The 115343-nt window shown below is 62.2% G+C and carries 100 protein-coding genes (2 of these 100 only partly in view); 48 read left to right on the top strand and 52 right to left on the bottom strand.

Features of this window, described 5'->3' with window-relative positions; translation table 11 throughout:
* Position 1: a 1-nt sliver of a dihydroxyacetone kinase subunit DhaL gene (dhaL, locus tag EJ075_RS20515; protein WP_126107395.1), read on the top strand. It extends 677 nt beyond the left edge of the window; only 1 of the gene's 678 nt is visible here; the start codon falls outside the window, past its left edge; the stop codon is cut by the window's left edge — 1 of its three bases falls inside, at position 1.
* 48 nt (positions 2–49) lie between these two features.
* Here dhaL and EJ075_RS20510 read toward each other — a convergent pair whose 3' ends face one another.
* Positions 50–982 carry a GntR family transcriptional regulator gene (locus tag EJ075_RS20510; protein WP_164547152.1) on the bottom strand — a complete coding sequence of 311 codons (933 nt, stop codon included), beginning with the start codon at positions 980–982 and terminating at the stop codon, positions 50–52.
* Between the two features lie 136 nt (positions 983–1118).
* On the opposite strand from EJ075_RS20510, the gene EJ075_RS20505 reads away from it, so the two are divergent.
* From EJ075_RS20505 to EJ075_RS20485, 5 genes are read left to right on the top strand one after another with little or no spacing between them, the layout of a single operon-like run.
* Positions 1119–2318, top strand: a complete 1200-nt coding sequence (locus EJ075_RS20505) for a C45 family peptidase (RefSeq protein WP_126105518.1) — start codon at positions 1119–1121, stop codon at positions 2316–2318.
* Positions 2300–3241, top strand: coding sequence for an ABC transporter permease (locus tag EJ075_RS20500; protein ID WP_126105517.1), 942 nt, complete (start codon positions 2300–2302; stop codon positions 3239–3241). The genes EJ075_RS20505 and EJ075_RS20500 overlap by 19 nt, the downstream gene beginning before the upstream one ends.
* Positions 3238–4065 carry an ABC transporter permease gene (locus tag EJ075_RS20495; protein WP_126105516.1) on the top strand — a complete coding sequence of 276 codons (828 nt, stop codon included), beginning with the start codon at positions 3238–3240 and terminating at the stop codon, positions 4063–4065. The genes EJ075_RS20500 and EJ075_RS20495 overlap by 4 nt, the downstream gene beginning before the upstream one ends.
* Before the next feature lie 11 nt (positions 4066–4076).
* Positions 4077–5738, top strand: a complete 1662-nt coding sequence (locus tag EJ075_RS20490) for a dipeptide ABC transporter ATP-binding protein (RefSeq protein WP_126105515.1) — start codon at positions 4077–4079, stop codon at positions 5736–5738.
* Between the two features lie 25 nt (positions 5739–5763).
* Positions 5764–6501 (top strand): MOSC domain-containing protein, encoded by a 738-nt coding sequence (locus tag EJ075_RS20485; protein ID WP_164547151.1) that lies wholly within the window; start codon positions 5764–5766, stop codon positions 6499–6501.
* 1066 nt (positions 6502–7567) lie between these two features.
* Here the strand turns inward: EJ075_RS20485 and EJ075_RS33380 are convergent.
* The 3 genes from EJ075_RS33380 to EJ075_RS20460 all read right to left on the bottom strand — a co-directional run bounded on the left by EJ075_RS33380 (position 7568) and on the right by EJ075_RS20460 (position 12506).
* Positions 7568–9712 carry a hypothetical protein gene (locus tag EJ075_RS33380; protein WP_206437500.1) on the bottom strand — a complete coding sequence of 715 codons (2145 nt, stop codon included), beginning with the start codon at positions 9710–9712 and terminating at the stop codon, positions 7568–7570.
* 324 nt (positions 9713–10036) lie between these two features.
* Positions 10037–11623 carry an ABC transporter substrate-binding protein gene (locus tag EJ075_RS20465; protein WP_126105512.1) on the bottom strand — a complete coding sequence of 529 codons (1587 nt, stop codon included), beginning with the start codon at positions 11621–11623 and terminating at the stop codon, positions 10037–10039.
* A gap of 31 nt (positions 11624–11654) precedes the next feature.
* Positions 11655–12506 (bottom strand): hydrolase, encoded by an 852-nt coding sequence (locus EJ075_RS20460; RefSeq protein ID WP_095489111.1) that lies wholly within the window; start codon positions 12504–12506, stop codon positions 11655–11657.
* A gap of 347 nt (positions 12507–12853) precedes the next feature.
* Between EJ075_RS20460 and EJ075_RS20455 the strand changes: the two genes are divergently transcribed.
* Positions 12854–13552 carry a GntR family transcriptional regulator gene (locus tag EJ075_RS20455; protein ID WP_095489110.1) on the top strand — a complete coding sequence of 233 codons (699 nt, stop codon included), beginning with the start codon at positions 12854–12856 and terminating at the stop codon, positions 13550–13552.
* A gap of 12 nt (positions 13553–13564) precedes the next feature.
* On the opposite strand, the gene EJ075_RS20450 is transcribed toward EJ075_RS20455, so the two are convergent.
* Entirely contained in the window at positions 13565–14713 is a 1149-nt protein-coding gene (locus EJ075_RS20450) for a serine hydrolase (protein WP_126105511.1), read from the bottom strand.
* 350 nt (positions 14714–15063) lie between these two features.
* On the opposite strand from EJ075_RS20450, the gene EJ075_RS20445 reads away from it, so the two are divergent.
* From EJ075_RS20445 to EJ075_RS20430, 4 genes are all read left to right on the top strand, one after another.
* The gene (locus EJ075_RS20445) at positions 15064–16419 is read left to right on the top strand and encodes a glutamine synthetase family protein (RefSeq protein ID WP_126105510.1); all 1356 of its coding nucleotides are present in this window, start codon (positions 15064–15066) and stop codon (positions 16417–16419) included.
* Positions 16420–16749: 330 nt separating this feature from the next.
* Positions 16750–17115 (top strand): hypothetical protein, encoded by a 366-nt coding sequence (locus EJ075_RS20440; RefSeq protein ID WP_245457968.1) that lies wholly within the window; start codon positions 16750–16752, stop codon positions 17113–17115.
* 258 nt (positions 17116–17373) lie between these two features.
* On the top strand, positions 17374–18189 hold the full coding sequence (locus EJ075_RS20435; protein WP_348627379.1) for an aldo/keto reductase: 816 nt from the start codon (positions 17374–17376) through the stop codon (positions 18187–18189).
* Positions 18190–18289: 100 nt separating this feature from the next.
* Positions 18290–18955 carry a DUF6064 family protein gene (locus tag EJ075_RS20430; protein ID WP_126105507.1) on the top strand — a complete coding sequence of 222 codons (666 nt, stop codon included), beginning with the start codon at positions 18290–18292 and terminating at the stop codon, positions 18953–18955.
* Between the two features lie 28 nt (positions 18956–18983).
* On the opposite strand, the gene EJ075_RS20425 is transcribed toward EJ075_RS20430, so the two are convergent.
* The 8 genes from EJ075_RS20425 to EJ075_RS20390 all read right to left on the bottom strand — a co-directional run bounded on the left by EJ075_RS20425 (position 18984) and on the right by EJ075_RS20390 (position 27116).
* The gene (locus tag EJ075_RS20425) at positions 18984–19625 is read right to left on the bottom strand and encodes a ThuA domain-containing protein (RefSeq protein WP_126105506.1); all 642 of its coding nucleotides are present in this window, start codon (positions 19623–19625) and stop codon (positions 18984–18986) included.
* 155 nt (positions 19626–19780) lie between these two features.
* Complete coding sequence (locus tag EJ075_RS20420; protein WP_126105505.1) at positions 19781–20695, bottom strand: TIM barrel protein; 915 nt, start codon at positions 20693–20695, stop codon at positions 19781–19783.
* A gap of 60 nt (positions 20696–20755) precedes the next feature.
* The gene (locus EJ075_RS20415; protein WP_126107394.1) at positions 20756–21526 is read right to left on the bottom strand and encodes a glycerophosphodiester phosphodiesterase family protein; all 771 of its coding nucleotides are present in this window, start codon (positions 21524–21526) and stop codon (positions 20756–20758) included.
* 45 nt (positions 21527–21571) lie between these two features.
* Entirely contained in the window at positions 21572–22453 is an 882-nt protein-coding gene (locus EJ075_RS20410) for an ABC transporter permease (RefSeq protein ID WP_126105504.1), read from the bottom strand.
* Positions 22454–22464: 11 nt separating this feature from the next.
* Positions 22465–23391, bottom strand: coding sequence for an ABC transporter permease (locus EJ075_RS20405; protein WP_126105503.1), 927 nt, complete (start codon positions 23389–23391; stop codon positions 22465–22467).
* 10 nt (positions 23392–23401) lie between these two features.
* Positions 23402–24382 carry an ABC transporter ATP-binding protein gene (locus EJ075_RS20400; protein ID WP_126105502.1) on the bottom strand — a complete coding sequence of 327 codons (981 nt, stop codon included), beginning with the start codon at positions 24380–24382 and terminating at the stop codon, positions 23402–23404.
* A complete protein-coding gene (locus EJ075_RS20395; protein WP_126105501.1) occupies positions 24379–25392 on the bottom strand; it encodes an ABC transporter ATP-binding protein in 1014 nt (337 codons plus the stop codon). Before EJ075_RS20395 ends, EJ075_RS20400 begins: the two co-directional genes overlap by 4 nt.
* 95 nt (positions 25393–25487) lie before the next feature.
* On the bottom strand, positions 25488–27116 hold the full coding sequence (locus EJ075_RS20390) for an ABC transporter substrate-binding protein (protein WP_126105500.1): 1629 nt from the start codon (positions 27114–27116) through the stop codon (positions 25488–25490).
* A 368-nt stretch (positions 27117–27484) separates the two neighbouring features.
* Here EJ075_RS20390 and EJ075_RS20385 point away from each other — a divergent pair, with 368 nt between their 5' ends.
* On the top strand, positions 27485–28423 hold the full coding sequence (locus EJ075_RS20385; RefSeq protein WP_126105499.1) for a sugar-binding transcriptional regulator: 939 nt from the start codon (positions 27485–27487) through the stop codon (positions 28421–28423).
* A 33-nt stretch (positions 28424–28456) separates the two neighbouring features.
* Here EJ075_RS20385 and EJ075_RS20380 read toward each other — a convergent pair whose 3' ends face one another.
* The 3 genes from EJ075_RS20380 to EJ075_RS20370 all read right to left on the bottom strand — a co-directional run bounded on the left by EJ075_RS20380 (position 28457) and on the right by EJ075_RS20370 (position 32464).
* Positions 28457–28792 carry a hypothetical protein gene (locus tag EJ075_RS20380; protein WP_095489098.1) on the bottom strand — a complete coding sequence of 112 codons (336 nt, stop codon included), beginning with the start codon at positions 28790–28792 and terminating at the stop codon, positions 28457–28459.
* A gap of 85 nt (positions 28793–28877) precedes the next feature.
* The gene (locus tag EJ075_RS20375; protein WP_164547150.1) at positions 28878–30053 is read right to left on the bottom strand and encodes an acetate/propionate family kinase; all 1176 of its coding nucleotides are present in this window, start codon (positions 30051–30053) and stop codon (positions 28878–28880) included.
* On the bottom strand, positions 30053–32464 hold the full coding sequence (locus tag EJ075_RS20370) for a phosphoketolase family protein (protein WP_126105497.1): 2412 nt from the start codon (positions 32462–32464) through the stop codon (positions 30053–30055). Before EJ075_RS20370 ends, EJ075_RS20375 begins: the two co-directional genes overlap by 1 nt.
* A gap of 284 nt (positions 32465–32748) precedes the next feature.
* On the opposite strand from EJ075_RS20370, the gene EJ075_RS20365 reads away from it, so the two are divergent.
* Both EJ075_RS20365 and EJ075_RS20360 read left to right on the top strand, forming a co-directional pair.
* On the top strand, positions 32749–34740 hold the full coding sequence (locus EJ075_RS20365) for a protein-L-isoaspartate(D-aspartate) O-methyltransferase (RefSeq protein WP_095489096.1): 1992 nt from the start codon (positions 32749–32751) through the stop codon (positions 34738–34740).
* 94 nt (positions 34741–34834) lie between these two features.
* The gene (locus EJ075_RS20360; protein ID WP_126105496.1) at positions 34835–35041 is read left to right on the top strand and encodes a hypothetical protein; all 207 of its coding nucleotides are present in this window, start codon (positions 34835–34837) and stop codon (positions 35039–35041) included.
* A gap of 21 nt (positions 35042–35062) precedes the next feature.
* On the opposite strand, the gene EJ075_RS20355 is transcribed toward EJ075_RS20360, so the two are convergent.
* From EJ075_RS20355 to EJ075_RS20340, 4 genes are all read right to left on the bottom strand, one after another.
* Positions 35063–35560, bottom strand: a complete 498-nt coding sequence (locus EJ075_RS20355) for a DUF1772 domain-containing protein (protein ID WP_126105495.1) — start codon at positions 35558–35560, stop codon at positions 35063–35065.
* A gap of 644 nt (positions 35561–36204) precedes the next feature.
* Complete coding sequence (locus EJ075_RS20350) at positions 36205–37791, bottom strand: SpoVR family protein (RefSeq protein ID WP_126105494.1); 1587 nt, start codon at positions 37789–37791, stop codon at positions 36205–36207.
* Between the two features lie 10 nt (positions 37792–37801).
* Positions 37802–39109 (bottom strand): YeaH/YhbH family protein, encoded by a 1308-nt coding sequence (locus EJ075_RS20345; RefSeq protein ID WP_126105493.1) that lies wholly within the window; start codon positions 39107–39109, stop codon positions 37802–37804.
* Positions 39110–39128: 19 nt separating this feature from the next.
* The gene (locus EJ075_RS20340; RefSeq protein ID WP_126105492.1) at positions 39129–41078 is read right to left on the bottom strand and encodes a PrkA family serine protein kinase; all 1950 of its coding nucleotides are present in this window, start codon (positions 41076–41078) and stop codon (positions 39129–39131) included.
* A gap of 255 nt (positions 41079–41333) precedes the next feature.
* Here EJ075_RS20340 and EJ075_RS20335 point away from each other — a divergent pair, with 255 nt between their 5' ends.
* Both EJ075_RS20335 and EJ075_RS33205 read left to right on the top strand, forming a co-directional pair.
* Positions 41334–41804 (top strand): YbhB/YbcL family Raf kinase inhibitor-like protein, encoded by a 471-nt coding sequence (locus EJ075_RS20335; RefSeq protein ID WP_126105491.1) that lies wholly within the window; start codon positions 41334–41336, stop codon positions 41802–41804.
* Positions 41805–41915: 111 nt separating this feature from the next.
* Positions 41916–42077 (top strand): hypothetical protein, encoded by a 162-nt coding sequence (locus tag EJ075_RS33205; protein WP_095489090.1) that lies wholly within the window; start codon positions 41916–41918, stop codon positions 42075–42077.
* Between the two features lie 61 nt (positions 42078–42138).
* Here EJ075_RS33205 and EJ075_RS20330 read toward each other — a convergent pair whose 3' ends face one another.
* The gene (locus EJ075_RS20330; RefSeq protein ID WP_095489250.1) at positions 42139–42576 is read right to left on the bottom strand and encodes a DUF2267 domain-containing protein; all 438 of its coding nucleotides are present in this window, start codon (positions 42574–42576) and stop codon (positions 42139–42141) included.
* Between the two features lie 185 nt (positions 42577–42761).
* Between EJ075_RS20330 and coxB the strand changes: the two genes are divergently transcribed.
* The 6 genes from coxB (at position 42762) to EJ075_RS20300 (ending at position 49769) form a co-directional block, all read left to right on the top strand.
* Entirely contained in the window at positions 42762–43739 is a 978-nt protein-coding gene (gene coxB / locus EJ075_RS20325; RefSeq protein WP_126105490.1) for a cytochrome c oxidase subunit II, read from the top strand.
* The gene (gene ctaD / locus EJ075_RS20320) at positions 43736–46252 is read left to right on the top strand and encodes a cytochrome c oxidase subunit I (protein WP_126105489.1); all 2517 of its coding nucleotides are present in this window, start codon (positions 43736–43738) and stop codon (positions 46250–46252) included. Before coxB ends, ctaD begins: the two co-directional genes overlap by 4 nt.
* A 7-nt stretch (positions 46253–46259) precedes the next feature.
* Positions 46260–46640 (top strand): hypothetical protein, encoded by a 381-nt coding sequence (locus tag EJ075_RS20315; protein WP_095489087.1) that lies wholly within the window; start codon positions 46260–46262, stop codon positions 46638–46640.
* On the top strand, positions 46637–47260 hold the full coding sequence (locus EJ075_RS20310; RefSeq protein WP_164547149.1) for a cytochrome c oxidase assembly protein: 624 nt from the start codon (positions 46637–46639) through the stop codon (positions 47258–47260). The genes EJ075_RS20315 and EJ075_RS20310 overlap by 4 nt, the downstream gene beginning before the upstream one ends.
* Positions 47260–48345 carry a c-type cytochrome gene (locus EJ075_RS20305; protein ID WP_164547148.1) on the top strand — a complete coding sequence of 362 codons (1086 nt, stop codon included), beginning with the start codon at positions 47260–47262 and terminating at the stop codon, positions 48343–48345. Before EJ075_RS20310 ends, EJ075_RS20305 begins: the two co-directional genes overlap by 1 nt.
* A 107-nt stretch (positions 48346–48452) precedes the next feature.
* Positions 48453–49769: a sorbosone dehydrogenase family protein gene (locus tag EJ075_RS20300; protein WP_245458214.1), complete on the top strand. Its 1317-nt coding sequence runs from the start codon at positions 48453–48455 to the stop codon at positions 49767–49769.
* A 50-nt stretch (positions 49770–49819) separates the two neighbouring features.
* Here the strand turns inward: EJ075_RS20300 and EJ075_RS20295 are convergent, their stop codons facing one another.
* The 3 genes from EJ075_RS20295 to EJ075_RS20285 all read right to left on the bottom strand — a co-directional run bounded on the left by EJ075_RS20295 (position 49820) and on the right by EJ075_RS20285 (position 53609).
* Positions 49820–50950 carry a GNAT family N-acetyltransferase gene (locus tag EJ075_RS20295; RefSeq protein ID WP_126105486.1) on the bottom strand — a complete coding sequence of 377 codons (1131 nt, stop codon included), beginning with the start codon at positions 50948–50950 and terminating at the stop codon, positions 49820–49822.
* Positions 50947–51942, bottom strand: coding sequence for a sterol desaturase family protein (locus EJ075_RS20290; protein ID WP_126107392.1), 996 nt, complete (start codon positions 51940–51942; stop codon positions 50947–50949). The genes EJ075_RS20295 and EJ075_RS20290 overlap by 4 nt, the downstream gene beginning before the upstream one ends.
* 239 nt (positions 51943–52181) lie before the next feature.
* The gene (locus tag EJ075_RS20285) at positions 52182–53609 is read right to left on the bottom strand and encodes a heparinase II/III-family protein (protein WP_245457967.1); all 1428 of its coding nucleotides are present in this window, start codon (positions 53607–53609) and stop codon (positions 52182–52184) included.
* Between EJ075_RS20285 and EJ075_RS33775 the strand changes: the two genes are divergently transcribed.
* The 3 genes from EJ075_RS33775 to asnB all read left to right on the top strand — a co-directional run bounded on the left by EJ075_RS33775 (position 53577) and on the right by asnB (position 57595).
* The gene (locus EJ075_RS33775) at positions 53577–54176 is read left to right on the top strand and encodes a hypothetical protein (protein WP_245457966.1); all 600 of its coding nucleotides are present in this window, start codon (positions 53577–53579) and stop codon (positions 54174–54176) included. The two genes, EJ075_RS20285 and EJ075_RS33775, sit on opposite strands and share 33 nt — an antisense overlap.
* A gap of 29 nt (positions 54177–54205) precedes the next feature.
* Positions 54206–55447: a cellulase family glycosylhydrolase gene (locus EJ075_RS20280; protein ID WP_126105484.1), complete on the top strand. Its 1242-nt coding sequence runs from the start codon at positions 54206–54208 to the stop codon at positions 55445–55447.
* Positions 55448–55567: 120 nt separating this feature from the next.
* Positions 55568–57595, top strand: coding sequence for an asparagine synthase (glutamine-hydrolyzing) (gene asnB / locus EJ075_RS20275; RefSeq protein ID WP_245457965.1), 2028 nt, complete (start codon positions 55568–55570; stop codon positions 57593–57595).
* 101 nt (positions 57596–57696) lie between these two features.
* On the opposite strand, the gene EJ075_RS20270 is transcribed toward asnB, so the two are convergent.
* A complete protein-coding gene (locus EJ075_RS20270) occupies positions 57697–58815 on the bottom strand; it encodes a glycosyltransferase family 4 protein (protein WP_126105483.1) in 1119 nt (372 codons plus the stop codon).
* Between the two features lie 152 nt (positions 58816–58967).
* On the opposite strand from EJ075_RS20270, the gene EJ075_RS20265 reads away from it, so the two are divergent.
* On the top strand, positions 58968–60407 hold the full coding sequence (locus tag EJ075_RS20265) for a polysaccharide biosynthesis C-terminal domain-containing protein (protein WP_126105482.1): 1440 nt from the start codon (positions 58968–58970) through the stop codon (positions 60405–60407).
* A gap of 105 nt (positions 60408–60512) precedes the next feature.
* Here the strand turns inward: EJ075_RS20265 and EJ075_RS20260 are convergent, their stop codons facing one another.
* The 3 genes from EJ075_RS20260 to wecB all read right to left on the bottom strand — a co-directional run bounded on the left by EJ075_RS20260 (position 60513) and on the right by wecB (position 63797).
* On the bottom strand, positions 60513–61226 hold the full coding sequence (locus EJ075_RS20260) for a WecB/TagA/CpsF family glycosyltransferase (protein ID WP_245457964.1): 714 nt from the start codon (positions 61224–61226) through the stop codon (positions 60513–60515).
* Positions 61227–61312: 86 nt separating this feature from the next.
* Positions 61313–62650: a UDP-N-acetyl-D-mannosamine dehydrogenase gene (gene wecC, locus EJ075_RS20255; protein ID WP_126105480.1), complete on the bottom strand. Its 1338-nt coding sequence runs from the start codon at positions 62648–62650 to the stop codon at positions 61313–61315.
* Positions 62643–63797, bottom strand: a complete 1155-nt coding sequence (gene wecB, locus EJ075_RS20250; protein ID WP_126105479.1) for a UDP-N-acetylglucosamine 2-epimerase (non-hydrolyzing) — start codon at positions 63795–63797, stop codon at positions 62643–62645. The genes wecC and wecB overlap by 8 nt, the downstream gene beginning before the upstream one ends.
* 263 nt (positions 63798–64060) lie before the next feature.
* Here wecB and EJ075_RS20245 point away from each other — a divergent pair, with 263 nt between their 5' ends.
* Entirely contained in the window at positions 64061–65434 is a 1374-nt protein-coding gene (locus EJ075_RS20245) for a hypothetical protein (RefSeq protein WP_126105478.1), read from the top strand.
* Positions 65435–65451: 17 nt separating this feature from the next.
* On the opposite strand, the gene EJ075_RS20240 is transcribed toward EJ075_RS20245, so the two are convergent.
* Positions 65452–66732 (bottom strand): VpsF family polysaccharide biosynthesis protein, encoded by a 1281-nt coding sequence (locus tag EJ075_RS20240; RefSeq protein ID WP_245330090.1) that lies wholly within the window; start codon positions 66730–66732, stop codon positions 65452–65454.
* Between the two features lie 204 nt (positions 66733–66936).
* Between EJ075_RS20240 and EJ075_RS20235 the strand changes: the two genes are divergently transcribed.
* The 14 genes from EJ075_RS20235 to EJ075_RS20170 all read left to right on the top strand — a co-directional run bounded on the left by EJ075_RS20235 (position 66937) and on the right by EJ075_RS20170 (position 84105).
* Positions 66937–68502 carry a GumC family protein gene (locus tag EJ075_RS20235; RefSeq protein WP_126105477.1) on the top strand — a complete coding sequence of 522 codons (1566 nt, stop codon included), beginning with the start codon at positions 66937–66939 and terminating at the stop codon, positions 68500–68502.
* Between the two features lie 8 nt (positions 68503–68510).
* Positions 68511–69617: a glycosyltransferase gene (locus EJ075_RS20230; protein WP_126105476.1), complete on the top strand. Its 1107-nt coding sequence runs from the start codon at positions 68511–68513 to the stop codon at positions 69615–69617.
* 228 nt (positions 69618–69845) lie between these two features.
* A complete protein-coding gene (uxuA, locus tag EJ075_RS20225) occupies positions 69846–71090 on the top strand; it encodes a mannonate dehydratase (protein WP_126105475.1) in 1245 nt (414 codons plus the stop codon).
* A 220-nt stretch (positions 71091–71310) separates the two neighbouring features.
* Positions 71311–72942: an ABC transporter ATP-binding protein gene (locus EJ075_RS20220; protein ID WP_126105474.1), complete on the top strand. Its 1632-nt coding sequence runs from the start codon at positions 71311–71313 to the stop codon at positions 72940–72942.
* 260 nt (positions 72943–73202) lie between these two features.
* Complete coding sequence (locus EJ075_RS20215) at positions 73203–73691, top strand: MarR family winged helix-turn-helix transcriptional regulator (RefSeq protein WP_128241370.1); 489 nt, start codon at positions 73203–73205, stop codon at positions 73689–73691.
* Between the two features lie 23 nt (positions 73692–73714).
* Positions 73715–74416, top strand: coding sequence for an SDR family NAD(P)-dependent oxidoreductase (locus EJ075_RS20210; protein WP_245457963.1), 702 nt, complete (start codon positions 73715–73717; stop codon positions 74414–74416).
* Positions 74417–74418: 2 nt separating this feature from the next.
* Positions 74419–75750 carry an FAD-binding oxidoreductase gene (locus EJ075_RS20205; RefSeq protein WP_126105471.1) on the top strand — a complete coding sequence of 444 codons (1332 nt, stop codon included), beginning with the start codon at positions 74419–74421 and terminating at the stop codon, positions 75748–75750.
* A 59-nt stretch (positions 75751–75809) separates the two neighbouring features.
* The gene (locus tag EJ075_RS20200) at positions 75810–77480 is read left to right on the top strand and encodes a peptide ABC transporter substrate-binding protein (protein ID WP_126105470.1); all 1671 of its coding nucleotides are present in this window, start codon (positions 75810–75812) and stop codon (positions 77478–77480) included.
* Positions 77481–77638: 158 nt separating this feature from the next.
* Entirely contained in the window at positions 77639–78589 is a 951-nt protein-coding gene (locus EJ075_RS20195; RefSeq protein WP_126105469.1) for an ABC transporter permease, read from the top strand.
* A gap of 11 nt (positions 78590–78600) precedes the next feature.
* Positions 78601–79488, top strand: a complete 888-nt coding sequence (locus tag EJ075_RS20190) for an ABC transporter permease (protein WP_126105468.1) — start codon at positions 78601–78603, stop codon at positions 79486–79488.
* Positions 79489–79499: 11 nt separating this feature from the next.
* Complete coding sequence (locus EJ075_RS20185; RefSeq protein WP_126105467.1) at positions 79500–80822, top strand: FAD-binding oxidoreductase; 1323 nt, start codon at positions 79500–79502, stop codon at positions 80820–80822.
* A 233-nt stretch (positions 80823–81055) separates the two neighbouring features.
* Positions 81056–82033 carry a tripartite tricarboxylate transporter substrate-binding protein gene (locus EJ075_RS20180; protein ID WP_126105466.1) on the top strand — a complete coding sequence of 326 codons (978 nt, stop codon included), beginning with the start codon at positions 81056–81058 and terminating at the stop codon, positions 82031–82033.
* Positions 82034–82112: 79 nt separating this feature from the next.
* Positions 82113–82586: a tripartite tricarboxylate transporter TctB family protein gene (locus tag EJ075_RS20175; protein ID WP_126105465.1), complete on the top strand. Its 474-nt coding sequence runs from the start codon at positions 82113–82115 to the stop codon at positions 82584–82586.
* A gap of 10 nt (positions 82587–82596) precedes the next feature.
* Positions 82597–84105 carry a tripartite tricarboxylate transporter permease gene (locus EJ075_RS20170; RefSeq protein WP_126105464.1) on the top strand — a complete coding sequence of 503 codons (1509 nt, stop codon included), beginning with the start codon at positions 82597–82599 and terminating at the stop codon, positions 84103–84105.
* 6 nt (positions 84106–84111) lie between these two features.
* Here the strand turns inward: EJ075_RS20170 and EJ075_RS20165 are convergent, their stop codons facing one another.
* From EJ075_RS20165 to EJ075_RS20140, 6 genes are all read right to left on the bottom strand, one after another.
* Entirely contained in the window at positions 84112–85188 is a 1077-nt protein-coding gene (locus EJ075_RS20165) for an ABC transporter ATP-binding protein (RefSeq protein ID WP_126105463.1), read from the bottom strand.
* 5 nt (positions 85189–85193) lie between these two features.
* The gene (locus tag EJ075_RS20160) at positions 85194–86240 is read right to left on the bottom strand and encodes a carbohydrate ABC transporter permease (protein WP_126105462.1); all 1047 of its coding nucleotides are present in this window, start codon (positions 86238–86240) and stop codon (positions 85194–85196) included.
* Positions 86237–87355 (bottom strand): sugar ABC transporter permease, encoded by a 1119-nt coding sequence (locus tag EJ075_RS20155; RefSeq protein WP_164547147.1) that lies wholly within the window; start codon positions 87353–87355, stop codon positions 86237–86239. The genes EJ075_RS20160 and EJ075_RS20155 overlap by 4 nt, the downstream gene beginning before the upstream one ends.
* Positions 87356–87447: 92 nt before the next feature.
* Positions 87448–88920 carry an extracellular solute-binding protein gene (locus EJ075_RS20150; RefSeq protein WP_126105461.1) on the bottom strand — a complete coding sequence of 491 codons (1473 nt, stop codon included), beginning with the start codon at positions 88918–88920 and terminating at the stop codon, positions 87448–87450.
* Between the two features lie 229 nt (positions 88921–89149).
* Positions 89150–89698, bottom strand: coding sequence for an SIS domain-containing protein (locus EJ075_RS20145; RefSeq protein ID WP_126105460.1), 549 nt, complete (start codon positions 89696–89698; stop codon positions 89150–89152).
* On the bottom strand, positions 89641–90300 hold the full coding sequence (locus EJ075_RS20140) for an orotidine 5'-phosphate decarboxylase / HUMPS family protein (RefSeq protein ID WP_095489064.1): 660 nt from the start codon (positions 90298–90300) through the stop codon (positions 89641–89643). The genes EJ075_RS20145 and EJ075_RS20140 overlap by 58 nt, the downstream gene beginning before the upstream one ends.
* 219 nt (positions 90301–90519) lie before the next feature.
* On the opposite strand from EJ075_RS20140, the gene EJ075_RS20135 reads away from it, so the two are divergent.
* The 3 genes from EJ075_RS20135 (at position 90520) to EJ075_RS20125 (ending at position 93770) form a co-directional block, all read left to right on the top strand.
* Complete coding sequence (locus EJ075_RS20135; protein ID WP_126105459.1) at positions 90520–91161, top strand: glucose-6-phosphate isomerase; 642 nt, start codon at positions 90520–90522, stop codon at positions 91159–91161.
* Between the two features lie 58 nt (positions 91162–91219).
* Positions 91220–92167 (top strand): shikimate dehydrogenase, encoded by a 948-nt coding sequence (locus tag EJ075_RS20130; protein ID WP_126105458.1) that lies wholly within the window; start codon positions 91220–91222, stop codon positions 92165–92167.
* An 88-nt stretch (positions 92168–92255) separates the two neighbouring features.
* On the top strand, positions 92256–93770 hold the full coding sequence (locus tag EJ075_RS20125) for an FGGY family carbohydrate kinase (RefSeq protein WP_126105457.1): 1515 nt from the start codon (positions 92256–92258) through the stop codon (positions 93768–93770).
* A gap of 6 nt (positions 93771–93776) precedes the next feature.
* Here EJ075_RS20125 and speB read toward each other — a convergent pair whose 3' ends face one another.
* The 7 genes from speB to EJ075_RS20090 form a co-directional block, all read right to left on the bottom strand.
* Positions 93777–94745 carry an agmatinase gene (gene speB, locus EJ075_RS20120; protein ID WP_126105456.1) on the bottom strand — a complete coding sequence of 323 codons (969 nt, stop codon included), beginning with the start codon at positions 94743–94745 and terminating at the stop codon, positions 93777–93779.
* A gap of 12 nt (positions 94746–94757) precedes the next feature.
* Complete coding sequence (locus tag EJ075_RS20115) at positions 94758–95528, bottom strand: creatininase (protein WP_126105455.1); 771 nt, start codon at positions 95526–95528, stop codon at positions 94758–94760.
* 12 nt (positions 95529–95540) lie between these two features.
* The gene (locus tag EJ075_RS20110; RefSeq protein ID WP_126105454.1) at positions 95541–96248 is read right to left on the bottom strand and encodes an SDR family oxidoreductase; all 708 of its coding nucleotides are present in this window, start codon (positions 96246–96248) and stop codon (positions 95541–95543) included.
* Entirely contained in the window at positions 96242–96997 is a 756-nt protein-coding gene (locus EJ075_RS20105) for an SDR family oxidoreductase (protein WP_126105453.1), read from the bottom strand. Before EJ075_RS20105 ends, EJ075_RS20110 begins: the two co-directional genes overlap by 7 nt.
* Positions 96994–97767, bottom strand: coding sequence for an ABC transporter ATP-binding protein (locus EJ075_RS20100; protein ID WP_126105452.1), 774 nt, complete (start codon positions 97765–97767; stop codon positions 96994–96996). Before EJ075_RS20100 ends, EJ075_RS20105 begins: the two co-directional genes overlap by 4 nt.
* A gap of 10 nt (positions 97768–97777) precedes the next feature.
* Entirely contained in the window at positions 97778–98518 is a 741-nt protein-coding gene (locus EJ075_RS20095; RefSeq protein WP_245457962.1) for an ABC transporter permease, read from the bottom strand.
* Between the two features lie 122 nt (positions 98519–98640).
* Positions 98641–99633, bottom strand: a complete 993-nt coding sequence (locus EJ075_RS20090; protein WP_126105451.1) for an ABC transporter substrate-binding protein — start codon at positions 99631–99633, stop codon at positions 98641–98643.
* A 116-nt stretch (positions 99634–99749) separates the two neighbouring features.
* Between EJ075_RS20090 and EJ075_RS20085 the strand changes: the two genes are divergently transcribed.
* A complete protein-coding gene (locus EJ075_RS20085; protein WP_126105450.1) occupies positions 99750–100676 on the top strand; it encodes a LysR family transcriptional regulator in 927 nt (308 codons plus the stop codon).
* Positions 100677–100968: 292 nt separating this feature from the next.
* On the opposite strand, the gene EJ075_RS20080 is transcribed toward EJ075_RS20085, so the two are convergent.
* Both EJ075_RS20080 and EJ075_RS20075 read right to left on the bottom strand, forming a co-directional pair.
* On the bottom strand, positions 100969–101562 hold the full coding sequence (locus EJ075_RS20080; protein WP_065009308.1) for a DJ-1/PfpI family protein: 594 nt from the start codon (positions 101560–101562) through the stop codon (positions 100969–100971).
* 180 nt (positions 101563–101742) lie between these two features.
* A complete protein-coding gene (locus EJ075_RS20075) occupies positions 101743–102444 on the bottom strand; it encodes a GntR family transcriptional regulator (RefSeq protein ID WP_126105449.1) in 702 nt (233 codons plus the stop codon).
* Positions 102445–102589: 145 nt separating this feature from the next.
* Between EJ075_RS20075 and EJ075_RS20070 the strand changes: the two genes are divergently transcribed.
* Genes EJ075_RS20070 through EJ075_RS20060 form a run of 3 tightly spaced genes read left to right on the top strand, consistent with a single transcriptional unit; the run spans position 102590 to position 106158 of the window.
* Positions 102590–103816, top strand: a complete 1227-nt coding sequence (locus tag EJ075_RS20070) for an iron-containing alcohol dehydrogenase (RefSeq protein ID WP_126105448.1) — start codon at positions 102590–102592, stop codon at positions 103814–103816.
* Positions 103817–103834: 18 nt separating this feature from the next.
* The gene (locus EJ075_RS20065) at positions 103835–105322 is read left to right on the top strand and encodes an NAD-dependent succinate-semialdehyde dehydrogenase (protein ID WP_126105447.1); all 1488 of its coding nucleotides are present in this window, start codon (positions 103835–103837) and stop codon (positions 105320–105322) included.
* A gap of 11 nt (positions 105323–105333) precedes the next feature.
* Positions 105334–106158: an alpha/beta hydrolase gene (locus tag EJ075_RS20060; RefSeq protein ID WP_126105446.1), complete on the top strand. Its 825-nt coding sequence runs from the start codon at positions 105334–105336 to the stop codon at positions 106156–106158.
* Positions 106159–106261: 103 nt separating this feature from the next.
* Here the strand turns inward: EJ075_RS20060 and EJ075_RS20055 are convergent, their stop codons facing one another.
* From EJ075_RS20055 to EJ075_RS20020, 8 genes are all read right to left on the bottom strand, one after another.
* Positions 106262–107203, bottom strand: a complete 942-nt coding sequence (locus EJ075_RS20055; RefSeq protein ID WP_164547146.1) for a choline/ethanolamine kinase family protein — start codon at positions 107201–107203, stop codon at positions 106262–106264.
* A 21-nt stretch (positions 107204–107224) separates the two neighbouring features.
* On the bottom strand, positions 107225–108190 hold the full coding sequence (locus EJ075_RS20050) for an aminoglycoside phosphotransferase family protein (protein WP_126105445.1): 966 nt from the start codon (positions 108188–108190) through the stop codon (positions 107225–107227).
* An 11-nt stretch (positions 108191–108201) separates the two neighbouring features.
* Positions 108202–109482, bottom strand: coding sequence for a Zn-dependent hydrolase (locus tag EJ075_RS20045; protein ID WP_126105444.1), 1281 nt, complete (start codon positions 109480–109482; stop codon positions 108202–108204).
* Entirely contained in the window at positions 109475–110236 is a 762-nt protein-coding gene (locus tag EJ075_RS20040) for a DeoR/GlpR family DNA-binding transcription regulator (protein ID WP_126105443.1), read from the bottom strand. Before EJ075_RS20040 ends, EJ075_RS20045 begins: the two co-directional genes overlap by 8 nt.
* 48 nt (positions 110237–110284) lie before the next feature.
* Positions 110285–112108, bottom strand: coding sequence for an ABC transporter ATP-binding protein (locus tag EJ075_RS20035; protein WP_245457961.1), 1824 nt, complete (start codon positions 112106–112108; stop codon positions 110285–110287).
* Positions 112105–113031 carry an ABC transporter permease gene (locus EJ075_RS20030; RefSeq protein ID WP_126105441.1) on the bottom strand — a complete coding sequence of 309 codons (927 nt, stop codon included), beginning with the start codon at positions 113029–113031 and terminating at the stop codon, positions 112105–112107. Before EJ075_RS20030 ends, EJ075_RS20035 begins: the two co-directional genes overlap by 4 nt.
* Positions 113031–114011, bottom strand: coding sequence for an ABC transporter permease (locus EJ075_RS20025; protein ID WP_126105440.1), 981 nt, complete (start codon positions 114009–114011; stop codon positions 113031–113033). Before EJ075_RS20025 ends, EJ075_RS20030 begins: the two co-directional genes overlap by 1 nt.
* A gap of 261 nt (positions 114012–114272) precedes the next feature.
* Positions 114273–115343 carry the 3' portion of an ABC transporter substrate-binding protein gene (locus tag EJ075_RS20020; RefSeq protein WP_126105439.1) on the bottom strand. Its footprint extends 513 nt past the window's final position, so only the last 1071 of its 1584 coding nucleotides appear in the window; the start codon falls outside the window, past its right edge; it ends in the stop codon at positions 114273–114275.

The raw sequence follows: 115343 nt of genomic DNA, 5'->3' as shown, positions 1-115343 counted from the left end.
ATCAGGCTCGAACCTGACCAGCCCAAATAGCGGCCGGAATCGCTGCCCGTCAGATAGAGCGCTGCGGCGCACCGAACTCGGAGGCCTGCCGTAGATGCTGGCGCAGCAGCGCCTCGGCCCATTCGATCTCGCCCGCCTCGACGGCATCGAGAATGGCGAGGTGTTCCCGGCAGGACTGCTCGATGCGTTCCGCCGGCAGTTCCTCGAAACCCGCCGATTCCTGCAACCGGCGCAGATTGTTCTGCTGACGCACCGCATCGGCCAGGAACCGGTTGCCGGAACAGGCCGCAAGTCCTTCATGAAATGACGCGTTGATCCGGAACCATTCATCGCCGCCGATCAGCGTCTTGCCTGTCGACACGATCGCCAGGATGCGCTCGTGTGCGCGGCGGACCGGCGCCAGTTGCTGGGGGTCTGCATTGAACATGGGCGACCGCAGCGCCGCGCATTCAACAGCCATCCGGAATTCATAGCTTTCCCGGTAGGCATCCTCGCCGACAAGCGTGTCGGCGAAACGCCAGCCGTGCCCCGGCAGGCGCTGCACCAGGCCTTCGGCGGCAAAGCGAAGCAAAAGCTTGCGCACGATGCCGCGTGATGCCTGATAGCGCGGCATCAGTTCCGCCTCGGACACCTCCTGGGGCAGTTGGTCGAGCGCGCGTTCCCGCATCATCCTGCGGTAAAGCTCCTCGAGCGGAGAACTGGGCAGTATATCCTCCGGGTCGAGATCGGCGACATCGCGCGCCAATTGCAGCCCCCTCGTCTCGAAGGGACTTAAGATGCCCTGGGCGACCAGCAGTTCCAGCGCTGCGCTGACGGGAGAACGCGAAACGCCGAACGTGCGGGCAAGGTCCGGCACCGAGACGCGGGTTCCAACCGTCCAGCCCGAATCCCTGATCCGCTCCAGGATCCGCCGCGCCAGATCTATCTGCAGCGGGCTGGCCGCCTCACTGCGTGGCTGCCGGTCGATGATCGTTTCGTTCATATGCACTTCCTCAGGCATTCGCATTATAGATATGCGCCACGCAGTTCGAACTGGCAATCTATCGAATTTTTCTGCTTTTCATTCAATCAAAATGCATTACTATCCGGACTCATACGAGTTTGAGGCTTTCCTTTTGATGACAACAGTCACACCATTTCCGCTTGTCGAAATCGCAGGAGCGCCGAAAGCGCGCGGCACGGCCTACGGCGAACAGGCGCGCGGGCGCATCGGCGCTTCGGTGGCGCTCTACGCTGCGCAGCTCGACCGTTTCGGCTTCAGGCGGGACGATGTCGGGCGGTTCTCCGGCATCTTCCTGCCTCGCCTTCGGCAATGGGCGCCCGACCTCGTCGAGGAAATGGAAGGGATCGCGTCAGGCGCCAATGTCGATCTGTCCTCGATCGTCCTGGTCAATGCGCGCACCGAAATCCTGCAGCTTGCCCGGCGCGAGAAAGGCATTTCCGACGACGAGCCCGACGGTTGCACGGGCGCGGCGATCCTGCCGGAAGCAACCCGGAACGGCAGGCTCATCCATGGCCAGAACTGGGACTGGAGGGCCGAATGCGCCGAGACATCGGTGGTGTTGCGCATCCGGCGAACGGACGGGCCGGACCTCCTCACCTTCACCGAAGCCGGCGGACTGGCGCGCAGCGGCTTCAACGCGGCCGGCATCGGCATCACCGCGAACTATCTCGAATCCGACCGTGACTATCGCGAGATCGGCATTCCGCTTCCCTTCATCCGCCGCCGGGCCCTCGAGGCGCAGCATTTCTCCCACGCCATCAAGGTGGTGGCGACGACGCCGAAATCCGGCTCCAACAACATGATCCTGAGCACCGCCGAGGGGTTCACGGTCGATCTCGAATGCGCGCCGGACGAGGTGTTTGCGATCTATCCGGACAAGGACATGATCGTCCATGCCAATCACTGGCAAAGCCCGGTCGCGCTGTCCAAGCTGCGTGAGACCGGACTTCGCGATGTGCCGGACAGTCTCTATCGTGACCATCGCGTGCGCCGGCATTTGTCGGCGCGGCATGGCGACATCACGATCGACGATGTGAAGGAAGCCCTGTTCGACGATTTCGCTTCGCCGTTCAGCGTCTGTCGTCCAGTGGTTAGGAAAGAAGGTGGCAATCTTTCTGCGACAGTCGCGATGATCGTCTTCGAACCAGCCACCGGCGTCATGGAGATCGCTACGATGCCGGCTGAAAACCGCGAGTTCACCCGTTACGAACTCACCATGGACGATGCGGTCCTCGCAAGGGCGGAGAAGGCAGTGCCGGCACGGGAGACATCTTCGGTATCAGCACAGGAGAAACGATGGTCCGCTTTGTCCTGACACGCATCGCCAGCGCCATACCGACACTTATCCTGGTGTCGGCTGCGGTCTTCGTGATGATGCGCTTCATCCCGGGCGATCCTGCGACGCTGATGCTGGGCGACCTCGCACAGCCCGGACAGGTCGAGGCTATGCGGCATCAGATGGGGCTCGACCAGCCCGTGGTGGTGCAATACCTGATCTGGATCGGCAATGTGCTTTCAGGCGATTTCGGGCGCTCGATCGGCAGCGGACAAGAGGTGCTGCCGCTGATCCTCGATCGTTTCGCCGTCTCCTCGATCATCGTTTTTCTTGCTGTGCTTGTCGCGTCGGCGATCGCCGTGCCTGCCGGCATGCTGGCCGCCTGGAAGCAGGACAGTCTGCGCGATATCGCCGTCGTCGCCACCTCGACCATCCTGCTCTCGATCCCCAGTTTCTGGCTGGGGCTGATGCTCATGCTGATCTTCGGCCTCTATCTCGGCTGGTTGCCGATCGTCGGCTATGTGCCGTTCAGCCGCAACTTCGCGCAAGCCGCTCTGTATGTGATCCTGCCGGTGGTCACCTTGGTGCTCGTGGAGTCCGGACCGATTGCGCGCATGGCCAGGGCCAGCACGATCGAGGTAGCGCGCCTGGAATACATCACCCATGCGCGGGCAAAAGGGCTTTCGGAAAGCGCGGTGATGTGGCGCCACGCTTTCAGGAACGCCTTCGCGCCGACCTTGACCCTGATCGGGCTTGTGCTCGGCAGCCTGCTTTCCAGCATCGTCGTCATCGAGACCGTCTTCACCATTCCCGGCCTCGGCCGGCTGCTGGTCGACGCCATCTACGCCCGCGACTATCCCGTTGTTCAGGGAACGATGCTGTTCGTCGCCTTCATCTATGTCGCGGTCAATCTTCTCGTCGACCTCGTCTATCCGCTGCTCGATCCGAGGGTCACCGCATGATCGCCCGTGCGCTCGGCCGGCCCGGTCTGAAATTCAACGCGATCTTCGGGATCGCCGTCACCGGAGCATTGATCCTTCTGGCCGTGTTCGGTCCGTGGATCGCTCCCTACGATCCGCTCAAGCTCGATCTGCCGTCGCGCCTCAGCGGGCCCTCGTCTCTGCATCTGCTCGGCGCCGACGAATTCGGACGCGACGTGCTCAGCCGCCTCGCCAGCGGCGCGCGGACCAGCGCCTGGATCGCCTTTGCGACGGTCGTCTTCGCATTGATCACCGGCACTATATTCGGCGTTCTCGCAGGTTTCCTGCGGGGCTGGGTCGATCGCGTCATCATGATGGTCAACGACGCCTTCCTCGCATTTCCGGGCCTGCTCCTGGCGCTTGGCCTGATGGCGGTGATCGGCGCCAGCCGCGAAGGCATCATCCTTGCGCTAGGCCTTGCCTATATGCCGATCGTGGTGCGCGTGGTGCGGGCCTCCGTGATGTCCATTCGCGAGCGGGAATATGTCGAGGCCTCGCGCGTGATGGGCAACAGCGAGATCATCACCATGGCGCGGCACGTGCTGCCCAACTGCGTCGCCCCGATCATCGTGCTCGCCACCACCATGTTCGGCTGGATCATCCTGTCGGAGAGCGCGCTGAGCTTTCTGGGACTGGGCGTCCCGCCTCCGGCGCCGAGCTGGGGCAACATGCTGTCGACGGCACGGCCCTATATCGGCCAGGCGCCGCATTTGATCATCCTGCCAGGTCTCTGCATCTCGATCACGCTGCTCGGCATCAACATGCTGGGCGACGCGGTGCGCGACTGGCTCGACCCGAAAATGTAGGTGCTAGACACATGCTCGTGCCGACCGCGGACAAGAACACGATGCTTTCAGTGCGGAACCTGTCGATCTCGGTCGGGCCATCGGGAAAGCGGATCGTCGACGAGCTGAATTTCGATCTCGCCCCCAGTGACATGCTGGCGCTGGTCGGTGAATCCGGTTCGGGCAAGACGATGGCGGCCCGCTCGATCTTGAACCTGCTCCCTGCCCCGCTGGTCACGACCCTGGACAGCAGCATCCGCTTCGACGGGCAGGAACTCACCAGCCTTGCCCCAAAGGCGCTGCGCCAGATCCGCGGTGCGCAGATCGGCATGGTTTTTCAGGAGCCGATGGTCTCGCTCAATCCCGCTGTCACCATCGGCGAGCAGATGGCGGAGGGTCTGCGCCTGCATCGCGACATGTCGCGCGCCGAGATAAAGGACCGCTCGCTGGCGATGCTGGAGAGGATCCAGATCAAGGATCCCGGCAAATGCCTTGCGGCCTATCCGCACGAATTCTCGGGCGGCATGCGCCAGCGCATCATGCTCGCATCGGTCATGCTGCTCAAACCGCGTCTGCTGATCGCCGACGAGCCGACCACGGCGCTCGACACGCTGGTGCAGCGCGACGTGCTCGACCTCATGGTGGAGCTGACGCGGGAGAATGGAACCGCCGTGCTGCTGATCAGCCACGACCTCGGCATGGTGTCGCACTATGTGAACAACGTGACCGTGATGTGCGAAGGCAAGGCGGTCGAACAGGGAAGCAGCACCCAGGTTCTTCACGCGCCGCAGCACGACTATACAAGGCGGTTGGTCGACGCCCTTCCCAAGCGCAGCGCCGGCGGATCGAGAAGAGCCGTCAACGGCCCTCCCTTGGTCGAGATCAGCAATGTCGTCATCGACTATCCGGGCCGTCCGAGGCTGTTTGCGCGCGCGGAGCCGAAGCGCGCCGTCGACGGCGTCGACCTGACCATCCGACGTGGCGAAACCCTGGCGCTGGTCGGCGCGTCGGGCTCCGGCAAGACGACGCTCGGGCGTGCCATTGTCGGCCTCGTCAGGCCGGCCAGTGGAACGATTTCGTTTCTTGGCAAGGCGATTGCAAGTGATCGATCGGCTGACGCGGGTGAGCAGCGTCGCGACATGCAGATCGTCTTCCAGGATCCCTATTCCTCGCTCGACCCTCGCCAGTCCATTGCTAAGATCGTCACCGAGCCGTTGAAGCTCGACCCCGAATTGGACCGCAAGCGGCGGACCGCGCGCATGGATGAGGTCATCGAGGAAGTGGGGCTGACGCGCGACCTTCTCGAGCGTTTCCCGCATCAACTGTCTGGCGGCCAGCGCCAGCGCGTCGCGATCGCGCGGGCGATCGTCAGGCGACCGGCCTTCGTCGTCGCCGACGAGCCGGTTTCGGCACTGGACATGACGGTGCAGAAACAGATCCTGCTTCTGATCCGGTCGTTGCAGGAACGCTACGGTTTCGCCTGCCTGTTCGTCTCGCATGATCTGGGTGCGGTCGAGCAGGTTGCCGACCGGGTCGCCGTCATGCAGGACGGAAGGATCGTTGAGATCGGCGACCGCGACGACGTCTTCGACCGGCCGCGCCACGCCTATACGCGCGCCCTCCTCGATGCGGCGATGCTGATCGACCGCCGTTTCGCCGATGGCGCGGGCGCCCGCAAGGCCGTGGCGCAATGACGGCGACACGGCTCGTCTCCGCACCATGACACCGTTCGGCCATATCAAGGAAATCTGGCGATATCCCGTCAGTTCGATGGGCGGCGAACGGCTGGACGGAACGGAGCTTGCGGAAGGCGGTATTCCGGGCGACCGGATCTGGGGCATCGTCGACCGGCGCGACGGAATTGTTGCCGCGCCGGAGAAGCGAAAGCATTGGCGGCCGCTGCCCAACCTTCTTGCAAGGCTGAAGGGCGACCGGCCGGAAATCGGATTGGACGATGGCTCCTGGATCGATGCCGGCTCCAGCCGCGCAGGCGAGCTGGTTTCGGCCTTCCTCGATTTCCCGGCGGCGCTGCACCCGCACGTCCCCTTCGGCTCGGAGGCCCAGGATCATATCGCGCCACGCTATCAGCGCGCCGACATCCACATCGTCACGTCAGCCTCGATGGACAGGCTCGCCGGCCTGCTTGCGGATCCCTCGCAAGTGGATTCCAGGCGGTTCCGGCCCAACATCGTGATCGAGACCAACGCTTCGCAGGACGGTTTTGTCGAGCAGCAGATCATGGGAAAAGTGCTTTCGATCGGCGAGGCGCGGATCATGATTTCGGAATCCTGCGCGCGCTGCACCTTCACGGCGCTGGCGCAAGGCGATCTCGCTTTCGAGCCGGCAGTGCTGCAAACCATAGCGCGCCACGGCGAAGGCGGCTTCGGCGCGCTCTGCCAGGTCATGCAGCCGGGCAAAGTCAGGCTGGGCGACCGGGTCACCTTGAACGAAGCCTGATCTTCTTCCAGCTTTCGGTGTTGGACGGCGGCACGTTGCGGCGGCTGATGGGTGAGATGGGCCGTAAGTTTGATGGCGGCTATGCGGAGTATGCGTTGTTTGCCGAACTCGCTGCTGATGCCGGCCACTACGCACCGCGTCCTTGATACACCGGATTCATCCCCTAGTTTAGCTCCGTGGGCGCCTTAGTCGCGAGTTTGCCTGAGGGCGGCGGCGGTCGCTCCGTCCTGACTGCATGCCGCGGAAAGACGGTTCGACCGACGCACTTTATGGAGGTGGTCGTGCGTCAATCCCCTGAATCCAGCTGGGCATATCTCGCATTCGTTTGCTCGATCGCGGTAGCTTGCGTAGGAGCTGCTGCCGGCGGCGAGCGCGGCGGAGGCAATAGCGCTGGCAACCATGGTGGCGGAGGCAATAGCGCTGGCAGCCATCACGGTGAAGGCCGCAAAGGCGGCGCGCACAAAGGACCTGGCGGCGTTCCCAGCGGCTCCAGCAGTAGTTCACCGGTGGACGACGATGGGACCAGCACAACTGCAACGGCGGCAATGACGGCAACTCCGGCCGCCACTGCAGTCAGTGTCGCCCGGTCCGCAGGGGCCGGACGGTCGCTGGACCTCCCGGCCAACCTCCAGCCCATCAGCGCCAGCAACAGTCCATCGACGGTCAGTCCAATCAAAGCGCTGCCGGGCGTCCCGGATGAGGTCGTTCGCGCCTGCCATGATGCAATCGAGTCGGCCGCCGCCCCGTTTGGCGCGACTAGCGTGCGCGTCAGCAGCGCAGGTTCCCTACGTCGGTTGAGCCCGGATACGATCTCGGCTCCCGTTGAGGTAAGCATCGACTATGGACGGCAAGGCAACGTGGAGACGCGGCAGGCGCCGATCAAATGCGAATTGAACGCGACAGGCAGGGTGATCGGGCTGACATAGCGTATCGCGCAGAACTCCCCGCCGACGAGAGCAGGATGAATTCGAAGGGTGATCCATCCGCGGCGTCGTGAGAGGGTGCGAGGCAACGCCTCCCAAAGGCCTTGGGCCTTCGATAGGAGAACGCACATTCGTTTTGGAAATCACTCCAAGGTTACGTGTCTTGGCCTGAGGGAATAGGGAAGTGTGAGAGAACGCACCCGGGCAATCCGCGACGGGTTGCGAACCTTGCTGCGTGCAGTCTTCTGGCTGACAGCCTTCAACCCGCCGGCAGCGGCTGCTGCGCGGCCAGCGCGCGGCTTCAGCGGCCGCTCAATCTGCGCGCTGCGACGCTCAGCCCTGAGCCTGTCATTGTCCGCGCGCGCCGCGGCCAGGTCGCGGGCAAGAGAAACAGTGGCTTCACGTTGCTTGTCCAGAGCCTCCTTCAGCCTGGCGACCTGTATCAAAAGTGCTCGGGCGGCGGCGCGTTCGAGGCGAACCTTATCGAGATCCTCATGGGTCGAGGCTGCCGCAGCGCGCTCTCGCGCCAGCGCTTGCGCCGTCTCGGTTGCAGTCTGCTCGGCACGCTCTCTCGCTGAGACTGCTCTGGCTCGTTCCTGTTCGGCCGCGACGCCCTCGAGGCGAGCTTTTTCCAGCTCGTCACGCGTCGACGCTGCTGCAGCACGTTCTCGTGCCAGAGCCTGTGCCGTCTCGGTTGCAGTCTGCTCGGCACGCTCTCTCGCTGACACCGCTCTGGCTCGTTCCAGTTCAGACGCGTCGCGCTCAAGGCGAACTTTTTTTAGCTCCTCACGAATCGACGCTGCTGCAGCGCGTGCTCGAGCCAGCGCGCCCTCCGTCTCGGCCGCGGTCTGCTCCACTCGTTCTCTCGCTGTGACTGCACCGGTCCGTTCCTGCTCAGCCGCGTCCGCGCGCTCCTTGAGCCCGGCATTGGACAGTTTCACTTCGGCGAGATCGCCACCAAGGTTCTCTGACTTCCGGCGTTCGTCGTCGAGCATTCCGCTCGCTTGCGCCAGCGAAGCCTTGGCCTTGGCGCGATTCTCGGCGGCCTCGGCCTCAAGCTGTTCAATTTTCGCCCGCGCTCGCGACAGATCGCGCGCCCGCCATTCTGTTCGCTGACGCTCCAGATGAGCAGCGGGCATCTCCGTAAAGACATAGTTGGTGGCCTCGCGCAGCATTGTGCGGGCATCTCCCGCTATGCGCCGCAATGCGTCAAGTGTGCGGGCTGCCGCGAGCTCGTTGCGCAATCGCTCCTCGTGTGCGTTGTCGGAGGCTGCGATGCTTGTCCTCAGCGCATCGATCTGCTTGCGCGACTCGAGGAGTGCTTCCTGCAGAGCAGCGCTCCTGGCGCGTTCGCTTTCCGCCACCCGGTGCTCCTGGCCGCCCAATTCCCCTGCAGCGGCAGCCTGACCACCGGCTGCCCCGACTTGCGCCCGGGCAGCCGTGAAATCCGGGCTGAGCAAGTCGACACTCGTGCCTTGGGCCCGCGAAATGGCGGGGGCGCTTTCGACCCAGTTTTGTCTCATCGCATAGCTAAGCGGCATGGCCAGGCAGATTGCGGCGACGCCCAAGCGGGGCACAAGACCGATCGGCTTGCGAACGCGTGGAGGTGAGGCCCTCGCGATGGTCGGGTCGGGATCCAGGCTGATCGTTCCCCTTCGAGCTGTGACGTTCAAACCGCGATGCGACGGTTTGGCCAACTGAGCAACTTTGCGCGGCAAAACCTTATGACCCAATTGGTCCCATGCTGACCCGCAAATTGGCTCCCCACGTTCCGCGAGGGCGAGTTGTGTCGGCATACGGCTCAGGGCCCTCAATACTGGACTACTTACGGCGGCAAGATTAGCCGCCACCTGCCTACGAACATAGCCAGCGATTTCTCTGACCGATGTCGCAAGGCGGCCGGATTGCGGCATGTTCGTCGCGGAAGCGAAAGCGTTGGTCTGGGCCACAGACGAGCTCTCGTAAGCTTCGGAGATCACGTCGAAATACTCGATTCGCACCCCGAACCGAAGGTAAGTGGCATCCTGATGCCGATCATCCAGGTCTGCCGTGTCTGAGGGCACGGCAACCTGAGAAGAAGAAGCAGGCTCGGTTGCAAGGTCGACCGGGCTTTCCCAATCCCAAGATGCCTCCTCGGGGGGATCAGATTCGCCTTCGCTCTCATCTGATGTGAGGCGACGGATACGCCGGAGCATAAGATAGAGGCCCACCGAGGCAAGTGTTGCTATCCCGCCCAGGATAACGAGATCTGCGTTGTTTGCGTAAATTTCGGCAAGATGATTTGGCATTGCCGTGCCTGTGGGCGGTCCGCTTGAGCTTTAAGTTAGGTCACAAAGCTAGGTCACAGACCTACACGGTCAACCGTCACCTCGTACTAAAGGTCAGAGACACTTCGGCCACGCAGAACGGCCATTGCTGCTCGGATCGCTGTCGAACGATCGCTCCTGGCGCAAACGCGCCATGGGAGAGCTGGTGAGTTTAGGTCTCCTTCCCGCCCTGAGCGGGTTTACGGCCCCGGTACCAAGCGTCAGGTTTTCACCACCAGGTAGCTCAAACAAAAGATCGGAGGCCACACGCCTCCGACCTTTCGAGCGACAGACAACCGCCAGCTCCTATTCGCTTTTCCAGACACCCCATGCGCGGGGGTTTGCCGCGGGCCATACTGAATAGCCTTTCACCTTCGGCGACACGGCGTCGACGGATGGCTCGTAATAGAGGCCAAGGATCGGCACATCCTTTGCCATGAGGGCATGGAGCTGCTTGAACAACGCCTTGCGTTGCGCGGGGTCGGTCGTGGCCATCGACTTCGTGTAGAGGTCGAGGGCCTCCTTGCTGTCCCACTGCGCTGTCGGATCGGTCGCCTTGTCGCCGAGGATGACGCCATACATCAGTGACGGATCGAGACGCGCCGAATAGCCGAAGGACTGGATCTGGAACTTGCCGGCAAGGTAATTGTCGAGCTGTGCCGCCCAATCCAGCACTTCGAGCTGCGCATTGAAGCCCGCGGCCGTCAGCATCGCCTGCAGCAGCACGGCGTTTTCATACATGCCCTGGTAGCGGGTGTTGGTCTGGATCTTGATCGGCTCGCCCTTGTAGCCGGCCTCGTCTAGCAGCGCCTTGGCCTTGACCGGGTCGTATTCCGGCCATTTGAGAAAATCCCCGTCGAAGAATGAGCTCGCCTGGGCGACGGCAGAGGGGTCACCGGCGGCGACACCGTTGGTGCGAGCGGCGGCGATCTGGTTGATGTCGGCGGCATGCGCCAGCGCCTCGCGTATCTTGACGTTCGACAGCAGCGGATCCTTGGTCTGCAGCAGGATCGCCGTCCACGACAGGCCTTGCGTCGACAGCACCGTCATGCCCCGCGACTTGGCTTCCTCGACACGCGATGATTCAAGATCGGGCAGAACGTCGAGCTCGCCGGCGAACAGCGCGGTTTCCGATGCCGCCGTGTCGGGAATGACCATGAAGCGCACCTCGTCGACATAGGCCTCACGGCTGCCGGCAAAGCCGCTCGGCGCCTCCTTCACCGGCTTGTAATCGGCAAAGCGTTCGAGCGTGACATACTGGCCCTTGACCCATTCCTTCAGTTTGAAGGGGCCACTGCCGATGGCGCTGTCGGCGATCCACTTGCCGTCGGTGCCGACATTCTTCGGGCTGGCGACCCAGCCATTGCACTGGACATTGGCGAGCTGCGCGAGAAAGAGCGCATTCGGCGCGTTGAGCGTGAAGACAACGGTGCGTGGATCAGGCGTCGCCACCTCATCGACCTTGAGCCCCTGGCTGCCGTCGAAGAACGGAATGCAGAACCACTCGTTGGCCGCATCCATGCGGCGGTCCCAGTTCCATTTGACGTCGGATGAGGTCACGGCGTCGCCATTGTGGAAAGCCGCGCCGTCGCGCAGCGTGAAGGCATAGGTCTTGCCGTCGTCCGACACTTTCCAGGATTCGGCCAGTGCCGGGCCGACCGTGAGATCGGCGCGGTAGGCCACCAGCGTCTCGAAGATCTGGTGCAGCACCGTGTCGGTGTTCGCGTCGCGATTAAGACCATCGGTGGCGCGGATGTCGGCGTTAATACGAACCTTGAGCGTGCCGCCGGTTTTCGGCTGCTCCTGCGCCATCGCCGGCAGCGCACACGCCATCATGGCGATTGCCGCCAGCACCCGGATCAATCGTCTTCCCATTCCCGATCTTGTTCCCATTTTTATCTCCAGTTTTGTTGACTGCAGTTTTTCAGGCGGGCGCGGCAACCCCATTCAATGCCCGCGCAAAGAAGTCCTTGACCTTGGCGATGAGCTCGCGGTCGTCGTGGGTGATGCCGGGCACGACATCCAGCTGCACCTCGACGCCGTGTCTCTCCAGGCTGCCCTTCAACGACCTGATCCGGTCGTTGCGGGTCGCGCCGGCGAGATCGGCGCCGGGCATCCACCAGGCATCGTCCGGCTTGATGGTGATCTCCCAGGTTTCGAGATCGTCACCACCGATCACCATCTGCACGGCGACCTTGCGCATGGCGTCGAGGTCGACCTTCTTGCCGAACACTTTCTCGAAGTCGCGCACCCCGACCCAGAAATCGTGATCGAAGTCGAGCAGGGTCACGACGCCCGGCGCGCCGATCGATGCAGCCAGCAGGCGTTCGGGATGGAGGAACAGGAAACGATGGGTGAAATGGCCGCCGCCGGAGAAGCCGTACATCAGCACGCGGTCGCCGCGGGTGCGGTAGCGCTCCCGCATTTCCTCGACCATGTCGAGCATCACGGCATCGTAGTGGAGGTCGCCCTCGCGCAGCATCTTGTAAGAGGAAAGGTCGCCCGGGAAACAGATGCTCGCCGGGAAGAGCGGGGCGAGCACGATCACGCCGTTCTGCTCGGCGAAGTCGGCAAAGGCATCGCGGTAGGCGAGCATGCCGCGTTCGGTGCCATGCACGATCACCGCCAGCGGATATGTCTTGTCGCCGTCCTCGTCATAGTCGTCGGGCACATAGGCGCAATAGGGGAAGCGCTGGTCGAAGCGGGAGGCGTACACCGTCGTGTGGCCGAAATCGTAATAGGACAGGCGCTTGCCATGTCCGCTGACGTTGCGCATCGAATTTTCCCCAGTCTCAATTTTATTGTTTCATCATTTTGTGTGGCTGAAAAGCATTTATTTATCTGAGACGCCGGGAAAGTACGCATTTTACATCGCGTAACGCCGAGCGCTCCTGGAGCAGGCATGAGCTGTTGTCCGGCCGGCTTTGTGTCGGCGCGGCATTTGCTGGGCGCAACCCGGAAGGCGGCGACGACGCGGCTTGCAGCGTTGCGGTTGCAGCGTCTATCATGTGCTTGAAAAATCGCTGACTTCGGCCTTCATGCCGCGTTCGGCCAGCCATCATTTCTAGCGGCAGATGTAGCCAGCTGCGTAGATTTCAGAACGAATGAAGTAGCGCACCGCCAATGGCCGATAAAACGCTTTTCGGGTTGACCGCCGTCGACACCGTGCCCCTGCATGAGAAGGTCTATCTCGAACTCGTCAGGGCATTGATGTCGGGCCAGTTTGCGCCCGGCCAGAAGCTGACCTCGCGCAAGCTCGCCAAGGAACTGGGCACCAGCGACATGCCGGTGCGCAGCGCCTTCATGCGGCTGCAGGCGTTGCGTGCGCTGAGCCCGATGCCGAACGGCAGCATGGAGGTGCCGGTCATCTCGGCCGAAAGGTTCTCGCAGCTGACCGAGGTGCGAACGATCCTCGAAGGCTCCGCGACCGAGCTTGCCGCAAAGCTGATCAATGGCAACAATCTGCGAGCGATCCGTCGCCACTGCACGGAGCTGACCCTGGCAGCCCGCAAGGGCGACATCGACGATTACCTGCGCAAGAACTACAACTTCAAGTTCTCGATCTATCGCCACTGCGGCAATGAGCAGATGATCTTCCTGATCGAGACGGTGTGGATGCAGGTCGGTCCGTTTCTCAGGAACCTGACCACCGGTTTCGAGGACAATCTCGCCGCCATTCTCGACATCGATTACCACGAGGAAGCCGTCGCCGCGATCGAAGTCCAGGACGGGCCGCGCGCGCGTGCCGCCATCGTGCGCGACATAAACGACGGCGCGACGCATCTTTTGCAGCACGTCAAGTTTCCGGAAACCCGTAACTGACTATCGAGGCCGTCACGAGGCGGCGGAAACTGCCTTCATCACCGCGACGACCGTCTGATCCATCCGGTCGTTGACCGGGTCGGGTTCCGAGGACTGCCTGACAATGACGGTTTGCGTCGCCGGATCGATCCAGAGCCACTGGCCATGGATGCCCAAGGCGGCGAGCGCACCCGTGCCGGTGTCGTACCAATAATTGCGGTAGCTTCCGCCCGGATAGGCATAGCCCTGGTCGCCGGCGGCCCAGATGGCGCGGTCGCCGCCGGCCCAGAGGCTGGCAACCCAGTCTGCCGGAACGATGCCGCGGCCACCGGTGCGAACCAGCTCACCGACGCGGGCGAGATCGCGCGCGGTCATCGAGATGCCGCCCGAGGCGCGCGGATTGCCGGCCCGATCGACGGTTATCTGCGCATCGGAATGGGCGCCCATCGGCTGCCACAGGAGCCGGCTCAGCAATTCGGCGAAGCGCTCGCCCGATGCCTGCTCGAGGATGATCGCCGCCATGTCGACATTGGGTGACCGGTAGGCGTGCCGCGTGCCGTGCGGATGTGCGGCCTTCGGCAAGGTGCACAGGAAAGTCTTGAGATCGGGCGCGGGATCGTCCGCCTTGTCCGGATTCCACAGCATCGCCCGCCTGTAGCGATCGAAAGCGCCGTCTCTGCTCAGGTAGGCTTCGTCGAAATCGATGCTGATCTGCATGTTGAGGAGATCGCGTAACGTGGCGTCGCCATAGGCCGATCCAGCGGCTTCGGGCAGGTGCTTTGCCAAGCGGTCGTCCAGCGAGAGCATCCCTTGGCCGATCAGGATTCCCGCCAGAAGGCCGGTGATGGATTTGGACACCGAAAACACCAGATGCGGCTTTGCCGGATCGCTTGTCGGGGCATGCCACTCGGCCACGAGATTTCCGCCGCGCATCACCGCGAAATTGTCGGTGTCGCTTTCAAGCAGGAAATCCGGCAATGGACGCGGCTTGCCGGCAACGTCGGCAACCACAAGGTCGGACAGCCGCCCAAGGTCGAGTGTCGGCGTTTCCGGCTGGCGCGCGCTGCGGATCGTGGCGGACGGCACCAGTTCCGCCGCGTTCTGGAACGACCAGGCCGAATAGGGCCTTGTCCTCCAGTTCGACAGGTCGATCTCCGCGCGGTGCGACGGCGTATTTGTCATTTGGCTCATCCCTCTGACTGCTGCGTGGCGGCGAACGGTGTCTTCGCAACCGCCCGCTCCTGTTCTTTCATGTCCCGGCGCGAAGGCCGGCTCGGCCTATTCCCGCCCCTTGCCGAGCCGCCAATAGCCCGGCTCAAATGCCGCTTGGCTTTCCCCAACCTTACCACTATATTGCGATCGCAAATCGCGCAATTGGTCTGAAATGCCTCCCGATATCCCAGCTAGTGAATTGAAAAAATAAGCAAAATCTTCTGGTGACAGCCGGAACGGTTTTCATAAACTCACAAGCTATCTATAACCGATATCGTAACCGGTCAGGGCTACGGCACCTTCGGAACCAGGGGTTGAAATTGGGCGACGCAATCACGGGCGTTCTGAATTGGCTTGAAAGCAGGGACGACATCCACAGCCTGAGGGCTGCGGTGTGCGACCTCAACGGCATCATGCGCGGCAAGCGCATACCCGTCGAGCAGGCACGCAAGGCGCTGGAGGGCAAGTTGCGCATGCCTTATTCGCTGGTTGGGCTCGACATCTGGGGCGAGGATATCGAGAACAACACGCTGGTTTTCGGCAACGGCGACGCCGACGGCCTTTGCCAGTGGACGGGACGCGGCATCGTGCCGGTGAACTGGACGGCACATCCGACAGCACTCGTTCCGCTCTGGCTTGCCGATGAGAATGGCGCGCCGTTTCTCGGTGATCCGCGGCGGGCGCTGGCTCGTGTCCTCGACCGCTACAAGGCTCTGGGCCTGACCCCGGTCACTGCCACGGAACTGGAATTCTATCTGGTCGACCCGCAATCGCAGCGGCCTATCGGGCCTGTCTCGCCGGTAACCGGTCGCCGTCTCGATTCCGATGCGGCCCTGTCGATCGACGAGATTGACGACTTCGAAGCCTTCATCCACGACGTCTGCGACGCCTGCCGCATGCAAGGCATTCCCGTCGACACCGCGATCGCCGAAAACGGTGTCGGCCAGTTCGAGATCAATCTGAACCATGTCGCGGACGCCTTGCGCGCCGCCGACGATGCCGTGCTGTTCAAGCGCACCGTCAAGGGCATCGCCCGTAAGCACGGCTTTGCCGCCTGCTTCATGGCCAAGCCGTATGGTGACCGTGCCGGCAACGGTTTTCACGTCCATTTCAGCCTGACCGACGCCGAAGGCCGCAACGTCTTCGACAACGGCAGCGACCAGGGGTCGGACATCATGCGCCATGCCGTCGGCGGTCTGCTCGCCGCCATGGCCGAAAGCACGCTGGTTTTTGCACCGCACTTCAATTCCTACCGCAGGCTGCGTCCTGGATCCTATGCGCCGAACGCGGTTGCCTGGGGCTACGAGAACCGCATGATCGCGATCCGAATCCCCGGCGGGCCGGCGAGCGCACGCCGGATCGAGCATCGCGTCGCCGGCGCGGACGCCAACCCGTACCTCGTCCTTGCGGCTATCTTGGGCGCCGCGCTCATCGGCATCGAAAGGCAATTGTCGCCCGGCGATCCGACGGGCAGAGACGGGCAAGGACGTCAGCCGGCGAAGCTGCCGCCTGACTGGGCCTCGGCGATCGCCAGCTTCGAGAGCGGGGCGCATATTGCGGAGATATTTCCGGCCATCCTGCGCGACTCCTTCATCGCCTGCAAACGGCAGGAGCTGAATACGTTCGCGCTCAATGTCAGCGATTTCGAGCTCGAGACCTATCTCGAAAGCGTTTGATCGGCAGGGCGCGCTGGCGACCGCCCAACGTCGAAGATGCTCAGGCGACGCCGCGACCGCCGGCAGCAGATCCCGTCAGTGCAGCCACTGCGCTGAGCGGCACGTCAACGACATCGTGAAGTTGTGCAGGTTGACTCGATTGTCTGCTTGCCTAACTAGGGTCTCGGGTCGGCGCAATTCATCACAGTCGGTATGATATTTTCCAGCATCCGAAAGCCTGTCCTTCTTGTTCTCTTGGCCGGCAGTTCTATCGTGTCCTCCTGCGTCGCCCCTGACGACACGTCGACCATCGCGAAGGAAGACGCAACGACAGCGGCAGCCCGCAAAGAGATGATCGGTCTCAGCGAGGCTGATGTTCGAATGTGCGCCGGCTTTCCGAGTGCCACCGCTGATGCGGGCGGATCAGGTCAGATCTGGACCTATCAGCGTACCGTTCAACGCGGCAATCTCAACGTCGTGATTCCAACCTTGGCGGTGGGTGCGATCCCGACGGTTGGAGGATCCCTCAATGTCAATCCTGGCGGCTATTGCAACACACAACTTCGAATGGTCGATGGCCGTGTTGCCGAGGTTGCCTACGCCGGCGACAACAATACGCCGAACAACCGCGATGCGCTCTGCGTCAGCACGGTAGACGCCTGCGTGGCCTATGCCCGCCAGCACCGTCAGGTCAGGACAGGGGCTACCTCCAGGTAATCAGGCTGGTTGCAGAAATACTTACAGCGGTTGGGCGGTTCTATCAAAAGCTGAACCGCTCTTGAGACTGGCCGGCTCCCCGCCGATCGCCCCCAGATCGGCCTTGCGAAGGCCGGTCGCCCGGAACCATTTTTGTGGTCGGGAGTATAGGGATGGCAGACGATGATCATCACCCGTAGGACATTCGTGAAGACTGCCGCCGCTTCCGGAGCGGCCTTCGTGTTGCCGGGAACCGCGCCCGGCGCGCCTGCGCCGCTGATGCGGGCCGTGCCCTCCTCGGGAGAGATGCTTCCCGCAGTTGGGCTGGGCACCTGGATCACCTTCAATGTCGGCGACGATCCGGTGCTGCGCGACCAATGCGCCGAGGTGATCGCGGCCTTCTTCGAGGCAGGCGGCCGCATGATCGATTCCTCGCCGATGTACGGCTCCTCGCAGCCGGTGATCGGCTATGGCCTCGAGAAGCTCGGCCGGCCCAAGGCGCTGTTTTCCGCCGAGAAGGTCTGGACTTCCGCCGCCGACGGAGCCGCGCAGATCGAGCAGTCGCGCCGCTTCTGGGGTGTGCCGCGCTTCGACCTCATGCAGGTCCATAATCTCGTCGGCTGGGAGGCGCATCTCGAAACCCTGTTCGCCATGAAGGCGGACGGGCGCATCCGCTATGTCGGCATCACGACATCCGAAGGACGGCGGCACGACCTGTTCGAACAAATCATGCGCGCGCATCCGCTCGACTTCGTGCAGCTCACCTACAACGTCGTCGACCGTGAGGCGGAGGAACGGCTCCTACCGCTGGCGGCCGAGCGCGGCATGGCCGTCATCGTCAACCGGCCGTTTCAGCAAGGCGCGCTGACGCGCCAGCTCGAAGGCGAGACACTGCCGGACTGGGCGGCCGAGATCGGCGCCGGATCCTGGGCGCAGTTCATCTTGAAGTTCATCCTTGCGCATCCCTCCGTCACCGTCGCCATCCCCGCCACGACCCGCGTCGACCATGTGCGCGAGAACGTGATGGCCGCGACCGGTCCCTTCCCCGACGCGGCCATGCGCGAGCGGATGGCGGCCTACATCCGGGACCTCTAAGCAGGCATTCGTGGGCTGGCACGAATGCCTGCTTAGATTCTGTTGTTTGTCGCAGGTTCTTGTCGCAAAACCGTGGGACACTTTTGCGGAACCTGCTTAGATGTCGGAATGGTGGACCTACCGGCTGGAAGATTTCCTGCTCTTCTCGCCGCGCGTCTACTGGCGCATGTTCGAGTTGCACAATGCAGCCTTCTGGCCGCTGCATCTCCTGGCACTCGCCGCCGGTCTTGCCATTGCCCTGCTCGTGCTGCGGCGGCCGCGTCGCCATGGTCTCTGGATCGCACTCATCCTTGCCGTGCTCTTTGCCCTCGTCGGCTGGTCCTTCCTGTGGAGCCGCTATGCCGTGATCAACTGGGCGATCGCCTATGTCGCGCCGGCCTTCGGCCTGCAGGCGCTGCTGCTGGTAATCGGCGGTGCCGCACGCGGCAGCCTCGCCTTCGACAGGCGGGACATGACGGGTCGGCTCGGGCTGCTGATCATGGCCGTTGGCATCGTTGTCTATCCGCTCCTGCCGCCGCTCTTCGGGCGGCCATGGGCGAGCGCCGAAATCTTCGGCATCGCGCCGGACCCGACGGCGATCGCGGCGCTCGGCGTCCTGCTTGCAGCGAGCGGCGGGCCTGTGCCGCTGCTGTTTCCGATACCGCTGCTGTGGCTGCTGCTCAGCGGCCTGACGCTCCATGCCATGGGCGATCCGCAAGCCTGGCTGCCGCTTCTGGCAGCGGCCACCGCTGTCGCTGCCTTGGCCCTGCGCCGCATTGCCCGATGATGCGACAGGGCGTTCGGCATTCGCGCTCTCAGCGCGCCGCCCACACCAGGCCGCGACGAAATATCGTTCGCATCTGCGGCACCGCGAATTCCTTGGCGGCATGGCCGAGCGCCGAATAGAACACCCTTCCCTTGCCGTGCCGGCGCTTCCAGACGACCGGCATGACCACGCCTTCGATCCAGGATGCGTGCTCGCCGGAGAAGGTGGTTGTCGCCAGCACCTCGTTCGACGGATCCACATGCATGTAGTACTGCTCCGAGCGGTACGAAAAATCATCGATGCCGTTCATGATGGGATCGTCGCGCCTGGTGATGTCGATCCGGTAGTCGATGATGTTGCCCGGGTGGGCCACCCACTGGCCGCCGCACATGAACTGGTATTCCGTGGCTTCGCGAAATGCATCACACATGCCGCCGTGATAGCCGCCAAGGCCGACACCGCCCTCGACTGCTTTTGTCAGGTTGAGCTCCTCGTTCTTCGCAAGCTTGGCCATTGTGTAGATCGGGACGATCAGGCTCAGATCGGCGATCGCGGGGTCGGCGAATATCTCCGTCGTGGTTTCGACGCGCACGCCAAACCCCTCCTCTTCGAGCATCGCCTTGACGACGCGCGCACCCTCTTCCGGCTCGTGTCCGTCCCAGCCGCCCCACACGATCAGCGCTTGCCGCATATCTTCTCCATCAGTTGGTTGCGTCGCCAACACGAACCTTAAGCGGCAGTGCGGCCGGCCGATCCGGCCGGCTGGTCCTCAATTCGAACTATGCCAACGATACCCAAACAGTCTCGACCGTTGCAATGTCCTTCAGGCCAAAATCAAATGGCCTGTCATTCGGCGGCCATGGAACTGCGCGTGCCGTTCAGCGCCATTAGGCGTTTCGCGCGTTCGAGGCTGGCTGGCTGCTCGCTGCGGTAGCGTTCGCCGATCTCCATCATCAGCACCGTTTCCGGCAGGAACGCCAGCTCGCTGAAAATCTCTTCCCAGGCGATGTCGCCCCAGCCGAGCGGCATGTGCAGGTCGCCGAGGCCCAGCGCGGTCGCTTCCTGTAGAAAATAGGGCTTGTAAAAGCCCTGTGGGCGGCCGAAGGAATCGTGCACATGCAGATGCCCGGCCACCGGCGCCATGGCGCGGATCTGCTCGCGGAAGTTCAGTCCGCGATAGGTCGCTTCGAGATAGGCATGACTGAAGTCGATCAGCGCGACCAGATTGGGATGATTGACCGCCTTGACGGTCTCGGCCACCTCCGCCGGCGTCTGCCGATATTGCCCCGGTTCCGCGGTGAAGATGTTCTCCAGCGCGATGCGCACGCCATAGGGCCTGGCGAATTCCGCCAGTTCGGACAGAGCCTCGCGCTCGCGCCGGTCCGCATCCGCGCGCAAGAGAGGCTGGTCGGCGCGCAGGAAGCCGCCGTGCTGGACGAGGATACGGGCGCCGATCCGGTCACAGATCTCGACCAGCGCCTTGGCAGCCTGCAGCTGGTACGTGCAGGCCGCAGGGTCCATGAAGTTGGAGGAGACGAGGCCATGGACTGTGTAGCGGAAGGAAAACGCTCCGGCCAACGCGACAAGCCTGTCCGCTCTTTCCCTAATGATGCGGCCGCCCGCGACAAGATCGATGCTGGTGAGCGCAAGCTCGACGGTGTCGACGCCGATGCGTTCAAGCCGGCGAAGGTCGGCTTCAAGGCTGTCAAGCTCGCCGTCGCGAGACTGCGCGTTGAAGCCGGTTGCGATAAGATTGCTCATTTGCTTTGTCTCCAGGTAGGGCCAGATTGGCATTTGTCGTTATGCGGCCGATCGGTGCGATCAGGCCGGGTTGGCTTCGAGCGGCGCTGCCGTCATCATGGCGGAGCGCAAGGCGATGGCGATGTCGGGGCGGTCCGATGTCAGGCGGCCGATCCGCCGTTCCAGCCAGTGGCGGATCGTCGCCTCCTCATTCAGGGTCCACACGCAAAGCCGGTCGAGCGGCAGCGCGGCGCGAACCAGGTCCCATTGCGCCTCCATCAGCTCGTGATGGATGGCGACGATGTCCACGAGTCCGTCGACGTGAGCAAGGAATGCCGCCAGGCCACCCTGTCTTTCGGCCAGGTCAGCATTGACGGAGACGAGGCGCGCGACCTGCGGCGCGTGGCGCCGGCAGTCTTCCAGAACGGAAATGTCGAAGGACGTCAGATGCGTCCTGTCCTCCACGCCGAAGCGTCGAAGCTCCTCGGCGACGCGCCGGGCAATGTCGGGATAGGGCATGCCGGTTTCGTCGGTCTTGATCTCGACATGCAGGTCCGGCCCGGCCCTGGAAGAAAGCGCGGCCAGCACGTCCGCCAGTGTCGGGATGGTCTCGTCCGTATCTTTCAATCTCACGTTTGCCCGTTCTTCGAACGTCAGCTTCCGCACCGGTCCAAAGCCTTCCGTCGTGCGTTCGAGCGTTGCGTCATGGATGACCACGAGCTCGCCCATTTCCGTCAGGTGAACATCGAATTCGATGGCATCGACACCGAGCTCCAGTGTGTTGAGGAAGCCCACAAGCGAGTTCTCGGGCCACAGATTGCGGGCGCCGCGATGGCCGGTGATCAAAGTCATGCCAGTGATCAAAGTCATGGAAGCCTCCTAGAACTGATCGACATCTCACCGCACCGTGGGATCGAGCCTGTCGCGCAGCCAGTCTCCAACCAGCGAGATGGACAGCGTGGTGAGCATGATGACGGCGGCCGGCGCCAGCATGATCCACGGCGCGCGGGTCAGATATTCGCGGCCGAAGCCGACCATATTGCCGAGGCTGGTCGCCGGCGGCTGGACGCCAAGGCCGAGGAAGGACAGCCCGCTTTCCATCAGGATGATCTCGGGAAAGGTCAGCGTCATCGAAACGATCAGCGTCGAGGCGACGTTGGGCAGGATGTGGCGCAGGTAAACCCGCGCCGGCGTGGCGCCGAGCTGCACCACCGAGGCCGCATAGCCCTGCGCGCCCGCCGAGATCGCGAGACCGCGCGCGATGCGCGCATAGCGCTCCCAGCCGTAAAAACCCATCAGGCAGACCAGCAGCACCATGGAGGAGCCGAAGAACGCCAGCACCGCCAGCGACATGATGAGAAACGGCAGGGCCGCCTGGAAGTCGGCCAGCGCCAGCACCAGATGCTCGACCAAACCGCGAAACTGCGCGGCGGCGAAGCCGAGCGCCGTGCCGAACACGGCCGAAAGGAGCGTCGCCCCGAAGGCGATGACGAATGAAAGGCGGATCGACTGGATGAGGCGCGAAAGCACGTCGCGGCCCAGCTCGTCGGTGCCCAGCAAGTGCTTCAGCATGCCGGGGGGCGCAAGCCGGCTGGTGAGATCCATCTGCGTGATCCCATAGGGGCGGATGCGGTCGGCAAATATCGCAACCAGCACCATGGCGACCAGCCACAGGATTCCCAGCCCGACGCTGAGCGGCAGGTTGCGTCGGATGGACAACAGGAAACCAGCCCTTTGCCTCGCGTTTGGCTGTGTGGTCGCCGGATAGATCGAAGCCATTCCGGTTCTCCTCAATGGCTCGCGGGCGAGCGCAGGCGCGGGTCGAGCCAGCCGTAGAGCAGGTCGACGGCGAGGTTCGACACCACCATGGTGGCCGCGACGATGAGCAGGATGCACTGGACGACAGCGAGGTCGCGATTGCTGACCGAGACAATCAGCAGCCTACCGATGCCCGGCCAGGAGAAGATCGATTCCACCACCACCGCGCCGGCGATCAGCGAGCCGACCATGAAGCCGACGACGGTCACAATCGGCACAGCTGCGTTAGGCAGCGCATGGCCCCACACCACGTCGCGCCATTTCAGCCCCTTGGCGGAAGCTGTGCGGATATAGGGTTGCCCCATCACCTCGATCATGGCGCTGCGCGAGAAACGGGCGAGTATGCCTACGCCGCCCACGCTCATGGTGAGCGTCGGCAGGATGCCGTGCACCCATGTCTCCTGACCACCGGAAGGCAGCACGCCCAGCGTCACCGAAAAGATCAGCACCAGCAGCAGGCCCATGACAAAGGAGGGGATGGTAAAGCCGAGGATCGCCAGCAGGATCACGCCGCGATCGGCGAAGCTCTGGCGGTGCAGCGCCGCATAGACGCCGGCCGGAATTCCGATCAGCAGCTTCAGGATGAGCGCCGGAACGGTGAGCTGCAGCGTGGCCGGCACGCGCTCCAGCACCAGCTGCAGCGCGGGCGCCTTGTCGCGCATCGACACGCCGAAATCGCCGGTGAAGATCGACTTGAGGTAAGCCAAATATTGAATCCAGAGCGGCTGGTCGAGACCCCACGACTTGCGGAACGCCTCGATGACATTTTGCGGCACGTCCGGCCCCAGCATCACCTCGGCCGGGTCCCCCGACATGCGCAGCACGACGAAGGCGAAGGTCATCACCGCAAGGATGGTGATGACGGCCCTCATAACGCGCACGAGAACGAAACGGATCATGCGGGCTCCATCAGGCGGCGATCGCGGCGTTGTCCGCCACGACATGGCAGGCGGCGGTGCGCCCCTTCTCGATCTGGCGCAGCGCCGGCGTGATAGTGCGGCAGATGTCGCGCGCGACAGGGCAGCGGGGATGAAAGGCGCAGCCCGACGGACGTGCGGCCGGATTAGGCGGCTCGCCCTGGAGGATGACACGCCCCTCAAGCTTCTTGCCGGGGATCGGCATGCTGGAAACCAGCGCCTTGGTGTAGGGATGCCGGGGCGACTGGAAAATCACGTCGGAGGAGGCTTCCTCGACGATCCTGCCGAGATACATGACGGCGACCCGGTCGGCCAGGTTGCGCACGACTTTTAGGTCATGGCTGATGAAGATCATGGCGATGCCGTTCTCTTGCTGCAGGTCGCTCAACATGTTCACCACCTGCGCCTGGATCGACACATCAAGCGCGGAGACCGGCTCGTCACACACCAGGAGTTTGGGTCGGGCGGCCAGCGCCCGCGCGATCACCGCCCGCTGGCGCTGCCCGCCGGAAAGCTCGTGCGGATAGCTGCCGGCCTGGTCGGGGCGCAGGCCGACGGCCGCCATCAGCTTCTCAACGCGACCGGCGCGGCTTTCCCTGGGCCCGAAGCGATGAATGTCCAGCGGTTCGCCGATCTGGGTCGCGATCGTCTGCCGGCGATCGAGCGCGGCCAGCGGGTCCTGATAGACAAGCTGCATTTTGGCGCGCAGCGCCCGCCATTCCGGCGTGCCGAGCCTCGGCATCGGTTGCCCTTCGAAGCGCACCTCGCCGCCCTGGGCCGGATCGATGCCGAGCAGCATTCGTCCGAGCGTCGACTTTCCGGAGCCGGACTCCCCGACAATGCCCAGCGTTTCGCCGGGGAATACCGACAGCGAAATATCCTCCACGGCGCGAACAAAGCTGGGGCGGGAGAAGGGTCCGTGCCTGAGCGTATAAATGCGCACCAGCCCCTTTGCTTCGATCAGCGGTGTCATTGCAGCAAATCTTCGGGGACTTTGCGTTCGGCCTTGCCGGTTACCGCAAGCTCGATCGGGTGCGCGCAGGCGAGCTTGCGGCCGTCCTTTTGCGGCCTCAGGAGGGGTGGCGACGTTTCGCAGAAAGCGGTGACGCGCGAGCAGCGCGGCGCAAAGGCACAGCCCCTTGGCAGCGTCTTCGGGTTCGGCACCGTGCCCGGTATCGGGATCAGCCGCTTTCGGGGACCGTCGATGCGCGGGATCGCGTCGAACAGGCCGCGTGTATAGGGATGGCGCGGGCTGGAAAACAGCTGCGCGACCGAACCCTCCTCCACGATGCGGCCCGCATACATCACGCAAACCCGTTCGCAGACCTGCGACACCGCGCCGAGGTCATGGCTGATGAACACCAGCGCCATGCCGGTTTCGGCCTGCAGGCGGATCAAGAGATCGAGAATCTGGGCCTGGATGGTCGCATCGAGCGCGGTGGTCGGCTCATCCGCGATCAACAGGTCCGGTTCGCCCGCCAGCGCCATGGCGATCATCAGGCGTTGGCATTGTCCGCCGGAAAATTCGTGTGTGTAGAGATCGAAACGGCGGCGGGCATCGGGAATGCCGACCATGTCCATCAGCCTCAGCGCCTCGGTCTTCGCTGCCTCGCCCCGCAGCCCCCGATGAATGGCCAGCGCCTCGGTGATCTGGCGGCCGATCGACAGGACCGGGTTGAGCGAGCTCGACGGATCCTGGAAGATCATGGCAATCCGCCCGCCCCGCACCTGCTCCAACGTGCTGCGCGGGCTGCCGCACAGCTCGTGGCCCTCGAGGCGCACGGAGCCGGTCACGCTTGCCTTGCCGGGCAGCAGGCCGAGCGCCGCCAGCCATGTCACCGATTTGCCGCATCCTGATTCCCCGACGAGGCCGAGCGCCTCACCGCGTGCGACATCGAGATCGATGCCGTGCAGCACCTGAACGCCGTCGAAGGCGACTTTCAGGTTGCGCAGTTCCACCAGATTGGCCGTTGCAGCTGTCATCGCCATCCGCTTCCGCTCCGTCCGCCCGAAGGACATCGTGAAAAGAAAAAGCTCCGGCGGGCGTTTCCCTGCCGGAGCCGGTTCGTGGCTACTGGTCAGCTTGCCCAGTTGGTGGAGCGGAAATCCATGGCGAAGGCGGGGGCGGCCTTCCACTTCAGCGATGACTTCATACCGGTGAACACCGCATTCTGGTGAAGGATCTGATAGACCGGATCCTCGCGCTCGCAGATTTCCAGCATGCGGGCGAAGGCCTTCTTGCGGGCGGCGCGGTCGGTGCCGGTTTCCAGGATCGCGGCCATCTGATTGGCCTCGGCATTGGTCCAATCCTTCTTCTGCTGGACTTCACCATTCGGGCCGTACTGGTTGACGATGCCGCCAACAGGATCGTTGAAAGCGCATCCGGCTGACCAGTCGCGCACGCCTTTCACGCCGGCCGGATCGTGGATCTGTGCCCAGTTTTCCTTCATCTCGATCTGCACGTTGAGGCCGACCTGGTTCCACATCTCGACCATAATCTGGCCGTTCGCAGTCTGATTCGTGTAGTAATTGTCGAGGAGGCGGAAGGGAATCGCGTCGCCCTTGTAATTGGCCTGCTTCAGCAGCTCGCGCGCCAGATCGGGATTATAGTCTGGCACCTTCCAGCCCTGCACGAACATGTCGTCATAGAAGGGGAACTGTAGCCCGGCCGGAATCGTCGTCTGGCCTGCCCATAGCGCTTCAATGATCGCCTGGCGGTCGATGGAATGGGTCATCGCGCGGCGCACCAGCGGGTTTTCGAGTATCGGATTCTGGGTGTTGAACACCGAAACCCGGTGATTGAGGATCGTCGAGCCCTGTACCTCGAAGCCGGAGGCGCCCTGAACGGCGGGAATCTGGTCGGGCGGCAGGTCACAGGCAAAATCATACTCGCCAGACAGAAGCCCGTTGACGCGCGAGGCGACCTCCGGAACCTCGACAAAACGGATCTGCACGAGCGGCGGGCGACCGCCCCAATAGTCGTCGAAGGCCACGAGAGTAAGCGACACGTCCGGCTTGAACTCGCCGACCGAATAGGGACCGGTGGTGACCGGCTTGCGCGCCCAGTCGACATAGTTCGCCGCCTCGTCCCAGGCACGGCGGTTGGCGATCTGGCTGCCGAAGGCATAGAGGCGGCCCTCCAGCGTCACATCCGAGGTCGCGTTGTGGAAACGCACCGTGTGTTTGTCCACCGCCTCGACGCCGGCGAGCCGGGGCCACAGCCGGCGGCCGATGCCGGGTATCGTGGCAGGCAGTTCCTTTGGCGTCGCGGGTTTGTGGTCGTCCTCGAAGATCGTCTTGCCGCCGACCGGCTGCGTGTCGCCGAAAACGCGCTGGGCCGAGAAGCTGAACACCACGTCATCGGCGGTCAGCTCGTCGCCATTGTGGAACTTCACGCCCTGGCGCAGCTTGAGCTCGACGGTCTTATCGTCGATGCGTTTCCACTCGGTCGCGAGGCCGGGAACCGGGCCCTGGTTGCCCATCCAGTTGCGCAGGATCAGCCCTTCCCAGAAATTGGGGAAGAACACCCGCTCGCCCACATTGGATTGCTCGTTCCATATGTCGAGCGTGTTGTTATTGGTGATCTTCTGCACCGCGATGGTGACGGACGGGCGCGCGCCCTGACCGATCGCAAAGCGCGGCAGCATCATGCTGCCTGCGGTTGCGCCGAGGATACCAAGCGCGCCGCGCCGAGTGAGAGAAAACATCGGAATCTCCTTTTGCGGGAATGGCAAGTCGCGGTCAAAGCAATCCGGCCGATTTTATGTTCAGCACTGTGTCTGTTTCGCAATGAACCGATGAATTATTTGTGACAATCCGCAGATTACACATTTATGCACAAAGTATTAATATAATTATCTTCTAAATAAGCACGGCGTATCCTGCCCATGCCTAGAGCATTTATCCATGTTGATCTATTCTTGTTGAATCTGCTATCCGGCTAAACGGCCATGACTTCCTTGCTGACATCGGCCCGTCAGCCGGAAACAGATCGCAGGGATTCGTAAGTTACAAATGCTACACCAGTGTGACGTTTGTAACCGAAAGCGGCCACGGCACGGGGAGGAGAGAGCGCATGGACCAGCAGGAGCTGATGATCCGGGCCGCATGGCTCTATCATGTGGAGGGTCTGACGCAGGCTGAGATCGGCGAGCGGATGCATCTCACCCGCCGCAGGGTCAACGAGCTTCTCGCCGCAGCACTTGAGGAAGGGATCGTGCGGATAGGCTTCAGCTCGCCGCTTGCCGCCAATATCGAACTCGAGGCCGAATTGCGAAGCCGGTTCGGCCTGCAGGATGCCGTCGTGGTGCCGACGCCGGGCGATCCCGGGCTGGTGCACTCGGTCATCGGACGGGGTGCTGCCGCCTATCTGGACCGGCTGACCCAAAGCCGCAAGCCTGCCTCCATCGGCGTCGGCTGGGGCGCGACGCTGCGGGAAACCGTGCGGCACATGACGGCGGTCAGCGAGCCGCAGATGGAGATTCGGTCGATGATGGGCGGACTGACGCGCGGCTCGGAGATCAACACATTCGAGATCGTCCGCGGCTTCGCGCAGGTCCTGGGCGCGCAATGCTGCTATTTCGCGGCGCCGATCTACGCCGAGAGCCCGCAATCGCGCGAGGCGATCATTTCCCAATCGGTGTTCCAGAGGATATTCCCCCGCACCTATGATGTGGATGTCTCCTATCTGAGCGTGGGGGACGTATCGCGGCAATCGCTGCAAGTGCGTTACGGCCTGCCTGAGGGAACGGATGCGCGTGATCTCATTGCCGCCGGCGCCGTCGGCGACCTCCTGGGCCGCTATCTCGATGCCGAAGGTAAGCCTGTGGACCACCCTCTCAACCGCCAGGTGCTTTCGCCGGAGCTCGAAGACTACCGCAATATCCCCTGCCGCATCATCGCCTCAGGCGGGACGCACAAACATGCCATTCTTCTAGCTGTGGCGGGGGCCGGGTTGGCGACGGTCATCGTAACGGATGCCGATAGCGCAAAAGCCATGCTTGATTGCCGATAGCCAGGCTCGGCACTGCAAGGTGGTCATCTGTCCCTAGAACCACCGCCGCTCAGGCTCGGAACTCTTCGCAATCACAATTCCGAGAAGGACACCGAATACGCCGCCAAGCACCATCGCCGAAGAGATTGTGCCTGGGTTCTGCTGGACAGTCTCAGACACGGTGTGCGCCTGGTTGCGCAATTGTCGGGCCGCACGCGAGGCCCGGTCGGCCGCGCTATCGTACCAGCCCTGTGCCTCCTCGGCTTGGTCGGAAAGGGTCCGATTTATTTTGGTGATTTCGCGGCGAAGCTCAGCGATCTGCTTCTTCATCGCCTCCTGGGCTTCGGTTGTCGCCTTTGAGGCGCCTGCCGTACTGGTGGTCTCGGCCATTGGATTTCTCCCTTTGGTAATCAGATGGGGAAACGGGCGCGGGCGCGCAGGGTTCCTTGCGTTGGAAACCGTGCCGTTGATTGCGTTATCGAGCATTCCCTTCCACCCGCGTGTGGCGGGCAATGATGCTCTCCTCGTCGGTCGCGACGACGCGTATTTCGACCTTGCTGTCCGGCCGGCTTATGATCCCGGCATGGGAGGCATTGGATGGCACGTCGATCGCCACGCCAAGCCAATGAAGCCTTTCGCATATTGCTTTGCGGACCGGCGCCGAGCGCTCGCCAATGCCGGCGGTGAACACGAGGCATTCGAGGCCGCCCAAAGTGTTGGCGAGCGCGGCGGCCTCCCTTGCGGCCCGGAACGCAAAAAGGTTCACCGCTTCGCGCGCGTGGGGGTCGTCGCTCGCTTCCAGCGTGCGCATGTCGCCCGAGATGCCGGATATTCCAAGCAGCCCGGATTCCTCATAGAGCATGTGCTGCAGAGCCTCCGCCGCGATGCCTCTTTCCAGGACGAAGTACAAAAGCACGCCCGGATCGATGGCGCCGCAGCGTGTGCCCATGACCAGGCCGTCGAGCGCGGAAAAGCCCATCGTCGTATCGACGCTTCTTCCGTCGTGCATGGCACATAGGCTCGCTCCGTTGCCGAGATGGGCAACGATCGTCCGCTTCGCTGCAAGAGCGGGCGATATCTCCTTGAGCCGCCCGGCGATGTATTCGTAGGAAAGCCCATGAAACCCGTAGCGGCGAATCCCTTCCGCATCGTATTTGCGCGGCAGCGCGAAGCGGCTCACGATCGGATCGATCGTCTGATGGAAAGCTGTGTCGAAGCACCCGACCTGCGGCAGGTCCGGCCGCAGCGCGGCAAGCGTGCGGATCGGCGCGAGACTGCGAGGCTGGTGCATCGGCGCAAGCGGCGTCAGCCTGTCCAAGGCGTCGATCACCTCAGGCGTCAGACGGACGGGTTCGACGAACTCGCGCCCGCCATGCACGATGCGGTGGCCAGAGGCCACCAGCTTCCTGCCGCCAAGCTCGCTCTCGATCCAGTCGAGTAACGCGTCGATGCCGGCATTGCGCGCGTCTCCCGCAAGCGGCCGATCACACTGCACCGTTCCGTCGGCCGCTTTCGCGCTGAGCCTCGGTGCGTCGCCGAGATCCAGCGCACCACGCGAGACGAGTTGCAGTTCCCCAGAGGGTTCAAGGTCGTATAGTCCGAACTTGATGCTGGAGGAGCCGGCGTTCAGCGCGAGAATTGCCTGTCGCATCAATCGCCGGCCTTCGTCGCACCGCTTTGGGGCCAGTTCCAATTCTGAATCTCGGGCATGTCTTCGCCGTGCTCGCGGACATAGGCCCTATGCTCCACAAGCTTCGCTTGAAGTTCGGCGGCAAGATCTTTCGCCCGTTCGGCGAGCCCAGGCACGTGTTTGATCGCGGCGAGCGCCAGGTGGAAACGGTCGAGTTCATTGAGCACGACCATGTCGAACGGCGTCGTCGTGGTGCCTTCCTCGCGAAAACCGTGCACATGCATGTTATCATGGTTGGCGCGTCGATAGGTCAGCCGGTGGATGAGATAGGGATAGCCGTGATAGGCGAAGATCACCGGCCTGGTTTTCGTGAACAGCGCGTCGAAATCCTCATCGGCGAGGCCATGCGGATGCTCTGAATTTGACTGCAGCGTCATCAGGTCGACCACGTTGACGACGCGAACCTTCAGGTCCGGAAGCGCCGAGCGCAAAATGTCGGTGGCAGCGAGCGTCTCCAGTGTCGGCACGTCGCCGGCGCAGGCCATGACCACATCCGGATCCTCGCCCTTCGCAACCGTCCCGGCCCATCCCCAGGTCCCCGCCCCCGCCCGGCAGTGCGTTTCCGCGTCTTCCACAGACAGCCATTGCGGCGCCGGCTGCTTGCCGGCGGTGATCACATTGATGCGGTTGTAGGTTCTCAGGCAATGGTCGGCGATCCAGAGCAGCGTGTTGGCATCCGGCGGAAAATACAGCCTGACCGTATCGGCCTTCTTGTTGGCGACGAAGTCGGCAAAGCCCGGATCCTGATGGCTGAAGCCGTTGTGATCCTGCCGCCAGACATGGGAGGTCAGCAGGTAATTGAGAGAAGCGATCGGCTTGCGCCAGGCAAGCTCCCTGGACGTCTTCAGCCATTTCGCATGCTGGTTGACCATGGAATCGACGATGTGGATGAACGCCTCGTAGCAGGAGAACAGGCCATGGCGGCCGGTCAGCAGATAGCCCTCCAGCCAACCCTGGCAGAGATGCTCGCTAAGCACCTCCATGACGCGGCCGTCCCGGGAGAGCTGGACGTCATAGGGCTCGATCCGCTGCATCCAGACCCGGTCCGTGACTTCGAATACGTCGTCAAGGCGGTTGGAGGATGTCTCATCCGGCCCCATCAGCCGGAAATTCCTGGCCTCAGCATTCAGGCGTATGACGTCGCGGAGATAGCTTCCGAGAATCCGCGTCGCCTCGGCCTTGGCGCCTCCTGGACGCGGCACATCGAGCGCCAGGCTTTTCCAATCTGGAAGCGCGAGGTCGCGCTTCAGCAATCCGCCATTGGCATACGGGGTCGCGCCCATGCGCTGGGACCCGTTTGGCGCAAGCGCCGCCAGGTCTGGAAGTAGACGCCCGCCGTCGTCGAACAGCTTTTCCGGTTCGTAGCTCCGCATCCAGTCTTCGAGGATCTTGCGGTGCGCCTCGTTGCCGCGAGCATTCGACACCGGCACTTGATGCGAGCGCCAGAAATCCTCGACCTTCTTGCCATCGACCTCTTTCGGTCCGGTCCAGCCCTTTGGGCTGCGCAGCACGATCATCGGCCACAGCGGACGCTCTCCCTGCCAGCCCGGAGCACGGGCTCGCTTCTGGATTGAGCGGATCCTGTCCAGCGCGGTGTCCAGCTTCGTGGCCATCAACCGATGCATGGGAATTGGCTCGTGACCTTCGACGAAAAATGGTTCGTAGCCATAGCCGGCAAACAGGCTTCGCAATTCCACGTCATCCATGCGGGCTAGGATTGTCGGGTTGGCGATCTTGTAGCCGTTGAGATGCAGGATCGGCAGCACGGCGCCGTCGGATGCCGGGTTCAGGAACTTGTTGGAGTGCCATGCCGCCGCGAGCGGACCGGTTTCCGCCTCACCGTCGCCGACGACGCAGGCGACCACCAGATCGGGATTGTCGAAGGCCGCGCCGAAAGCATGGACCAGCGCATATCCCAGTTCTCCGCCTTCATGGATCGAGCCGGGCGTTTCGGGCGCCACATGGCTAGGCACGCCGCCAGGAAAGGAGAATTGCCGGAAGAGCTTTTTCAGGCCGTCCTCGCCCTGGCCGATTTCCGGATAGATCTCGCTGTAGGTGCCCTCGAGCCATGTGTTCGCGACCATCGCCGGGCCGCCATGACCTGGGCCGCAGATAAACAGAATTTCGAGACTGCGCTCACGGATGACGCGGTTCAGGTGGACGTAGATGAAATTGAGGCCGGGTGTCGTGCCCCAATGGCCGAGCAGCCGCGGCTTGACGTGCTCGGCTTTCAAGGGCTCGCGCAGGAGCGGATTGTCGAGCAGGTATATCTGGCCAACCGAAATGTAGTTCGCGGCGCGCCAATAGCGGTTCATGAGAGCGACCTGATCAAGGCCTGTTGGCTGCGCGGTGGTCCGAGCCTCGTCGTTCATCGAAACGTCTCCAGAATGCGTTTGCCCGTCGATATCTGGAGTGCCATCGCCCCGGAGAAAGGATTTTCACGGAAATAAGTTCGGCTGGAGCCGCCATTTACGCCCGCCAATCGCTCTTTTGCAGGAACCTGGAAGCTCGCCAACGGTTAAGGAGACGAGCCGCAGGAAATGAGATCAAGCGCTGCCGAGGCCGGGCGCGCACTGATGGAGGGATTGTCGCCGTTGGGCACGATTGGGGGGCACAATCGGGCCGGAGGGCCGCCAACTGGCAAGAGGAGCAAAAGATGCTCGATCTTCCCGATGCACGCAACCGAATGGTCGAAGTCCATCTCAGTCGCCGTGGCATCCATGACCACGAGGTGCTGGAAGCGATGCGTGAGGTTCCGCGCGAGGCTTTCGTCGCACCCGGCTTTGAAGAATTCGCCTACGAGGATGGGCCGCTGCCGATTGCGGAGGGCCAGACGATATCGCAGCCCTACATCGTCGCATTGATGATCGAGATGGCGGAGATCGGACCGGGCGACCATGTCCTGGAGGTTGGCACCGGCTCCGGGTACGCGGCTGCCGTGATGAGCCGGATCGTCGAACGCGTTTACACGATCGAACGCCACGCTGGATTGGCCGAAACGGCGAGGCAGCGGTTCGAAGAGCTTGGCTATGATAATATCGAAGTTCGCACCGGCGATGGCACCAAAGGCTGGCCCGACGCAGCGCCCTTCGACGCCATTCTGGTCGCAGCCGGCGGACCCGGTGCGCCGCTTGCGCTTCAGGAGCAGCTCGACGTCGGCGGCAGGCTCGTCATCCCGGTCGGCGACGAACCGCATGATCAGCGCCTTCTCAAGGTCACCCGAACCGGCGCTGCAACTTACAGCGAAGAGGATTTCGGCGGCGTGCGGTTTGTCCCGCTCATCGGCGAGCAGGGCTGGCCCGAGAATGGCAGCCGCATCGCGGATCGTCCGTCCGGACGCGCGCGCACGCGCAGCCTGCCGGAGATGATCGCGGCGGCGGCCGAACCGCTGCCGGATTTCGACGATCCGGCGTTCGGCGAATTGTTCGACCGGTTTGGCGACAGGCGCGTCGTCCTGCTCGGTGAAGCGAGCCACGGCACGTCGGAGTTCTACCGAGCCCGCGCGGCGATCACTCGCAGGCTGATCGAGAAACACGGCTTCACCATCGTCGCAGTCGAGGCCGACTGGCCTGATGCAGCGGCGATCGATCGCTACGTCCGCCACCGGTCGTCACGCGCTGACGCCGATCCGCCGTTCCAGCGGTTTCCCACCTGGATGTGGCGCAACACGGACGTTGCGGCGTTCGTCGACTGGATGCGACAACACAATGAAAGGATCAGGATATCGTCCCGACTGGCGGGGTTCTATGGCCTCGACATCTACAACATGAGCGGATCGATCGCCGCGGTTCTGCAATATCTCGACCGGGTCGATCCGCAGGCGGCAAAGATCGCACGTGAACGCTATGGCTGCCTGACGCCTTGGCAAAACGAGCCATCCACCTATGGCCGTGTCGCGCTCACATCGGGTTACGAGAAATGCGAGAAGGCGGTGCTTGAACAATGCCGCGAACTGCTTGCCAAACAGCTCGACTATGCGCAGCAGGACGGCGTCGATTTTCTGGATGCCACCCAGAATGCCCGGCTGATCGCTTCCGCAGAACGCTACTATCGGATCATGTACTATGGCGGCGCGCAGTCCTGGAACCTGCGCGACACCCACATGTTCGAGACGCTCGAGCATCTGCTGGAAGCTCGCGGGCCGAACGCCAAGGCGGTCGTGTGGGCGCATAATTCCCATATTGGCGACGCCCGCTATACCGAGATGGGAATTGTCAGGGACGAAGTGAACATAGGCCAGCTCTGCCGCCAGCGTTTCGGCGACGGGGCAGCCTTGATCGGGCTCGGCACGCATTCCGGGACAGTGGCCGCGGCCTCCGACTGGGACGGCGAGATGGAAATCAAGCGGGTGCGGCCTTCCCATAGCGATAGCTACGAGCGGCTTTGCCACGACTGCGGCGTCTCGCGTTTCCTGCTCGACATCAAGCGCGACGACACGCTGCGCGAACGGCTTCTGGAGCGTCGGCTGGAGCGCTTCATCGGCGTGATCTATCGGCCGGAGACCGAGCTGCGCAGCCATTATGCGGATGCCTCTCTGTCCCAGCAATTTGACGCGTTCGTCTGGTTTGACGAGACCGCTGCTGTGACGCCGCTTGGGCCGGAGCATGTCGGAACGGGCGTTCCCGACACCTATCCGTTCGGGCTTTAGCGCCTCACGACAGAGCCGCATCAGGTGCGTTTCGGCGGAACATTCATCGCGCCCTGCTGTTTCTAGAGCAGGACCCTTTTTGAGGAGTTGTGCCATGAGCGGAACCAAACATCCAAAGTGGAAAAAACCGAGCGATGCCGATCTGAGGAACAATCCCGGTATCGGGACCTCCAAGGGCACGATCAAGGAAGGCGACGAACTCATGCTCGAAGGCGAAAACACGATCGAAGGCGATGTCGAGAACGACACGAATGCCCTTGGCGGGATCAATCCAAGGCAGAAGATGCGGACGAACAAGTAGCGTCGCTGCGCATCCTCCGCGTTATTCACTCCCAGCAAAAAATGTCGCGGCGACAGCAATTGAGATCAGGCTCAGCATCGCAAGGCCTGCCCTGGCGACGTGCGAGGCTTCCCAAACGTCGCGCAAGTCTCTCCAGTCGCCGCTTTGCTTCCGAGGGAGCAATGAAAAAAACGTCGCGGCTGGCTTCGACACAGCGACATCTTGCACCCAGAAATTGTTGACGGGATGGGTGACCAACCAATAGGTCGCATGTTCCGCCACCAAGAAGACAAGGGACGTCAAGGTCCACCAGAATCGAGCGCCTGGATAAGGCGTCAGGTAGAGCAGGATGGCGAGCGCAATGATGCCGCCGATCTCGGCGAACCCGCCGACAGTGAAGCCGGGATAGTAGATCGCCTGCACAGATTTGTAAGTGGCCTCCTTGAGGCGCAACTTGCCGGGCAACTCCAACGCGTGCGCGAGCGAGAGCGCCATCGTGATTGCGACCAGAAGAAGGGTGACAATCATGAACGCGCGCATGCTGCTGCTCCCTGATCCGTGCCTCGCAATAAGCAGCGTACATAGAGTGCTCCCCGACCCGGTAAAGGTGACGAAGGTGGAGGCGCGGCCCCATTTTCCAGCGCCGCTGGCATTGAGTTCCGCCGAAATTGTCACTCGGACGGCGCGTCCGTGCCATCGGCCTTCCAAATGGCCACGCCTGTGACGGCAGGGAACCATCGTCAGGCACGATGGTTGTCATCCCAGGGTGATCCTCCTCAAGGAACATCCCAGGGTGTTCCTCAGGAACATCCCAGGGTGATCCTCCTCAAGGAAACGGCCATGACCGATCCTGATCCTGATCCGAACAATCCCGTTCCAATACCGGATAATCCCAATCCTGAGCCTGCCCGGCCGCCTGCTCCGCCGGAAACTCCGCCGAATGAGCCTCCGGGCGTTCCTCCGCCTTCGCCTGATCCCGTTCCCAGCCCGGAAAGGCAGCCCGTCGAAATTCCTCCCGATACACCACCCGAGATTCCCACGGAACCGACCTTCCCGGGTCCTACGGCCAGAGCATCGGACCCACAGCAAACCTGATCACGAGAGGCTGGGCTGACGCATGGCGAAACAGCGCGGCCCCGCAGCGATTGGCTGTAGACCGACGCCGTCGCCGGCCGTCCGGTTGATCATTCCCCGATTTGGCTGGTCGAACGCTCGTTGAGCGTCCCACCCGTTTGCGCATCGATCGCCGCCAGGCTGACCTCATAGCCCCACAGGCGACGGATATGGCGCAGTGTCGCGTCGCGGCTGGCCTCCTCCAGCACGATGCCGTTCTTCACCTTGTGCTCCAGTCGCAACTGTCGGTCGCCGAGCAGATCCACATCCACCACCTGGATATCCGGCCGGCTAGCGCCGATGTCGTAGCTGTGAGCGAGCCCGGCGCGTATCTTTTCGTAGCCACGCTCATTGTGTATCGACGCGACTTCGTAATGCGGTTCGCTAGCGGCATCGGCGAGGATAAAGAACCGCCATTTCCGCATCAGGGCGGGGCTCAGATACTGGCGGATGAAAGATTCGTCGCGATGGTTCGCCCACGCGTCGAGCAGGGTTTCGCGCCAATTGCCGTTGCCGGCTATATCGGGGAACCAGTCACGATCCTCGGCGGTCGGCTCAGTCGATATGCGCTGGATGTCCTGCATCATGTCGAGGCCCAAGGCATAGGGATTGATGCCGGAAAACCGCGGATCGTCGAAAGCCGGCTGAAAGATCACGTTCGAATGGTTGCGCAGGATTTCCAGCATCGCGCCTTCGGTGATCTGGCCGCGATCGAACAGCATGTTCATGAGTGTGTAGTGCACGAAGGTGGCACAACCTTCGTTCATCACCTGCGTTTGCCGCTGCGGATAAAAGTATTGCGCGACGACGCGGACGATCCTGATGATTTCACGTTGCCAAGGCTCCAGGACCAGGCTGTTTTTTTCCAGGAAGTAGAGCAGGTTCTCCTCGGGCAGCTTGAGCGTTTTCTTCCGCTCCGCCATGCCGAGGTCCGTTTCGCTGGCCTTGGTCCCGTCCTTCGAACGCGGGAGCGTGCGCCACAGGTCGTTGTAGGAACGCTCTTCGTACTCCAGGCGCTCGCGAATGCCTTCACGCTGCCGCTCCGACGACAGCTTCGGCGGCCGATGGTATCTGAACACGCCCTGTTCCATCAGCGCGTGGGCCGAGTCGAGGATCGCCTCCACCGCGGCCACGCCGTGCCGCTCCTCGCAGCGGGCAATGTAGCCTTTGGCGAAATCAAGATAACTCAGGATCGCGCTGGCATCCGTCCACTGCCGGAACAGATGATTGTTCTTGAAGAAATGATTATGGCCAAGTGCTGCATGAGCTGTCACCAGGGCCTGCAGGGCCATGGTGTTTTCCTCCATCAGGTAGACGATGCAAGGATTGGAATTGATGACCAGTTCATAGGCGAGCCCCCGCCCGCCTTTGCGATAGAGCAATTCCTGATAGAGGAAATGCTTGCCGAAGGACCAATGGCGATACATCAGCGGCATGCCGACCGAGGAATAGGCGTCGAGCATCTGCTGGGACGAGATGATCTCCATCTGCACTGGATAGACGTCAAGGTGAAGCTCCTCGATCGCGATCGCCTCGATCGCTTCGTAGGCGCGCGACAATGTCTTGAAATCCCAGTCGGACCCCGAAAAGAGCAAACCTGATTTGCTGGTTTGGCCGGATTTGCTGGTCTGGCCGAATTTGCTGGTCTGGTTCGCCATCAGCTCACCTTCAAGCGCTCTTCTGGAAGGCCGGCTGCCTGGCAAAGAGCTGGCGGAAGACCGGATAGATGTCGGCTGCGTTGGCGATGCGGCTCATCTGGAAATTCGGCCATCTCTGGTTGACAGCATTGTAGGCGCGCCAGAGCGAGGTTCCATTGTCGGTGGTGCCGAAAATATGGCTCTCGCGTTCGTCGATGATCTCGACATAGGCGAAATACTGGCACAGGCGCATGATCTGGCTGTCCATGAGGCCTATGCAGCGCTCGGAATCGGTCACGAAATTGTCGCCATCCGATGCCTGGGCGGCATAGATGTTCCACTCGTTGCTGGGATAGCGTTGCTCGATGATGCGGTGCATCTCTTCGAGGGCCGTGGAAACGACCGTACCGCCGCTTTGCGTATTGTAGAAGAAGGTTTCCTCATCCACCTCCTGCGCCTCGTGCGTATGACGGATGAAGACGATTTCGGTGCGATCGTAGCGCCGTTTCAGGAACAGGTGCAGCAGCACGAAGAAGCGCTTGGCCAAATCCTTCTCGCGCTCGCCCATTGAGCCGGATACGTCCATGAGACAGAACATGACCGCATTGGCATTCGGCACGGGCCGGAAGTCGAAACGGTTGAAGCGGATGTCGACCGGGTCGACATAGGCGATCCGCTTGCGGCGGCGCTCAAGTCGCTCAAGCTCTTCCCGCAACGCTGTAATGCGCTGGCCTGCCGCCGCGCTCGCGGGCTCTGCCTCCAGGATTGCGAGTTCCTCCGCAATCGCATCGAGTTCCCCCTGCTTGGGACGCCTGAGCGCAATTCGGCGACCATGGCTGTTTCGCATCGTGCGCCCGACATTGATGTTGGTTGGGGCACCGGTCGCGGCGAACCCAGCCCGGCGCGGCTTGAAGGCAAGTATCTCCTTGAGATTGAGCTTGACCATGTCGGGAAGTTCGAGATCCTCGAAGAAGAGATCGAGCACCTCCTCGCGCGAGAGCACGAAACGAAAGTCGTCTTCCGAGACCGCTTTCCCGGGAGACGAGCCGCCGCCGCCCTGGCCGGGCTTGGGAACCCGGTCGCCTGGGGCGAAATGCTTGTTGCCCGGCAGGATGTGCTGCCGCCTGCCGCTGTCCTTCGCATCGCCGAAGCTCGGCTCGGCTGTGCCCCTCGCTGGCATGGAGACGGCATGCTCGGCATCCACATCCGCGATCTTGCCGGTGCGGATCTGATCCCGGATGCTTCGCTTCAGTTCCTCGCGCGCACGCTTCAGGAAGCGCTGGCGGTTGCCGAGGCTCTTGTCCTTCGGGTTCAGTCGGCGATCGATGAAGATCGGCATGGAACCATCCCGGCCGGACTCAACCCGCCTTGTTCACCCGCATGTACCAGTCCACCAGCCGGCGGACCTGACGTTCGGTGTAACCGCGTCCGACCATCCGATGCACGAACTCGGTATGCCGCTTCTCTGTTACGCTGTCCTGCTTGGAGCCGAAGCTGATCACCGGGAGCAGATCCTCGACCTGGCCGAACATCCGCTTTTCGATGACTTCGCGCAGCTTTTCATAGCTTGTCCATGACGGATTGCGGCCATTATTCCTGGCCCGGGCGCGCAACGTGAACTTCACGACCTCGTTGCGGAAGTCCTTGGGATTGGCGATGCCGGCCGGCTTTTCGACTTGCGACAGTTCGTTGTCCAGCACCTCGCGATTGAGGATCTGGCCGGTGTCGGAGTCTTTGTAGTCCTGATCCTCGATCCAGGCGTCGGCGTAGGCGATGTAGCGGTCGAACAGGTTCTGGCCGTATTCGCTGTAGGATTCCAGATAAGCCTTCTGGATCTCATGGCCGATAAACTCGGCATAACGCGGGGCGAGTTCGGACTTTATGAAGTCGAGATAAGCAGCTTCCGTTTCCTTTGGGAACTGCTCGCGCTTGATCGCCTCCTCCAGAATGTACATCAGATGCACGGGATCGGCGGCCACTTCCTTGGTGTCGTAGTTGAATGTCTGCGACAGGATCTTGAAAGCAAAGCGCGTGCTGACGCCGGTCATCCCTTCGTCGACCCCAGCGGCATCGCGGTATTCCTGAACCGACTTCGCCTTGGGATCTATGTCCTTGAGGTTTTCGCCGTCATAAACGCGCATCTTCGTGTAGAGCGGCGAATTGTCGTGCTCGGCCAGACGCGTCGATACGGTGAACCGGCTGAGAATGTCCAGCACCTCCGGAGCGCAGGAGCTGGAGGCCAACTCGCTCTCGCGCAGCAGCTTTTCGTAGATCTGCCTTTCTTCGGTGACCCGCAGGCAATACGGCACCTTGACCACCAGGATACGGTCGAGGAACGCCTCATTGTTCTTGTTGTTCTTGAACTGCAGCCATTCCGATTCGTTGGAATGGGCCACGACGATGCCCTGATAAGGGAAAGATCCGAAGTTTTCCGTGCCGTTGTAGCTGCCTTCCTGGGTAGCGGTCAGCAACGGATGGAGGACCTTGATCGGCGCCTTGAACATCTCGACGAACTCAAGCAACCCTTGCGTGGTCCGGTTCAGGCCGCCGCTGTAGGAATAGGCGTCCGGATCGGATTGGCTGAAATGCTCGAGTTGTCTTATGTCGACCTTGCCGACCAAGGCCGAAACGTCCTGGTTGTTTTCATCGCCTGGCTCGGTCTTGGCGATACCGATCTGGCGCAGCCGCGAAGGCATCAGCTTGACGACGCTGAACTTGGAGATGTCGCCGGACAGTTCATCGAGGCGCTTGGCCGCCCACGGCGAGATCAAGCCGTTCAACCGGCGCCGCGCGATGCCGTATTTGTCCTCCAAAAGGTCAGCCATGCGGTCGGGATGGAAAAGCCCGAGCGGCGATTCGAAAACCGGGCTGATCTGGTCGCCGACCTTCAGCGTATAGATCGGACGCTGCTCCATCAGCTTCTTCAGCCGTTCGGCCAGCGAGGACTTGCCGCCGCCGACAGGGCCGAGCAGGTAAAGAATCTGCTTGCGCTCCTCAAGCCCTTGAGAGGCGTAGCGAAAATAGCCGGCGATACGCTCGATCGTGTCCTCCATGCCATAAAACTCGGCGAAGGAGGGGTACACCTTGATTGTCCTGTTCGCGAAAATGCGGCCGAGCCGCTCATCCATGCTGGTGTCGACCAGAGTGGGTTCGCCGATCGCCTCGACCATCCGTTCGGGCGCCGAGGCATACATCGATTTATCCTCACGGCAGGCGAGGAGATATTGCTGGATGCTTATCTCCTCCTGCGCCGCATTCGTGTAAATCTCCGAAAACAGATCGAAGACGTCGGAGTGGTTCTCGCGCATGGTATCCTCGCCCCGGCCGGTCTGGTTGCTGTCGCCTCTTCATTCAACTGTCGGAAAGCCTTTGTGGTTCCCTCTCAACACGTAGTGAGTCTGAGACCAGATGTTAGGGGTCCAGACAGATATCGTCAAAGCCTGAAAACCAGCCAGCCAATGGTTCGCACAATGGAACGTTTCCGAGGGACGTCCATTCCTCCATCAGTGCGCTTGCCGAGCACAAGCCCGCCACGAACAAGCCGTTTTTTGGAGGAATGAACCATGCCGCTTACGCTCAGCAGTTCCGCCTTTGCCGAGGGTGGAAAAATTCCGGAAAGATATACCCGCGATGGAAAGAACGTGTCCCCGCCGCTGAAATGGTCGGGCGTGCCGGATAAGGCGAAGAGCCTCGTTCTCGTCGTGCAGGATCCCGATGCGCCGAACGGAACCTTCGGTCACTGGGCAGTGTTCAACATCCCGCCTGACGTCGGCGAACTGCCCGACGCTGAGAGTGGCAAGCCTGGTCCTGCAGCGCTCAGGCAAGCCACAAACGACTTTGGCAACGCTTACTATGACGGTCCTGAACCGCCGATCGGGCACGGCATCCATCATTACCATTTCCGACTTGCCGCGCTCGACACGCCGAGCCTCGCGATTCCGGGGTCCGCGGGCGTGGAGCGCATCTGGCAAGAAGCCAAAAAACATGTCCTGGAGGAAGCAGAATTGGTGGGGACATACGAACGCAACGGTTGAATTGGCGGCACAGGTCATTCGGTTGAAGATATCTACACCGTGCTGTCCGCCCCTGCACCAGAAGGGAGGAACGGTTCCACCTTCTCGACAATGAGGGAAAGGAGATGTTCCATGTTCGAGAACAGCATGTGGTTGATCGTCGTTGCCGGCGGCCCGCTATTGCTGGCGATCCTGATCGCCTACGCACTCCTCACGCAGCGCGATCGCGGTCCGGCAGAACGCAGAGAAAGCGATCGGGCGACCGAGCGCTTGTATCGCGAGCAAAAGGACTGACCGGCTGGGGCGGAGCCAGTTGAAGATCACATCGGCAGCCCGACCTTTGTCTTTGCTGCCACTACACTCCGACGCTTTCGGGCCAAAGCGCCTGGATGTGTTTCGGCAAAGCGTCTCGCACTTTCGCCGACTGGCCGAGGTCGACATGCCGAGCGAGAACTTTGAACACAGATCTCGTCGCATCCTCGGGATTCACGGGTCGAGTGGATTTCATCTCCTCGGCCACGCGCTGCAGGAATTCCTCCAATGAACGGCTGTTGGTCGGCAGATTATGCGGCCGATACCGATCATAGTAGGCGCCGCGTATGAGAAGCGGCAGCTCCGCTCCCAAATTGGCAGCCAGTTCGATCTGCAGCCAGTCTCGCAAAGTGCGCAAAACGGCGCCCAGCATATGCCAGGCAACGCGCCTATCGGGCCCGTGGTCGGCCATGATCTCGTCCAGCCAGATGTGTGTTGTTTGCAGGGTTTTGTCAAAAACTTCCAGGCCGGTTGCGCTCATCGTCGCCTCCTTAAGCATGGGCAATCCCAATACCCACCATGACGGGCAAACGGGGATCGAGCGCAATTGTTTCGTCAGTCGTTGAAAAATTGCCCAAGAGCCGCGGCGAATGCAGCTTTAGTTCGAAAGCTCAATTGCCCGGAACCTTCCGCCCATCTCGCCGGTTTACCGCGGAGGGGTTGGAAATGGGTCAATATTTCAGCCTGTCCGCTGCGTCTTTTTTGCTCGCGAGCGGCTATGCCGGCGCTCGGTCGGTACTTGAGCCCGCGGGAGAGGAAGCGCAGCAGATAGCCGTGCTGTTCTGGGTAATGCTAAGCGGCGGCGCGCTCATCTGGCTGGGCGCGGTCGGCCTGCTTCTTCATTCAGCCCTGTTCAATCGCCGCAGGCTGGCCGAAAAGTCCGCCAGCAGGATCATCCTTTGGGGCGGCGTGGTCTTCCCGTCGGTCACGCTTTGTGCCCTGCTCGCCTATGCACTGTGGCTGATGCCTGGCCTCCGGCCCTTCGCCCAGGCGAGCTCCGCCGCCCTGCGGATCGAGGTCACCGGCAGGCAGTTCTGGTGGGAAGTTGTCTATCACCCATCTCAGGGGCCACCGGTCGCTTCTGCCAACGAGATCAGGCTGACGGTCGGCGAGCGGGTCGAATTGACCCTGAAAAGTGCCGATGTGATCCATTCCTTCTGGATTCCACCGCTCGGCGGCAAGATGGACATGATCCCCGGCCGCATCAACAGGCTTTCACTCAAGGCCACGAAACCCGGTGTTTTCCGGGGACCCTGTGCCGAATATTGCGGCACGTCTCACGCGCTGATGGCGTTCTCGGCCGTGGCGATGGAGCCCGAAGCATTCCGGTCCTGGCTGGCCGCCCAGGCGATTCCTGCGCCAAGCGCAGGCGCGAGCGGCAGCGCGCTGTTCCTGCGTCATGGCTGCGGGTCCTGCCATTTCGTCGCGGGCACAGATGCGCGCGGCACGATCGGCCCGGATCTTTCGCATCTCGGATCCCGCGTCACCGTCGGAGCTGGCATCCTGCCCAACACCGAAGACGCCGTCGCCCGCTTCATCGCCCGGCCCGAACTGATCAAGCCCGGCTCCAGCATGCCGGCTTTCGACATGTTGCCACCGGACGACGTTCGCGCCATAGCCGCCTGGCTGAGAGGCCTGCAATGAGCGCTGCGGTCAAGGAGCGTTCGCGGGAAGAATACAAGGCGCAGGAAGAGCGGCTGCGCACCGTGTGGGCCAATCCGACCGGCTGGCGCTACTGGACCTCGGTGAACAATTTCCAGATCGGCCTCTGGTACGGCTCGGCCGCCTTCGCCTTCATGCTGTTCGCCGGCGCGCTCGCGCTGCTCATGCGCCTGCAGCTCGCCGTGCCCGACAACGACTTCCTGTCGGCCGACTTCTTCAACCAGGCCTTCACCCTGCACGGCACGGTGATGATGTTCCTGTTCGCGGTGCCGATCTTCGAGGCGGTCGCGATCTTCCTCCTGCCGCCGATGCTGGGCGCGCGCGAGATGCCGTTCCCGCGCCTCGGTGCCTTCAGTTTTTGGAGCTTTTTCCTTGGCGGTATCTTCGTCTGTGGCTCGATCTTCTTCAATGCGGCGCCCTCGGCAGGCTGGTTCATGTATCCGCCGCTCGCCACCGACAAGGAGTTCTCCGGCATCGGCGCCGACATTTGGCTGCTAGGCCTTTCGTTCATCGAAGTCGCCTCGATCGCGGCCGCCGTCGAGCTCATCGTCGGCATCATGAAATGCCGTGCGCCGGGCATGCGCATCAACCTGATGCCGCTCTTCGCCTGGTACCTGCTGATCGTGGCGGGAATGATCCTGTTCGCCTTTCCGCCGCTGATCGCCGGCGACCTCCTGTTCGAGATGGAACGGATGTTCGATTGGCCGTTCTTCGACGCGGCACGCGGCGGCGACCCGCTGCTCTGGCAGCATCTGTTCTGGATCTTCGGCCATCCGGAGGTCTACATCATCTTCCTGCCGGCCATCGCGCTGATGGCGATGATCGTGCCGACTTTTTCCCAGCGTCCGATCGTCGGTTATTCCTGGATCGTGCTTGCGGCAGTGGGAACTGGGTTCCTCTCCTTCGGCCTGTGGGTGCATCACATGTTTGCGACAGGCCTGCCGCAGATCTCGCTGGCCTTCTTCTCGGCGGCCTCCGAGGCGGTGGCGATCCCGACCGGCGTGCAGATCTTCGTCTTCATCGCCACCATGCTTGCCGGCCGGGTGATCTTCTCGACGCCGATGCTGTTCGGTGCCGGAGGATTGGCCATCTTCGTCATCGGCGGGCTGACGGGGGTCATGGTGGCGCTAGCACCCTTCGACTGGCAGGCGCACGACACGTATTTTGTCGTCGCGCACCTGCATTATGTGCTGATCGGCGGCATGCTTTTTCCGGTCGTGGCCGGACTCTATTACTATTACCCGCTGATCGACGCGAAGCAGCTTTCCGACCGTCTGGGTCGGCTCGCCTTCTGGCTGATGTTCTGCGGCTTCAACATCGCCTTCTTCCCCATGCATCTGAGCGGCTTGCGCGGCATGCCCCGGCGCGTCTTCACTTATCCGGCTGAAATCGGCTGGGACTGGCTGAACCTCATCTCGACGGCCGGAGCCTTCGTCTTCGCAGCGGGCGTGCTGGTGGTTGTCTTCGACGTGCTCAGGCCGAAGCACCGGCAGCCGCGCGGCGAACTCAACCCGTGGAACGCCGGCACGCTGGAATGGATTTCCGAGCCGGAGGAGAACTGGGGCGTCCGCTCGATACCCCTCGTGCGCAGCCGCTATCCCCTGTGGGACCAAAAGGACCTTGCCCGCAAGGTCAATGAAGGCCGCTATTACCTGCCCGACGCGGAAGAGGGATGGCGCGAGGGACTGGTCACCTCCGTGCTCGACGCCGAACCCATCCAGGTGCTGCGCGTCGGCGGCACTTCCTATGTCACCATCGTCTCGGCCCTCTCGCTCGGGGCCGCCTTCATCGCGCTTACCTTCCACTGGTGGATCGCGACGGCGCTGGCTGCAATTATCTGCTTTTGCGCCGTCCTCTATTGGCTCTGGACGGGCACCGGCGAAATCCCCGAGAAGCCGGAGAAAGATGTCGGCCTCGGCCTCAGCCTGCCGCTTTATGCCTCCGGTCCCGATTCGGTCGGCTGGTGGGCGATGTTCATCACCATGGTGGGCGACGGCACGGCTTTTGCCAGCCTTGTCTTCGGTTATTTCTTCTACTGGACGATCCATGCCGACTTCACCGCGGGGATTGCCGGGCCTGATGCGGTCTGGTCGCTGGTGGCTGCCATCCTGTTTGCTGCAGCGTGGGGCCTGATGGTGGCGGCACGCACGTTCAACAGGCGCGGCGCCACGGCCGCTATGCGCGGCTCGCTGGTGCTGTCCTTACTAACGACCGTCGGCGCGTCCGCCGCAGGCTTGGCCGGGCCCTGGTCTCCCGGCATGGAGCCGACGCGCCACGTCTATCCCGCAATCGTGTGGATCCTCGTGCTCTGGGTGCTCGCCCATGCAGCGGTCGGCACGGTCATGCAGGCCTATTGCCTGGCACGCTCGCTGGCGGGCCGGCTGACGCCGAAGCATGACATGGATCTAGGCAACGTGGTGCTCTACTGGCATTTCCTGCTGGTCACCGCCGTCATCACCTTCACCATCATCGGCCTCTTTCCGGCAGCGATGTGAGGCGGCGATGCGGCTCATCCCGAAACAGATCGAGACACTCTGGACGCTGTTTACCGCGCCCGTGGTCTGGGCTGCGCATTTCCTCGTCTGCTACCTGGGCGCGGCGATCTATTGCGCCAAACCCGAGCTTGTCGGGCTGAGTTTCAGCGCTGTGCGCGCGGGTATCGCCGCCGCCACTGTGATCGCCCTCTCACTGATCGCGCTGTCCGCATGGCTCGCCTGGCGGCAATGGGGCTTCGGCACCGATGATCCGCCCCATGACGATCCGACGAGACGGGACCGGACCCTGTTCCAGGGCTTTGCGACGCTGCTGCTCTCGGGTCTCAGCTTCATCGCCGTGATCTTCACCGCGATGCCCGCATTGTTCCTGACGGAGTGTATCCGGTGAGACGCGCTTGCCTCATCCTCGGCCTCTTCGTCCTCGCCCTGGTCTGGCTCGGGCCGCTGCTCGACGCCTGGCGGGATTCGTTTTCGGCGCACATGCTGGCGCATATGGGAGTGGTAGCGATCGCCGCGCCGCTGATGGCGATTGGGATCCCGCTCGGTCCAACACCAGATGCAAACCGGACGTTCGCCCTACCCCTCCTCGCCTCCCTCGTCGAGCTTGTCATTGTCTGGTCCTGGCACGCGCCGGCCATGCGGGGGCTGGCTCAAAGCTCGCTGTTGGCCACCGCCATCGAGCAGGCCACGTTCCTCGCCGCCGGGCTGTTCTTGTGGTTGGCCTGCCTGCCGCGCCGCGGCTCGGACACCACAGGCAATGCCGCCGGAGCCTTCGCCCTGCTTCTCACATCCATCCATATGACCTTGCTCGGCGCGCTGCTGGCGCTGACCCCAAGGCCGCTTTATGGGAAAGGCGAGGTAAGCTGCTTCGGCATCGCGCTTTCCGCGCAGCAGGATCAGGAGCTTGGCGGCGTGATCATGCTTCTGGTTGGTGCTGCGGTCTATCTTGCCGGCGGCTTGACGCTTTTCGCGCGCATGCTCGCCACTCCGTCGCGGGAGACAGGCTGATGCATATCAGCTGGAAAAAGCTCGCCATAGCGCTGGCCATTCTGCCCTTCGTCGTGGTGCTGGCGGCCTGGATCGGCTTTTTCAATGTCGGTGCCTCAAGCGGCCACTGGAAGATCACGGAATGGTTTCTCCATTTCGCCATGCGATCGGCTGTGCGCACCTATGCGCTGGCGGTCGACGTTCCGGAAACTCTGCCGCGCCATGCGATCCAGCCGGCCGCCGGACATTTCGCGCGCGGCTGCGCCATCTGTCACGGAGCGCCAGGCGAGCCGCGATCTCCTGTCGTCACGAGGATGCTGCCGCAGCCGCCCGACCTTGCCGGGTCCGTCGGCGAATGGACCGACGCGCAGCTTTTCCGCATCGTCAAGCACGGCGTGCGCTTCACCGGCATGCCTGCCTGGCCGACGCAGGAACGCGACGACGAGGTCTGGGCGATGGTCGCCTTCCTGCGCGAGCTGCCGTCGATGGACGAAGCCACCTATCGTGACCTCGCCTTTGGAGAAACGCTAGCGTCTCCCGAAGGCGATGCCGGGCCCCTGCCGCAGGCGCTCGCGGATTGCGTCCGCTGCCACGGTGGGAACGGACGGGGTCGCGGTCCCGCGATACCCGTTCTCGCCGGGCAGAGCGAAGCCTATCTCCTTGAAAGCCTGCGTGCCTACGCCGAAGGAAGCCGGGCAAGCGGGATGATGAGCCTGCCCGCCATTGAGGCGGGGCCGCAGTTCTGGCCGGACCTGGCCAAGCATTTCGCCGCCCTGCCGACGACGCATGCCAGCGGCGGGGGCGATCCCGCGCTCATCGGGCGCGGCAAGGAAATCGCCGAGAGAGGCATGAGGCACGCCGGCGTGCCAGCCTGTCTCGGCTGCCATGGAAGACAGGACCGCAGTCGGTTCTATCCCTCCCTCGCCGGCCAGCCTGAGCGCTACATCGCGGCGCAGCTTGGGCTGTTCAGGGCCGGAAAGCGTGGCGGAACGCGCTTCGGCCATCTCATGGCCAATGCCGCGAAGGGTCTGACGGATGACGACATCCGCGCGCTTGCGGCCTATTTCTCGCTATCGGCCGCTCCGTCCGCAACCGGAACGCGATAAGCGCGTTTGCGTTTTTTCGACATTCCGAGGTTCTGGTGAAAAAGTTGCTTACCGCCGTTCTCGTGCTGATCGTTCTTTTCGTCGTCGCCGGCGGAGCGGTCTTCTTCCTGTCCCGCGAAGAGGCGACAGTTCCGATCGCAGAGGGCTATGGCCCCAACCCGACTCTGCCGGAGCCCAATCTGACCTGGCTGCCGACCGTCCATGTCGCCAAGGCCGCGCCGTGGCCGAAGGGCACGAAGCCGACAGCGGCCCAAGGATTTGCAGTCAACGAGTTTGCCGGCGGGCTCGACCATCCGCGCTGGCTGCACGTGCTGCCAAACGGCGACGTGCTGGTGGCGGAGAGCAATGCGCCGCCCAGGCCGGACGAGGGCTTTAACACACGCAGCATACGCGGCTTCCTCATAGATAGCATCCGCAGCATACGCCACTTCTTCACAGACCTCTTCCAGAGCCGGGCTGGCGCGGAAACGTCTAGCGCCAATCGCATCTCGCTGCTGCGCGATCAGGATGGCGACGGGGTGGCAGAAACCAAAACGGCCTTCCTCACTGGTCTGTTCTCGCCATTCGGCATGACCCTGCTCAATGGCAAGCTCTACGTCGCCAATGCCAATGCAATTGTGGCTTTTCCCTACCAGGAGGGCGCGACCGAGATCACCGCACCGGCGGAGAAGATCGTCGACCTGTCTGCGGGGAGGAACCACCACTGGACCAAGGACGTGACCGCCTCGCAGGACGGGACGAAGCTCTATGCAACGGTCGGATCCAATTCCAATGTCGGCGAGAACGGCTTGGAGGAAGAGGAGAGCCGCGCCGCCGTGCTGGAGATCGATCTCGCCTCGAAACAGACGCGTCTCTTCGCCTCCGGGCTGCGCAATCCCAACGGCCTGTCCTGGAATCCGGAAAGCGGCGAGCTTTGGGTCGTCGTCAACGAGCGCGACGAGATCGGCAGCGACCTCGTGCCGGACTACATGACCTCGGTGAAGGATGGCGGCTTCTACGGCTGGCCTTACAGCTACTACGGCCAGCATGTCGATGATCGCGTCGAGCCGCAGCGGCCCGACCTCGTCGCCAAGGCGATCAAGCCGGACTATGCGCTCGGGGCGCACACGGCTTCATTGGGACTGACCTTCAACACGGGCGACCTGTTCGGTCCTCAATACAGGAATGGCGCCTTCGTCGGGCAACATGGCTCGTGGAATCGCAAGCCGCGCAGCGGCTACAAGGTGATTTTCGTGCCGTTTACCGGTGGCAAGCCCTCTGGCCCGCCTCAAGACATCCTCACCGGCTTCCTGAGCCAGGACGACAAGGCTTTCGGCCGTCCTGTGGGGGTGGCGATAGACCGGCGCGGCGCCCTTCTGGTAGCAGACGATGTCGGCAATAAAGTCTGGCGGGTCGTTCCATCGCAGGCACAATCGGCACTTTGAGCGGTTCGTGCTGCCGGCGACCTGATGAGGCTGACGCAATCAAGCCGAAATCAAGGTGTCGGTACCACCCCGCGCCCGCGTACATGCCGGACCGTCTGACGCATACGATCGGCAAGAAAAGCGAGCTGGCCTTGCGCCGTGCGCGTCCCAAGAACGGATTGTAGGATAACACCCTGCGTTGCGAACTTGTTCTTGAAGGACTCTGCGCCACAGAGGAAATCGACCATGCCCAAGCCATGATCGATCGACCACTGTATGTAGTCCATGATCAGGATTATGCCCGGCGACGCTCGGCTGAAATCCGGATCGAAGGTGGTCACAAACGCCATCATGGTGTGGTGCTGGACGAAGTTGATCGAGACTGCGACCATCACGCCATCGCATTCAAGCACGAAAATGTGCAGCAAGCCGGCGCGCGCCAGCGCGTCGACGAGTGCGGCGAGCACTGGCGCTCCCTCCTCGAAAAGTTGGGATTCACGCGTGTGCTGCACCAGCCATCTGCGCTTCAGGGCAGCGAGCCGCTCCAATACCGGCTGCAGCGGCTCATCGGTGGCAAGCAAGCGAAATTTCACTTTCCCGGTTTCTTCCAATGCCTTGATGCCTCGCCGATAGTTCTGGCGTGTCTTTTTGGACTGGTCCTCGAACCATGCCGCTCCGCTCTTCCACGGTCCGGCGACGCGATAACTGACTTCCTCCCTGTGATTGGGGCGAAGCCTGATGCCGCGTGAGACATCCGCAGTGAAAATTTTGCGCGCCGCCGCACCCGGCAAAAGACGATTGAGAAAGGCAAGATCGAAGCCGCCGGCGTCACATATCTGGGCCCATACGCCCTGCAGGGCCGATAATGAGCATTCCGGAGCAATGAGAATATCCCCGTAATCGGTATAGCTGTTGGCCGCCCATTCAAGAAACCGCAGGCCTTTGCGCTTGCCGATCGCCAGGGGAACGATGGCAACGAGCCTGTCACCGTTCCAGACCAGGCCGATCCGCAGCGCGCGTTGGTCACGGTCCGCTACAGTATTCCACCATGCCGAAACCCAGGCATGACTCTGAAAGATCAGCGCATCGGTGCGATGCCAAAGATGCATCCAATCGGCTTCGACCGCAGCCAGGCGTTCCGCCGAACGGACAACTTCCAGGCGCTCTGCGCTCGAAGCGTCAATCGAAACAATGGTGTTCATGAAGGGGAACGATCCTGTGGCTGTGCGATGACATCGGGACGCCTGTGGAACAGTCTGATAACATGCCCTCCCATCTTCTTGAGCGGCAGGATGTAAAGCCCAAAGAGCGATTGATAGTCGCGCACATCGCGATCTATCAGGCCAAATTTGAGGTCTTCATCCGGATCCGGGACAAACTGCGTTCCGAAGAGGCGGTCCCAGAACGAAAAAAGCAGGCCAAAATTCTTATCATAGTGGCGAGGGTCGATGCTGTGGTGCACCTGGTGCCAGTGCGGGCACAAGATGATGTTGTTCAACGGGCCGAAGGAAATCTTGAAGTGTGTATGGCGAACAAAGTCCATCATCAGGATGTTGCGGATGACATAGACGTTGATGCCGAAGATAGCGATCTCCACCGGATCGAGCGCGATCAGGCTCCAGATGCCGAAGCAGATCCCCGGGATGACGCCATCCCACATACGATTCATCAGATCGTCCAGCGGATGAACCCGATCCTTGGTGATTCCCACCATCACTTCGGCCGAATGATGCACCTTGTGCAATTCCCACAGGAACGGGAAGTGGTGCTGGGCGACATGGTAGAGATAGTATGAGATATCGTAGGCGATCAGCATGGTTGCGGTGAAGATGACGATCGTCACCGGTCCGGCCGGGCCGCCGATGAGCGGCGCCTGGATGTCGAACAGCCAACCGATTGCCTGGTGTGTCCCATAGCCAACTGCAGCAACGAAGGTGACGCCGGCAGGGATGAGCAGAAAAGGCATCATCAGCCGTTTCGTGACCCAAAATAGGACATCGGCTCGCGCCGACGGGTGTAGAATGACTTCCGCCGGGAACGCGAAATCGAAAAAGTCCCTGAAGGATTTATGCTCGACAGTTCGCCAGTAAGCGACCACCGCGCTCCCCAGTGCCGTGAGAAAAAGCAGGCCGAGCGTCAGCAGATTGAGGTTCGAAAGCTTTTCCACAACCACTCTGGCGAATTCAGAAAACATCGGTGCAAGTGGCTCCTGGGCCGTGAGATGGCGATCCGGCGAATTGCGAAGCAAAAAGCTTGCCAAACCCACTGCATGTTGCCTGCAACCAGGCGGCTATTGCGGCTGCAACGAGCAAAGCATGCCGGATTTGCGCCAAACTAGCAGATCAACCGTAACAAAACGCTAAATGTCCGAACGTAATTAATCTCGAATACGGCCGGAACAACGGATAGGCCGTTCTGCTGCGGCGCCGGTCGCTATCGTTGCGACGGGGAGATTGGCGCGAGGTGGATCTTGATTCCGTCTTCGCCCACTTCGCCACGCCAGGCGATGCGTTCGGCTGGCTGCCTGGCGCCAAAACGCGGTGAAACCCAGCCGCCCTGCCCCGGTGCGTCGCCGCCGGCGCGGATTTCGACCGCAGCGTCAGGAAACCGGATGGCCATCAGCGGCTCATCGCCACGCAATACCGTGACCGTGTTTGCTTGTTGGTTGGCACTGAGGCCGGCTGCAAGTTGGAAGACGACCTCGGCCACGCGCCTGCCGCCGAGCAGTTGGTCGGCCACGAGAATGCCGTCGGCCTGTTGCGTCACGGTGCGCTGGTGGACGACGCCGAAGCGGCTTTTATACCCGTCATGCCGGGCGCGCAGCTTCCAGTGGGTTCCCGGCTCGCTGTCCATCAATGTCGCAACCGCCTTGTGCGACCAGTTAAACTCCCCGGCGATAATGCTTTGGCTTTTGCCCTCGATATTCAGTGTGTTGTGCGCCGGTGTCGAGCGGAACCAGTCGCGCCAGACGCCCCCCGAGCCGTAGAGCCAGGTGCCGGGGTCGACCAGCACCGGCTCGCCATCGATGCACAAGGTGAGCGACAGCGCGTCGGCATGGCCGTGAGCCGCGATCGAGAGATAGCCGAGCGGGCCGTGATCGAATGTCAGATCGATGCTGCGGCCATTCATCTCGCCGCGCCAGACGGAGAGCCCGCCTTGCGTGAACGTTTGCAGCCCGTGTGGAACCGGTGCCGGTTCGGACGGCGTGCCAAAGAAAAGCGCACGAAAATCGTCTGGCTTCGACGCGTCGCCCGGCATCCGCAGAAAACCATGGATGGCGGCGGCGACGGATTGGACATAGCCCGGCTCGTCCCCGAGCGTCAGCACGCGACCTTCGTCGTTGTCGCCAAAGCCGGCGGCTGGCGGGAGCCAGCCGACGAAATTGGCAAATGCGGCCAGACGCGCTTCGACGGGCGAGGGAAACGGCGCCCCGCCCTGGCGTGCCGCAGCGGCGCACAGCAAGATGAGTTCGGCCGTGAAGGCGGCGTAGGTCGGGGTCTGCTCGGCACCGGCGCCATCGGCGAGAATCTGCTTGCGCGTCTCGGCCAGGAGGGCTCCGCGTGCAGCGTCGGCCTCGGTCCCCAACGCCAGGCCGATCAGATACTCGCCAGCCAGTTCTGCAACGAGATGGTTGTTGGCGGAGGAAAACCGGGAGGGAAACCGCGGCAGCCAATAGGCGCTTGCCGCCAGGATTTCACCCACTTGCTGCCGTGTCGCCGCGCCCAGTCGGTCGCCGACGAGGTCCAGGGTGACAATCAGGCTGATGGCTCGCAGCGCGACTTCGATGCCGGAAGCCCAGCCACCCCCCCGAAACGGGGGGTTGGCTGAATGCCAACTGTCGATCGCCGCCTCGATGGCCATTCGGGACTCATCGTCGCCGGCGAGAAGCAGGTGGGCGGCAAGTGGCGGCAACTGCTGCAGCCGGTTGATCTCCCAAACATATTTCACATCGCCACGGCCGCCGCCGTCGCGAAAATCGATATCGAAAGTATGGCTTTCGGGACCCGGCCAAAGCCTGCCGGTTACCGGATCAAGGCGCCAAAGCTCGGGAGGAAACAGCCGATCGCGGTCGCGCGGCGGCCATGTCCGCCCAAGTGCGGAAAACTGGCCCTCAAGCGTTTTTTGCGCCGCCGCCGCTATGGCTTGCCGTTGTGCCGGCGTCGCAGCCAGCGCAGCTTCGCGCCACCCAAGCAGCACCGGATGCAACGGGGGCGAAGCATAACGCTCCCAGCCGTCGTCGCGGCGGCGCGAAGCGATCCTTCGACGCTGCTCGCCCAGCCGGTGCAACACCTCGGCCGGCTCCATGCTGCGCAACCGGTTGATGTACCAGCCGACTCTCATACGCGCTCCGCCAAGGTTTCGATTCTTATATACCATGCTGTCGAAAAGCCGCGCGACGGCAATCATCTTTTCCGATCCTGCGGTTAATATCTCCGACCATGATGCGGAGAGTGGCGATGAGAAGGATTGCGTGTATTGCAGCGTGGGTGCTCGGCATGGCGATGGCCGCCAACGCTGCGCCGATCCCGCTCCAGCGCGGCGTTGGCGTGCATGGATGGCTCAACTGGTCGCCGATAGAGGATGATGGATCCTACCGTTGGCCGCCCTATCGCAGCGAGAAGGAGTGGCGCGCCGGAGATAGGCCGCTCGCCAACTGGCGTGATGGCGAGGCGTTTGCAAGCATTCGATCGATGGGCTTCGACTTCGTCCGGCTGAGTGTCGACCCCGGCCCTCTGCTTGCCAGCGAGGGCGCCAAACGGCAGCAGGCGCTGGACATACTTGCCGCCGCGGTCGAGCGGGTCACGTCGGCCGGCCTCAAGGTGGTTTTCGACCTGCACGGCGTCACCCAGGTTCCGGCCTACAGCATGGAGATGATCTATGACGGTGCCGACAGCGGGGGCGTTGTCAGCTACCGCGAAATGGTCGTGGCGGTCGCCACCATGCTGGTCAAGATCGGCACCGACAAGGTAGCCCTCGAGCCTTATAACGAGCCGGCATACTACCCCTGCGATTCGAGCGGGAGCGATGACTGGCAGCGGATCATGGCAGGCACGGTCCGCGATATTCGCGCAGTCAGCAGCGAGCTCACCATCGTCGCAACGGGCGCCTGTGGCGGCAGCATTGCCGGACTGGTCAATCTCACCCCGGACTTTGACGATCCGAACCTCTACTACAGCTTCCACATGTATGAGCCGCACAGCTTCACGCATCAGCGGTCCGACGGGAGAGACGCCTTCGCGTCGGGCCTTCCCTGGCCGGCCGACAGCAGCACGCCTGAAGTGGTGACCGAAACCCTTAAGGCGCAGATGGACGCTGCCGGCTTGAGCCCGGTCGAGCAGGTGATGAACATGGTAGCGGCGCGTGAAGCAATCGCCCGATATTTCGAGCAGAATTGGGGCCCAAGCCAACTCGAGGCGAGCTTCCGTCAGGCGGTCGACTGGGCCGAGGCCCATGGCATTCCTAGCCGACGGCTCTTCATGGGCGAATTCGGCGTCATCCTCATGTCTGCGGACGGCCGCATGGGCGCGTTCGACGCTGACCGTCTGCGCTATCTCAAGGCGGTGCGCCAGCAGGCGGAACGCTTTGCGATACCATGGTCTGTCTGGGAATTCTCCAATCCCTATGGAATGACCGTCATCCGGCAAGAAGGGCCTGCGGTCCCAGACTCCGAGATGTTGCGGGCACTGGGCCTGCAATAGCTGCTGTCCCCTCCGCGGTGAACCAGCCGGGCAGCAAACGCCAATCCTCTCCCTGCCACTTTGGGCCGGGATCGGCCTGGCTTCGTTAAACCGTCTTGCCGCCTCCGGCCGCAACCGCCGGTGGCACATCGAACCGATCAAGCTCAGCTTCACCACCTTGCGGCCTTTTTCCGCGCGATCCGGTTTGTCAGCAACCAAGTGTTTAATACATTCGTCGTAAATAGCGCCGCAAACACGCGCTCGCCCAAGGGAAAGAAAATGTGTGGAATTGGCGGCTGGGTAGGGCCGAGGGTTGAGAATCCACAAGATCGGGCCGCCAGAATGTCTAACGCATTGCGGCATCGTGGTCCCGATGCCGAAGGTACCGAGTTCTTGGACTTGAACACCGGCGAGAACCAATTGGCATTGGTGCATCGCCGCCTGGCGATTATTGACCTAAATGCCGATTCTAACCAGCCGATGCATGTCGACGACGGCCGCCTCAGAATTATTTTCAACGGCGAAATATACAACTATATCGAGCTGCGCCAGGAACTGATCGGCCTCGGTCATCATTTTCGAACACGCTCCGATACTGAGGTGCTGCTCAGAGCTTATGATCAGTGGCACTTGTCCATGTTTGACCGATTGAGCGGCATGTTCGCTTTCGCGCTCTGGGATGCTCAGAGGCAGGAATTGATCCTCGGCCGGGATCCCTTCGGCAAAAAGCCCCTTTACCTCATGCAAAGTGGAAAATTGCTGTCGTTTGCCTCAGAGATCAATGCGTTGTTGTCGTCGCAGCCAGATGCGCAACAGCTCGATTTGGACGCTGTGCACGAGTATCTGCGCTGGCGTTATGTGCCTGGACCGCGCACGCTTTTCAAACAAATCTGTAAACTCAACCCCGGAAGCTATGCTGTTTGGTCACAAGGAACAGTGACGGAAACGCGCTATTATACGCCTCCAGATCAAACCGATCTGACCGAGGATATCGACGAAGAAACCGCCAGGCGACGATTTCTGGAACTGCTCGACCATTCCGTCGAGATTAGAATGCGCAGCGATGCACCCTTTGGCGCCTTTCTCTCCGGAGGGCTCGACTCGTCGGCGATCGTCGCCCTGATGACCAAGCACAGCGACAAGCCCATTCGTACATTTTCGGTCGGTTTCAGCGAGCCGGCTTACAGTGAGCTCCCATTCGCCCGACGCGTCGCCGATCATTTCAAGACTGATCATTGCGAGCTGGTCATAGAAGCGGACGACCTGATCGACCACCTGCCCAAGTTGATTCGCCATTTGGGGGCGCCTGTTTCACAAAGTTCCGACATTCCAATTTACCTGATGTCGGAGCGGGCCTCGCAGGACGTCAAGATGGTGCTCACAGGCGAAGGGGCAGACGAGATTCTCGGCGGGTATCCCAAACATCGCGCAGAATCACTGGCTGGAATCTACCGGTCGCTCGTTCCAGCCTTGCTCCACGACAACCTCCTCGCCCCTTTGATACGCGCGATGCCTGGCGCAACGGCCAAATTCGATACATTTGCCCGAAGCGCGGGTGAAAGGGACTTTGCCACCCGGATGATCTCCTGGTTTGGGGCCATGACAGCACGGGAACACCATCGCCTCATTGGTGCGCCGGCCAGTTGCCGCAGTGGACGCAACAACTTCCCGTTCTCCTCAAGCGCGACGGCGTCCCACCTTCGCCGCGCGCTGTTTTTCGATCAGACATCGTGGTTGCCCGACAATCTCTTGGAACGAGGCGACCGGATGATGATGGCCGGTTCAATCGAAGGAAGAATGCCATTCCTCGATCGCAATCTGGTTGCGTTCGTCAGCACATTGCCCGATCGCTACAAGGTGGGTTGGCGGAAGGGTAAGCTGATCTTGCGCAACAGTATGGCCAACATGCTTCCTGAGGAAATTCTCAACCGCCGCAAGATCGGGTTCAAGGTGCCCGTCGCCGAATGGTTTCGAGGCTCGATGAGGAACTACGTGCACGACCATCTTTGCTCCTCTCAGTCCGTCATTCGCAGCTATTTGAGCGCAAAACACCTTGATCAAATTGTCTCGGAGCACACCAAGGGGGCGGCAGACCACGAAAAGCTGATATGGGCGCTGTTGAATTTGGAGATATTCCACCGCGAGTTCGCGCTTGGAGCGCCGCAGTGACGCCAATGGGATCGATGTCACGCTCAACCCTCAGCAGCTCGTCATAAGGTCACCTTCCGCAAGCATGGCGCGCACGCTAAGCGTCCATGCATACGACAGCGTCAGCGCTTGACCGATTGAGCCTTTAACGCCACCGACCTCCAGACGTCGCAAATCGCGCCGACAAACGGTGCGAGATCAAGCCGTTCCCGATGCACAGCCATCGCGGCAACACCAAGCCTGGCTCTCAATGCCGGATTTTCGACCAGCCGTGTCAGCGCATCGGTCAACGCCGCAACATCGCCGGGCGGCACCAGCAATCCGGATTGCTCGTTGGTGATGATATCCTCCACGGCGCCGACAGGCGTCGTCACCACTGCGAGGCCTGCGGCCATGCCTTCGATGACCGAGACGGGCAGGTTTTCGGCAAAGGAGGGCAGCACCAGAATGTCCGCCGAAGCGATCAGCGATGCGACCTCGTCAGGCCCGACCCAGCCAGGAAAGGTAACGCGCTCGGCAAGGCTCAGTTCGGCCGTTCTCATCCGCGCCGCCTCGACGTCGCCATCGCCGGCGATCGTGGCGCGCCAACCCTCGTTCGGTTTCATCCGGTGCAGCGCATCGATCAATTGCGGCACGCCCTTGCGGTCGCCGATGCGACCAAGGAATAGGATATGCGCATCGCCGCCGCCGCCGACATGCGCCAAGGTGGGAACCGCGGTGGCATTGGGAACGATGACAATATTGCCGGCCGCCCCCGGTGCCCGGCTGGCGACGAAGTCGCGCCAAAGCCCGCCCAAGACGATCACCCGACCGGCATGCTCGAACAGAGCTTCGATGCGGCGGCTCATGAAACTCCGATCGTCTTTCCAGAATGTCTCGTACTGCGCCCCGTGCAAATGCAGGACATAAGGTATCGACAGCAGCCGTGCGCAGGCGGCGATCACCATCTTGCGATAGGTGCTGCCGGAGACTGATATATTGATGTGGATGACATCGGCACGCTTGGCCAAACGCGCCGCGAGCATCCGCAAGCAAAAGTCAAACATATAGAAGATCGAAAGCCCGACATGCCCCGGGCCGCGGCTGGCAAGGAAGCGTACATCGATGTCGGCGATCTCCTGCCGCTCGAACTCGTGCTTCAGCGCCCCCATGATGCGGTCGATGCCTCCCTGCCCCGAAACGCCCGAGGGCGTTGCGACAAGGACATGCACTTTTCGATTGTGAACCAGACGCTGCAACATGACTCCATTTCGGAACTACAAAGCAAAGGTTTCAAATTAGGTTACGACAAATCCGTTAGTTCAAACTGAATCTGTTCACCCTTTGCCGTCATCGCGCTGGATTTTCCGCCGGTCGACGGTTAATCGAAGCTGAATCTTCCGGGGACAACCCTTTGCTGCTCCGCTCCACGCTCATCTATGCCCCGGCGATCCTGCTGACGCGGATCTCCGCGCTGCTCCTGCTGGTCATCGTGACACGGTTGATCGACCAGACCGAGTATGGCTTGCTGACCCTGGTGGTGACTGTCGGCGAAATGACCGACGTTGCCGTTACCAACTGGCTGCGCATAGCGTTACTCAGGCTTGGCGGCAAAGGCGACATCAGCCGCGGCAGCCTGATGCTGGCCGGGCGGGTGTTGCTTGCCAGCACGGCGCTGGCGCTGATTATATCCGTGGTCGCCTCGGCAGTGGTCGTGCCGGAGCGCTGGGTCGAGTTCGCGATCGCCGTCTGCAGCTACCTGATCGCCGGTTCCATTGGCCGCTTCGCGTTGACCGTGCTGCAGATGCAGCAGCGTCATTCGGTATATTCGATGCTCGAGTTCCTGCGCGCCGTGCTGCAACTCGCGCTGCCAATAGGCGCCGTCGTCCTGTTTCAGGATTCCTTTCTGACGGTATCGCTCGGCTCGAGCCTCGGCGTTTTAATCGCCGGCATCGTGGCGGGCATTATGGCATCGCGACGTGTCGTTGCCGGCCCGCCACGCTTCACCCAGAGGGAGTTCTTCGTCCTCGGTGTGCCCCTGGTCATCATGGCGCTGGTTGGCTTCGGCCTGCACAGCGCAGAGCGTGTGTTCCTCAAGATCTATTACGATGCCGGCGCAGTGGCGATCTTCGCCGCAGCCTATGCACTGGCCCGCCAGCCGATCGATATGGTCGCCAACTCCATCAACATGGGCGCCTTTCCCGAGGTGGTCAGCCGGTTCGACGACGACGGGCCTGCGGCATCGGGCCGGCTGCTGTCGCAATTGATGGCCTTGATGATCCGCCTTTGCCTGCCGGTTGCTGCTATGCTGGTCGCACTCAGCAGCGACATCACGCAACTCCTGCTGCCCTCGCAATATCACGGCCGCTTCGGCCTGCTCTTTCCGATCATCGCCTTCAGCGTGCTGTGTGCTAACCTCGCGAGCTTCGTCTATGGCACAGTGGTGCACGCGCACAAGCGGCCGTGGCTGCTGATCATCGCCAATTCCTTCGGCTCGGTGGCGACAATCGCACTGTCTGTGCTGTTGATCCCGCCGATGGCGGAGGTCGGTGCTGCTTTGGCGCTCGCGGGCGGATCGCTGGTCGGCCTTGTAGCCTGCATCATCATCAGCGAACGGCTGACGCCGGTGCCGGTGCCATGGCGCGACATCGGCATTTCGATCGTCATCTCGCTCAGCACGGGGCTGGCCGCCAGCCTTGCCAGCGCTGTACTCGGCGATGCGCCGGCCATCTTCTCGCTCGCCGCGGGCGGTACCGCTGGCGCAGTGGTTTTCTTCGGGCTGACGTGGCTGTTTTATCCCGCCGCCGCAATGCTATTCGCAGCTAAGTTGCGGGCGCGGCTACGACTCGCATAAACCTGCGACGGCGCGCGTCGTATCGTAGTCCTAGAAAAGTGGTTCCGATTTCGGACCGGTGCTGTAGCCCAGGGCCGGTGCCCTATTTTTTGGGGTAACCGGTGCTTACAGATCGACCTTTCGGCGCCCCCGACGGTCCCAGAACTCCCGGCATAGCAGCCCCACGTAGGCAGTGTTGGTATCATAATAGCGGCGCCACAAGCGTCGCGGCTCCTGTGCCACGCGAAACAACCACTCGAGACCGGCCGCTTGAATCAGTTTTGGCGCCCGGGCGACCTTGCCGCCATAGACGTCGAAACTGCCGCCCACGCCCATGACGAAACTCGGAATGAGTTCGTCTCGATGGCGTTTGAGAAAACGCTCCTTGCGCGGCGTCGGCATGGCCACCAACAGGCAGTCGGCACCCGAGGCGTTGATCGCCTCGACGATGCCGGCCTCGTCTTCCGGTTTGAAATAGCCATTGCGAATACCGGCGACGACGAGACTCGGATGATCCTTGGCAAGCCGCCTTCCAACCGCATCGAGAACGGATTGCTCGGCACCCAGGAGGAAGGGCCTGAAGCCGCGCTTCGCGCAGAGGCTCAACAGATTGATCATGATGTCGACGCCGGCTACCCGCTCCGGTAGCGCCACACCGCAAAGACGCGCGCCCCAAAGCACACCCTTGCCGTCGACGTTGATCACGTCCGCCGTCGCAACATCCTCCCGCAGCTCGGTATTGTTGCGCATGCTGACAAGCTTGGCGACGTTCACGACCACATGATGCAGCGGCCGCCGCAGGGTCATCGCCTCATCGGCGATGGCCAGCGTCTCGGCCATGGTCAGCGCATGGATCGGGGCGCCGAGAAATTCCCGGCGACGCGACGCCAACAGGCGATGCTGCGCCCAGCCTGGGTCGTGCGCGTTCATGCGGCCTCCTCTGCACCTGCGGGAAGTGCCAGATGCTCGATCGCTGATTTCTTGCCTTCGATGCGGGCGTCGGGCTTGCGTGCCTTGCGCCAGGTCCACAGACCCCGCGTGTCGATGAGCTTCTTGTCCTTGAGCGCTTCGGGATCAACCAGATTGAACTGCCGATGGTCGACCAGCAGGACGACGATATCGCACTGGTCGATGGCGGAAAGCGCATCGGTGAAGACGATGCCCTTGCCCTCGAGTTCGTGCGGCAGCCTATGTGTGTTGGGCTCGGCCGCAATGATCTTCAGATTGGGAATATCTGACAAAAGCTTCACCACCTCGACAGCCGGGCTCTCGCGCATATCGTCGATGTTGGCTTTGAAGCTGAGGCCAAGACAGGCGATCGTCTGCTTGCGGGACGGGTCGAGCAAGGCTTGGATATCCCTGACCACCGACAAAGGACGCTCGGAATTGATCCGGCGTGCCGAAGCCATCAGCCGTGTGCTGTTAGGCGCGGCATCGATGATGAAATATGGATCGACTGCAATGCAGTGGCCGCCGACGCCCGGGCTCGGCTGAAGGATGTTCACGCGGGGATGCCGGTTAGCGAGATCGATCACCTCCCAGACGTTGAGCGACAGATCCTGGCACACCGCCGCAAGCTCGTTGGCAAAGGCGATATTGACGTCGCGGAACGCGTTCTCGGTCAGCTTCACCAGTTCCGCGCTTTCGGCCTTGGTCGTGAACAGGTCGCCGGCAACAAAGGTTGAATAGAGTGCCGCGGTCCGTTCCGACGACTTGCGCGACAGTCCGCCGATCGAGCGATCGTTGTTGATCAGCTCGGTAAGGACCTTTCCCGGCAACACGCGCTCGGGCGAATAGGCGACCAGGACATCGGCCTCTTCGCCATGCACGAGAGGAAATTTGAGATCGGGCCGCAACTCGGCAAGCAGTGCCGTCATGATGCGCGTCGTGCCGACCGGCGATGTCGATTCCAGAACCACGAGGTCTCCCCGCTTCAGCACGGATGCGACGCTTCGTGCCGCCGCGAGCACATAGCTCACATCCGGCTTGTGGTCCTCGGTCATCGGGGTCGGCACGGCGATGATAAAGGCGTCCGCCGGCTGCGGCGTGCTGAAAGCCCTGAGCTTGCCGTTGGCCACAACCTTCTGGATCAAACCATCAAGGTCCGGCTCGACGATGTGGATTTCGCCGCGATTGACCTTCTCGACCACGGACTCGTTGACGTCGACGCCAATGACGTCGAGCCCACGACTGGCGAAAATGGCACAGGTCGGCAGGCCGATATAGCCCATGCCGATAACGGAAACGGTCTTGATCTCAGCCATGATGCAGCAGTTCCTCAACGATCCGGTTACTGGCCCGGCCATCGCCATATGGGTTGTGTCGTTCCGCCATGCCGCGATAGGCGGCCTGATCGTCGAGCAGGCTGTTGGCATTGGACAGGATTTTTTCGATATCGGTGCCGACGAGACGGGCGGTACCTGCCGCGATCCCCTCGGGTCGCTCGGTATTCTCACGCATCACCAGCACCGGCTTGCCGAGCGAAGGCGCTTCTTCCTGCACGCCGCCGCTATCGGTCAGCACCAGATAGCTCTGCTTCTGCAGGAACAGGAACGGCAGATAATCCTGCGGGTCGACCAGATGGATGTTCGGCACGCCGCCTAGTTCTGCGTTGACCACCGAGCGCACATTGGGATTGGGATGGACAGGATAGACGATCTGCACGTCCTCGCGCACCGCCAATCGCTTCAGCGCCGCACAGATACGGTGGATGCCGCCGTCGAAATTCTCACGGCGATGACCGGTGACGAGGATCATTTTCTTGGCGGGATCGAGGAAAGGGAAATGAGTGGCGAGCTTCGCGCTCATCAACTTGTCGGCGTCGATCGCGCCGGAAAAATGCAACAACGTGTCGATCACCGTATTGCCGGTCACGAAGATGGTGCTAGCGTCCTTTCCTTCGGCGATGAGATTGTCGCGCGCCTGGATGGTCGGCGCGAAATGCCACGTCGCGATATCGCCGGCAATCTTGCGGTTCAGCTCCTCCGGAAAGGGAGAGTTGATGTCGTGGCTGCGCAATCCCGCCTCGATATGGGCGACCGGGATGCGCTTGTAGAAGGCAGCCAGAGCCGCAGTCATCGCCGTGGTCGTGTCGCCTTGCACCAGGACGATATCGGGCTTCGCCTTCTCCAGCACTTCGGCCATGCCCAGCAGCACGCGCGAGGTCACGTCGAACAATGTCTGGCCGGGCTGCATGATGTTGAGATCGTGATGCACCGGCAGGCCAGTCAGTTCGATGACCTGGTCGACCATCTCGCGATGTTGGCCGGTGATGCACGTCTCGGTAATAAAACCTGGATGGGCAAGCGCGGCACGCACCACCGGAAAGCATTTGAGCGCCTCCGGCCTCGTGCCGAACACGATCAGCAGTTTTTGCCTGGACGGCAGTTTTGGATGTGAAAGGACGTTCATTGCTGATCCTGGTCGCCAGAAGGCGTCGCGACCTGCTGATTATTCGCCACAAGAGCTATAATAGCGGCAGAAGCCGCCTTCGTGACCTTAAATCTTAATATATGATTAACAGCCAAGCCCGCGTTCTCCCCGGTAACTCTTATGAAAGCCTAACCCGATAGGTATCCTGGCAGAGTAGTCTTGAAAAAGAACATATTCGATTGACTAATATTTTAATTATCGGCCACATCGTTGGATCTCGGCGCTGGGAAAATGAGCTTCTGGTGCGGTTGAACGCAGCTGGTCACGTGGTTTCGAGCTGCCGCGCGTCTGCGCCGATCGCTCGCGGACTGGACAGTGTGCTGGCGATCGAGAGCCGGCGCTTCGGACCCTCGTTGGCAAGCCCCTCCGACCCGTTGCCGTCTGGCGGTTCCGGTCCAGCCGACCTCGTGATCGATCTCACCGGCACTGCCGCACGACTCGGCACGCCGGTTCTGACGCTCGAATTTTGCGGCCACAGCACCTTCCCCGCTGGTATGACCGAAATGCTGGCAAGCGGGCGATTGCCCGAACTTGCCGTTCGCCTCGATGGCGTCACGATCGCCCGGGGGCGACCGATGCTCAGCGACCGTCTCTGGATGTCTCGCAGCTGCAACGATCTGCTGGCTGGGGCCATCTCGTTGGTTGCGCAAAGCGCCGCCCGTTTTTCCGCGGGCGAACTTGTGCCAATCGCCGATAGCCCGGCGCCGATCCTGAGGAATGGCGGTTTTGTCCGGCACTATCTGCCCTTTTTCTGCAGGGGGTTGATCGATCGCGCCGTGCAAAAACTGAGACTTGGAGGGCGCCCCTTCTATTGGCAGGTTGCCTATCGGCTGATCGACGGGCCAGGTGTCGCCGAAACCGGGCAACTCGACGGCACGCCGTTCACCGTCCTCCCGGACGATGGCCAGCGATTCTACGCCGATCCATTCGTCATCGAGCGGGATGGCCGCCACTATCTGTTTGTCGAGGAATTTCCCTATGCCACCGGTCGCGGCGTGATTTCTGTCGCCGAGCTGGGTGACGACGGCACCTTCGGTGTGCCGAGGGTTGTGTTGGAGGAAGCGCACCATCTGTCGTATCCGCAGGTGTTCGCTCACGCCGGCGAGATTTTCATGATCCCTGAAAGTGGAGCGGCGCGCGAGCTCGTGCTCTACCGTGCCGCGCAGTTTCCAGATCGCTGGGTACGCGACACCGTGCTGATGACGGACAAGGATTTCAATGACGCCACGCTGCTCGAATCGGATGGGCGCTTCTGGCTGTTCGGGACGGAGCGGTTCGGCTATGGCAGCGCGTCGGATACGATGACGGTCTATTCCGCGCCCTCGCTGCGCGGGCCATGGGTTGCACATGCCCTCAACCCGGTCGCCGTCGATCACTCGGCCGCTCGACCCGGTGGCGCCTTTATCCGCCACGGTGACGCGCCGGTGCTGCCGGTACAAAACGGGTCGAGAGCCTATGGCGGCGGTCTGGGCTTGATGCGGCTGGACCGGCTTGACGATTGCGATGTGCGCTTTGCGCCGCCCCGCCCGATCGGCCCGGGGCCGGCATGGGCCCGCGCGGGAATTCACACGCTTAACCGTGCAGGCAATGTCGAGGTTGTGGATAGCGCCGGCTGATGCGTCTGGAGCCTGCCTTATCCAAGCCGATCCAGTTTCGGCTCGGATGCAACAGCGGTCGAAGATGTGCTCTTCGGCTGATTTCTATACGGCACGTTTCTATAGGCGAGCAGCAACACCACGATAGTCGTGATATCCGGCGCTTTTGACGAGAGCGCGTTGTTCGACAGCGCAGCAAGCAGGAACGTCATGGTGCCGATCCATGCCGGCAGCGGCGCCGCGCGCAGCAGCCGAAAAATGAACCAGAATACCAGCACGATAAAGAGCACGGCTATCGGCAAGCCGAAGAGCATGATGATGACCACCGGCGCGCTCTCGATATAGGGCAGATGCAGCTTCTCGTTGACGATCGCCAGGAGGGCGTCGACGTTCATGCCAAACAGGATGTCTTTCCAGCTAACAAGTCCGAATATCTGGTAGATCGTCACCCGCGCCATGAAATTCTCGTCAAAGATCGTGTTGCCGAATCGATTCAGCAGCCCGCCCGAAAACAGTATGGCCACCAGCGCTGCGCCGCCCGCCAGGGCGAACAGCAGCACGACGGACTTGGCCTGCCGCTGGTGCTTTAGCGTCAGGCGCGGCCAAGGCACGAACATCAGCAGAATGAGGGTTTCTCCGGCAGCGAGCATCAGGGCGGCGCGGGCGCCTGACGCAGCACAACCGACGAGCAACACGAGAATCGATGCCACCCGCACCCATATGCGCCAGCGCGTCAGCGGTACGAATCCGATGGCTGTGGCGCAGAGCGCGCCTAGTGCCAGCGGGTGCGCCGATAGGCCGATTGGCCTGAATTGCAGTTCGTTGAGACCGTAAGGCATAAATCGATGTTGAGTCACCGCTTCGATCGTGCCGAGCACAGCGCTGAGGATCACCATTCCAAGCACGACGTCGCCCAACGCCCGCCGCACTTCCGCGTTCAAGGCCAGCATCAAAAGGCCTGCGGCGCCCGCCACCAGATAAGTATCGATGATGAACCCGGAGGAGCCCGCACGGCCGGTGATGAACAGATACGGCACCAGCGCGAACATCAGCGCAGAATAGAGCATTAAAGCCTTGAATATTCCAATTTCGTCGCCCTGCAGCAGGAACGGTCGGCTGAAAAGAACGATAGGAAGCAGCAGAAAGATAGCATAGGTGCCGAAATGCAGTTTCTCGTAGAATGAGCCACCGTCGGCCGTATAGTCGACGACCATGTTCATAATCTGCGGTGACACCGTGAGGCGGAGTAGGAACGCAAACGCCGCGCATAGGAAGAACAGAACCGACAGCGCGTTCTGACGGCGCGCCTGGCTGGACATCAATCGTTCCGAAGCGGCAGCGGGATAGCTCATGGCCCATCCAAGTGGCGGTATTCAAACGGCATTCTGACCAACGAGATCCATTCAAGGGACCGCCGAACGGCCGCGGCGCGTGAATAGGCAAAATATGCCAACTTGGAAAATGAGATGTTAACGATCTTTCTGTAGTGCTGGCCCGCATAGCGAATAACCAGAGTTAGCACCATGTCCGCCGCTTCCGACACACCCCTTCCCTCTGTGGCGGATTCCGACATCAGCGCACTCGAGCGGATCGCCAATGCGCGGCGCGCCAGCAGGGCAAGGCTGCAACAGGATGCCCCAGTCATGGCACGCACCTCCGCCCCTGTCACTCCGCACACGCCCGAGCCTGTCCCGACGGTGACGCTTGATAAGATCGGCGATTTCCTTGAGCTCGATTTTCGACGCCTGTTTGTCTGGCTGCGTGCCGGGCTCGCCGTGGCCTGCATGCTGGCAGTGGCCGGCGGCGTCATCGGCGCCGCCTATGGGCTGCTGAGCAAACAGCGTTATACCGTTGCAACGGAAATCCTCATCAATCCTGCCAATTTGCAGGTTGTGGAAAACGACCTCTACTCGCAACCGGGCCAGGTCGATAGCCAAATTCTCAACGCGCGCAGCAAGCAGCGCATCTTGACCTCGGGCAACGTGCTTGCACGTGTGGTGGACGAACTCGGTCTAGCCAACGATCCGGAGTTTTTCGACCCGGACCAGAGTGCCTCCACGTCTGGTGTTGGAGCGAGTGGCGGCAAGTCCGATCCGAAGCTTGTCGCCCAGAAGAGCCTGGCGGAGCGGGTCGATGTCACTGCAGATGAAACGTCGTTCGTCACGACCCTCTCGGTGTCGGCGGAAACCACCGGCAAGGCGATCCTGATCTCGCAAGCCATAGTGAAAGCTTTCCAGGAAGAACTGGCCAAGGCCGAAGCTGCTGGTGCCAGCCGTGCCGCAGCTGCTCTTGACGGCCGGCTCGGCCAACTCAAGCGCGACGTGCAAGCGGCCGAAGAGAAGGTCGAGAGCTACAGGCGCGCCCACAACCTGTCCTCCAGCAATGGCCAGCTCGTCAGTTCGCAAACGATGACGCAGCTCAATAGCGAAATTGGAGAGGCGCAATCGCGCGTCATCGCTGCGCAGGCAAGTTACGACGCCTTGATTGCCTCTGGTGTCAATGGAGCCAATCCTGACCCCGCGGATTCGGCAGCACTCGCAGCGCTGCGCGACAAGGAAAACGGCCTGCGGCAGCAAATCGATTCACAGTCCATGACCTTTGGTCCGCGCCACCCGACGATTGTCAGGCTCAGGACAGAATTCGAAACCGTCAGTTCTCAACTTAGGGCAGAGTTCGCCCGCACGGTCGGCACGGCAAAAGCCAACCTGGATAAGGCCAACGCTTCGTTGGCTTCCCTCAGCGCCAAGATGAACGATCTGAAGAGCAATGTTTTCACCGACAGCGAGTCCCAAGTCGCCCTACGTGAGCTTGAACGGGATGCCGCATCGAGAAGGACGATCTATGAAAGCTTCCTGTCTCGCGCGCGCCAAATCACCGAGCGCGAGCAGATCGACACCACGAACGTGCAGGTGATTTCCACCGCAGTACCGCCAAACGGGCGCTCGTGGCCACCCCGCACCCCCCTGATGGCAGGCCTGGGGGCATTTGCCGGCTTTGCTCTAGGCATGCTGCTCGCCTTAGCCATGGGCATCGTGCGCGACGTGCGCCAGCCGCCGAACCGATCAGGCATTGGCGTCAGCCAAGCCTGAATCCAGGCATGGCGAAGCGCATTGTTTTTCACATTGCCAGTCTCAGGGGCGGCGGCGCCGAGCGTGTCTTCGTCCTCATGGCAAACGAATTGGCGTCCCGTGGGCACGATGTCACACTTTTTACCTGGAACGCGGAAGGACCTAACGCCGCGCTGCGCTCCCCCGCCGTGCACCTGGTCGATTTCGACCTTCCTATCCGGGGCGAGGGCTACGGCAAGTGGGCGACGCTGAAAGGCATCGTGCGAAGCGCGCGTTTGTTCGACCGCCTTGGGCCCCATGCGGTCTATAGCGCCCCGGAATTTGCCAATCTGGTCGTGACGCTGGCGCTTCTCCTGGCGCGAAGCCGAGCGAGGTTCTTTCCAAGCTTCCACGCAGCGGCCTCCCTGCCTTCCGGCAGCCTCGGCGCGAGAATAGCGGTCTGGCTTTCCGCGCTGGTTGCAGCGCGCGCAACCAAAGCCATCGCCGTCTCAGTGGGCGTCGGCCGCGATATTGCGGCCCGCGGCTTCCCCAAATCCAAGGTTGTCGTCATTAACAACCCGCTGCCGCCGGCTGCGGCGCCCCAGGAAGATTCCTATGCCTGGCAGGCAAAGCTGGCGGCGATGGGCGATGGCCCGGTCATTGCCACCGCCGGGCGCCTGGTGCCGGTCAAGGATCATCGGACTTTGCTCCAAGCCTTCGCTATCCTGCGCGCCGGTCGCCGCGTTCGACTTGCCATCTTCGGTGAAGGTCCACTGGCCGACGAGTTGCGCACCTATGCCCAAGAACTTGGCATAGGCGCCGATGTGCTCTTTGCTGGCTACGTCAATGATCCCGCGGCCTGTTATGCCGCAGCCGATCTGTTCGTGCTTTCCTCGACGAGCGAGGGCTTTGGCAATGTGTTGGTCGAGGCCATGGCTGGTGGTGTCCCCGTAGTCTCCACAGATGCACCACATGGCCCGCGCGAGATTCTGGGTGACGGTCGTTTTGGCGCCTTGGTGCCGGTCGGCGATGTCGCGGCCCTGGCAGCAGCGATGGCTGAGATGCTGGACCACCCCACTTCCCCTGCCCTCCTGGAGAGCAGGGCAGCGGATTTCGAAGTTGAAAAGATCGGCGATCTATACGAAGCGCTGCTCTAGCCAGGAATTTCGCTGACGCTCTTTGATGCAGGTCAATGCCGGCATCGCCATTCGTGTCGACCGGTCAGCATCGGTGCATCGCCGTTGGCCGGCACAGGCCCGAGCAGGAAGGGTGTCAGACGCATCGGAATCTGATAACAGCCGATGAAAGAGGAGCAGCGGATCCCACCGCGGCGGGAAACGCGAGCGCGTAGCCGCATGGCGATTCTTTTCTAACGGAGTGTTCGAATGAGACATGTTTGGCGTTGGTTCGGCCCAGTCGACAAGGTGACGATCGCGGACGCGCGTCAAGCCGGTGCGCAAGGCATCGTCTCGGCCCTTCACCACGTTCCTTACGGCGCCGTCTGGCTACCCGCCGAAATCCAAAACCGTCAGCACGAAGTCGCATCTTTGCCGGATGGAAGCGCAAGCGATCTGAATTGGGAGATCGTCGAGAGCCTGCCGGTTTCCGAAGCGATCAAGACGCAGGTCGGCGAGTGGCGCAGCCATATTGCCAACTACAGGACATCGTTGGAAAACCTGGCGCGGGCCGGCATTTCGGTCATCTGCTACAATTTCATGCCCGTGCTCGACTGGACCCGCACCGACCTCGCCTGGCGCCTGCCGCATGGCGGCACCACCATGCGCTTCGATCTGGTCGACTTCGCCGCATTCGACATCCATATCCTGAAGCGCCAAGGGGCGCTCGGCGATTACACGCCGGAGATCGCCTCCGAGGCGGAGCGGCGACACGCGCAGATGGATGATTTTGCACGCAAGGTTCTGGCAAGAAGCGTCAATTCCGGTCTGCCCGGATCGACCGAAGACACGTCTCTCGACGGTCTCGCGGCGCAACTGTCAAGTTATGACCGCATCGACGCAACAACCCTGCGCCGGCACTTCGTCGATTTCCTGGCGGAGGTCGTGCCTACGGCCGAACGCCTCGGCCTGCGTCTCTGCTGCCACCCTGACGATCCGCCGTTTCCGCTGCTGGGCCTGCCGCGCGTCATGTCGACCGAAGCGGACTACAGGTACATTCTGGACGCGGTCGACAGCCCGGCCAACGGAGCGACACTGTGCACAGGATCACTCGGTGCGAGACCGGATAATGATCTGCCGGGCATGATCGAGCGGATGGGGCCAAAAATCCACTTCGCGCATTTGCGCAATGTGCGCAAGGAAGCGGCCGGCATCCCCTGCTCGTTCCACGAGGATGAGCATCTTGCCGGCGACACCGACATGGTGGCGGTGGTGGCCGCGCTACTCCACGAGGAAGCGCGGCGCAAGAAGGAAGGGCGCCCGGACGCAGTCATCCCGATGCGCCCCGACCATGGCCAGGATATCCTCGACGACCTGACGCGTGGGGCCCAGCCCGGCTATCCGGCCATCGGTCGGCTCAAAGGATTGGCCGAACTCCGCGGCGTCGAACATGCCATTCGCAAGTCGGCTTCATTCGCCGCGGGCCGGCCTCGCCTCCCCGGCCCCGTTCAATAAACGGCAATATCCAGAAGCAGTTCGGTCGCGGAAGCCAGTCCGAAATTATCGAGATATGGCCGGCTTCGCCCCGGATAAGATCACTATGATTTCGGAGCGATCTCAAGACACACCGGTGCCTATCGCAAAAATGCGGGCTTGCGCTGACGGTAGGACGTGCGGCTAGTATGCGTCGTCAGATCATTGGACTTCGAAAGGCCAAGCAATGCTGCCGAGCGAAATGACCACAAGCGATCCGATCGAGGAAGCTGTTCTCTTCGTTCAAAATCTGACTATCCGCCTGCCCAGGAACATGGAGCGTGAGAACGCGGTCGAAAACATATCCTTCGACATGAAGAAGGGTGAGATGCTCTGCATCGTCGGCGAATCCGGCTCCGGCAAGTCCGTCACCGCAAATGCGATCATGGGTCTGCTGCCATCTTCGGTGCGGATCACGCAGGGAAGCATCTGGTTCAAGGGTCACGATCTGGCCAGCGCACGGGAAGACGTCCTGCGCGGCCTCAGGGGCCGGTCGGTCTCCATCGTCTTCCAGGATCCGCTTTCGGCGCTCAATCCGCTGATGACCGTCGGCCAGCAGGTCGCGGAGGTTATGGAAGCGCACCACGCAGGCACTTCGGCGACCCGCGCGAAGGCAGTTGTCGATCTGCTCGGCGAAGTCGGCCTGCCGGAGCCCGAGGTCCTGCGGCATCAGTATCCGTTCCAACTCTCGGGCGGGCAGCGCCAGCGCGTCATGATCGCCATGGCGCTCGCGCTCGGGCCCGATCTGCTGATCGCCGACGAGCCGACGACGGCCCTCGACGTCACCACCCAGGCGCAGATCCTTGCGTTAATCCGGCGGCTGCAGCGCGAAAAGAACATGAGCGTCATGTTCATCACGCACGATTTTGGCGTCGTCGCAGAAATCGCCGATCGCGTCATCGTCATGGAGAAAGGCGCGATGGTCGAGCAAGGCGTCGCTTCCGACGTGCTCGGCAATCCTAGCCATCCCTACACCAGGCGACTGATCGCCGCCGTTCCACACATGATCGAGAATGAGACGAAGTCGCGCGGCGATGCGCCTGTCGTGCTGGAGGTGCAGAAGCTCGACAAGACCTACCGGCCAGGCATCGGGTTCTTCTCACGCTCGCGCATCGTGCACGCCGTCAAGCAGGTCAGCTTTGAAGTCCGCCAAGGTCGGACACTTGGGATCGTCGGGGAGTCCGGCTCGGGAAAATCGTCGCTAGGCCGCGTCCTCCTGAAGCTGCTGGACAGCGATGGCGGCAGCATTCTGTTCGACGGCAAGGATATCGCGGCGCTTTCGGCTTCCGAGTTCCGGCCGATGCGGCCGCATATTCAGATGATTTTCCAGGATCCATTCGCCTCGCTCAATCCGCGGCAGACGATCGCCAAGATCCTCACCGTCGGCCCGATGGCGCACGGCCTGTCCGCTCGCGAAGCGCGCGCGAAAGCGTTGAAGCTGCTTCGGCTGGTCGGGCTCGACGAGGGTGCCTACGACCGGTTTCCGCATGAATTTTCAGGCGGCCAGCGCCAGCGGATCGGCATCGCTCGGGCTCTGATGATGGACCCCAAGGTCCTGGTCGCCGACGAAGCGGTCTCCGCCCTCGACGTCTCCATCCAGGCGCAGATTCTTGATCTGCTGGCCAATATCCAGGAGGAAATGAAGATCGCCATGATCTTCATCACTCACGACCTGAGAGTGGCAAGCCGTATCTGTGACGAGATTCTGGTCATGAACCGCGGCGAAGTCGTGGAGTCCGGCCCGCCTTGGCAGATATTCCGATCCCCGCGTCACGCCTATACCCAGCAACTCATCTCTGCCATTCCCGGCAAGGAATGGGTCCCCGCCGCCTAGGCGGCGATCGAGAACGTCCCGCGATCCATCGATGACGGCGCCGATAGAGGACGCGGATCGCAAGGCCGTGTCTCGATCGAACTGCACGCGCGCACCTCGGGCCTTCCTGCAGGGGAGATAGTTGCTTTTGTCCATCAAAAGTAGTTGCAATTGTCCACTACCCGCTCAACTATGCCTTTGAAGGCTCGCGGCAACCTCGATTTTCAAGGCTGCCGGTGATCTCGATGCAGGCTGCCAGGAAAGCCTCAGGAGAGTGTCCGTTGCCGAAGAAGAAGAAAGGCCCTCCTCATACCGTCGAGACGGTAGGGCTCGATGTCCTCGAAGACACGTTGAGCTTCTATATCAGAAGCATCAACATCGCCCTTTCTCGTGATCTCGATGACCGCCTGGAGGGTCTCGATGTCGCCCGGGGAACCGGCAAGATCACCACCTTGCTTCTTGTCGACAGCCATCCGGGGATACGGCCCTCGGTCATCGCGCAGCTCATTATGCGCGATCGCTCAGCCATGGGCCGGCTGGTCGACCAGATGATCGAGCACGATCTTCTGACGCGGGAGGCCGCAGCGGACGACGGACGCGCGCAGGAGCTCCATATCACCGAAAAGGGAGCGGACCTCGCCCGCAAGGTTCGCAAGATCGCCACCAAGCAATCCAGCGATTTCTTCGCCGGTGTGCCCGAAGAAGACCAGAAGCGTCTGCTCGACATATTGCGGCGAGTCTATCGTCGCACCGTGGGTCTCGGCCAATGAGGGAGCCGGCAGCAGTGGGCCGAGTGCAGGCCACCCAGCGGGTGGCGCTCCTGTCGGGTGCTAGTCGCGGGATCGGTGCGGCTTGCGCCCGGCACTTGTATGAAACGGGCTGGTCACTGTCGCTCGGCATGCGTGAACCGGTGCAACCTGACTGGGCAGACAGCGAGCGCGTCCGCGTATTCCCCTATGAAGCCGCGGCTGCCAACGCCGAACGGGCGTGGGTCGACGGCACCATCGATGGCTTCGGTCGGATCGACGCGGTCATTGCCTGTGCCGGCATCATGATTCCGAAGTCGGTCATCGACGTCGACGACACCGATCTCGATCTGATGTTCGAGATCAACGTGAAGGCTCCGCGCCGCCTGGTGCGCGCGTCATGGGACTGGCTTGCGGCAAGTCGAGCAGGCCGGGTCATTATTCTCGCCTCGCTGTCGGGCAAGCGGGTCAAGTCCGCGACATCAGGCTCTTATTCGATCTCCAAGTTTGCTGCCGTCGCCCTTTCCCACGGCATCCGGCAGGCGGGGTGGGATCTCGGAATTCGAGCCACGGCCGTCTGCCCCGGATTCGTCGCCACCGATATGGCGCGCAGCATCACCGATCGCGCCGACGCACTGATGACCGATCCCGATGATCTCGCACGGAGCATCGGGATGCTCCTCGATCTGCCCAATAATGCAAGCGTCGCGGAATTTTCCATCAATTGCCAGCTCGAGGAGCTCTACTGAGCATGCCCGGACCGTTCGTCATCCCCGTTCATGGAGATATTGAACTGCCAAAGGAGGTGGACTGCGTCGTCATCGGCGGCGGCATCGTCGGCGCCTCCACGGCGCTGGAACTCGCCGAAAGCGGTTTGCGGGTGGCTTTGTGCGAAAAGGGCGGAATCGGCCAGGAGCAGTCCAGCCGCAACTGGGGCTGGGTACGCATCTCCCGTCGAGATCCGCGCGAGGTCCCGCTGATGGCGGAAGCACTGCGCATCTGGACGCGGCTCTCCGAACGAACGGGGCGGGATACCGGCTACACGCGTGCAGGAATCGTGTTCACCTGCGCTAACGACAAGGAATACGACCGGCACGAACGCTGGGGACGTCATCTCGAAGGCTATCAGCTCGAGTCGCGAATGATCGGTGCGGGAGAATTGCGTGACCTCCTCCCCGGCTCCAATCTCGATGTCAAAGGCGCGCTGTACACACCCGCCGACGGCCGCGCCGAGCCGCAGAAGGCCGCCCCGGCGATTGCCGAAGCCGCGCGCGAGCGCGGCGCCGCCATTCTAACGGAGTGCGCGGTGCGCGGCGTGGAGACAACCAACGGCGCCGTCTCGGGTGTCGTGACAGAACGTGGTTTCATTGCCTGCAAGGCAGTCGTCCTTGCCGGAGGCGCTTGGTCGAACCTATTTTGCGGAGCGCTTGACCTTGATCTGCCTCAGTTGAAGGTCATGAACACGGTCCTTCGCACGACGCCGGTCGAGAACGGGCCGGAACAGGCCGTATGGGCAAACAATTTCGCCATGCGCAAGCGCCAGGATGGCGGATATACCATCGCCTCCAGCACCACCAATGTCGTCGATATCGTGCCGAACTCCTTTCGGTACGCGCGCGACTTCCTTCCGGCCTGGAAGATGGAATGGCGATCGCTGAATTTCCGTCTCGGAAGCCGTTTCCTCGAAGAGGCAAGAGTGCCGACCCGTTGGGCAATGGATGAGGCCAGTCCTTTCGAATACTGCCGCGTGCTCGACCCCAAGCCGTCGAAGAAAAGCTCCGAGCGTATCCTTTCGAACGCCCGCAAGGCATTTCCGGTTCTGGACAAGGCAGAGATCGCGCAGCGCTGGGCCGGCTATATCGACGTCACGCCCGACGCCGTCCCCGTCATTTCCGCGGTCAATGCCGTCCCCGGCTTCCATGTCGCGACTGGGTTCTCGGGCCATGGCTTCGGCATCGGCCCGGCCGCAGGCAGGCTGATGGCAGACATCGTCACGGGGCGGCCGCCGATCGTCGACCCGACGGACTTCAGATGGTCGCGGTTTTCGGACGGATCGAAGGTCGCGCCAATCAGTGGATTCTAACCGCTCCGACAAGAGAGCGGGACGCAGCAAAAGTGGAACACTTCAAAAAGGAGATTCTAATGTCAAACCAAAGCAGCAGCACAGTCTTTCGGCCGACGCGTCGCCAGACGCTTGGAATGGCAATCGCCGGCGCCGCCGGCCTCGCCATGCCCAACCTGACAGGGGCCGGCAAAGCCCTTGCCGCAACCCCGCCGAGCGCGCCCAAGGGGCAGGTGATCGTCGGCTTTTCTCAGGAACCCACCGTCTTCAATCCGCACCTGGTGCATATCGAGGTCGACGAGGGCATTCACTTCAGCGTCTTCGATCCGCTGTTTGGCGTCGACCCGAAAGGTAATTTCTACCCCGCACTCGCCAAGGAGGTGCCGACCGTCGAAAACGGCGGCATCTCGGCCGACGGGCTTGAGTGGCGCGTAAAGCTGCGCGATGACGTCAAGTGGCATGACGGAAAGCCGTTCACGGCCGAGGACGTCAAGTTCACGCTCGAACTCTTGGTCGACCCGAAATTTCTGAGCTGGAGGCGCGCCGGCCACGAACTTATCCAGGATTTGACCGTCGTCTCGCCAACCGAGATCAGCTGGAAGATGAAGGAGCCTTACGCGCCCTATCCGTCGATCCTGGCGGCGACTTTCATCGTCCCGAAACATGTGCTCGGTGCGGCGGAGGACAAGAATACCGCGCCGTTCAACAATGCTCCCATCGGAACCGGACCGTTCAAGTGGGTGGAGCGCACGGCCGGCGATCATATCGAGCTGGCCGCCAATACCGACTACTTTGGCGATGGCCCTTATCTCGAGCGGCTGATCTATAAATACATTCCGGACCTGACGGTTCTCTACACCCAGTTCAAGACCGGCGACATCGATGTCATCGGACTGCAGTGGATCACGCCCGACCATTACGAGGAGGCCAAGGCGTTGAGCGGAACATCCGTAGCCGTCATTCCCGCCGCCACCGTCGAATCGCTCAGCTTCAATATGGAGCGCCCGCAGTTCAAGGAACTCGCCGTTCGCCAAGCGCTGTACTATGCGCTGGACAAGCAGACGATCATCGACGCCCTCTACTACGGACTGCCAACCCCCACCGAAACCTACATGCCGCAGCAATCTTTCTACTACAATCCGGATCTGCCTAAGCAGGAATACAATCTGGACAAGGCGAAGAAATTGCTGGACGACGCCGGCTGGGTCCCTGGCAGCGACGGTGTTCGCGTCAAGGATGGCGTCCGCCTCTCGTTCAAGAACTCGACCACGGCGGGCAATCATATCCGCGAACAGGCGCAGCAGTTCATCCAGCAATCGTATCGCGACATCGGTGTCGAAGTGGAGATCTCCAACCTGCCGCCTGCGGTCATGTGGGGGGACTACTGGATGAAGTCGCAATTCGATTCCGTTGTCGTCGGCATCAACTTCCTGACAGGGTCCGACCCCAATACTTCGGATTACCTCAGTTCGAAATCAATTCTGGCCAAGGGCGGCGCTGGCCAGAATACCTGGCAGTACGCCAACCCGGAGGTGGACAAGCTGCTCGAAGCCGGCGGTGTCGAATTCGTGCCGGAAAAGCGCAAGCAAGCCTACCTGAAAATCCAGGAGACCGTGCGCAACGACCTGCCATTCCTGCCGATATTCCAATACGCGACGGTCCGCGGACACAAGTCCGGTGTCGAAGGCGTCGTCCCGAACATCAATGTGCGCATCGACTCCTGGGACGTAGCCACCTGGTACTGGTCATAGCTCCGGAAATGGGCCGGGCCGGCAATGACCGGCTCGGCCTGCATCGCCGTAGATTCAAGGTGTTAGAGCGTACTTTGTGCGTCCAATTGGACGCGCGTCGCTCTAAGGCGCGCCCTGGCGCAACCGTATCCGACTGACAGCAAACGGAGGCAACCGGCATGCTTCGCTATCTGCTGGGACGTTTCTGGCAAAGTCTTGTCCTGCTCCTGCTGGTCTCGATGATTGGCTTTGCCGTCCTGAACCTCGCTCCGGGTGGGCCGCTTTCGCAGTTCAGCCTCACGCCGGGAATGACGCAGGCCGATCTCGATCGCATCGCCTCGCAAATGGGTCTCGATCGACCTCTTCCGGTACAGTACATCGACTGGCTGGGGCATCTGCTTCGCGGTGACTGGGGACGTTCCTTCCGGGACGGCAGGCCCGTGCTCGACATCATCTGGGAGCACCTTCTCGCGACACTGCTGCTGATGGGCGTATCGACCGCGATCGCCATCTTCGTCGGCACCTGCATAGGTGTGCTGGGCGCGCTCAAACGGTACTCGATCTTCGACTACGCTGCGACGGTCGGCGCGATGGTGGCATTGTCGATCCCGACCTTCTGGTTCGGGTTGATCGCGATTTACATCTTCTCGCTCCGGCTCAGGTGGCTGCCGGCCGGCAACATGTACACGATCGGCGATGGCTCGCTCGGTGACTATGCGATCCATCTCATCATGCCGAGCATCGTTCTTGCGCTGGTCAATATCGCCGTGTGGAGCCGCTACATGCGGACCGCGACGCTCGACGTCATCAATCAGGATTTCGTCCGCACTGCCCGGGCCAAGGGACTGAGGCCCCGACGTGTGTTGATCCGTCACATCCTCGGAAACGCGCTGCTTCCGATGATCACGCTGATGGGGCTGCAGCTGCCGACAATACTGGGTGGCGCCCTGGTGACGGAAACCGTCTTCACCTGGCCCGGCATGGGACGGCTGTTCCTCGATAGTCTCGGCTACAGCGACTACCCCGTGGTGATGGGCCTGCTGATGATGTCCGCGGTTCTCGTCCTGGTCGGTAACCTGGCCGCCGACCTCACCGTCGCATTCGTCGATCCGCGCATTCGATTGAGCTGAGGACCAAAAAAATGAGCCAGTCGGAATTACTCCTCCCCGCCCGCTCCACGCAACCCTGGTGGCGCAGCCGCACCGTGCGCCGATTTGCCCGCCATCGGCTGGCGATGTTTGGCTTAGCCACGATCATCATACTGGTCCTCGCCTGCGTCATCGGACCCTTTCTCCTGCCCTTTGATGATCTTTACATCGACCTGCGTGGACGGTTCTCCCCACCGTTCACCGGCTACCATTTCTTCGGCACCGATCCGCTCGGACGCGACATCGCGGCGCGCCTTCTCATGGCTGGTCGCGTTTCGCTGCTGGTCGGTTTCGCTGCCATGCTCCTCAGCACCGTCTTCGGAACCGTGCTCGGGATTGTGGCAGGCTTCTTCGGCGGCCGCATCGGCACCGTGCTGATGCGTTTCGTCGACGCGATGCTGTCCTTTCCCAACATCTTCCTGCTGCTGGCGATGGCTGCCTTCATCAAGCCGAGCCCGATCATGATCACCCTGATCATAGCGGCGACGAGCTGGATGGAAATCGCCCGCATTGTCGAGGCGGAAGTGCGCTCCCTGCGCGAACGCGACTTCGTGGTCGCCGCCCGGATGCTCGGGCTCAGCAACAGCCACATCATGTTTCGCGAGCTTCTGCCCAATGCGATCGGCCCGATCATCGTCGCGGCCACGCTTACCGTCGCCCGCGCCATTCTCCTTGAGGCCTATGTCAGCTTCCTTGGCTACGGCATCCAGCCGCCGCTGCCGAGTTGGGGCAACATGCTCAACGGCGCCCAGCAGTATCTCGATAGCGCGCCGTGGCTGGCGATCGTTCCTGGCGCCGCCATCACACTGGCGGTCACCAGTTTCAATTTTATCGGCGACGGCCTGCGCGATGCGCTCGACGCGCGAAGCGACATGCTGTGAGGCCGTCTGGCATGACAAGGTTTTCGCCGTTTGAAGTCTCGCTCTGGTATGCGACCGCAAAACCGGCGCCAAAAACCGACCCGCTGCAAGGACGCACGAGGGCGGACGTCTGCATCGTCGGCGGTGGCTATACCGGATTGACGACTGCGCTCGATCTCGCTCGCGACGGCATACGCGTCGTTCTTCTCGAAGCTCAGGAGATCGGGTTCGGCGGCTCGGGACGCAATGCCGGCCACTGCACGCCAACCTTTACGCATTACAGCCTGCCCGAACTGCGTGCCATGTTGGGCGAGCCGTGGGCCGAAAGGCTGATCGCCCGGCAGACAGGGGCCAACAGACAAGTCGCGGGGATGATCAAGCGTTACGGCATCGATTGCGAATGGCAGCAGAACGGCTACGTCATGGGCGCGCTTACGCCAGGCGCCGTCGCCAAGCTCGAGGCGAAGGCGCAGCAGTACAATGCAGTTGGCGCCAGGACGTGGGTGCTCGACAGGCAGGCTAGCGAGGAGATGACCGGCAGCCCGCGATATTATGGCGGCTGGTTCCATTCCGAGGCTGGTCACCTCAATCCCTTGAGCTATGCAAGAGGGCTGGCGCGCGCCGTCATCGAGGAGGGCGGCACGATCCATACCAAGTCGCCTGTCCGCGATGTCGTGCGGCAGGACGGCGCCTGGGCAGTGCACTCGGGCGAAGGGATTGTGGTTGCGGACAAGGTCATCTTTGCGACAGGCGCCTATACCGTTAACGGTTGGCCCGGCCTCGACCGGACCTACAAGATCCAGAAGGTGTTCGTCGCCGCGACGCAGCCGCTGACCGGCGCGGAACGCCAAACCGTCCTGCCACGCAACGCCACCATGCATGATGGCCGCGGCGACATCTTCGTCTACAAGTACAACACCGAGGGACGGATTGTCGCCTCGATGTTCCCTATGGGCCGGCGCGGCCGGGACATGGCGTTCACACACCGCCTCATGTCCGACCGTCTGCATTGGCTCCATCCGCAGATCAGCAGCGACTTGAGATGGGAGTATTTCTGGTTCGGTGAACTGGACATGCAGAAGCGCACCATCCCGCGATTCTACCAGCTCGCGCCGGGCGTCGTCGCGCTGACTGGCCTGTCCGGTCGGGGCGTGCCGACCGGCAGCATGCTCGGCGGCATACTCGGCGAATGGGCGAAGGGCGTCCCTGAAAAAGACCTGTCGCTGAAGCTCGAACCGCTCCGGCGCGCACCCTTCTTCATGTCGTTCGCCCCGGCCGCCATGTTGCGATACTATCGCGTCTCGGACTGGTTGCGGGCACGGGCGAGCGGAGCTCCACTTCCACCGCACGCTTAGCGAGTCCGGAGGAAGGGCACAGAGAGGTCCGTAACCGGTATTCGCTATCAGATTTCGACCAGCTCGATGTCACCTTTCCACCCATTTTGCGCGGACGGGTTGTGCATAATCGCAGTTTGCGGTTTGACCCCGATTGCAATCCGCTAGCCTGCGCTAGTTATTGCTCCATCCAGCCGGTGTTGAAAGGAACTCTGGGCAGCGGTTGGGAATTCATATCCTGGGAGGAAATCACGATGAGAAAATTCGTCGCCGCTCTGGCCGCAGCCGCAGCCGTCACGCTCTATCCGTTCGCCGCGGGCGCGCAAACCTATCCCGAACGCACCATCACCGTTGTGGTGCCGTTTTCGGCAGGCGGCCCGACCGACACGGTCACGCGCCTCGTCGCGGAAGCCATGTCGAAGGATCTCGGCCAGCAGATCATCGTCGAGAATGTCGGCGGTGCCGGCGGCACACTGGGCGCCGGCCGCGTCGCGCAAGCCGATCCCGACGGCTATACGCTGCTCCTCCATCACATCGGCATGGCGACAAGCGCTACGCTATACCGAAAGCTCGCATACGACACACTGAACGGCTTCGAATATGTCGGCCTCGTCACCGATGTGCCGATGACCATCGTCGGCCGCAAGGACCTCGAGCCGACGGATCTGAAGGGGCTGGTCGACTACGCCAAGGCGAACAAGGATACCGTCACCGTCGCCAATGCCGGCATAGGCGCGGCCTCGCATCTGTGCGGGATGCTGTTCATGAGCGCGATCGGCACACCGCTGGTCACCGTGCCCTACAAGGGCACCGGCCCGGCCATGACCGATCTTCTCGGCGGCCAGGTCGACATCATGTGCGACCAGACAACCAATACCACCAAGCAGATCCAGGGCGGCACGATCAAGGCCTATGCCGTCACCTCGTCTGAACGCCTCGATGTGCTGCCCGATCTGCCGACGACGACGGAAGCCGGTCTCCCGGAGGTGCAGGTCGGTATCTGGCACGGCCTCTACGCGCCCAAGGGCACGCCGGCCGAGGTCACCGAGCGCCTGTCGAAATCGCTTCAGGTCGCGCTGAAGGACCCGAACGTCGTCGCCCGCTTCGCCGAGCTCGGCACCAAACCGTCGTCCGACGCAGATGCGACGCCGGCCGCGCTGAAGGCCAAGCTGGAAGGCGAGATCGCGCGCTGGAAGCCGATCATCGAAGCCGCCGGCCAGTACGCCGACTAAGGTTTTGAACGGGGCGCCACCAGCGCCCCGTTTTTCACACCGGCATCAGCGTGCCCCGCGGCGGGCCTGGGAGGACGTCATGAAACCTTTCACGATCGACACGACCAACGGCACATGCGCCGCGCTGTTCATCTTTCTTGGCGGATTTTTCGCTCTGCAGTCGCTCGGCCTCGAAATCGGCACCGCCTTCCGCATGGGACCGGGCTATTTCCCCCTGGTCCTGGCGATCGTGCTGATCCTGCTTGGCGCCGTCATCCTCGTCGAAGCGGTGCGCTTCGAGAGCGAGCCGATCGGGCATATAGCCTGGCGCGGCATGCTGTTCATCCTCCCTGCCCCGATCTTCTTCGGCCTGACCGTGCGCGGCCTCGGCTTCATCCCCTCGATCTTCCTGACGGCGCTGATCGCATCCTTTGCCAGCGGCCGCATGAGGCCGCTGACCGCGCTCGTGCTCTCCGCTTGCCTGACGCTGTTTGCGTTCCTCGTCTTCAGCTATGCGCTCGGCCTGCCGTTCCGGCGCTTCGGCCCGTGGCTGCCTCCATGGCTGGTATGGTGAGAGGATGAACATGGAACTCCTCGACAACCTCGCGCTCGGCTTTTCGACGGCCACGTCGCTGGCAAACCTCGGTTTCTGCCTGATCGGCGTCCTTCTCGGCACGCTGATCGGCGTCCTGCCCGGTATCGGCGCCACCGCGACCATCGCCATGCTGTTGCCGATCACCTTCCAGATCGGCGACCCGGTTTCCTCCCTGATCATGCTCGCCGGCATCTACTACGGCGCGCAATATGGCGGCTCGACCACCGCCATCCTCATCAACATGCCCGGCGAATCCTCGTCAGCCGTTACCGCGATCGACGGCTACCAGATGGCCAAGAACGGCCGCGCCGGGGCGGCACTCGCGATCGCGGCGATAGGCTCGTTCTTTGCCGGCACGGTGTCGACGTTCCTCGTCGCCATCTTCGCCCCGCCGCTGACGGCGATCGCGCTGCAATTCGGCGCGGCCGAGTATTTTTCGCTGATGATCGTCGGCCTCGTCTCGTCCGTGGCGCTTGCCCACGGCTCGATCGTCAAGGCGCTGGCGATGGTCGTGCTCGGCCTGCTGCTCGGCATTGTCGGCACCGACATCTACACCGGCACACCGCGCTTCACGCTTGGCATCCGCGAATATGCCGACGGGCTGAATTTCGTCGCGGTGGCGGTCGGCGTCTTCGGCGTCGCCGAGATACTGCGCAACCTCGAAAACGAGCACGAGCGCTCCGTGATGATCCGAAGGGTCTCCGGCCTTATGCCGACCCGCGAGGACTTTCGGCGTATGGCGGCTCCCATTGTGCGCGGCACGATCATCGGTTCGGCGCTCGGCATCCTGCCGGGAGGCGGCGCGATCCTTGCAGCCTTTGCCTCCTACACGGTGGAAAAGCGTGTATCGAAAAATCCGGGGGAATTCGGCAAGGGCGCCATCGAAGGCGTCGCCGGACCGGAATCGGCCAACAATGCCGGCGCGCAGACCTCCTTCATCCCGATGCTGACGCTCGGCATTCCGGCCAACCCGGTCATGGCGCTGATGATCGGCGCGATGATCATACAAGGCATCGTGCCCGGCCCCAATGTCGCGATCGAACAGCCGGCGCTGTTTTGGGGCATTATCGCCTCGATGTGGATCGGCAATCTGATGCTGATCGTCTTGAACCTGCCACTGATCGGGCTTTGGGTAAAACTCCTGACGATCCCCTACTACGTGCTCTTCCCGATCATCATGGCGTTCTGCTCGATCGGCGTTTACAGCGTCAACACCAACATCTACGACCTCTACGCCGTCGCCTTCTTCGGCTTCCTTGGCTACCTCCTGACCAAGCTACGCTGCGAGCCCGCGCCGCTGCTGCTCGGCTTCGTGCTTGGCCCGCTGCTCGAGGAAAACCTGCGCCGCGCCATGATTCTCGCGCGCGGCGACCCGAGCACCTTCCTCACCAGGCCGATCAGCGCCGGCCTGCTCTTCATCGCGCTCGCCGTGCTCGTCATCGTCTTCCTGCCGGCGGTCAAGAAGAAGCGCGAAGAGGTGTTCGTGGAGGAGAATTAGCGAACGTCACGCGGCTGCCTGTCCACGGACGCGGCCGCCGATGCGGCCCCCGGTTTCCGAATCGAACAGAAAGACGGCGGTGTCCTGGAAGGTGATGCCGATCGGCTCATCCATGTCGTAGTGCGCCGATTTATCGGCCTTGACGGTTACGGTGGCCCCACCGAATTGGCAGGTGATCAAGGTATGATCGCCGATCAGTTCCACAGCGTAGACCCGTGCCGCAATCTTGCCCTCCGATGGGCCCGTGACCCGGCAATCCTCGGGCCGAAGGCCGGCAGTGACCTTTTTCCGGCTCTCGGCAACGCTGGTCGCAAATCGCCCTTCCGCACACACGAAGGTACCCTCGACCAGCTCGCCCTGGAGAAAATTCATCGGCGGTGAGCCGATGAAGCCGGCGACGAACAGGTTCGCCGGATCGTCGTAGATCTGTCGGGGTGTCGCGATCTGCTGCACGACACCGCGGTTCATGATGGCAACACGGTGGGCCAAGGTCATGGCCTCGATCTGATCGTGGGTGACGTAGATCGTCGTCACGCCCAGGTCGGCCTGCAGGCGTTTCAACTCCGAGCGCATGTGGCCACGCAGCTTGGCGTCGAGATTGGAGAGCGGCTCGTCCATCAGGAAGACGCTCGGCCGCCGCACCATGGCGCGGGCAAGCGCGATGCGCTGCCGCTGACCGCCGGAAAGCTGCCGTGGATAGCGGTCGAGGAACTCCTCAAGGTGGACCTTGACGGCGGCGCCGCGGACGGAGGCGTCGCGCTCTGTACGCGGCACGCCCCGCAGCTTCAGCGGATATGCGATGTTCTCCGCAACCGTCATGTGCGGATAGAGCGCGTAGGACTGGAACACCATCGCCACGTCGCGATACTTGGGCAGCACGTGGGTGACGTCGCGGTCGCCGATAAGGACGCGGCCGGAACTCACCGATTCAAGCCCGGCGACCATGCGCAGCGCCGTCGTCTTGCCGCAGCCCGAGGGGCCGAGCAGCACCAGGAACTCGCCGTCCTGGATCTCCAGGTCGAGCCCTTTGACCACCTCGACCGCGCCGAAGGACTTATAGATATCGGACAGGGTGACCCGCATGTTGACTAGCCCTTCACTGCGCCAACCAGCAGCCCGCGCGCGATGTGCTTCTGCAGGACGCTGGAGATGACGATCACGGGGGCGATCATCACGGTGATCAACACCGACATGTTCCACCATTGCGGCCCGCGCGTCGTGTTCTGTGCCGATACCAGCACCGGCATGGTCTGCGCGTCGGCATTGGAAAGGAAGAGGGCCAGCAGATACTCGTTCCAGGCAAGGATTAGCACCAGCAGGAAGGTCGCGACCAAGCCGGAACGCACCAGCGGCAGCGCGATAGTGAAGAAAACGCGGAACTTGGAGGCCCCGTCTATCTGTGCGCTCTCTTCAAGGTCGAGCGGGATGCCGGCGAAGAAATCGCGCGTCAGCCACACGACGATCGGCAGATTGATGGCGGTATAGGTGACGATCAGCGCCAGCTGCGTGTCAAGCAGACGCATCTGCTGGAACATCACATAGATCGGCAACACGGCGACGATCGGCGGCATGATGCGGTTCGAGATGATCCAGAATTCAATGTCGTTGTTGCCGACCGCAAGCCTCGTGCGTCCAACGAGCGTGAACAGGGCGATTATGAAGAGAGCGGCTGCCACGGCAACGGCGATCTCCCACTGCACGCCGAAGGTGGCCACCGCCACGATGATTGCGGTGAGCAGGATCAAGAAGATCGCAACGGCGGCGAACTTCACCTGGAAGCGGATACGCACGAGCGCATAGGCCGCCAGCGAGCCGATCAGGACCGCGAGCAGCGTGCTCGCCACCGCGACAACGACCGAATTCGTGTAAGGGCGCAGGGTGTAATTCTGCACGAGCATGAAGTCCCATGCCTGCAGCGAGGGGGCAAAGTCGACGAACGGGAGATAGAACGGCCCATTGTCGACCTCCCCAGGCCCCTTGAAGGACGTGATGAATACCCAGTAGAGGGGAATCACGACAACGAGCGTCCACAGGAACAGCAGCGCATAGGTCACGATCCTGGCGACCGGCGCCTGGCTGTCGATCGAGGCCGGCTCGAACAGCCGGCGCGCCAGCGAGCGCGGCTCGGCGCTCATGCCTCGAACCGGCGCGCCGGCCGGACCACAAAATTGAAGAACGAGACGCATACGATGGTCGAGATGAAGAGAAGCATGTAGCCAACAGCGGCCGAGCCGCCGAGATCCTGGGTGCGCCAGGAAATGAAGGAATGGAGCGTCATCGATTCCGTCGCCAGGCCGGGGCCACCGCCGGTGAGCACGTTCGGCAGGTCGATGATCTTGAAAGCCTCGATGAGCCGGATCAGCACCACGGTAGCGGCAATCGGCGCGATTGCTGGCCAGGTAATGTCGCGAAAGATCTGGAAGCCGTTGGCTCCGTCGAGCCGCGCCGCCTCGACCTGGTCGCGCGGCTGGTTCTCAACGGCCGCCAGCAGCACGATGAACATGAACGGCGTCCACTGCCAGGTATCGCCGACCAACACCATCAGCCGCGCCGACCAGGCCTCTGTGGCCCACGACCACTCGCTGATGCCGAAAGCGCGCACGATCGGGGCGAAGGGGCCCTTCTGCATGTCGGCGAGCATGCGAAACGTGTAGGCGATGCCGACCGGGGTCACCATCAGCGGGATGAAGAAGAGGACGCGAAAGAAATTCCTGCCGCGAATTGGCTGGCCGCAGAGGAGCGCGAGGCCCAGCCCCAGTGCGAACTGCACGGACACACCGACGAACACGTAGAGAAGCGTGTTGACGACAGTTCCCGGCACGCCGCCCGGTGCCATGGTGGCCAGCGCGAGAACCGCCAGGCCCATAGCCATTGCCGTCGCGAGAAGGCGACCAATCACGCCGGCGATGGTCGGCCTGCCACGCCAGAGATAGCGGGCGAGAAGAAAAAGCAGCCCTGCCGCGACCAACGCCAGCAAAGCGGATTGGACAAAACCGAACGTGCCGAATTTGCCGAGCAAGTGATACTGCTGCGAGCCGACCAGCAGCTTGCGGAAGTTCACAAGTCCGATGAATTTCAGCGTGAATCCGCCCGGCGCGAGCGCAAAGCGCGAAAGCGCGAGATAGGCCGAGATGATGAGCGGAAAAATCGCGAAGCAGAGAAGCACGACGACGGCTGGCAGCACCATGATCCGGCCCGAGTGACCGTCCAGCCATTCGGCCCAGCTGCGGCGGTCGGCAGCTTCTGGCATAGTGTCGGTTGCGGTCATCATAACCCGGGAATGTGGGGCAGGCATGAGACCCGGCGCGGACCGATGCCACGCCGGGTCGATTGCTTGGCCACCTATTTGGCGCCGATAGTCGCCTTGTAAAGTTCGAGCTGCTTATCTTTGCCAATCTCGTCGTTCAGCTCATTCCAGCCTTCCTCGACCGCCGAAACCGTCGCTTCCTTGTCGATTTCGCCGGCAAGGAAGCGCGAGACCGCTTCGTCGAGCACGACCTGCTGGTATTTCTGATTTTGTGGGATGCGCAGGTCGAGGATCATGTTCGGGCTGCTCATGCTGTCGTTGATCGCGCCTAGGTACACTTTGGCCTCCTCCTCGCTCATGTTGGCCTTCTTCCAAAGGTCGCTGTAGCTGAGCTGCGAGGTGCGATACGGGTTGAAGCCGGTGCCGCCGACGGTCACGTCGGCGTTCGACTGTGCCGGCTGCGTCATGAACGAGAAGTAGGCGTAGGCGGCGTCCTTTACCTTCGGATCGGCCGCCGCGTTGATGCCGCCGCCCCAGCCGCCAAAAGCTGCGAAGGGTGCATGGTTCACGCCGTCGATCGCGTGCGGGCAGTTTTCTGCCGTGCAGGCCTCGAGCTTGCCAGTGTCCCAGTTCAAGACCTCCTTGGATCCGGGCATGATCGCCGCGCCCCATTTGCCCATCACCTTGGACTGGGCCGGATCGATCGAGATCGTGCCTACATCACCCCAGTCGAGGTTTAGCGCGCAGCGGCCGGAAGCGAAGAGCGGCCTTGTATCGCTGACATCGAGGTTCAGCTCGTCCGGCGGGCCGTATTTGGTCGATTCAGACAGGAAGTCGAGCGCCTTGCGGAAGGCGTCGTTGTTGACGAGCGGCGTCATGTCCTTGGTGTTGAAGAAGGTGCCCTGGCTGGTTCCCTTGGACTGGGTCATCGAGCCGACCACATCGGTGACGAACCAATAGCTCTGCGCGTTGCGCTTCTTGGCGATGCACGAGCCGAAATCCGGCGTGCCATCGCCGCTCATGTCCTTGCCATGCGTGGCCTTGGCGACCTCGAGATACTCGTCCCAGGTCTTCGGCACCGCCAGGCCGGCGGCTTCCAGCACGTCCTTGCGGTAGTACATCATGTGGAAGTCGCCATCGAGCGTGATCATGTAGGTCTTGCCGCTGTACTTCTCGGAGAAGTCTCGGAAGAACGCGCCCACATCGTCCTGCTGGATGTCCTTGTCGGCCTCGACCCGCGGCGTCAGGTCCTCGAGGTAGCCGCCGGCAATATAGTCGACCATCCATTGCGGGGCGAACACGCCGGCATCGACCGAGTTGGTGCCGCTCGCCCAGTCGGTGAGTATCTTTTGATAGAGATCCGAGAAAGGCACCGCGATGACATTGATCTTGGCGCCGGTGAGCGCTTCGAACTCGGGCGCGCGCCTCTGTAGCGGCTCCTGAATCGCCCCGGTCTGCGTAATGACGTTCACGGTAACGCCCGCAAACGGTTTGTCCTGCGCAAAGGCAGGTGCGCCAACCAGCGCGGCAAAAGCCGAGACGCCGGCCAGAAAGACCCCAATTCTCATCAGACTTCCTCCCATATTGACCGGGACCTGTTCCTGCGAACCAAGCCGCCGGCATCTCCCCGTCGGTTGCCGTCGCCAGAGCACGGCACCAACGCTCCTCAAGTACAATATCGGCATCGTGCAGCGAGTCCAGTGCCTTGCCGCAACGGAAGATGAGGTGCCCAGCCGGGCTTCCCAGCTGATGCATGTCGCTCAAACGCATGCCCTCGGGCGTGCCCGGGGTGCCCAGTCATTGCAAATTAGTGTGGCGGAACAACATCAGCTTGTGCGCGTCGAGTATCTGCTGCGCCAGGCCGAGCACAACGCTGTCGAGCAGGATCAGGCAGGATTGCTCGAACAGGCTGCCGCCAAACTGTTTCGATTCCCCGACAGGGACATGCAGCGTGACGTCGCCAATGCCGGCCAGGGTCCCCGCCGGCTCATGCGTCAGCGTAACGACCTTAGCACCCTCCGCCTTGGCGATGCGGGCAAAGCCTGTGCTGACCGGCGTCTCCCCAGAGCCGGAGACGATCAGCAGCGCATCGCCCCTGCGTATCGAGGGCGCCGATACCTCACCGACAAAATGCACCGTTCGGCCAAGATGCATGAACCGCATCGCGCCCATCTGCGCGACAAGGCCGGAGCGTCCCTGCCCGGAAAAGAACCATCGCTGATCGGGGTCATCGAACGCCTGCACCAGCCTTGCAAAGGCGTCGACGTCGATCCGGCCAAGAAGGTCGGTTATCTCCTGTCCCACGGCCAGCCACGGCCTGGATTGGGCAATCTGTCGCGAATCCATCGTGCTATCTCCTTCGGGCTTGCGGATTCTGTGATGGCGCTGCCGACCACGAGGATTTCCGGCTCGACTGCGATCACCGCTTCCAGCGTGTCGGGGCCGATCCCGCCGGCGAGCGAAACCAGAAAGCCGCGATCGTGCATCTTTTTCACGGCGTCGATATGTGAGGTGGAGGTGTTGCCCGCCAGCCGCGCGTCGGTTGGCGAGTGGACCGCGACATAGCCGAAGCTTTCGGGGAAGACAGCATTCAAAGGAAGCAATTCTGCCTTGCCCGTCTCGGTGATGGTGTCGACGATGACCGTCGCGCCGAAGGCGGCGGCACGTCTTCCCACCGCGTCATGCGTGGCGGACGAAGCACACGACAGCACCGTCATGAACGCGGCACCGGCGCCGAATACCATATCGGCCTCGAACTGGCCGCCGTCGACGGTTTTGGTATCAGCCAACACCTTGACGCCAGGGCAGAGCTCGCGCGCCGTGGTGATGGCGGAGAGGCCAAGGCGTTTCAGCAACGGCGTGCCGATCTCGATAATGTCGGCGAACGCCTTCATCTGCGGGAGCAGGGCCAGGTGTTCAGGCTTGTCGAAGGCGACTTGGAGGAGCAAGGCGGTTCTCTCGGATTAAGGCAGCGGGTGCGACGTGAAGACAACGCCCAACCTACTGTCGTGTGCCTCGTAGTCGAAATCTGCCATAATCCAGCAACCTCCGAGCTGGTCCGCATAGGGAGATCAAATCGTGCCCTGCAAAGCAAGTGTGGTTCTGTCGAAAGCAGGAGCCGGCCAGATCAGCGCCGCCACCACAGCAAAGCAATATGAGGTAGTCCCTTGACCAGATTGTTTGAGCCGACCGGATGCAAGGTCGATCTGTCGACCGGCGCGATGGGAAATGCAACCGGCAGCTACCAGAAACGCTTCCGCGATCTGGATGGGCTCTATGCGGACGCCGCCGCCTTCGAGGCCATGCGCGCGGCATGGGGCGAGCGCATCGTCTACGAGGTCTCCGAGTTCCGCCCGACCGAGCAGTCAGGCGATCTGATTTTCGGCGTCACGCGCATGGCGCCTGGCAAGGTCGGCGACGAGTATTTCATGACGCGCGGTCACATCCACAAGCAGGCCGACCGGCCCGAGATCTACTATGGCCAGAAGGGTCATGGCCTCATGCTGATGGAATCGCCGGAGGGCGAGGTCCGGATCCTGCCCGTCGATGCGCAGACCGTCTGTTACGTCCCCCCTTTCTGGATCCACCGCTCGATCAACGTCGGGGGAGACGATCTGGTGATGCTGTTCTGCTACCCCGCCGATTCAGGGCAGGACTACGAGATCATCGCAAGATCGGGCGGCATGCGCTCGCGCGTGGTCGCCGGCGATGGAGGCTGGAAGGAAGTCGACAACCCGGATTGGCGACCGCGTGATGCGAAGCTGATCTCCGCCCTCTATGGGCAACAATCCGGCACGGTGCCGGCATGAAGGCTTCCTTCGAGATCACTGCTTCATTTCGCGCTGCTGAAATCCGGGAGGTCGGCAAATGAGCCGCTACCGGCCGGCTACCCAGCCGACGTTCTATTTTATCGGCGTCACGACGACGAGCAGTTCGATCATGCGGGTTTTCCCTGCATGGGCGCGCCACCTCCGGCTGAAGGATGCGGTTCTCAAGGGCATCGACTTTCCACTTCATGCCGATCCGGAGGCCTACCGTGAGGTCGTCTCCTTCATAAAATCCGACCCGCTGTCGCTCGGCGCGCTCGTCACCACGCATAAGATCGATCTCTTCAACGCGGCGCGCGACCTGTTCGACGTCATCGATCCGCACGCTCGCCTGATGCACGAGACCAGCTGCCTGTCGAAGCGGGGCGGCAAACTCATCTGCCATGCCAAGGATCCGATCTCTTCGGGCCTTGCGATAGATGGTTTCATCCCGGCGGGATACTTCGCGGACACCGGTGCGGAAGTCCTGTCCATGGGCGCCGGCGGATCGACGATTGCGATCACCTGGCACCTGATGCGCAAGCGCGCCGACGTGCCTTCGCGCATCATTGTCACCGACCGTTCGCAGCCGCGTCTCGACGAAATCGAGCGCATCCACAAAGACATGATGCCGACGATCGAGATCGAGTATGTCCTCGCCGACCGGCCCGAGATCAACGACAAGACGTTGGCGGCGCTGAAACCCGGCTCGCTGGTGATCAACGCGACGGGACTTGGCAAGGACGCTCCAGGCTCGCCGATCACCGATGACGGCGTGTTCCCCAAGCGCGGCATAGCCTGGGACCTCAATTATCGCGGCGACCTGATCTTCCTCGGCCAGGCAAGACGGCAGCAGGCCGGACAGCAGCTGCAGATCGAGGACGGCTGGACGTATTTCCTGCATGGCTGGACGCAAGTGATCGCCGAGGTCTTCGATATCCCGATCCCGGTGTCGGGGCCGGATTTCGACGAGATTTCGCGCATCGCCATCGAAGCGGCGAAAGGGTAATGCCGTGGAATGCATTCTCGCCACGCCGCGCTCGCTCTGACCGATAGACAGAGGATCACATGCTTGCCCATCTCAGGACCGTGTCGAAATGAACGGCGAGCTTTTCCTCGCAATCGATGTCGGCACGGGCAGCGTCCGCGCCGCACTGGTCGATGTCACCGGCAAGATCCTTGAACTTGCGTCGCGAGAGCACGACCAGATCGTGCCGGAGTTCGGCTGGGCCGAACAGCGGCCGGTCGACTGGTGGGAGGGGGCGCGAACGAGCGTCAAGACGGTGCTGGACCGCGTCGATGGCGCCCGCGAACACATCTCCGCCATCTGCGTCTGCGGGCAGATGCACGGGCTGGTCCTGCTCGACGCGCACGGAGCGCCGACCCGCGAGACCGCACCGCTCTGGAACGACAAGCGCTCCGTTGATCTCGTACGTCGCTTCGAAGAAGAAAATGAGCCGGACAGCTACCTGCCCGAAAGCGGCAACACGCCCACCCCCGCATGGCCGGCCTTCAAACTGCAATGGGTCCGAGACAACGATCCCGCCGCATACGCCCGCAGCGCCGTCGCCATCATGCCGAAGGATTACATCAACTACCGGCTGACCGGCGAGATTGCCATGGATACTGGCGACGCGTCGTGCAGCTTCCTGATGAACCCAGAGCGGCTCGACTGGTCGCCGGTGATGATCGAGCGCATGGGTCTGGACGCCGCCAAGCTGCCGCCGATCCGCAACCCGCTGGATGTCGTCGGCCACGTCACCAAACAGGCGGCGCGCGACACGGGCCTGAAGTCTGGAACCCCCGTGCTGGTCGGCGGTGCCGACTATCCGGTGGCACTGCTCGGTTCAGGCGCTTGTCGGCCGGGAATGGGTTCCGACAGCACCGGCACGGGCGCCATCATCACGGCGATCGCGGAGAAGCCGCTGCTTGACCCGGAGATCTCGAACGTTGCGACGATCGAAGGCAACTGGGCGCAGTTCGTGCTGCTGGAGACTGGCGGCGACGGCATGCGCTGGGCACGTCGCGCCTTCCACGGCAACGCGCTGTCCTATGACGAGATCGTCGCCCGCGCCGCCGAGGCACCTGCCGGTTGCGACGCATTGCTGTTCATGCCCTTTCTCACTGGCGAGCGCCTGGGGCGCCATCGCAATGCCCGCGCACAGTTCTTCGGATTGGGCGCCGCGCATGGCATGGAGCATCTGCACCGCTCGATCCTGGAAGGCATCGCCTTGGCCATGACGCGTCACATCCGCATCATGGAACACGCGTCAAACAAGCCGCTGGAGCGCGTTATCGCCGCCGGCGGCGGGGCGCGCACCGAACTCTGGCTGAAGATCAAGGCGAGTGCCTTCAACATTCCGATCCTGGTTCCGCGGGAGCCCGAATGCGGCATCGTCGGCTGTGCCGCGATGGCCGCGACGGCGACAGGCCGCTTCGCGCGCGTCGAACAGGCGGCCGAGCGTTTCGTGAGCTACGGCGCCGAAATCCTGCCGGACCCCAGATGGGCGGAGACCTACAGGCGCACCCAACCGGTTTTCGACCGGCTCTACCACCACAGCCAGGCGCTCTACGACGACCTCGACGCGCTGGCGGCCGCCACGCAGCCGTGACCCATCTCAGGCCAGCCGAACCCTGCCTGCAGCGACGGACTTGGCAATCACGCACAGCAGTTCGAACATCATCGTTGCCCCCGCCAGCGCCGTCATCCCGCCAAGATCGAACGGCGGTGCCACTTCCACGACATCAGCGCCGACTATGGCCACAGTGTCGAGAAGGCGGACCATTTCCTGCGCTTCGCGGGTGGTGAAGCCGCCAAGCTCAGGGGTGCCGGTGCCGGGCGCCATCGAGGGGTCGATGCAATCGATGTCGAAGGTCACATAGGTGGGACCGCTGCCGACAATGCCGCGTGCCTCTTCCATGACGCTGGCCGCGCCTCGCCGGACAAACTCCTCCATGTAGATGATGCGGATGCCCTGAGCGATCGCCCAATCATGCTCGTTGGGCTCGTAGATGGAACCGCGGATGCCGATCTGGACGACACGTTTGGGATCGAGCAGGCCCTCTTCGATGGCCCGCCGGAAGGGTGTGCCATGCGTGTAGGGATTGTCGCCGAAATAGCGGTCATTGGTATCGGAATGCGCGTCGAAATGGATCATGCCGACTGGCGCATCGCGCGCGACCGCACGCAGCACCGGCAGCGTCGTCAGATGATCGCCGCCGGCAGCAAGTGGAATGGCACCGGCTGCGACAATTGCCGCGATGCCGTCCTCGATGCGCTTCAGACCGTCCAGGAGATTGATCGGATTGACCGAGAGGTCGCCGACATCGGCAATGTTGGCGATGCTGAATGGCTCGGTTCCCGAGACGTGATGGGCCCGCCGCATCAGGCTCGACTGGTTCCGGATCTCGCGCGGACCGTGCCGCGCGCCGGCGCGGTTGGTCGTGCCGCCATCCCACGGTATGCCGACGAGTGCGATGTCCAGCCCCTCGGCACTTGCCACGGCGGGCAGTCTCATGAAGGTCGAAAGCCCGGCGAAGCGGGGAACTGCGGCGGCGTCGACCGGCTGGAAGAAATTGCTGTTCATGTTCTCGTCACCTCAGAAGAATTCACGTTTGACGATGTTGGCGAGCCGCGTCTCGCAGTCGTCGAGCAGCCATCGGCCCTTTTCCGCCGACGAGCCCTCGGTCAACGAAAGGACGCCGGACGGCGGCACGTCCTCGGACGGTCTGGGATAGCGGTCATAAGGCTTGAATTGCGCGGGACCGTCATGCAGCGCCTTGCCGAGATCGACGAGCTCCGGGCGCAGCGCCAGCATCATCGATGTCTCGATCACGCTCGCATGCTCCAGCTCGATGCCGGGGTAGCCGTCGGGGAACACTTTCGCCAGCGTTTCGCCGCGCACCATCTCCCAGTGGTCGACGCGCAGGATCGTCAGGTCCGTCGCACGTTCGCGGCCGATGGCGTCGAGCGCCAGTTCGATGCCTTCGATCGACGGACCAATGTTCTCGTAGTGGCCGTTGAGCACAACGATGCGTCGGACCTTCTGGCGATACAGATCGCAGATCACATCCTTGACCAGAAGCGAGAAAGTCTGTGCCGTGATGTTGATCGTGCCGGGAAAGGCTGGGCCGCCGCCTGACCGGGGCTGCGAGCGGTTGCCGTAGGCGATCGTCGGCGCCACCAGTCCTCCGACCTGCGACGCCACCTTTTCGGCGATAGCGGTCGGGATCACCACATCGACATTCATCGCCATGTGGTGGCCGTGTTGTTCGGTCGCGCCGAGCGGCAGGAAGACGGGAGCGCCGGCGGCGATCCGCTCCTTAGCCTCGGGCCACGACAGCTCAGCCAGGAAAACGCGGTCTTTCATGATCATCTCTTCTCAAAGCATCGCCGCGCCACCATTGGCGCCCAGGCATTGTCCGGTGAAAAAGGTTGCGCCGGGGCCGGCCAGGAACACCACCGCGGCGGCGATTTCATCCGGCCGTCCGATCCGCCTCAGCGGGTGTGTTGTTTCCAGCGCGCGCTGGCTCTCGGTCAGCGCGTCGAAGCCGAGAAGCGGCGTGTCGGTCGGCCCGGGCGCCACGGCGTTGACCAGGATGCGGGGCGCAAGTTCGCGTGCCCAGGAGCGGGTAAGGCCGAGCAACGCCGCCTTTGTCGCACAATAGACTGAAGCGCCCGACCGGCCGAGATAGGCGAGCTCGGAGGCGATATTGATGATGCGTCCGCCATCGGGAAGATGCGGCAGGACTTCCCGCGCCACGATGATCGCGCCCCGCACATTGACGGCGAACATTCGGTCGACATGATCGAGCGAAATCCCGCCAAGCGGTGCTTCCTGCAGGATGCCGGCATTGTTGACGAGGATGTCATAGCCGCCAATCCGGTCCCTGCCCTGCCCGACCGCGGTAATGATGTCGGTTTCGCTGGCGAGGTCGCAGGCAAGAATGGGGAAATCGCCCTCTGACGCCTCGAGATCGAGCCCCAGAACCGTGGCCCCCGCCTCGCGCAAGGCGTGCGCGGTCGCGCGGCCGATACCGCTGGCTGCGCCAGTGACCAGCGCGCGTTTTCCGTGAAGCGGGCTTACCAAGGCACTTCTCCCCTGTCGACACCAAGCGACTGCCCGGTGATGTTGGCTGCAAGTTCCGACGCCAGGAAGAGATAGGTGCCCGCGATGTCAGCCGGCTCCATCAGGCCCGGCAGGGCCTGCGCACCGACGATGCTTTCGAGCAGCGCTGCCTCGCTGACGGCGTCTCTCTCGGCCATGCGGCCGAGCGAGCGCATCGACGCATCCGTGCGAACCCATCCGGGACAGACCGCATTGACGCGGATGCCCCTGGCCCCGAGTTCCTTGGCCCAGGTCTTCGTCAGGCCGATAATGGCGTGCTTGGAGGCGACATAGGCGCCGAACTGCGCCTCGGCAACGCGGCCCCAGATCGATGACGTGTTGACGATCGAACCGCCGGCCTGCATGCGCGGCAGAGCACGCGCCGTGACGAGCGCCGTGCCGATGATATTGATCTCGATGATGCGCCGGAAGGCGGCTTCGACATCGTCGCCGCTGTCGGTGATCGGCGTCATCAGTTCGAGCCCGGCATTGTTGATGAGCACGTCTATGCGAGCGACAGGTTCGAAAGCTGCCGCGACGGCCGAACGATCGGCAATATCGGCTTCCGTGCTGGTGGCGCCCAATTCACGCGCCCGTTCGTGCACAGCCGCTTCGTTGGCGATGAGATGCAGGCTGGCGCCGGCTTGCGCAAAACCCTTAGCGATGCCGAGCCCGATGCCACGGCTGGCCCCGGTGATCACGACCGACTTTCCGGAGAAGGAGAGGCTCATGCGACCACTCCCGTCTCGTTGCGGATCAGATGCAGGACCCTGTTGCGCAACTCGAAGAATTTCTGCGTTTCCCGGATTTCCAGTGGCCGTTGCGGACCCAGCTCGGCCGCCACATCGATGTCGGCCACTACCGAGGCCGGCCGGCGCGAAAACAGGATGATCCGGTCGGCGAGGAACACCGCTTCTTCCACGTCGTGGGTGACGAAGATGACGGTCTTTTCCTCGCGAATCTGGATCTGTCGCAACTCGACCTGAAGGCGCTCGCGCGTCAGCGCGTCGAGCGCACCGAAAGGCTCGTCCATCAACAGCACGTCCGAACCGGCGGCGAGCGTGCGCGCTATGGCCACGCGCTGGCGCATGCCGCCCGAAATCCGGTTCGGATAGGAACCGGCGAAGTCGGCAAGCCCGAACAGTTCAAGATAATGGCGCATCCGCTCGGCTTTCTCGCTCGCGCCAAGGTCCTTCCTGTAGCGCATGCCGAAGGCAATGTTCTTCTCGACAGTCAGCCAGGGAAACGACGAATAGGACTGGAACACCATGCCGCGCCGTCGATCCGGTCCGACAACTTTTTCGCCGCCGAGCACGATCGAGCCCGAGCTAGGTTCGTCGAGGCCGCCGACCATCCGCATCAAGGTTGTCTTGCCGCAACCCGATGGGCCTAGGAAGACCACCAGCGAATTGCGGTCGAGACCAAGATCGGTTTTTCGCACGACATCGACCGGGCCGAAGGACTTGGCCGTATCGACGAACTGAATGTAGCCGCTCGCCATGACCTATCCCTCACAGATACCGGAAGAGCCGGCGGTGAAGCAGGCGAAGCAGCTGGTCGGTGATGAGGCCGATCAGCCCGATGACGACGACGCCTGCCATTACTTCGGGCGTTTTGACGAAGCGGCGCGCCGTCCAGATCACGTAGCCGATGCCGGAATCGGCCGCGACAATCTCGGCGATGATCAAATATGTCCAGCACCAGCCGAGCGTGATCCTGAGATTGTCAATCAGGGTCGGCCCCATCCAGCGCAAGGCGACATCGGTCATCACTTGCCTCGAGCTGGCGCCGACGGTGCGGGCGACCTCGACGAACTCCTGCGGCACCCGCCGCATGTCATCGGCCACGAGAAGCACGAGCTGGAAGAAAGTGCCCAGCCAGAGCAGGAAGATTTTGGTCTCCTCGCCGACGCCGAACCAGATGATGGACAGTGGCACAAGTGCGGGAACCGGAAGATAGCGGATGAAATCGATCATCGGCTCGAGTGCGGCTCCGACAATCCGGTAGCTGCTCATCATGATGCCGATCGGGATGGCCATGGCCGCGGCGAGCAGGAAGGCGATCCACACACGTGTGGTCGAGACCACGACATGCCAGACGAGGTTCTGCTCGGTCAGCATCGTCCACAAGGCGATGACGACGCGGCTTGGTGAGGGGAGGAACTGCGGCGCAATAATGCCCGCGCGTGCCGCCAGCTCCCAACCCGCGACGACCAGGGCGGCCGCCGCAACGCTGACGGCGGATTCCGCCATCGGCGAAGCTCGGCCGCGAAAAACAAACAGACTGCTGAACAAGATCACTATCCCCGGATGCCGGCATGGCATGGCCGCCGGCGGCCGCCGGAAGGCGGGCCGCCGGACCTGGTCCATTGCCGTTACTTAGCCGACACCTTGTTGATCACCGAATTGTCGATCTGGTCCGTCGCCACGAGCTTGTTGTCGGCAGCGCCGTTCTCCAGGTTGAGGTCCATCACCGTATCGAAGATGCCGTGGAGCGTGCCTTTTTCTCCCGGTTTGCCCATGTAGGCGAGAGATTCGGCGAGCGTCGTGTAGGATAGGCTGGAGTCGACGATCTCGGTCACCTCAGCCGGCGTCAGGCCGAAATGCTTGGAGGCCATATCGGCGAATTTTCCCGGCTCGGCCTTCAGGAAATCGACGGCCTCGTAGATGCAGCCGAGAAACTTCGCGTATTTGTCCGGGTTCGCCTTGAAGTCATCGTTGCGGACGATGATCGCATCGATGATGATGCCGCGATGATCCTTGGACGAGACCAGCATGCGAGCACCCGGACGGGTCGAGGCCTTCAGCGCCTGCGACATGAACGGTTCATAGGTCGCGATCGCGGCAATCGAGTCATCGACGAAAACCGCGCCCGTGTCGGCCGTTGCGATGTCCTTGATCTGGAGGTCCTTCAGTGACAGTCCCGCCTGCTTCAGCTCCATCTGGAGCAACAGGCGTGAGGGAATGTTCGGTTCGGCAGCGACGACCTTGCCCTTGAGATCCGCCACCGTCTTGATCTGGTCGTCGGTGATGATGCCGTCGCCGCCGACGGATTCATCGATCGTGCCGATGATGATGCCCGGTGTGGAGGCGTCGCGCGGGCGCCCCTGATATTCGCCGACGGAGCGCATCTGCATCTCGATGTCGCCGCGCGCCATCGCTGCCATGACGTTGGTGAGGTCATCCTCGAACTTGATGCTGACGTCTAGGTCTTTGCCGGCGAAGCAGCCCAGGTCGCTTGCGATGTGGACAGGTGCAAATCCCAGCCACGTCGGAGCAAGGATGCGTATCTGGTCGGCGCTGAAGGCGAACTGCGAACTGGCGAGCACCAGTGCTGCGGACAACGCGATGCGGAGTGACGATTTCATGATTGTTCCCCATTTTTGTTCCGCGCAGGCTCGCGATTTCAAGCATTGATGTAAATGAGTTTATTTAGAATTTTACATCGAATAATGTCGATGTATCGCCGTTCGAGGGACAAGCCATGCGTCGTTTGGACAACATCGACATCCGCCTGCTGCGCGTCTTCGTGGCGCTGGCCGATTCAGGCGGCTTCGCCGACGCGCAGATCACCCTCAACCTGTCGCAGCCGACGCTCAGCACGCATCTTGCGGAGTTGGAGAAACGCATCGGCGCCCAGCTCTGCCATCGCGGACGCAAAAAGTTCCGCCTGACCGAGGTCGGACAGGCGACCTACGACGCGGCGCAGAAACTGTTTCGCGATCTCGACGATTTCGGACACCGCATCAGCGCAGCTAGCGGCAGCCTGTCCGGCCGGTTGCGGATCGGCACGTCCGATGGCGTGTTCACAAGCAGTGAATTGGGCATCCAGCATGCCCTCAGACGCTTCATGGGTCCTGATTCCGATGTTTTCATCGACCTCTCGCTTGGCACGCCATCCGAGCTTGAGCAGCAAGTCGCTGATGGCGGCCGCGACATCGTCATCGGGCCGCTGTCGCAGAAAGCGCCCGGTGTCGTATACCGGGATTATTGCGGCGAGCCGCATTTTCTCTATTGCGGCCGACGGCACCCGCTTTTTGCGATGCCCGATTCAAGGATCGACCAAAGCGCCATCCACGCTGCGCGGTTTTCTGTACGCAGCTATCGGTATTTCGACGATCTCTATCTCGTCGGGCATCCTAAGGCCAGCGCGTCGGTAATCCACATGGAAGCACAATTAATGCTGATCCTATCGGAAAACTTCATCGGCTTCCTGCCGGCTCATTTCGCATCTTCATGGGTCCATGCCGGCGAGTTGCGGGCGATCAAGCCGGGATCTTATACTTTCAGTTCGCGGCATCTGGTCGCTTACCGCAGGGCAGACGAAACACGAAACCTGGTCCAGGCGTTCCTTCGAGAACTGACCAGAGGATCTGAGACGGTTCCTTCGAAAGAGGGTGGCGCAAAATAGTAAGAATTTCGGTCTGCCCGAGCAATCCAGCAGTCTGTTCGGCCAGATCAATCAGCCCGTCATCGAACCCTCCAGCCGGGGCAGGCTGCTATCTACTGGAAGAGGTGCTCGGCATCGCCGAGATGCGCGTGGGCGGCAAACAACCCCGTCTGGATTCGGCGGGCGTCATTGCCAATGTCGGCAGCGACGCGTTCGTCGCCTTGCAAGTGAGCACGGAGGCGTTGCCACGAGCCGTGGACGATCTGAGGAGCGAACCGATGCATCCCGTCTGGGATGCATCGGAAGGACTGACTCAGTTGTGGCGGATTTCCGTTCCCAGCACCTTCAGGCACTCGCGGATGAACGCGGCAAGTGCGGTCCAGCCCTTTGCCGAGACCATCGTTCCGTCGACATAGGCCTCAGTCGGGGACAGGTCGATATAGGTTCCACCGGCGAGGGTCACTTCCGGCTCGCAGGCAGCCAGCGCACCTACTTTCTTGCCACGCACGACGCCGTCGACCGCGATCAGGATCTGTACGCCATGGCAGATCGTGAAGATCGGCTTCTTGTTTTCGTGGAAATGGCGGACGATCGCCTGCACGCGCTTATCCGTGCGGATGTACTCGGGGCCACGACCACCCGCGCAATACACGGCGTGATACTGGTCGAGCTGTTTCTCCGCCTCCGAAAAGGTCTTGTTCATCAAAGCATAGTGGCCGGGCTTCTCGGTGTAGGTTTGGTCACCTTCGAAATCGTGAAGCGACGTCTTGATCAGGTCTCCAGCGTTCTTGTCAGGACAAACAACGTGGACGATGTGGCCGACGGCCTCCATCGCCTGCTGATAGACGAAGATCTCGTATTCTTCGGTAAACTCACCGGTCAACATTAGTATTTTCTTGCCTGGCATGGTCGGTTTCCTCGTTTTGTGGATGGAAGTCAGGCGGGCATTGCACTCGCCCGGCGGCGCGGGTCTCAGAAAGGGGGACGCGGGACGTGGCATTCCCGGGCGTTTGCTTGCGGGGTCAACGGTGCCTCCAGCTTGACGGCGCCGCTCCCGATGTGGACGGTGACTGACATCGTGACAGTCTCAATCGAACGCCAGCAACAAACGATCACGAGAATGCTCGATATGGCGGCGCATCGCCTGTTCCGCCGCAACAGGATCGGAGGCAGCGAAGGCGGCCAGGATAGCCTCATGCTCGTCGAGCGCTTCCTCGGTAACGCGCGAATGGAACATCAGGCGAAAGATGTGGAAGTGCGTATGCTGGAACGCGAGCGTCTGGCGCACGAGTTCATTGTTTGCAAATTCCATGATCCTGTCGTGGAAAATGGCGTCCTGCCGCGCAAAGTTGGAGTAACGCAGGCGCTCATCCTTGCCTTCGCGGCGCGCCATGCCCCCTGCGGACTCCTGAAGCACCGCAAGTTTCGTCTCATCCATCAATGCGGCTGCTTTGGCCGCCCCATGCGGCTCGAGCAGCAGGCGAAGCTCATAGAGTTCGTCAAATCGGCGCTTGGTTATCTGCGGCGCGGCGCGGTAGCCGATCAAATGTGTCTTCAGCACAAGGCCTTCGCCTTCGAGGCGGCCAAGCGCTTCACGGATTGGCGTGTGGGATACTTCGAGTTCCTTGACCAGACTGTCGACGGTGATCCGCGAGCCAGGCGCGATCTTCAGCGACATGAGTTGCGCGAAGATCGCTTCATACACGTCCTCCACCAGGCTGTTGGATCGCTGGATGCGTCCGCTAGCCGGGTCGACTTCTCGGGCATTGCTTAAGTTCGTGACCTGCATCTTTGCCTCTTGACAGGATCACTGGCTAACACGATGCTCCGCTCAATGCAATCCTATATCATATACGATTTAATAGATGAAACTTTTGGATCGAACTCGACGAGCTTTCGCTTTCCACTCCCAACATCATCGAGGGACGCAGAACATGAGCCTTTTCGCTGCCGTAAGGCTCCCGCGTGAGATCCTCTTCGGGAAGGGCCAGCGCCATGTCATTCCAACCGTTGCGGCCAGGCTGGGCCGTCGCGCGCTTGTCTGCACGGACGAGCGCTTTGCCGCGACTGTCGCCTTCGCAGAGATCGTGGCGGCGCTCGAAGGCGCATCGATAGACGTGCTCGTGCATGACTGCGTGCTGCCCGACGTCCCCCGGGACACCGTTGCCGTCTGCGTCGAGGAGGCGCGAAAGTTCGCGCCAGATATGGTGATCGGCATTGGAGGCGGCAGTTGTCTCGACATGGCCAAATGCGCCGCATTGCTCATCAGTCACGGCGGCCTGCTCCAGGACTACTACGGCGAGTTCAAGGTGCCTGGCCCGACGCTGCCGGTGATCGCGGTGCCAACGACAGCCGGCACCGGCTCGGAAGTGACCCCTGTCGCCGTGATCTCCGATCCGGATCGCACCTTGAAGGTCGGCATCTCCAGCCCGCATCTGATCGCGGCAGCCGCCATCTGCGACCCGGAACTGACGATGACATGTCCCCCGGGACTGACGGCGATCGCGGGTGCAGACGCGCTGACACATGCAATCGAGGCTTTTACCGCCGTCAGGCGCGGCACTGACCCCAGCCTCCCGCAACAGCATGTCTTCATCGGAAAGAGCGCGCTGACCGATCATTTTGCGCTGCTCGCGATCAAGCTGCTTGGCCGCAGTCTCGAGAAGGCATACAGCGACCCCGCCGACGAGGACGCTCGGGCCGATGTGATGATGGGCGCGCTTGCTGCCGGCTGTGCGTTCGGTACGGCCGGAACGGCGGCGGCGCACGCGGTGCAATATCCGGTCGGCGCCCTCACCCACACCGCTCACGGGCTGGGTGTCGCCACCATGTTGCCGTATGTCATGAAGTACAACAGGGCCGCCGCGGCCGCCGAGATGGCCGAGATCGGCCTCGCCCTTGGTCTCGACGGGAGGGACCGGAGTGCCGGTGAGATGGCCGACGCGACGATCGACGAGATCGGCCGGCTGTTTGGAGCGATCGGGATCACGCCTTCGCTGGCCAAGCTCGGGCTTCCCGCCGACAAGCTCGATTGGACGGCCGAACAGGCGCTCGGCATTGACCGTCTCATCAAGAACAATCCGCGGCCATTCGATCTGGCAGCCATGCGGGGCCTGATCCAGGCAGCCTATGATGGCGACCTCGCCACCTACGTCATGTGAGCAATCGAGGAGCAGGCCATGAACATATCTCATCAGGTGCTGGAGGACGATCAGGACACTGCCGACTTCCATAGATTCTCCCACGGCTTGTATATCGGCGGCCAATGGAGGCAATCCGCCGACGGCAGGGAAATCCAGGTCGTGGACCCTTCCACGGAAGCGGTGATCGCCGCCGTTCCCGATGCGACGATCGAAGATGCCGCGGCCGCCGTGGAGGCTGCGGCCAAGGCCGCCGATGGCTGGCGCACAACGGCACCCCGCAAGCGTTCCGAAATCCTCAGACGTTGCTTCGAGCTGATGACGCAACGTTCTGAGACGCTGGCAACCCTGATCTCGCTGGAAAACGGCAAGGCACTCCGGGACGCACGTGGCGAGATCGCCTATGCTGCGGAATTCTTTCGCTGGAATGCCGAGGAAGCCGTTCGCATCACAGGTGAATTCGGGATGGCGCCTTCCGGCACGAACCGGATCGTGGTCGATTACGAGCCCATCGGCATCTGCGTCCTTGTCACGCCCTGGAACTTCCCTGCCGCCATGGCGACGCGCAAGATCGCGCCCGCCTTGGCTGCCGGGTGCACGGTAATTTTGAAGCCAGCTAGCGAGACCCCGCTCACGGCCTACGCGCTTGCCGCGCTCTACCAGGAAGCAGGCGTTCCGCCAGGTGTGGTGAACGTTCTGACAACCTCCAGTCCCGGCCCTGTGACGGCCGCGATGCTGGCCGATCCGCGGGTGCGGAAACTCTCCTTTACCGGCTCGACGGGTGTCGGGCGCGTTCTGCTGGCCGAGGCGGCAAAGCACGTGGTTTCGTGTTCGATGGAACTTGGCGGCAACGCGCCATTCCTTGTGTTCGATGACGCGGATCTCGACGCGGCGGTCGACGGGGCGATGGTGGCGAAGATGCGCAACGCCGGCGAGGCCTGCACGGCTGCAAACCGCATCTATGTCCAGTCCGGCGTTTATGACGCCTTTGGCGAAAGCCTCGCCAGGCGGATGTCGGCACTCAAGGTCGGCGCCGGCACGGACGCGGCCACGGAGTGCGGGCCGATGATCACCAGGAAGGCCGTCGACAAGATCGGCCGGCTGGTCAACGATGCTGTCGCCCGTGGCGCGCGGGTGCTGTGCGGGAGCAAGGCAGGCTCGGGAACGGGATACTTTTATCCGCCGACCGTGCTCTGCGACGTCCCGGCCGAGGCGGAGATGGCGCATGAGGAAATTTTTGGGCCGGTGGCGCCGATCTCGAGATTCGAGACGGAAGCCGATGTCATCGCGCGCGCCAACGACACCGAATACGGTCTTGCCGCCTACATCTACACGCGCGATCTTGCGCGTGGAATGCGGGTGGCATCCAAGATCGAAGCCGGGATGATCGCTCTCAACCGCGGCTTGATGTCCGATCCGGCAGCACCCTTCGGCGGGGTGAAGCAGAGCGGCCTCGGCCGCGAGGGCGGCCAGCATCACGGCATTGCCGAGTTCATGGAGGCGAAATACCTCGCCATCAGCATCTGAGCGGAGGAAGAGTGCAAAGCGATCCGTTTCGCATCCGCGACTACGTCGCGGATTTTGACAAAATCGTGCAGGACATTGTTCACCGCAGCGAGGCCGTTCGCGCAACCATTCCAATGGCTGCGGACGTTGCCTATGGGCCGGATCAGACCGAAACCATCGACCTGTTCTTTCCCACGGGCAAAAGAAGCGGCCTGCCGGTGCACATGTTTATCCATGGCGGCTACTGGAGAATGTTCTCCAAGCGCGACTACTCATACGTCGCGACGACGATTACCCAGGCGGGTGCGATTGCCGTCATCGTCGACTATGCTCTGATGCCCAACGTCAGAATGGCTACGATCGTCGACCAGGTGCGCCGCGCCAAGCAGTGGGTTCTCGCCCATATCGCCGACCATGGCGGAAACCCGGCAGAACTGACTGTCAGCGGTCATTCGGCCGGAGCACATCTTTCAACGTTTCTGTTCAACAGCGAGAATACCCCCTCGAATGTGCGGGCAGCTCTTCTGCTCGGCGGGCTCTACGATTTGAAACCGCTCCAGAACTCCTTTCTCGCCAACGAGATTGGAATCACCGATGAGGAAGTCGCCATGTTTACACCTCTTGCCTATCGGCATGATCCTCAAACCAAGGCGACGGTTCTGGTCGGAGCCAATGAGACGCCGCCTTTCCATCAGCAAGCAGATCGATTCAAACAGAACCTGCTGCAGCGGGGTTCGCCGGTAACGTCGCTTGTTCTCACGAACCGCAACCACATGGACAGTGTCAGAGATCTCGGCGTGCCAGGGAGCCAGGCGGGTGGTTGCCTGACGAAACTGATTGCCAACGACAGCCGCTAGACAGCCGCTAGCCCTCCCTGCAGACATGCCGGCCATCACCCATGGCGGCTTAACTGCAATGCCGTCTGCGTCCAACCGGGAATTGCTCCGCCCGTGACACTCGTCAGACCGCCTTGAGATACTCGACCCATTGCGGGGTCTGCATCACCGAGCGCGCGCGCATATATTTCCACGCCCCGTATTTGTAGAAATCGAAGTCGAGCGCCGATACGACGTTCTGCACCATCGCCCAGGTTCCCCACTTCACATCGGCGAGCACCTTGTGCACGACCAGCCGGGCCTTCAACCGAGGGTCAAACCTGCCGAAATATTCCTCGATGACTTCCGCCTCGACCGCATCGGAGAAGAACATTTCCCCGCACCAGATGCCGAGTTCGTAACAGCGATCGTTGTTTGCCGCATACTCATAGTCGATCAGCATCATCGACCGGTCGGGCGCGATCATGAAGTTTCCGGGCATCGGATCGTTGAAGCATGGAACCAGGTCGATACCCGAAGCCTCGAGCGCCGCCCGTGCCAGCAGGTATTGGCGATGCAGCCACGCAAAATCCGCCGGCAGCGCGCCTCCGAGCTCGCCGACCTGATCGACATGCTCGTCGATCATGTCGAAGACCGTCTTGGTCAGCGACAGCAGGCCCGAATCGTTGAAGCGCCGGTAGAGACCCAGCACCGAGCGGCGTACATCCGGGTCGAGGAAATCACGATTGGTACAGGAGCGCCGCCCCTCCATGAAATCGGCAATCTCGACGCCGCGTTCGTCCAGATAGCCGTAGACCGCGGGTCCGATACCGAGCGAGTGGGCGCGCCGGCTCGCCTCCGCCGCCGCTTTTCGGTCGATGAACATCTCGGTGCCCCGGCCCGGAACCTTCACGAAATAGCTCTCTGACTGTCCCGCGATGCGAACGCGCCAATTGGAATTGCTGATGCCGCCATGCACCGGCCGGTAGCGGAGATCGCGGCCGGTCCATGGTTCGACGGCACAGATGACGGCCTCGATCTCCCGCTCGGCTTCGCTCACCGCCTCGCCCGGCCGCTTCTCAATCATATAGGGCCTCCTTGCAGCCACTCAAAGCCGTCTCAACTTCAGTTCGAAGTCCGGATGGCGAAGAGCCATCCGGCAGCGCAGCAACCGCCACTGCGCGTATTTCAGAAACTCGATGTCGCCGCGCGGCGATGTCGAGTTCAACAACAGACCCCATAGCCCCCACATCAGATCGTCCGCCGCCGCATATGCACGGCAACGGTTGAGGGAAGCCTGACGGAACGACCCCTCGAACATCTCAAGCGCCGGCCGCATCTCTTCTTCGAACGGAAAGGCCTCGTTGAGTAGAATGCCGACCTCGTAGAGGGGATCGACATTGCGGGCGTCGTCGAAATCGACGAGCTGAACCGCCCCGTCCTGGCTTATCATGATGTTGGAGGCGAGGCCGTCGGCGTGGCTCGGCCGGGCATCGTAACCCGCAGCGGTGATCGCGCGCTCGATCTCGCCGACGCCGTCGAGCATCCACCAAAGATCGTCCGGGCGGTCGACGCCGGCGGCTTTGCGGGCGTCGTCCAGCACCCGGATCCTGTCGAATACCGTCCACGACAAAGTAAATGGCCGCGATCCGTGGATCGCCTTTTTGAGCGCGATGACCTGTTCCATCACGTCCGCCCTTCGCAGATCGTCCATGCGCGCCGTTTTCCAACCGGTCGGCAAGAGATCGAAGACGATCGCATCGGCGTCTCGCGCAAGATGCCGGGGGCTTGGCGTGCAGCCCAGTCCGGCGGCGATGGAGGCGGCTTCAAACACGGCCTCCAGATCGACGAACGCCTTCTGGTCGGAGTTCACGATCTTCAGGAAATAGGCCGGAGACGACTGGTCGACCGCCACCAGCCATGCTTCGCTGTCGACGCCGCGATGCGAGGGCGATGCGATACCCGGAGAGGCGGGCGCAAAACCGATCTGTTTTCCCGTCCAGTCCGCGACAGAGGTGAGCGCCGCCTCGGCACGAACTTCCGCGGGGGTGGAGGCTTCGCCGATCGTCTTCATCGTCTAGCCCTTCAGTTCTTCAGGATGTTGCCGTCGACGCAGAACCGCCACAGCATCCCCGCGAGCAGTTCCGTCCCCAGGAGCCGATCCTCGGGCGTGGTAAACTCCGTCGGATGGTGGATGACACCGCCGACGCTCGGCACCCCGATAACGATCGCTGGTGTCACCGCCGACATGCTGACGGCGTCGTGCCCACCGATCGTGTCGAGCCGCAGCACGGTCTGCCCGAGCGATTTGGCGGTCTGTTCGGCCAGATCGATCAACCCGGCGTCGAAGCCTCCCGCCCGCCTGCGGTCTATGGACCGGACTTCGAAAGACGTGTTGGCGCGGGCGGCACAGGTCTCGATCTTCTCCTTGAGTTCCGCTTCGGCGGACGCCAGAAGCTCGGCGCTTCCCGACCGCAGTTCGATGAACATCACCGTTTCTCCCGGCACGACATTCGGTGAATTGGGATAGACTTCCAGCCGCGCCGCCGAGGTGTGCAGATCCGGACCGGCCTTGTCGGCCATGTCCCTGAGCTCGGCGATCAGATAGGCGGCAGCAAGCAGCGCATCCTGCCGCTCGGCCATCGGTGTAGGACCGGTGTGGGCCTGCCGGCCGAGATAGGCGAGGCGATATTTGACGGCACCCCAGAAACGGGTGAATGCCCCGATCCGCAGGCCGGCCTTCTCGAGATGGGCCGAGCCCTCGATGTGGATCTCGATCAGGGCGTCCGGCACCACGCGAGCGGCCTCGCCCGCATAGCCGATTTCCGACAGCGCCTCGGCCACCGAAACGCCGGAACCGTCCCGGCGCGCCAGCGCGAAATCGAGGTCGATCTCGCCGGAATTGACGCTGCTGCCAAGCAGGCTGGGCTGGAACCGCGCACCTTCCTCGTTGGTCCAATTGACGATGACGAAGTTGCATTTCGGCGTGATGCCGGTTTCGGCCACCCGGCGCCTTATCGCCTCTATCGCGCTGCAGGCGGCGATCACCCCATAGGCGCCGTCAAAGCGGCCGCCATTCGGCTGACTGTCGAGATGCGAGCCGCACATGATGCAGGGCGCATCCTTGCCGGCCCAGTCGAGAAATCCGTACATGTTGCCGATCGCGTCGATCTCAAGACGCAGGCCTTCCTGCGCGAACCATGCAGCCAGCCAGTCCCGTGCCAGTCCATCCTCGCGGGACAGTGTCAGTCGCGTCATCGAGCCGTCAGGACCACCGCCGAAGGCGGAAACCTCATCCATCATCCGATGGAGGGCTTCGGCGTCGATGCCGGGAAAAGCCGACGGGTCCTTGCGAATTTCAAGCATAGAGCACCTTTACCTGCGTCTGATCCATTTGCGCGGCGAAGTCCGCCTTGAGCGGAGCGTCGGTGATCAGGATGTCGACGTCCCGGAATTCGTATGTGCAGATGGAGCCCTGCCGGCCAAATTTGCTGCTGTCCGCCAGCATGACGCACTGTTTGGAGTGCTTTCGCAGCGCGCGGCGAATGTTCGCCTCGTCCGGTCCGAGGTCCATGAAGCCGAACCTGCTGTCGACGGTTGCAATGCTAACGAAGGCGATGTCGAACAGATGCCGCGTGACGAGATCGACCGGATCCGGCCCCATGAAGGCCCGGTAGCTCGCCCTGACGTCGCCGCCGACCGCCACGAGATTGGGATGTCCAGCATCGGCAAGCAGCGCGATGATGTCGAGCGAGTTGGTATAGACGGTGATATCAGGCCAGTTCCTCAGATGCTTGGCGAACGCCAGCGTCGTCGTGCCGGCGTCGACGAATATCTTGATGTGGTCTCTGAGCAGGGTCGCCGCACGTTCGGCGATGCGCGCCTTCTCGCGCGCGTTCAGCCGCATCCGGTCGGCGATGGGCTCGTCGGCGTCCGGCCGCGGCTTGACGCCACCACCATAGATGCATCGCAGGTGCCCCTCGAGTTCCAGTTGCTTCAGGTCGCGACGCACCGTTTCCCGGCTGACATGGAAATGCTCGGCGAGTGCCTGCACCGATACGCGCCCGTGCTTCTCGAGTTCGGCAAGCGCGTATTGCATGCGATCTTCAGGATCGCTCATGCGGATTTCGCTTCCATCGGTATGTTCCTCCCCGTCTTTTCTTGTCGATCATGCGGCGGCGCGGGTTCCCATTGTTTCAACCAGGAAGCAGGCCGCCAACTCGCCGTGATTTCGCGCCGTCAGCGTCGGGCTCTCGGCACGGCACCGCTCGAAGGCATGCGGACAGCGGCTGGCGAAACTGCAACCCGGCGGCAGGTCGATCGGGCTCGGCGGCTCTCCCTCGAGCAGGCATTCCTCCGGCTTGTAGCGGCGCTCCTCCAGTGTCGGAACCGCGCTCAACAGCGCCTTCGTGTAAGGATGCCCGGGATCGAAGAAAAGACGCTCATTGTGGGCGATCTCCACCACCTCGCCGAGATACATCACAGCGACCCGGTTGCAAACGCGGCGGACCATTGCAAGGTCATGCGAGATGAAGACGTAGGTCAGGCCGTGCTCGGCCTGCAGCTTTTCGAACAGCGCCAGCAGGCGGAACTGCTCGGTCTGGTCAAGCGACGACAGCGTCTCGTCCATGATGAGCACTTTTGGCTCGAGCACCATGGCGCGGGCGACATTGACGCGTTGGCGTTGGCCGGCGCTGAGCCCAAGCGGCAATTCATCGTAGAGGTTTGCCGGAAGCTCGACCTCGGCCATGACCGCCAGGACGCGTTCGCGTATCTCCTTCGCATTGCGCATGCCGTGCACGCGCAGCGGATCCTCCAGGATCGCGCCGATCGATGTGCGCGGCGGCAGCGAGTTGAACGGATCCTGCAGCACCAGCTGAAAATCGCGCCGGAACTTCAGCAGCGTCTTTCCCCTCAGTTTCGAAAGATCCTCGCCATTGCAGATGACGCTGCCGCTGTCTGGAAACTCCAGGCGGCTGAGAAGCCGCATCAGGGTGGACTTGCCGCAGCCGGACTCGCCGACCACGCCGAAATTCTCGCCCGGCATGACGTCGAAGGTGACATTGCGCACGGCGCGAACCTCGCTGTGGGCCGCGAACGTTCCCCGTTTGCGAACACGGTAGGTGCGGGTTGCGTCGCGTATGCTGATCGTTGGCATGGCCGCGTTCGTCGTACGCGGAACGGCGACCGCTTCGCTCGTCCAGATTTTCGGAATCTGGCTGATCAACTGCAACGTATAGGGATGCTGCGGCGCGTCGATGAGCCGCTGCGGGGTGTTGCGCTCGACGATCCTGCCTTCGGACAGCACCAGGACCTGATCGGCCGCCTCCTTGACCGTCGGCAGCGACGAGGAAACGAACACCACCGCGGTGTCGAAACGCTCCGTCAACTCGCGCATCAGACGCAGGACCTGCGCCGCGACTGTCACGTCGAGCGGCTGGGTGACGTTGTCGGCGACGAGAAAGGCTGGATTGCTGATCAAAGCGTCGACAATCAGCGCGCGCTGCATCATGCCGCCGCTGAATTGCGAGGGATACTCGTCGAAGCGCAACCGTGGCGAGGGAATGCGGACCGCTCCAAGAAGGTCGATGACCCGCTTGCGGGCCTCCGATGGATCGATGCCGGGCACCACGGCGCTGAGTTTCTCGACGATCTGGCGGCCGACCGGCAAAGTCGGATCCAGCGCTCCCATGGGATTGGCACCGACATAGGCGATCTCTCTGCGCAGCAGTCGCATCCGTCCGCCGGCCAGGTCGAGGATGTTCTGCGACTTGTACTCGACCGAGCCGGACGAGATGCGCAGCGGCGGGTCGATCCAGTTGACCAGGGCTCGCGCCAGAACGGTCTTGCCCGAACCGCTGGCTCCGATGATGCCGACGATTTCGCGCGGGGCGAGATCGAAGCTCACATCGGAGACGACCGGCCGGGCGCCCGCGCCCGTGCCCACTTCCACGCCGAGATTCTTGACCGACAGGACCGGGCTGCTGTTCACGACACGCCTCCGTAGATCCGGTTGCGGGCCCGCTCGAGCGAAGCGCCCATCAGGTTGATGCTGGTCAGGGTAAGGCACAGGAACACCCCCGGCATAGTGGCGATCCACCATGCATTGAGCAGGTATTTCCTGCCGTCGGCGATGATGTTGCCGAAGGTCGGCGTCGGAGGCTGCACGCCGAGGCCGATGAAGCCGAGGATCGACTCGAAGATCATCATGCGCGCCACGTCGAGCACCGACACGAAGATGATCGGCGGCAGCACCAGCGGCGCCAGCAGCCAGACCATGATGCGAAAATCCGAAGCCCCGCTGACCTGGGCGGCGCGCACATATTCGCTCTTGCGTTCGGTCATCACGACGCTGCGCGTGACGCGGGCATAGACCGGCCAGCTCGAAAGGCCGAGTACAAGGATGATCGCCGGAATCGTCGGCCGCGATACCCCCAGAACGGTAATCGCGAGGATGATCATCGGGATGGAGAGCTGCGCGTCGGTGATCCGCATGATCACCATGTCGATCCTGCCCCCATAGTAACCGGCGAGCGTGCCGAGCGAGCAGCCGATGATCAGCATCACCACCACGGTGGACAGGCCGATCAGCAGGGAATAGCGCAAGCCCACCAGACTGCGCACGAGCATGTCGCGACCGATCTGATCGGTGCCGAGCGGTGCCGCCCAATTCCATTTGTCGCCGAGGAAGGGTGGCGACTGCAAACGGCCGGCGACGTTCATCTTGGTGGGGTCGATGCCGCTCAAGGCCGGGTAGAGCAGCGCCGCGAGACCCAGCAGGGCGAAGATCACGAGGCCGACCCGGAATTCGTTCGACGCCAGCGCCGCCTTCCATATCCGCCGAGACAGCGAAGCGCCGCGCTGCGCTTCCGGCGCGGTTACCTTCATGCTCAGATGGGTTTGCACGACGCTCATCAGTATTCCAGTCTCGGATCGATCAGAGTTGCGACCAGATCGACCGCGATGTTGATCAGGACGAAGATGGCGCTGGTGACGATCGCGATGCCCTGAATCAGGGGAAAGTCGCGCTGCAGCACGGCGTTGATGGTCAGAAGCCCCAGTCCGGGATAATCGAAGATGAATTCGATCACGAGCACGCCGCCGAGCAGGCCGCTGATCTGGATGCCGAGAAGGTTGAGCAGCGGAACCGAGGCATTGCGCAGCGCGTGCGCGAAGATGATCCGACGCTGGCTGAGCCCGCGCACGCGGCCGACGGCAATGAACGGCATCATCATTGCCGAGGAAATCGAGCCGGTTAGCGTCCGGATCAGAACTGGCGAAAGTTCGACAGCCAAGACGATCGCCGGCAGGATGGTGTAGGCAAAGCCCTTGTAGCCGATCGCCGGCAGCCAGCCGAGCTTCACGGACAGCAGCAGCGCAAGCACGATGCCGAGCCAGAAACCCGGCAGGGATATGAAGATCGACGACACGTAAAAGGCGACCCTGTCCGGCCATCGTCCAGGAGACAATCCGGCCGGGATGCCGATCAGGAACGAAAAGAGCATCGCGAACACGATCGCCAGAAAGGCGAGTTGCAGCGTCATCGGCAGGGTCTCGCCGATAAGGGTGAGCACGTCGGCGCGCTCGCCGCGCGTGGCATCCCCGAAACTAGATCCGCCGGTTGAGGCGCCGCTGGCCGGCCGAACGAACGACTGGCCGAGGTCGCCCCTGACGACGCCGCTCATATAGCGCCCGAATTGAACCAGCACCGGGTCGCGAAGCCCCATCTCCTTGGCGATCTGCTCGATCAGCGCCTCGGGCGCCATTCCGCCCGCCATCAACCGGACGGGATCGCCCGGAACGACACGAAGCAAGGTGAATATCAGCAGCGTTACAAGAAAAATGATCAGCGCACCCTGGGCCAGGCGGCGGACAAGAAAGCTAATGATGAACATTCCATCTCCTGCGGCGGACGAAGCCCGAGGACTGGTTGCCGGCTCTCCTTCTCCCCTTGTGGGAGAAGGTGGCCGAGCGAAGCTCGGTCGGATGAGGGGTGTTCCAGCCTGGCACCATCCGCGATCCTTCCAGCACCCCTCAACCGTCTTGGCGCTGCGCGCCAATCCACCTTCTCCCACAAGGGGAGAAGGCAAGACAGGGCCGCGCTTCGACGACTGCCACGGCCCGGGTTGTTTCTTCCGGGCCACGGCTGGCGCCAATCAGGCGAACGCCCCCTTCGACGCATCCATCGAACCGTCCGGATAGATGAAGAGCCCCGTAAGAGACTTGTCCATCGCGTGGATCATGACGGAGGTGAACAGGGAGAACGACGGCACCTTCGCGGCAATCATCGGCATGGTCTCGGTTTGGAGGATCTGCTTGCGCTCCTCGAGCGACGCCGCGCTGCGCTCCTTGTCGAGTGAGGCGTCCAGTTCGGGATCGACGATGCCGGTGATGCGCTTGGACGAGGAATGGAAATGCGTGCGCAGCACGAGGTCCGGCTCCGGCGATCCGGTCGACCAGCCGCAGTCGACCATATGGCCCGGACCGCCGCCGGGACGGTCGTAGAGACGCTCATTCCACGCCGCGATCTCCAGCACCGACAGCGTGACGGGGAACCCCTGCTCCTGCAGCATGGCAGTGATCACCTCGCCATACTCCTTGGTCTTGGGATAGAACCCGACCGAGGTGATGTATTCGAGTTCGGGCAGGCCCTGCCCCTTCGGAAAACCTGCTTCGGCGAGCAGGGCCTGGCACTTCTCTGGGCTGTATTCGGGATAATTGGGCAGGTCGATATAACCGAACTTCACCGGCGAGACATAATTCGCGGAGGCATGGCCGGCTTCGCCGAGGATTTCGAGCAGCATGGACCGGTCGATCGCGTGACAGGCCGCCATTCGCACGCGCGGGTCGTCGAAGGGCGGCTTGGAACAGCGGAACCACAGATACTTGTTCTCGACCGAGACCACGCTGCTGATCGCCACATTCTCGTTACCTTTGAGGGTCGCCACCTGCTCCGGTTCGAGCCGCTCCACGATGGACGCCTGGCCGTTCATCAGCGACAGCATGCGGGTGGTCGAATCGCCAACGAAATTGAAGCTGATGCCGGGGATGGTCGGCGCCCCGAGGAAGTAGCCCGGGTAGGCCTCCAACACCGTGTCGTTGCCTCGCTGCTCGACGAACTTGTAAGGCCCGGTGCCGTTAAGGCGCTGCGAAAGCGGCCCGCTCGGCCCAGCGGCGATGTCGGTTGCCGACAGCATCGGCAGGTAGGAGGCGAGGAAGATGAACAG

Origin of the sequence: Mesorhizobium sp. M6A.T.Cr.TU.016.01.1.1, from assembly GCF_003952585.1 — a bacterium.
Lineage (GTDB): Bacteria > Pseudomonadota > Alphaproteobacteria > Rhizobiales > Rhizobiaceae > Mesorhizobium > Mesorhizobium mediterraneum.
The sequence above is the reverse complement of the archived record's forward strand: the minus strand, read 5'-3'. Positions and strand labels throughout refer to the sequence as shown.

Coding starts and splice junctions, on each gene's coding strand:
- EJ075_RS20510 (WP_164547152.1), bottom strand. CDS start 982: ATGAACGAAACGATCATCGACCGGCAGCCACGCAGTGAGGCGGCCAGC.
- EJ075_RS20505 (WP_126105518.1), top strand. CDS start 1,119: ATGACAACAGTCACACCATTTCCGCTTGTCGAAATCGCAGGAGCGCCG.
- EJ075_RS20500 (WP_126105517.1), top strand. CDS start 2,300: ATGGTCCGCTTTGTCCTGACACGCATCGCCAGCGCCATACCGACACTT.
- EJ075_RS20495 (WP_126105516.1), top strand. CDS start 3,238: ATGATCGCCCGTGCGCTCGGCCGGCCCGGTCTGAAATTCAACGCGATC.
- EJ075_RS20490 (WP_126105515.1), top strand. CDS start 4,077: ATGCTCGTGCCGACCGCGGACAAGAACACGATGCTTTCAGTGCGGAAC.
- EJ075_RS20485 (WP_164547151.1), top strand. CDS start 5,764: ATGACACCGTTCGGCCATATCAAGGAAATCTGGCGATATCCCGTCAGT.
- EJ075_RS33380 (WP_206437500.1), bottom strand. CDS start 9,712: ATGCCAAATCATCTTGCCGAAATTTACGCAAACAACGCAGATCTCGTT.
- EJ075_RS20465 (WP_126105512.1), bottom strand. CDS start 11,623: ATGGGAACAAGATCGGGAATGGGAAGACGATTGATCCGGGTGCTGGCG.
- EJ075_RS20460 (WP_095489111.1), bottom strand. CDS start 12,506: ATGCGCAACGTCAGCGGACATGGCAAGCGCCTGTCCTATTACGATTTC.
- EJ075_RS20455 (WP_095489110.1), top strand. CDS start 12,854: ATGGCCGATAAAACGCTTTTCGGGTTGACCGCCGTCGACACCGTGCCC.
- EJ075_RS20450 (WP_126105511.1), bottom strand. CDS start 14,713: ATGACAAATACGCCGTCGCACCGCGCGGAGATCGACCTGTCGAACTGG.
- EJ075_RS20440 (WP_245457968.1), top strand. CDS start 16,750: ATGATCGGTCTCAGCGAGGCTGATGTTCGAATGTGCGCCGGCTTTCCG.
- EJ075_RS20435 (WP_348627379.1), top strand. CDS start 17,374: ATGCGGGCCGTGCCCTCCTCGGGAGAGATGCTTCCCGCAGTTGGGCTG.
- EJ075_RS20430 (WP_126105507.1), top strand. CDS start 18,290: ATGTCGGAATGGTGGACCTACCGGCTGGAAGATTTCCTGCTCTTCTCG.
- EJ075_RS20425 (WP_126105506.1), bottom strand. CDS start 19,625: ATGCGGCAAGCGCTGATCGTGTGGGGCGGCTGGGACGGACACGAGCCG.
- EJ075_RS20420 (WP_126105505.1), bottom strand. CDS start 20,695: ATGAGCAATCTTATCGCAACCGGCTTCAACGCGCAGTCTCGCGACGGC.
- EJ075_RS20415 (WP_126107394.1), bottom strand. CDS start 21,526: ATGACTTTGATCACCGGCCATCGCGGCGCCCGCAATCTGTGGCCCGAG.
- EJ075_RS20410 (WP_126105504.1), bottom strand. CDS start 22,453: ATGGCTTCGATCTATCCGGCGACCACACAGCCAAACGCGAGGCAAAGG.
- EJ075_RS20405 (WP_126105503.1), bottom strand. CDS start 23,391: ATGATCCGTTTCGTTCTCGTGCGCGTTATGAGGGCCGTCATCACCATC.
- EJ075_RS20400 (WP_126105502.1), bottom strand. CDS start 24,382: ATGACACCGCTGATCGAAGCAAAGGGGCTGGTGCGCATTTATACGCTC.
- EJ075_RS20395 (WP_126105501.1), bottom strand. CDS start 25,392: ATGACAGCTGCAACGGCCAATCTGGTGGAACTGCGCAACCTGAAAGTC.
- EJ075_RS20390 (WP_126105500.1), bottom strand. CDS start 27,116: ATGTTTTCTCTCACTCGGCGCGGCGCGCTTGGTATCCTCGGCGCAACC.
- EJ075_RS20385 (WP_126105499.1), top strand. CDS start 27,485: ATGGACCAGCAGGAGCTGATGATCCGGGCCGCATGGCTCTATCATGTG.
- EJ075_RS20380 (WP_095489098.1), bottom strand. CDS start 28,792: ATGGCCGAGACCACCAGTACGGCAGGCGCCTCAAAGGCGACAACCGAA.
- EJ075_RS20375 (WP_164547150.1), bottom strand. CDS start 30,053: ATGCGACAGGCAATTCTCGCGCTGAACGCCGGCTCCTCCAGCATCAAG.
- EJ075_RS20370 (WP_126105497.1), bottom strand. CDS start 32,464: ATGAACGACGAGGCTCGGACCACCGCGCAGCCAACAGGCCTTGATCAG.
- EJ075_RS20365 (WP_095489096.1), top strand. CDS start 32,749: ATGCTCGATCTTCCCGATGCACGCAACCGAATGGTCGAAGTCCATCTC.
- EJ075_RS20360 (WP_126105496.1), top strand. CDS start 34,835: ATGAGCGGAACCAAACATCCAAAGTGGAAAAAACCGAGCGATGCCGAT.
- EJ075_RS20355 (WP_126105495.1), bottom strand. CDS start 35,560: ATGCGCGCGTTCATGATTGTCACCCTTCTTCTGGTCGCAATCACGATG.
- EJ075_RS20350 (WP_126105494.1), bottom strand. CDS start 37,791: ATGGCGAACCAGACCAGCAAATTCGGCCAGACCAGCAAATCCGGCCAA.
- EJ075_RS20345 (WP_126105493.1), bottom strand. CDS start 39,109: ATGCCGATCTTCATCGATCGCCGACTGAACCCGAAGGACAAGAGCCTC.
- EJ075_RS20340 (WP_126105492.1), bottom strand. CDS start 41,078: ATGCGCGAGAACCACTCCGACGTCTTCGATCTGTTTTCGGAGATTTAC.
- EJ075_RS20335 (WP_126105491.1), top strand. CDS start 41,334: ATGCCGCTTACGCTCAGCAGTTCCGCCTTTGCCGAGGGTGGAAAAATT.
- EJ075_RS33205 (WP_095489090.1), top strand. CDS start 41,916: ATGTTCGAGAACAGCATGTGGTTGATCGTCGTTGCCGGCGGCCCGCTA.
- EJ075_RS20330 (WP_095489250.1), bottom strand. CDS start 42,576: ATGAGCGCAACCGGCCTGGAAGTTTTTGACAAAACCCTGCAAACAACA.
- coxB (WP_126105490.1), top strand. CDS start 42,762: ATGGGTCAATATTTCAGCCTGTCCGCTGCGTCTTTTTTGCTCGCGAGC.
- ctaD (WP_126105489.1), top strand. CDS start 43,736: ATGAGCGCTGCGGTCAAGGAGCGTTCGCGGGAAGAATACAAGGCGCAG.
- EJ075_RS20315 (WP_095489087.1), top strand. CDS start 46,260: ATGCGGCTCATCCCGAAACAGATCGAGACACTCTGGACGCTGTTTACC.
- EJ075_RS20305 (WP_164547148.1), top strand. CDS start 47,260: ATGCATATCAGCTGGAAAAAGCTCGCCATAGCGCTGGCCATTCTGCCC.
- EJ075_RS20295 (WP_126105486.1), bottom strand. CDS start 50,950: ATGAACACCATTGTTTCGATTGACGCTTCGAGCGCAGAGCGCCTGGAA.
- EJ075_RS20290 (WP_126107392.1), bottom strand. CDS start 51,942: ATGTTTTCTGAATTCGCCAGAGTGGTTGTGGAAAAGCTTTCGAACCTC.
- EJ075_RS33775 (WP_245457966.1), top strand. CDS start 53,577: ATGCCAACTGTCGATCGCCGCCTCGATGGCCATTCGGGACTCATCGTC.
- EJ075_RS20285 (WP_245457967.1), bottom strand. CDS start 53,609: ATGGCCATCGAGGCGGCGATCGACAGTTGGCATTCAGCCAACCCCCCG.
- EJ075_RS20280 (WP_126105484.1), top strand. CDS start 54,206: ATGAGAAGGATTGCGTGTATTGCAGCGTGGGTGCTCGGCATGGCGATG.
- EJ075_RS20270 (WP_126105483.1), bottom strand. CDS start 58,815: ATGTTGCAGCGTCTGGTTCACAATCGAAAAGTGCATGTCCTTGTCGCA.
- EJ075_RS20260 (WP_245457964.1), bottom strand. CDS start 61,226: ATGGCCGAGACGCTGGCCATCGCCGATGAGGCGATGACCCTGCGGCGG.
- wecC (WP_126105480.1), bottom strand. CDS start 62,650: ATGGCTGAGATCAAGACCGTTTCCGTTATCGGCATGGGCTATATCGGC.
- wecB (WP_126105479.1), bottom strand. CDS start 63,797: ATGAACGTCCTTTCACATCCAAAACTGCCGTCCAGGCAAAAACTGCTG.
- EJ075_RS20240 (WP_245330090.1), bottom strand. CDS start 66,732: ATGTCCAGCCAGGCGCGCCGTCAGAACGCGCTGTCGGTTCTGTTCTTC.
- EJ075_RS20235 (WP_126105477.1), top strand. CDS start 66,937: ATGTCCGCCGCTTCCGACACACCCCTTCCCTCTGTGGCGGATTCCGAC.
- EJ075_RS20230 (WP_126105476.1), top strand. CDS start 68,511: ATGGCGAAGCGCATTGTTTTTCACATTGCCAGTCTCAGGGGCGGCGGC.
- uxuA (WP_126105475.1), top strand. CDS start 69,846: ATGAGACATGTTTGGCGTTGGTTCGGCCCAGTCGACAAGGTGACGATC.
- EJ075_RS20220 (WP_126105474.1), top strand. CDS start 71,311: ATGACCACAAGCGATCCGATCGAGGAAGCTGTTCTCTTCGTTCAAAAT.
- EJ075_RS20205 (WP_126105471.1), top strand. CDS start 74,419: ATGCCCGGACCGTTCGTCATCCCCGTTCATGGAGATATTGAACTGCCA.
- EJ075_RS20200 (WP_126105470.1), top strand. CDS start 75,810: ATGTCAAACCAAAGCAGCAGCACAGTCTTTCGGCCGACGCGTCGCCAG.
- EJ075_RS20195 (WP_126105469.1), top strand. CDS start 77,639: ATGCTTCGCTATCTGCTGGGACGTTTCTGGCAAAGTCTTGTCCTGCTC.
- EJ075_RS20190 (WP_126105468.1), top strand. CDS start 78,601: ATGAGCCAGTCGGAATTACTCCTCCCCGCCCGCTCCACGCAACCCTGG.
- EJ075_RS20185 (WP_126105467.1), top strand. CDS start 79,500: ATGACAAGGTTTTCGCCGTTTGAAGTCTCGCTCTGGTATGCGACCGCA.
- EJ075_RS20180 (WP_126105466.1), top strand. CDS start 81,056: ATGAGAAAATTCGTCGCCGCTCTGGCCGCAGCCGCAGCCGTCACGCTC.
- EJ075_RS20175 (WP_126105465.1), top strand. CDS start 82,113: ATGAAACCTTTCACGATCGACACGACCAACGGCACATGCGCCGCGCTG.
- EJ075_RS20170 (WP_126105464.1), top strand. CDS start 82,597: ATGGAACTCCTCGACAACCTCGCGCTCGGCTTTTCGACGGCCACGTCG.
- EJ075_RS20165 (WP_126105463.1), bottom strand. CDS start 85,188: ATGCGGGTCACCCTGTCCGATATCTATAAGTCCTTCGGCGCGGTCGAG.
- EJ075_RS20160 (WP_126105462.1), bottom strand. CDS start 86,240: ATGAGCGCCGAGCCGCGCTCGCTGGCGCGCCGGCTGTTCGAGCCGGCC.
- EJ075_RS20155 (WP_164547147.1), bottom strand. CDS start 87,355: ATGCCAGAAGCTGCCGACCGCCGCAGCTGGGCCGAATGGCTGGACGGT.
- EJ075_RS20150 (WP_126105461.1), bottom strand. CDS start 88,920: ATGAGAATTGGGGTCTTTCTGGCCGGCGTCTCGGCTTTTGCCGCGCTG.
- EJ075_RS20145 (WP_126105460.1), bottom strand. CDS start 89,698: ATGGATTCGCGACAGATTGCCCAATCCAGGCCGTGGCTGGCCGTGGGA.
- EJ075_RS20130 (WP_126105458.1), top strand. CDS start 91,220: ATGAGCCGCTACCGGCCGGCTACCCAGCCGACGTTCTATTTTATCGGC.
- EJ075_RS20125 (WP_126105457.1), top strand. CDS start 92,256: ATGAACGGCGAGCTTTTCCTCGCAATCGATGTCGGCACGGGCAGCGTC.
- speB (WP_126105456.1), bottom strand. CDS start 94,745: ATGAACAGCAATTTCTTCCAGCCGGTCGACGCCGCCGCAGTTCCCCGC.
- EJ075_RS20115 (WP_126105455.1), bottom strand. CDS start 95,528: ATGAAAGACCGCGTTTTCCTGGCTGAGCTGTCGTGGCCCGAGGCTAAG.
- EJ075_RS20105 (WP_126105453.1), bottom strand. CDS start 96,997: ATGAGCCTCTCCTTCTCCGGAAAGTCGGTCGTGATCACCGGGGCCAGC.
- EJ075_RS20100 (WP_126105452.1), bottom strand. CDS start 97,767: ATGGCGAGCGGCTACATTCAGTTCGTCGATACGGCCAAGTCCTTCGGC.
- EJ075_RS20095 (WP_245457962.1), bottom strand. CDS start 98,518: ATGGCGGAATCCGCCGTCAGCGTTGCGGCGGCCGCCCTGGTCGTCGCG.
- EJ075_RS20090 (WP_126105451.1), bottom strand. CDS start 99,633: ATGAAATCGTCACTCCGCATCGCGTTGTCCGCAGCACTGGTGCTCGCC.
- EJ075_RS20085 (WP_126105450.1), top strand. CDS start 99,750: ATGCGTCGTTTGGACAACATCGACATCCGCCTGCTGCGCGTCTTCGTG.
- EJ075_RS20080 (WP_065009308.1), bottom strand. CDS start 101,562: ATGCCAGGCAAGAAAATACTAATGTTGACCGGTGAGTTTACCGAAGAA.
- EJ075_RS20075 (WP_126105449.1), bottom strand. CDS start 102,444: ATGCAGGTCACGAACTTAAGCAATGCCCGAGAAGTCGACCCGGCTAGC.
- EJ075_RS20070 (WP_126105448.1), top strand. CDS start 102,590: ATGAGCCTTTTCGCTGCCGTAAGGCTCCCGCGTGAGATCCTCTTCGGG.
- EJ075_RS20065 (WP_126105447.1), top strand. CDS start 103,835: ATGAACATATCTCATCAGGTGCTGGAGGACGATCAGGACACTGCCGAC.
- EJ075_RS20055 (WP_164547146.1), bottom strand. CDS start 107,203: ATGATTGAGAAGCGGCCGGGCGAGGCGGTGAGCGAAGCCGAGCGGGAG.
- EJ075_RS20050 (WP_126105445.1), bottom strand. CDS start 108,190: ATGAAGACGATCGGCGAAGCCTCCACCCCCGCGGAAGTTCGTGCCGAG.
- EJ075_RS20045 (WP_126105444.1), bottom strand. CDS start 109,482: ATGCTTGAAATTCGCAAGGACCCGTCGGCTTTTCCCGGCATCGACGCC.
- EJ075_RS20040 (WP_126105443.1), bottom strand. CDS start 110,236: ATGAGCGATCCTGAAGATCGCATGCAATACGCGCTTGCCGAACTCGAG.
- EJ075_RS20030 (WP_126105441.1), bottom strand. CDS start 113,031: ATGAGCGTCGTGCAAACCCATCTGAGCATGAAGGTAACCGCGCCGGAA.
- EJ075_RS20025 (WP_126105440.1), bottom strand. CDS start 114,011: ATGTTCATCATTAGCTTTCTTGTCCGCCGCCTGGCCCAGGGTGCGCTG.